This window comes from Peribacillus sp. NPDC097895, from assembly GCF_050277555.1.
Classification (GTDB): Bacteria; Bacillota; Bacilli; order Bacillales; family DSM-1321; genus Peribacillus.
The window spans coordinates 1,336,368-1,451,710 of record NZ_JBNNSH010000001.1; the positions used below are offsets into that span (position 1 = coordinate 1,336,368).

At 36.8% G+C, this 115,343-nt stretch carries 101 protein-coding genes and 6 pseudogenes (1 of these 107 only partly in view); 90 read left to right on the forward strand and 17 right to left on the reverse strand.

What is annotated here, in order from left to right:
• Positions 1–236: 236 nt before the first annotated feature.
• A complete protein-coding gene (locus ACQKMH_RS06420) occupies positions 237–416 on the reverse strand; it encodes a small acid-soluble spore protein H (protein WP_427586590.1) in 180 nt (59 codons plus the stop codon).
• Positions 417–571: 155 nt separating this feature from the next.
• Between ACQKMH_RS06420 and ACQKMH_RS06425 the strand changes: the two genes are divergently transcribed.
• The 4 genes from ACQKMH_RS06425 to ACQKMH_RS06440 all read left to right on the forward strand — a co-directional run bounded on the left by ACQKMH_RS06425 (position 572) and on the right by ACQKMH_RS06440 (position 4,617).
• Complete coding sequence (locus tag ACQKMH_RS06425; protein WP_427586591.1) at positions 572–745, forward strand: hypothetical protein; 174 nt, start codon at positions 572–574, stop codon at positions 743–745.
• A gap of 260 nt (positions 746–1,005) precedes the next feature.
• Complete coding sequence (locus ACQKMH_RS06430; protein ID WP_427586592.1) at positions 1,006–1,668, forward strand: class I SAM-dependent methyltransferase; 663 nt, start codon at positions 1,006–1,008, stop codon at positions 1,666–1,668.
• Positions 1,669–1,989: 321 nt separating this feature from the next.
• A complete protein-coding gene (locus tag ACQKMH_RS06435; RefSeq protein WP_427586593.1) occupies positions 1,990–3,636 on the forward strand; it encodes a spore germination protein in 1,647 nt (548 codons plus the stop codon).
• Positions 3,637–3,798: 162 nt separating this feature from the next.
• Positions 3,799–4,617, forward strand: a complete 819-nt coding sequence (locus tag ACQKMH_RS06440) for an alpha/beta fold hydrolase (protein ID WP_427586594.1) — start codon at positions 3,799–3,801, stop codon at positions 4,615–4,617.
• A 282-nt stretch (positions 4,618–4,899) separates the two neighbouring features.
• Here ACQKMH_RS06440 and fabF read toward each other — a convergent pair whose 3' ends face one another.
• The gene (gene fabF / locus ACQKMH_RS06445; RefSeq protein ID WP_427586595.1) at positions 4,900–6,135 is read right to left on the reverse strand and encodes a beta-ketoacyl-ACP synthase II; all 1,236 of its coding nucleotides are present in this window, start codon (positions 6,133–6,135) and stop codon (positions 4,900–4,902) included.
• Positions 6,136–6,255: 120 nt separating this feature from the next.
• On the opposite strand from fabF, the gene ACQKMH_RS06450 reads away from it, so the two are divergent.
• The 11 genes from ACQKMH_RS06450 (at position 6,256) to map (ending at position 19,995) form a co-directional block, all read left to right on the forward strand.
• Positions 6,256–7,110, forward strand: coding sequence for a helix-turn-helix transcriptional regulator (locus ACQKMH_RS06450; protein ID WP_427586596.1), 855 nt, complete (start codon positions 6,256–6,258; stop codon positions 7,108–7,110).
• A gap of 232 nt (positions 7,111–7,342) precedes the next feature.
• Positions 7,343–7,852: a hypothetical protein gene (locus ACQKMH_RS06455; protein ID WP_427586597.1), complete on the forward strand. Its 510-nt coding sequence runs from the start codon at positions 7,343–7,345 to the stop codon at positions 7,850–7,852.
• Between the two features lie 1,303 nt (positions 7,853–9,155).
• Positions 9,156–9,314, forward strand: a complete 159-nt coding sequence (locus ACQKMH_RS06460; RefSeq protein WP_427586598.1) for a hypothetical protein — start codon at positions 9,156–9,158, stop codon at positions 9,312–9,314.
• A gap of 365 nt (positions 9,315–9,679) precedes the next feature.
• Positions 9,680–10,879, forward strand: coding sequence for an FAD/NAD(P)-binding oxidoreductase (locus ACQKMH_RS06465; protein ID WP_427586599.1), 1,200 nt, complete (start codon positions 9,680–9,682; stop codon positions 10,877–10,879).
• Between the two features lie 61 nt (positions 10,880–10,940).
• Positions 10,941–12,371: an MBL fold metallo-hydrolase gene (locus tag ACQKMH_RS06470; RefSeq protein WP_427586600.1), complete on the forward strand. Its 1,431-nt coding sequence runs from the start codon at positions 10,941–10,943 to the stop codon at positions 12,369–12,371.
• 219 nt (positions 12,372–12,590) lie between these two features.
• Positions 12,591–13,772: a MalY/PatB family protein gene (locus ACQKMH_RS06475; RefSeq protein ID WP_427586601.1), complete on the forward strand. Its 1,182-nt coding sequence runs from the start codon at positions 12,591–12,593 to the stop codon at positions 13,770–13,772.
• Between the two features lie 71 nt (positions 13,773–13,843).
• Positions 13,844–15,289, forward strand: coding sequence for a sigma-54 interaction domain-containing protein (locus ACQKMH_RS06480; RefSeq protein WP_427586602.1), 1,446 nt, complete (start codon positions 13,844–13,846; stop codon positions 15,287–15,289).
• Between the two features lie 221 nt (positions 15,290–15,510).
• A complete protein-coding gene (locus ACQKMH_RS06485) occupies positions 15,511–16,989 on the forward strand; it encodes an amino acid permease (RefSeq protein ID WP_427586603.1) in 1,479 nt (492 codons plus the stop codon).
• A 78-nt stretch (positions 16,990–17,067) separates the two neighbouring features.
• Entirely contained in the window at positions 17,068–17,445 is a 378-nt protein-coding gene (locus ACQKMH_RS06490; RefSeq protein ID WP_427586604.1) for a RidA family protein, read from the forward strand.
• Positions 17,446–17,542: 97 nt separating this feature from the next.
• The gene (locus ACQKMH_RS06495; protein ID WP_427586605.1) at positions 17,543–18,538 is read left to right on the forward strand and encodes a D-cysteine desulfhydrase; all 996 of its coding nucleotides are present in this window, start codon (positions 17,543–17,545) and stop codon (positions 18,536–18,538) included.
• 716 nt (positions 18,539–19,254) lie between these two features.
• Positions 19,255–19,995, forward strand: a complete 741-nt coding sequence (map, locus tag ACQKMH_RS06500; protein ID WP_427586606.1) for a type I methionyl aminopeptidase — start codon at positions 19,255–19,257, stop codon at positions 19,993–19,995.
• A 784-nt stretch (positions 19,996–20,779) separates the two neighbouring features.
• Here the strand turns inward: map and ACQKMH_RS06505 are convergent.
• Together ACQKMH_RS06505 and ACQKMH_RS06510 are read right to left on the reverse strand one after the other, a co-directional pair.
• Positions 20,780–20,975, reverse strand: a pseudogene (locus ACQKMH_RS06505) (AraC family transcriptional regulator); the annotation flags it as partial.
• Between the two features lie 303 nt (positions 20,976–21,278).
• Positions 21,279–22,148 (reverse strand): DMT family transporter, encoded by an 870-nt coding sequence (locus tag ACQKMH_RS06510; protein ID WP_427586607.1) that lies wholly within the window; start codon positions 22,146–22,148, stop codon positions 21,279–21,281.
• Between the two features lie 148 nt (positions 22,149–22,296).
• Between ACQKMH_RS06510 and ACQKMH_RS06515 the strand changes: the two genes are divergently transcribed.
• From ACQKMH_RS06515 to ACQKMH_RS06605, 19 genes and pseudogenes are all read left to right on the forward strand, one after another.
• On the forward strand, positions 22,297–23,211 hold the full coding sequence (locus ACQKMH_RS06515) for a LysR family transcriptional regulator (protein ID WP_427586608.1): 915 nt from the start codon (positions 22,297–22,299) through the stop codon (positions 23,209–23,211).
• A gap of 366 nt (positions 23,212–23,577) precedes the next feature.
• A pseudogene (locus tag ACQKMH_RS06520) lies at positions 23,578–23,784 on the forward strand (hypothetical protein); the annotation flags it as partial.
• Between the two features lie 124 nt (positions 23,785–23,908).
• Positions 23,909–24,316, forward strand: a complete 408-nt coding sequence (locus ACQKMH_RS06525; protein WP_427586609.1) for a YbaN family protein — start codon at positions 23,909–23,911, stop codon at positions 24,314–24,316.
• Between the two features lie 142 nt (positions 24,317–24,458).
• Entirely contained in the window at positions 24,459–24,785 is a 327-nt protein-coding gene (locus tag ACQKMH_RS06530) for a PadR family transcriptional regulator (RefSeq protein ID WP_427586610.1), read from the forward strand.
• 51 nt (positions 24,786–24,836) lie between these two features.
• On the forward strand, positions 24,837–25,013 hold the full coding sequence (locus ACQKMH_RS06535; protein WP_427586611.1) for a hypothetical protein: 177 nt from the start codon (positions 24,837–24,839) through the stop codon (positions 25,011–25,013).
• Positions 24,994–25,869 (forward strand): alpha/beta hydrolase fold domain-containing protein, encoded by an 876-nt coding sequence (locus ACQKMH_RS06540; protein ID WP_427586612.1) that lies wholly within the window; start codon positions 24,994–24,996, stop codon positions 25,867–25,869. Before ACQKMH_RS06535 ends, ACQKMH_RS06540 begins: the two co-directional genes overlap by 20 nt.
• Before the next feature lie 304 nt (positions 25,870–26,173).
• The gene (locus ACQKMH_RS06545; protein ID WP_427586614.1) at positions 26,174–26,602 is read left to right on the forward strand and encodes a VOC family protein; all 429 of its coding nucleotides are present in this window, start codon (positions 26,174–26,176) and stop codon (positions 26,600–26,602) included.
• A gap of 86 nt (positions 26,603–26,688) precedes the next feature.
• Positions 26,689–27,270, forward strand: coding sequence for a YitT family protein (locus ACQKMH_RS06550; RefSeq protein WP_427586615.1), 582 nt, complete (start codon positions 26,689–26,691; stop codon positions 27,268–27,270).
• Between the two features lie 58 nt (positions 27,271–27,328).
• A pseudogene (locus ACQKMH_RS06555) lies at positions 27,329–27,514 on the forward strand (aldo/keto reductase); the annotation flags it as partial.
• 662 nt (positions 27,515–28,176) lie between these two features.
• Positions 28,177–28,518 (forward strand): hypothetical protein, encoded by a 342-nt coding sequence (locus ACQKMH_RS06560; protein ID WP_427586616.1) that lies wholly within the window; start codon positions 28,177–28,179, stop codon positions 28,516–28,518.
• A 627-nt stretch (positions 28,519–29,145) separates the two neighbouring features.
• The gene (locus ACQKMH_RS06565) at positions 29,146–29,442 is read left to right on the forward strand and encodes a DUF4181 domain-containing protein (RefSeq protein ID WP_427587525.1); all 297 of its coding nucleotides are present in this window, start codon (positions 29,146–29,148) and stop codon (positions 29,440–29,442) included.
• A 195-nt stretch (positions 29,443–29,637) separates the two neighbouring features.
• Positions 29,638–30,183 carry a GrpB family protein gene (locus ACQKMH_RS06570; protein WP_427586617.1) on the forward strand — a complete coding sequence of 182 codons (546 nt, stop codon included), beginning with the start codon at positions 29,638–29,640 and terminating at the stop codon, positions 30,181–30,183.
• 153 nt (positions 30,184–30,336) lie between these two features.
• Positions 30,337–30,783 carry a MarR family transcriptional regulator gene (locus ACQKMH_RS06575; protein ID WP_427586618.1) on the forward strand — a complete coding sequence of 149 codons (447 nt, stop codon included), beginning with the start codon at positions 30,337–30,339 and terminating at the stop codon, positions 30,781–30,783.
• Between the two features lie 92 nt (positions 30,784–30,875).
• Complete coding sequence (locus tag ACQKMH_RS06580) at positions 30,876–32,093, forward strand: MFS transporter (RefSeq protein ID WP_427586619.1); 1,218 nt, start codon at positions 30,876–30,878, stop codon at positions 32,091–32,093.
• A 569-nt stretch (positions 32,094–32,662) separates the two neighbouring features.
• A complete protein-coding gene (locus tag ACQKMH_RS06585; protein WP_427587526.1) occupies positions 32,663–32,890 on the forward strand; it encodes a DUF3953 domain-containing protein in 228 nt (75 codons plus the stop codon).
• A 187-nt stretch (positions 32,891–33,077) separates the two neighbouring features.
• Complete coding sequence (locus ACQKMH_RS06590) at positions 33,078–33,611, forward strand: DinB family protein (RefSeq protein ID WP_098370177.1); 534 nt, start codon at positions 33,078–33,080, stop codon at positions 33,609–33,611.
• 1,119 nt (positions 33,612–34,730) lie between these two features.
• Complete coding sequence (locus ACQKMH_RS06595; protein WP_427586620.1) at positions 34,731–35,060, forward strand: hypothetical protein; 330 nt, start codon at positions 34,731–34,733, stop codon at positions 35,058–35,060.
• 314 nt (positions 35,061–35,374) lie between these two features.
• Positions 35,375–35,821 carry a hypothetical protein gene (locus ACQKMH_RS06600; protein ID WP_427586621.1) on the forward strand — a complete coding sequence of 149 codons (447 nt, stop codon included), beginning with the start codon at positions 35,375–35,377 and terminating at the stop codon, positions 35,819–35,821.
• Positions 35,822–36,407: 586 nt separating this feature from the next.
• Positions 36,408–36,524 (forward strand): DUF3953 domain-containing protein, encoded by a 117-nt coding sequence (locus tag ACQKMH_RS06605; protein ID WP_427586622.1) that lies wholly within the window; start codon positions 36,408–36,410, stop codon positions 36,522–36,524.
• A 148-nt stretch (positions 36,525–36,672) separates the two neighbouring features.
• Here ACQKMH_RS06605 and ACQKMH_RS06610 read toward each other — a convergent pair whose 3' ends face one another.
• Positions 36,673–37,839: an MFS transporter gene (locus ACQKMH_RS06610; protein WP_427586623.1), complete on the reverse strand. Its 1,167-nt coding sequence runs from the start codon at positions 37,837–37,839 to the stop codon at positions 36,673–36,675.
• A gap of 426 nt (positions 37,840–38,265) precedes the next feature.
• Here ACQKMH_RS06610 and ACQKMH_RS06615 point away from each other — a divergent pair, with 426 nt between their 5' ends.
• Positions 38,266–38,730 carry a GNAT family N-acetyltransferase gene (locus tag ACQKMH_RS06615; RefSeq protein ID WP_427586625.1) on the forward strand — a complete coding sequence of 155 codons (465 nt, stop codon included), beginning with the start codon at positions 38,266–38,268 and terminating at the stop codon, positions 38,728–38,730.
• Between the two features lie 278 nt (positions 38,731–39,008).
• Positions 39,009–39,104: pseudogene (locus ACQKMH_RS06620) on the forward strand (ISNCY family transposase); the annotation flags it as partial.
• A gap of 105 nt (positions 39,105–39,209) precedes the next feature.
• Here the strand turns inward: ACQKMH_RS06620 and ACQKMH_RS06625 are convergent.
• A complete protein-coding gene (locus ACQKMH_RS06625) occupies positions 39,210–40,301 on the reverse strand; it encodes a GntR family transcriptional regulator (protein ID WP_427586626.1) in 1,092 nt (363 codons plus the stop codon).
• 374 nt (positions 40,302–40,675) lie between these two features.
• Here ACQKMH_RS06625 and ACQKMH_RS06630 point away from each other — a divergent pair, with 374 nt between their 5' ends.
• From ACQKMH_RS06630 to ACQKMH_RS06670, 9 genes are all read left to right on the forward strand, one after another.
• Positions 40,676–42,286, forward strand: coding sequence for a xylulokinase (locus tag ACQKMH_RS06630; RefSeq protein ID WP_427586627.1), 1,611 nt, complete (start codon positions 40,676–40,678; stop codon positions 42,284–42,286).
• Positions 42,287–42,308: 22 nt separating this feature from the next.
• The gene (locus ACQKMH_RS06635; protein ID WP_427586628.1) at positions 42,309–43,004 is read left to right on the forward strand and encodes an L-ribulose-5-phosphate 4-epimerase; all 696 of its coding nucleotides are present in this window, start codon (positions 42,309–42,311) and stop codon (positions 43,002–43,004) included.
• A 33-nt stretch (positions 43,005–43,037) separates the two neighbouring features.
• A complete protein-coding gene (araA, locus tag ACQKMH_RS06640) occupies positions 43,038–44,462 on the forward strand; it encodes an L-arabinose isomerase (protein ID WP_427586629.1) in 1,425 nt (474 codons plus the stop codon).
• A gap of 365 nt (positions 44,463–44,827) precedes the next feature.
• Complete coding sequence (locus tag ACQKMH_RS06645; RefSeq protein WP_427586631.1) at positions 44,828–46,222, forward strand: sugar porter family MFS transporter; 1,395 nt, start codon at positions 44,828–44,830, stop codon at positions 46,220–46,222.
• A gap of 242 nt (positions 46,223–46,464) precedes the next feature.
• Positions 46,465–46,614 carry an MFS transporter gene (locus ACQKMH_RS06650; protein WP_427587527.1) on the forward strand — a complete coding sequence of 50 codons (150 nt, stop codon included), beginning with the start codon at positions 46,465–46,467 and terminating at the stop codon, positions 46,612–46,614.
• A 319-nt stretch (positions 46,615–46,933) separates the two neighbouring features.
• Positions 46,934–47,587: a fructose-6-phosphate aldolase gene (fsa, locus tag ACQKMH_RS06655; RefSeq protein WP_427586633.1), complete on the forward strand. Its 654-nt coding sequence runs from the start codon at positions 46,934–46,936 to the stop codon at positions 47,585–47,587.
• A complete protein-coding gene (gene tkt / locus ACQKMH_RS06660; protein ID WP_427586634.1) occupies positions 47,588–49,606 on the forward strand; it encodes a transketolase in 2,019 nt (672 codons plus the stop codon).
• Between the two features lie 116 nt (positions 49,607–49,722).
• A complete protein-coding gene (locus ACQKMH_RS06665; RefSeq protein ID WP_427586635.1) occupies positions 49,723–50,751 on the forward strand; it encodes an aldose epimerase family protein in 1,029 nt (342 codons plus the stop codon).
• Between the two features lie 142 nt (positions 50,752–50,893).
• Complete coding sequence (locus ACQKMH_RS06670) at positions 50,894–51,526, forward strand: DUF4405 domain-containing protein (protein ID WP_427586636.1); 633 nt, start codon at positions 50,894–50,896, stop codon at positions 51,524–51,526.
• 281 nt (positions 51,527–51,807) lie between these two features.
• Here ACQKMH_RS06670 and ACQKMH_RS06675 read toward each other — a convergent pair whose 3' ends face one another.
• Entirely contained in the window at positions 51,808–52,725 is a 918-nt protein-coding gene (locus ACQKMH_RS06675; RefSeq protein ID WP_427586637.1) for an AraC family transcriptional regulator, read from the reverse strand.
• A gap of 403 nt (positions 52,726–53,128) precedes the next feature.
• Between ACQKMH_RS06675 and ACQKMH_RS06680 the strand changes: the two genes are divergently transcribed.
• The 4 genes from ACQKMH_RS06680 (at position 53,129) to ACQKMH_RS06695 (ending at position 56,884) form a co-directional block, all read left to right on the forward strand.
• Positions 53,129–54,301 carry an MFS transporter gene (locus ACQKMH_RS06680; RefSeq protein ID WP_427586638.1) on the forward strand — a complete coding sequence of 391 codons (1,173 nt, stop codon included), beginning with the start codon at positions 53,129–53,131 and terminating at the stop codon, positions 54,299–54,301.
• A 93-nt stretch (positions 54,302–54,394) separates the two neighbouring features.
• Entirely contained in the window at positions 54,395–55,135 is a 741-nt protein-coding gene (locus ACQKMH_RS06685; RefSeq protein ID WP_427587528.1) for an SDR family oxidoreductase, read from the forward strand.
• Positions 55,136–55,205: 70 nt separating this feature from the next.
• Positions 55,206–56,057 (forward strand): aldo/keto reductase, encoded by an 852-nt coding sequence (locus ACQKMH_RS06690; protein ID WP_427586639.1) that lies wholly within the window; start codon positions 55,206–55,208, stop codon positions 56,055–56,057.
• Between the two features lie 494 nt (positions 56,058–56,551).
• Entirely contained in the window at positions 56,552–56,884 is a 333-nt protein-coding gene (locus ACQKMH_RS06695) for a hypothetical protein (protein ID WP_427586640.1), read from the forward strand.
• Between the two features lie 238 nt (positions 56,885–57,122).
• Here ACQKMH_RS06695 and ACQKMH_RS06700 read toward each other — a convergent pair whose 3' ends face one another.
• Genes ACQKMH_RS06700 through ACQKMH_RS06710 form a run of 3 tightly spaced genes read right to left on the reverse strand, consistent with a single transcriptional unit; the run spans position 57,123 to position 59,883 of the window.
• The gene (locus tag ACQKMH_RS06700) at positions 57,123–58,202 is read right to left on the reverse strand and encodes an NAD(P)H-dependent flavin oxidoreductase (RefSeq protein WP_427586641.1); all 1,080 of its coding nucleotides are present in this window, start codon (positions 58,200–58,202) and stop codon (positions 57,123–57,125) included.
• A 34-nt stretch (positions 58,203–58,236) separates the two neighbouring features.
• Entirely contained in the window at positions 58,237–59,445 is a 1,209-nt protein-coding gene (locus ACQKMH_RS06705) for a YbfB/YjiJ family MFS transporter (RefSeq protein ID WP_427586642.1), read from the reverse strand.
• A 48-nt stretch (positions 59,446–59,493) separates the two neighbouring features.
• Complete coding sequence (locus ACQKMH_RS06710) at positions 59,494–59,883, reverse strand: tautomerase family protein (RefSeq protein WP_427586643.1); 390 nt, start codon at positions 59,881–59,883, stop codon at positions 59,494–59,496.
• 166 nt (positions 59,884–60,049) lie between these two features.
• On the opposite strand from ACQKMH_RS06710, the gene ACQKMH_RS06715 reads away from it, so the two are divergent.
• Complete coding sequence (locus tag ACQKMH_RS06715) at positions 60,050–60,937, forward strand: LysR family transcriptional regulator (RefSeq protein ID WP_427586644.1); 888 nt, start codon at positions 60,050–60,052, stop codon at positions 60,935–60,937.
• A gap of 278 nt (positions 60,938–61,215) precedes the next feature.
• Positions 61,216–61,962, forward strand: coding sequence for a polysaccharide deacetylase family protein (locus tag ACQKMH_RS06720; RefSeq protein WP_427586645.1), 747 nt, complete (start codon positions 61,216–61,218; stop codon positions 61,960–61,962).
• 573 nt (positions 61,963–62,535) lie between these two features.
• Here ACQKMH_RS06720 and ACQKMH_RS06725 read toward each other — a convergent pair.
• Positions 62,536–63,081, reverse strand: coding sequence for a MerR family transcriptional regulator (locus tag ACQKMH_RS06725; protein WP_427586646.1), 546 nt, complete (start codon positions 63,079–63,081; stop codon positions 62,536–62,538).
• Between the two features lie 253 nt (positions 63,082–63,334).
• Here ACQKMH_RS06725 and ACQKMH_RS06730 point away from each other — a divergent pair, with 253 nt between their 5' ends.
• From ACQKMH_RS06730 to ACQKMH_RS06800, 15 genes and pseudogenes are all read left to right on the forward strand, one after another.
• On the forward strand, positions 63,335–63,592 hold the full coding sequence (locus ACQKMH_RS06730) for a hypothetical protein (RefSeq protein WP_427586647.1): 258 nt from the start codon (positions 63,335–63,337) through the stop codon (positions 63,590–63,592).
• A 1,149-nt stretch (positions 63,593–64,741) separates the two neighbouring features.
• Complete coding sequence (locus tag ACQKMH_RS06735) at positions 64,742–66,211, forward strand: CoA-acylating methylmalonate-semialdehyde dehydrogenase (protein WP_427586648.1); 1,470 nt, start codon at positions 64,742–64,744, stop codon at positions 66,209–66,211.
• Between the two features lie 95 nt (positions 66,212–66,306).
• Positions 66,307–67,122 carry a 5-deoxy-glucuronate isomerase gene (iolB, locus tag ACQKMH_RS06740; protein ID WP_427586649.1) on the forward strand — a complete coding sequence of 272 codons (816 nt, stop codon included), beginning with the start codon at positions 66,307–66,309 and terminating at the stop codon, positions 67,120–67,122.
• A 25-nt stretch (positions 67,123–67,147) separates the two neighbouring features.
• Positions 67,148–68,158 (forward strand): 5-dehydro-2-deoxygluconokinase, encoded by a 1,011-nt coding sequence (gene iolC / locus ACQKMH_RS06745; protein WP_427586650.1) that lies wholly within the window; start codon positions 67,148–67,150, stop codon positions 68,156–68,158.
• A complete protein-coding gene (gene iolD, locus ACQKMH_RS06750) occupies positions 68,158–70,071 on the forward strand; it encodes a 3D-(3,5/4)-trihydroxycyclohexane-1,2-dione acylhydrolase (decyclizing) (protein ID WP_427586651.1) in 1,914 nt (637 codons plus the stop codon). Before iolC ends, iolD begins: the two co-directional genes overlap by 1 nt.
• 337 nt (positions 70,072–70,408) lie before the next feature.
• Positions 70,409–71,284 (forward strand): sugar phosphate isomerase/epimerase family protein, encoded by an 876-nt coding sequence (locus ACQKMH_RS06755; protein WP_133346985.1) that lies wholly within the window; start codon positions 70,409–70,411, stop codon positions 71,282–71,284.
• 337 nt (positions 71,285–71,621) lie between these two features.
• Positions 71,622–72,476 carry a class II fructose-1,6-bisphosphate aldolase gene (fba, locus tag ACQKMH_RS06760; protein ID WP_427586652.1) on the forward strand — a complete coding sequence of 285 codons (855 nt, stop codon included), beginning with the start codon at positions 71,622–71,624 and terminating at the stop codon, positions 72,474–72,476.
• Between the two features lie 175 nt (positions 72,477–72,651).
• The gene (locus ACQKMH_RS06765) at positions 72,652–73,845 is read left to right on the forward strand and encodes an MFS transporter (protein WP_427586653.1); all 1,194 of its coding nucleotides are present in this window, start codon (positions 72,652–72,654) and stop codon (positions 73,843–73,845) included.
• A gap of 467 nt (positions 73,846–74,312) precedes the next feature.
• Positions 74,313–75,236 carry a sugar phosphate isomerase/epimerase family protein gene (locus ACQKMH_RS06770; protein ID WP_427586654.1) on the forward strand — a complete coding sequence of 308 codons (924 nt, stop codon included), beginning with the start codon at positions 74,313–74,315 and terminating at the stop codon, positions 75,234–75,236.
• An 866-nt stretch (positions 75,237–76,102) separates the two neighbouring features.
• Positions 76,103–77,044 carry a sugar phosphate isomerase/epimerase family protein gene (locus ACQKMH_RS06775; protein ID WP_427586655.1) on the forward strand — a complete coding sequence of 314 codons (942 nt, stop codon included), beginning with the start codon at positions 76,103–76,105 and terminating at the stop codon, positions 77,042–77,044.
• Positions 77,045–77,177: 133 nt separating this feature from the next.
• A complete protein-coding gene (locus ACQKMH_RS06780) occupies positions 77,178–78,392 on the forward strand; it encodes a Gfo/Idh/MocA family protein (RefSeq protein WP_427586656.1) in 1,215 nt (404 codons plus the stop codon).
• A gap of 618 nt (positions 78,393–79,010) precedes the next feature.
• Positions 79,011–80,435 (forward strand): sugar porter family MFS transporter, encoded by a 1,425-nt coding sequence (locus ACQKMH_RS06785; protein WP_427586657.1) that lies wholly within the window; start codon positions 79,011–79,013, stop codon positions 80,433–80,435.
• A gap of 1,035 nt (positions 80,436–81,470) precedes the next feature.
• Complete coding sequence (locus ACQKMH_RS06790) at positions 81,471–82,412, forward strand: AraC family transcriptional regulator (protein WP_427586658.1); 942 nt, start codon at positions 81,471–81,473, stop codon at positions 82,410–82,412.
• Between the two features lie 98 nt (positions 82,413–82,510).
• Positions 82,511–82,629 (forward strand): annotated as a pseudogene (gene glpX, locus ACQKMH_RS06795) (fructose-bisphosphatase class II); the annotation flags it as partial.
• Between the two features lie 117 nt (positions 82,630–82,746).
• On the forward strand, positions 82,747–83,136 hold the full coding sequence (locus ACQKMH_RS06800) for a tautomerase family protein (RefSeq protein ID WP_427586659.1): 390 nt from the start codon (positions 82,747–82,749) through the stop codon (positions 83,134–83,136).
• Between the two features lie 200 nt (positions 83,137–83,336).
• Here the strand turns inward: ACQKMH_RS06800 and ACQKMH_RS06805 are convergent, their stop codons facing one another.
• Entirely contained in the window at positions 83,337–84,725 is a 1,389-nt protein-coding gene (locus ACQKMH_RS06805) for a PLP-dependent aminotransferase family protein (RefSeq protein ID WP_427586660.1), read from the reverse strand.
• Positions 84,726–84,920: 195 nt separating this feature from the next.
• Here ACQKMH_RS06805 and ACQKMH_RS06810 point away from each other — a divergent pair, with 195 nt between their 5' ends.
• Together ACQKMH_RS06810 and ACQKMH_RS06815 are read left to right on the forward strand one after the other, a co-directional pair.
• Positions 84,921–85,367, forward strand: coding sequence for a carboxymuconolactone decarboxylase family protein (locus ACQKMH_RS06810; RefSeq protein ID WP_427586661.1), 447 nt, complete (start codon positions 84,921–84,923; stop codon positions 85,365–85,367).
• A 318-nt stretch (positions 85,368–85,685) separates the two neighbouring features.
• Positions 85,686–86,060, forward strand: coding sequence for an STAS/SEC14 domain-containing protein (locus ACQKMH_RS06815; RefSeq protein WP_427586662.1), 375 nt, complete (start codon positions 85,686–85,688; stop codon positions 86,058–86,060).
• A 591-nt stretch (positions 86,061–86,651) separates the two neighbouring features.
• On the opposite strand, the gene ACQKMH_RS06820 is transcribed toward ACQKMH_RS06815, so the two are convergent.
• From ACQKMH_RS06820 to ACQKMH_RS06830, 3 genes are all read right to left on the reverse strand, one after another.
• Positions 86,652–86,906: a twin-arginine translocase TatA/TatE family subunit gene (locus ACQKMH_RS06820; protein WP_427586663.1), complete on the reverse strand. Its 255-nt coding sequence runs from the start codon at positions 86,904–86,906 to the stop codon at positions 86,652–86,654.
• Between the two features lie 326 nt (positions 86,907–87,232).
• Complete coding sequence (locus ACQKMH_RS06825; protein WP_427586664.1) at positions 87,233–88,402, reverse strand: ZIP family metal transporter; 1,170 nt, start codon at positions 88,400–88,402, stop codon at positions 87,233–87,235.
• Between the two features lie 15 nt (positions 88,403–88,417).
• Complete coding sequence (locus tag ACQKMH_RS06830; RefSeq protein WP_427586666.1) at positions 88,418–89,434, reverse strand: multicopper oxidase domain-containing protein; 1,017 nt, start codon at positions 89,432–89,434, stop codon at positions 88,418–88,420.
• Positions 89,435–89,901: 467 nt separating this feature from the next.
• Here ACQKMH_RS06830 and ACQKMH_RS06835 point away from each other — a divergent pair, with 467 nt between their 5' ends.
• The 14 genes and pseudogenes from ACQKMH_RS06835 (at position 89,902) to ACQKMH_RS06900 (ending at position 101,893) form a co-directional block, all read left to right on the forward strand.
• Positions 89,902–90,417, forward strand: coding sequence for an N-acetyltransferase family protein (locus tag ACQKMH_RS06835; RefSeq protein ID WP_427586667.1), 516 nt, complete (start codon positions 89,902–89,904; stop codon positions 90,415–90,417).
• A 246-nt stretch (positions 90,418–90,663) separates the two neighbouring features.
• Positions 90,664–91,209: a hypothetical protein gene (locus tag ACQKMH_RS06840; protein WP_427586668.1), complete on the forward strand. Its 546-nt coding sequence runs from the start codon at positions 90,664–90,666 to the stop codon at positions 91,207–91,209.
• 184 nt (positions 91,210–91,393) lie between these two features.
• Entirely contained in the window at positions 91,394–91,567 is a 174-nt protein-coding gene (locus ACQKMH_RS06845) for a hypothetical protein (protein WP_427586669.1), read from the forward strand.
• 314 nt (positions 91,568–91,881) lie between these two features.
• On the forward strand, positions 91,882–92,481 hold the full coding sequence (locus tag ACQKMH_RS06850; RefSeq protein WP_427587529.1) for a pirin family protein: 600 nt from the start codon (positions 91,882–91,884) through the stop codon (positions 92,479–92,481).
• Between the two features lie 473 nt (positions 92,482–92,954).
• Positions 92,955–93,452, forward strand: a complete 498-nt coding sequence (locus ACQKMH_RS06855) for an LURP-one-related/scramblase family protein (protein ID WP_427586670.1) — start codon at positions 92,955–92,957, stop codon at positions 93,450–93,452.
• 307 nt (positions 93,453–93,759) lie between these two features.
• Complete coding sequence (locus ACQKMH_RS06860) at positions 93,760–94,260, forward strand: hypothetical protein (protein ID WP_427586671.1); 501 nt, start codon at positions 93,760–93,762, stop codon at positions 94,258–94,260.
• A 535-nt stretch (positions 94,261–94,795) separates the two neighbouring features.
• Positions 94,796–95,683: a virginiamycin B lyase family protein gene (locus tag ACQKMH_RS06865; RefSeq protein ID WP_427586672.1), complete on the forward strand. Its 888-nt coding sequence runs from the start codon at positions 94,796–94,798 to the stop codon at positions 95,681–95,683.
• A gap of 29 nt (positions 95,684–95,712) precedes the next feature.
• Positions 95,713–96,366, forward strand: coding sequence for a Vat family streptogramin A O-acetyltransferase (locus tag ACQKMH_RS06870; RefSeq protein WP_427586673.1), 654 nt, complete (start codon positions 95,713–95,715; stop codon positions 96,364–96,366).
• 94 nt (positions 96,367–96,460) lie between these two features.
• Positions 96,461–97,005 (forward strand): annotated as a pseudogene (locus tag ACQKMH_RS06875) (DUF1697 domain-containing protein).
• A 644-nt stretch (positions 97,006–97,649) separates the two neighbouring features.
• On the forward strand, positions 97,650–98,132 hold the full coding sequence (locus tag ACQKMH_RS06880) for a DUF2975 domain-containing protein (RefSeq protein WP_427586674.1): 483 nt from the start codon (positions 97,650–97,652) through the stop codon (positions 98,130–98,132).
• A 10-nt stretch (positions 98,133–98,142) separates the two neighbouring features.
• On the forward strand, positions 98,143–98,349 hold the full coding sequence (locus ACQKMH_RS06885; protein ID WP_053346663.1) for a helix-turn-helix domain-containing protein: 207 nt from the start codon (positions 98,143–98,145) through the stop codon (positions 98,347–98,349).
• Between the two features lie 558 nt (positions 98,350–98,907).
• The gene (locus tag ACQKMH_RS06890) at positions 98,908–99,174 is read left to right on the forward strand and encodes a hypothetical protein (protein ID WP_427586675.1); all 267 of its coding nucleotides are present in this window, start codon (positions 98,908–98,910) and stop codon (positions 99,172–99,174) included.
• A 205-nt stretch (positions 99,175–99,379) separates the two neighbouring features.
• The gene (locus ACQKMH_RS06895; protein WP_427586676.1) at positions 99,380–99,802 is read left to right on the forward strand and encodes a hypothetical protein; all 423 of its coding nucleotides are present in this window, start codon (positions 99,380–99,382) and stop codon (positions 99,800–99,802) included.
• A gap of 732 nt (positions 99,803–100,534) precedes the next feature.
• Positions 100,535–101,893: an MFS transporter gene (locus tag ACQKMH_RS06900; RefSeq protein WP_427586677.1), complete on the forward strand. Its 1,359-nt coding sequence runs from the start codon at positions 100,535–100,537 to the stop codon at positions 101,891–101,893.
• 216 nt (positions 101,894–102,109) lie between these two features.
• Here ACQKMH_RS06900 and ACQKMH_RS06905 read toward each other — a convergent pair whose 3' ends face one another.
• Positions 102,110–104,053: a XylR N-terminal domain-containing protein gene (locus ACQKMH_RS06905; RefSeq protein ID WP_427586678.1), complete on the reverse strand. Its 1,944-nt coding sequence runs from the start codon at positions 104,051–104,053 to the stop codon at positions 102,110–102,112.
• A 377-nt stretch (positions 104,054–104,430) separates the two neighbouring features.
• Between ACQKMH_RS06905 and ACQKMH_RS06910 the strand changes: the two genes are divergently transcribed.
• From ACQKMH_RS06910 to ACQKMH_RS06945, 8 genes are all read left to right on the forward strand, one after another.
• Positions 104,431–105,609: a thiolase C-terminal domain-containing protein gene (locus ACQKMH_RS06910; protein WP_427586679.1), complete on the forward strand. Its 1,179-nt coding sequence runs from the start codon at positions 104,431–104,433 to the stop codon at positions 105,607–105,609.
• Positions 105,581–106,096 (forward strand): Zn-ribbon domain-containing OB-fold protein, encoded by a 516-nt coding sequence (locus ACQKMH_RS06915; RefSeq protein WP_427586680.1) that lies wholly within the window; start codon positions 105,581–105,583, stop codon positions 106,094–106,096. The genes ACQKMH_RS06910 and ACQKMH_RS06915 overlap by 29 nt, the downstream gene beginning before the upstream one ends.
• Before the next feature lie 7 nt (positions 106,097–106,103).
• The gene (locus ACQKMH_RS06920; protein ID WP_427586681.1) at positions 106,104–107,432 is read left to right on the forward strand and encodes a CaiB/BaiF CoA transferase family protein; all 1,329 of its coding nucleotides are present in this window, start codon (positions 106,104–106,106) and stop codon (positions 107,430–107,432) included.
• 16 nt (positions 107,433–107,448) lie between these two features.
• Positions 107,449–108,702 (forward strand): CaiB/BaiF CoA transferase family protein, encoded by a 1,254-nt coding sequence (locus tag ACQKMH_RS06925; RefSeq protein WP_427586682.1) that lies wholly within the window; start codon positions 107,449–107,451, stop codon positions 108,700–108,702.
• Between the two features lie 552 nt (positions 108,703–109,254).
• Positions 109,255–110,535 carry a Rieske 2Fe-2S domain-containing protein gene (locus ACQKMH_RS06930; protein WP_427586683.1) on the forward strand — a complete coding sequence of 427 codons (1,281 nt, stop codon included), beginning with the start codon at positions 109,255–109,257 and terminating at the stop codon, positions 110,533–110,535.
• A complete protein-coding gene (locus ACQKMH_RS06935) occupies positions 110,535–111,737 on the forward strand; it encodes a dipeptidase (RefSeq protein WP_427587530.1) in 1,203 nt (400 codons plus the stop codon). Before ACQKMH_RS06930 ends, ACQKMH_RS06935 begins: the two co-directional genes overlap by 1 nt.
• Positions 111,738–111,961: 224 nt before the next feature.
• Positions 111,962–113,383 carry an amidase gene (locus ACQKMH_RS06940; protein ID WP_427586684.1) on the forward strand — a complete coding sequence of 474 codons (1,422 nt, stop codon included), beginning with the start codon at positions 111,962–111,964 and terminating at the stop codon, positions 113,381–113,383.
• A gap of 97 nt (positions 113,384–113,480) precedes the next feature.
• Positions 113,481–113,864 (forward strand): VOC family protein, encoded by a 384-nt coding sequence (locus tag ACQKMH_RS06945; protein ID WP_427586685.1) that lies wholly within the window; start codon positions 113,481–113,483, stop codon positions 113,862–113,864.
• A 748-nt stretch (positions 113,865–114,612) separates the two neighbouring features.
• On the opposite strand, the gene ACQKMH_RS06950 is transcribed toward ACQKMH_RS06945, so the two are convergent.
• Positions 114,613–115,343: the final stretch of a helix-turn-helix domain-containing protein gene (locus ACQKMH_RS06950; protein ID WP_427586686.1), read on the reverse strand. Its footprint extends 1,348 nt past the window's final position; only the last 731 of its 2,079 coding nucleotides appear in the window; its start codon lies beyond the right edge, outside the window; the stop codon is at positions 114,613–114,615.

Consider the following 115,343-nt stretch of genomic DNA (forward strand, 5'->3'; position numbering starts at 1 on the left):
CACATTGCTGATTCAACAGCAAATCAAATTCAAAAGTCCAAAATAAGTTCGGTTGGTATACTTGGTACTAAATATACGAAGGAGCATGACTTTCAATAAAGTAATGTATGAGGGAATTATGTAAGGGGAAATTCAACAATCATCAAGGGGATAGATTGTTAAAGAAGATGGTAAATGAACTTAATCTAACATGAAACCACCACCCGAAGGCGGAGGTTTAGAGGAATTATGATAAATTACAGTTCTTTTAAGCTGGTTACAGAAACACTTTGTTTTTTATCAGGTTCATCAAGCGGATGGATTGTAGCTGTTCCATTTTGTTCATCCACGTGCTCAATATAAATACTTTCCTCATTATAGGTTACATTAGCCATAATTGGCGAAGAAGCAATTTCTTCTGCTCGTTGTGCGTTCATTTTAGCTACCTCCTTTTGATTTGCAACAGTTATAATATTTGTTCCAAATTACATAGATATACTTGTTGTAATTAAAATTTTTCCAAGAATCCCTTACACCCTAAAATGAACAAACGGGGAAGGTTAATGAAACAAAAAGTAAAGGGGGGGATACAATGAATAAAAAGAATATCTTACTAAATATTGTAGGTTCACTGTTATGTTTTACTATGTTCTACGAAGGTATGATGTATGCAGAACAAGCTCCTTTATTAATTTTAGTAGGAATTATAGGGTTAAGTGGCTTTTCTTACTTAGTTTCTCGAATTGTACTGGAAGTTGCCAAATAGAAGAGATATTCTTATTCAGGTAACAGGTGGTGTTTGCTGAAGGTCAGAGCTGTCTTTAAGGCAGCTTTTTCTTATGCAACAAATGGGGCAGGTTAGTTCCCTAGGCAATAATAATATTAAATCTAACGAGGAATTATTTGAAAGACGCTAACACCGTTAGATTGTACACTTCTGAGTAAAATAAGTAATGGTGTTAGGCATTTGTAATGATAGGTAATTATATTAATAAAATCAATATATTTTGAAGGGGAATTTTATTTATGATGAAAAATATGAGGAAAAAAAAAGATGTTGGTATTTATGGCTTAACAGCAAAATGGTATGATAAAAATTCTCGCAAAAGCAGAATGGCTGAAATGCAAAGATATGCTCATGAAGTTGCATCTCATGTTAGCAAAAATGCAAATATATTGGAAGTCGCACCCGGTCCGGGTTATTTGTCTATTGAACTTGCAAAGGAAGGTTTTAATTTAACAGGAGTAGAGATAAGCCCTGATTTTGTAGAAATTGAAAAAAATAATGCAAAAGAAGCAAATGTTTCTGTGGATTTTAAAGAAGGTAATGCTTCAAACCTCCCTTGTGAAGATAACTTTTTCGATTATATTGTATGCAGTGCTGCATTTAAGAATTTCAAAGATCCTGTAAAGGCACTATGTGAAATGCATAGAGTGCTAAAACAAGGAGGAACAACTCTAATAATTGACATGAATTACGAGGCAACATCTGATGATATTGACAATGAAGTAAGAAAATTAGGAATGAAGGGGTTTGACAAGTATTTTGTAAAATTTTCTTTTAAAACTTTCTTAAAAAAAGGTGCTTATACAAAAGAAGAATTTGAGGAATTTTTAAAAGAAACACCTTTTAAAAACTGCAAAATAAAAAAAGAAGGCATCAGTTTATATGTTTATCTTTATAAATAAAGTGTGTTCCTTTTCCGACAATAGTGAGAAATAGATTAAGCGAAAGGGGAGACATCTTTTAATATTATTGAACGATTTTCCTTAATCTGGCGTGATTCTTTAATAAGGATCGCTTTTCTTATTGTACTAACATGTGCATTAACTGAGGATCGGAGCTGTCTTTAAGGCAGCTTTTTCATTATGTAACTAACGGGGCTGGTTAGTTTCATAATAAATACTTAAATATTTGACCTAATAATATTATAGGGAATGATGTTATCCATAAAAGACAATTTTTTTGGACAGAATAAAATGAAATAGGAATGAAAGAGGACCGATGCTATGGTTTCTTTTTTAAAACAAAAAGGACAAATGAAGAAACGCAAGAAGCAAACGATAGATGAAAAAGAAAACAATCAATCTATAACTAAAACACCCCAAAATATTGACAGCTCTATAACAACCAATCTGGACATCGTGAAGCAAAAAACAGGTAGCAGCCCGGATATCATTATACGAACGTTGAAAGCTAGTCAAAACCCTGAGATTAAGGTGACTATTTTGTATGTACAGGGTCTGATAGACAGTCCAAGTGTTTCAGATTTTTTAATTGAATCCATCATGAAAAATCCTCATCTAAAAGAAAAGTTACTTCCACATGAAGCGCTGGAAGTAATCTCTAAAGACGTGGTTTCATTCGGCGGTGTAGAAACCGTCATGGACTGGGAAAAATTATTTTTGTCCTTATTATCAGGAGATAGCGTCATTTTTGTTGATGGCATAAACTTAGCCCTGGTTGCCAGTACAAAAGGGGGAGAAAGACGTTCTGTTCAGGAACCAAGCACAAATTCGGTGGTCCGTGGGTCAAGAGAGGGTTTTACTGAATCGAATGCAACAAACATAGCCCTGGTACGCCGCATCATTAACAGTCCGGATTTATGGATAGAGTCGATGAAAATAGGCACGGTGACAAAGACAGATGTTTCCATTATGTATATAAATGGGATTGCAAAAAAAGGAATCGTCGAAGAGGTCAAAGAGCGCTTAAAAGGAATAAATATCGATAGTATTCTTGAATCAGGATATATCGAACAATTGATAGAAGATCAGGTCATGACCCCATTCCCTACTCTTGATCATACAGAAAGACCTGATAAGGTCGCTGGCAATCTTCTCGAAGGAAGGGTAGCCATTTTTGTTAACGGAACGCCTTTTGTCTTGGTGGCGCCTGCAATATTTATTCAGTTTTTTCAATCTGTCGAGGACTACTATGCTCGCTTTGATATAGCCTCAGCTATACGTTTTTTACGTATTTCTATTTTCTTTATTTCGCTAATTGCCCCGTCTGTCTATGTAGCAGCTACGACGTATCATCAAGAAATGATTCCAACAAAGCTGCTCGTCATTCTTGCAGCACAACGGGATTCCGTTCCTTTTCCGGCAGTTATCGAAGCATTCATCATGGAAATAACATTTGAACTTTTACGAGAAGCAAGCCTAAGGATGCCCAAAGCCATTGGGGCGACTATGTCCATTGTTGGTGCTCTGGTGATTGGGCAGGCGGCAGTTCAGGCTGGAATTGTATCACCGGCAATGGTCATCATAGTATCGATCACAGCCATTGCAAGTTTTGCGACCCCTTCCTATACCATGGCAACTGCTGCTCGCTTGCTGCGGTTCGTATTTATCATTTGTGCAGGTACAATGGGTTTTTATGGTATGAATTTAATCTTTTTTGTCATCCTAGTTCATTTATGTAGCCTGCGTTCATTCGGAGTTCCTTATATGTCACCATTTGCTCCACTTAATCCGGAAGGACTCGGCGATACATTCTTCAGGAGACCAATGTGGGCGTTTAAAAAAAGACCCAAATTTTTAAGCTCCGATACTAATCTGAAAAGAGAAGGCGATAATCAAAGACCACTGCCTCCTACATCACGTGGAATGAAAACTTCTAACTTGAAGAAGGGTGACGGCACTGAGCCGTGACATGCATTTACAAAACGGGTGCGTTAAGATCAGAGCTGTCAATAAGGCAGCTTTTTCTTTATGCAACTATCGGGGTTAGTTAGTGGAAGAAGGAATTGAAGAAACAAAAAGAGAATAGGTACTGTTAGTTAAAATGATTTTTATAGAAAGAAGGATTAATATATGGCATATTGCAAAGTTCGCCAAGCTGAAATTTATTATGAAGATTTAGGGGAAGGTAAACCAATTTTAATGATACACGGTTATTCTCCGGACCATCGATTAATGAGTGGTTGTATGGAACCTATATTTACTAAGAGGGAGGGGTGGCGACGTATTTATATTGACCTACCTGGAATGGGATTAACAAAAGAATATAACGAAATAAGCAGTTCTGATGAAATGCTGCATGCTGTTTTAGATTTTATTCAAGTTGTAATTCCTAACCAAGAGTACGTAATTGCTGGGGAATCTTACGGTGGCTATATAGCTAGGGGCATTATTGAAAAGAATAAAGAACGAATACTCGGTGCAGCATTTATATGTCCTCTTATTATTCCTTTACCAGAAAATAGAACAGTTGAGAAACATAAAATATTGAGAACAGATGAAAAGTTTATTGAAAATTTAACAAAGGTAGAATTAGAAGATTTTGGAAATAACAACATTGTACTTGATGAGTACACATGGTTAAGGTACAACAAAGAAATTCTAAGTGGTTGTAAAATTGGAGATGAAAAGTTTCTAAATAAGGTTAAGAAAAAGTATGGGTTTTCTTTTAAGATTGACCAGTCTGATTTTATTAAACCCAGTGTATTCCTGTTAGGTAGACAAGACTCTTCGGTTGGATATAAAGATGCTCTTGACATAGTAAACAAGTATCCGCGAGGAACATTTGCTGTATTGGATATGGCAGGTCACAATTTACAAATTGATCAACCACAACTTTTTAGCACTCTTTTAAATGAATGGTTAGATAGAATTGAAGAGTTCCAAAACTAATAATTAACGCAGTAAGTGTACTTAAACTAGCGGGTGCGTTCGATCTATAAGTGGAAGTAAAAAAAGTCAACTCCTTTACGACGAGGAGATCGACTTTTCAGGTTGGATTCTCTTATCGTATAAAATTACCGAAATGGCTCGTATAGCATTGTTGCTGCTACACTTTTATGAACAAGAAAAAAGCCCTTATAGAAGAAACTAGGGCTTTTTCGTATTTTACTTTCCTATAAGACCCATTCTGGAAACTAACTAAAGGTTCTTTTGAGGGTTTATAAGTTTAATTCACTCGTATTTTTTTAAAACGATAGCTGCATTATGACCTCCAAAACCAAATGAATTGGATAGACCAGTATTTATTTCCACTTTACGCGCAACACCTGGTACATAATCTAAATCACATAATGAATCAGGCTTTTCTAAGTTGATGGTTGGAGGAATAATTCCTTCCTTTAAACTTTTTGCCAAAGCAATTGCTTCCACGCCTCCAGCTGCTCCTAACATGTGACCAAGCATAGATTTATTAGCTGTTATTGGGATTTGATAAGCTTTTGATTCAAATAGTTTTTTAATGGCCAGTGTCTCAGATCGATCTCCCACTTCTGTACTTGTTGCATGAGCGCTGATAACATCAATCTCTTCAGGAGAAATTTTTGCATTTTTCAAAGCCATTTTCATTGCAAGATAGGCTCCTTTACCTTCTGGGTGTGTAGCTACCATATGATAAGCATCAGAACTCGCACCATACCCAATGACTTCTGCATAAATTTTTGCATCTCTACGTAAAGCGTGAGACAAAGATTCCAAGATTAAAATTCCTGCTCCTTCTGACATGACAAATCCATCTCGATTTACATCAAAAGGACGGCTAGCTTTAGTTGGATTATCGTTTCTCGTTGATAATGCTGTAGCATTACCAAAACTAGCTAAAGATAAATCTGTAATAGCTGCCTCTGCTCCTCCTGCAAAAACGGCATCTGCTTCTCCAAAGCGAATAAGTCTGAATGCTTCACCAATAGCTGTATTTCCGATCGCACAAGCAGAAACAGGTGACATAGTAGGTCCCATTGCGTTCCACTTGATACTAATTTGGGCTGCGGCAGCATTTGAAATCATGGCTGGTACCAGGGTTGGACTGACTCGTCTTGGACCTTTCTCTCGAAGAATATCCACATTATCAATCAATGTTTCAATTCCTCCTATCCCCGAACCAACATATACACCAAGTCTTTCTAAATTGATATCATCAATATCTAAATTAGAATCAGTCCAAGCTTGTTCAGCAGCAGCCAAAGCAAATTGAGAAAAGCGATCTAGGCGTCGTGCTTCATTTTTTCCTAAAGTATCATCTGCATTAAAATCACGAATAATTCCTGCAATTTTCGCTTTATGATTGCTTACGTCAAATGTATCAATAGAGGAAATACCCGACTTCCCTGCAGTCAGATTTCTCCAAAATTTTTCTACGTTGTTTCCAATAGGAGAGACTACTCCCATTCCGGTAATAACGACTCTTTCCATTTTTCATCACTCCAATGAATAGTATACTTGTATTATACTTCGAGGTTATCCTATTACAAGTGAGTGTTTATCCTGGTATAATAACTACTAGGTTAAATTGTTATGATGGAGGTTTTAGAAATGAATGATAAAACCAGACTTGAAGCTTTGTCTTCATTTTTAAAAACGAAGCGATCCCAAATAAAACCTGAATCTATAGGTATACCTGCTGGTACACGGAGAAGAACACCTGGCTTACGAAGAGAAGAAGTTGCACATTTGGCGGGAGTTAGTACTACTTGGTATACGTGGCTAGAGCAAGGTCGGGATATAAAGGTCTCTACAAGCGTATTGGATTGCATATCTACAGCTCTACAATTAAATAATGATGAACGAGAGTATCTATATGATTTAGCTTTAGAAGTGAAATCATCCATTATTCATCCAAAGAAGGATCAGCCAAAACTTAGTCCTTCTTTGGAAAAAATTTTAGCTGAGTTAACGTATTGCCCTACAATCATTACAGATCGACATTGTCATATTGTAGGCTGGAACAATGCTGCTGCGCATGTATTTTTAGATTTTGAACAACTCCCAGATGACCAACGAAATTTGATCCATCTAGTATTTACAAGAAAAGAGTTAAAAGCATTAGCTGTGAATTGGGAGCATTTTGTTAAAGGATTTCTTGCCATTTTTCGTGCCTATTATGGTCAATACTTAGGTGATGAATGGTATAACCTATTTATTAAAGAAATGAGTAACTCTCACCCAGAATTTCAATCTTTATGGCAAGAAAGTCAAGTGAGTAAAGCACCAGAAATGATGATTGAATTTAGACATGCTAAAGCCGGAAAAATGCTGTTTAATTTAACTTCTCTCCAAGTCCAGGGGGACATGGACTTAAGGTGCAGTATCTATACACCAGTAGAGGGAACAGTTACAGAAGATAAATTAAAACGATTAATGAAGAAAATCTCCATTGAAAGTTCATAAACCAGCATATTTACTGTGCTAAAAAATTCTCATTAAGCTAAAGGGTGCATAACTTAAGATCGGAACTGTCTTTAAGGCAGTTTTTTTCTTTATGGAACTATCGGGGCAGGATAGATTTATAAGAAATTGTATTATTATGGTATAATATTGAAGTTTTGTCTTCAACACGTAATGTTAGGTTGGATAATGTAAAGGTTCGAAAGTTACGTGCATCTTTTAGGAGGATAGGCCTTTGTTTACTTTTAAAAAAATCTCCGTAGGGCTACTGGTTATTTGGAGTCTTGCTGCTTGTGACAACGAACAAGAACAGGTAATAAAAAATGAAAAGGTAGATGTAGAGCAAAAATATGATGTAAAAGATTCTACACAACAAGAGGAAGTACCCTCTTACGAAGCACCCAAGTATCATATATATGGTGGCTGGATGAACAGCGGATCTTATATACTAATCAAAAGTGATGGTGACGATGGCGAGGGTAGATCCAAGTTCACATTAGAAAAATTCACTAAAACGGGAAAAGATAAAATCATAAAGCATTTCCAGTTATCAGAATCTACAGGATCAAAACTAACCGGTATAATATCTAGCAAAGAATCAAACAGGACTTCTTTTTTAACGCTAGAATTAAATAAAGAAAAAACCGAAATAACTGTCACGTTGCCAAATGAAAAACCCGTTACATATAAAGAAGCAGAAATAGAGCCGCAAGAATTTAATCACGATTATGAGTGGGAAGAATGAAACCACAGTATAACGAAAAATAAAAAGACACCTCTGCAACCGTAGGAGGTGTCTTTTAGAGGCTGCAATCGCTTAAAGAACTAAAGGGGCAGGATAATTCAAGAAGTATTTATATTTCAAGGTATCGAATGTTAAAAAATGAAGTTGCTCTAATGGGCGGTGTTTTTTATTAATGAGGTTAGCTTTAATAGGTGGAGGATTAATAAAACATACAGATAATGTACCTATCAATAAAAGAATGGTTGAACTAAATTGGGAAGACCAATCCCAAAGGTTTGTTTTTACCTATTTAATAATTCGATAGTATTTTTTGTTTGTCAGAAGAAAATATTGTTCAATATACTAATCATTATATAGAGGAATTTAAGCTTCTTTCTTATGGCGACAGTATCTCTAATAAAAATGAAAGAAGAGAATTCTTTTGAATTGGCTAAGCTTGCTGTAAATGAAACATACCAAGGTTTAAAAAAAGGGCGCAAACTAATGGAAGTCTGCTTTAGAAGTGTCTATGACAGAGAAAGAGGTCAAGATTATCCTTTATACAAATCTTGTATTAACTTCTGCAATTGAACTGTATAAAAAGTTTGGGTTTCAGCATGAAAAATTTGAAAACAATAAGTATTTAGAGGCTGACTTAATAACGGAATTAGAAATGACAACACTTCATTTTATTAACTAACAATCAATCATTTCTAGGAAATAAGTTACTGGTTAAGTAATTAATCGCCACATTTTAAAGTACAATAATGTCTTGTGAAAACTGCTCTATTTGGGGCAGTTTTCTTTGTGCTGTAATCATCCATAATAATTTAAAGGATATGGAAGAATTGTACTTAAAATATCAGGTGCTTTGGTTCCAAAAGAAGGCCGCCAAGTTGGGGGTCTTTGACTGGCTTCCAAATTTGATAGTAGATCGTAATTCAGCGGAAACTAGGCTCCTTGTACCCTTTATTCCAAAACACAAAAACCCTGAATTTGACCATTTTTGGCTGAATGCAGGGTTTTGCTATTTTGGTAGCTAAAGTAAGGGAGATTAATTTTGTGGCCACTAAAAGGCGCTTTATTTGAATAAGGTCGTTTACGTTAAATCGTTCTAAAAAACATTGGAGCTCATTTCGATCAGAGGTAGTACATTAATAATGTTCTTGTACGCTTTTTCAGTTATACGAAATCTAAGAAAATTTCTTGTTAACTGATAGGTTGAGAACCACTTTATAGAAATAGCTTGAAGAGTTTATCAGAGATGCAAAAATAATTCCTAGTCTTAGGAAGGCTTTAGGCTTGATGATAAAGGTATTTTAATATGAATGATTGTAAAATTGGGAATTTCCAAAGAGAGCAGTGTGCAAAACAAGCGGTATTACAGGAAAAATTAGTTGGCATGGTTTTTGCTTATATAAATGATGAGTACATAGAGAAAGGAGGGAAAGATGAATCGCCAACTACTCAGATTTGTTGGTAAGAGTCTCAGGGCGTCGGATTTTTGATTGTTCCCTGTTTAATTTTTGTAACAAGGATGCCAATGATTGCAGCAATTGGGTTTTATCTGGTATCTGTGGGCACATTTGGGCTAATGAAGATATAAGCTATAGCTTATCTGGCCATGTAAACTGGTGGATCAGGTTCGAATTTGTTGGAGGGGGAGTTTGTCGGCGGAACAGTCGGAGTTTGGCTGGCAACCGCTTAAGCAAACAGCAGCGTGCGCTCCATTATGTATTTTCTGGTGTTGTTATGTTGGTCGCCTTTTACATGTTAATCATTAATGCTGAGGCGTTAGATTGGTGAGCTATTTTATAAAATTGAGATGAGGGGATTAGAATCGCAAATATGAAGGATGAGACACATTACAAAATTTTGATTGTTGGAGGGGGCAGTGCCGGAATTACGGTTGCAGCCCGTCTCCTGCGTGAATCTCGCGCACTGAGCGGAAACATTGCCATCATTGACCCTGCGACGAAACATTATTATCAGCCATTATGGACACTTGTGGGAGCTGGCGAAGCTGATAAAACGGTGACACAAAGGGAGGAAGCATCGGTTATTCCGAGCGGTGCCGTGTGGGTACAGGATGCGATAACCACATTTCAGCCAGATGAAAATGCTGTTGTAACAGCATCCGGAAAGAAAATGCACTATGAATATCTTGTTGTCGCTGCAGGGATTCAAATAAACTGGCATGAAATCAAGGGATTAAAAGAGAGTATTGGAAAGAATGGGGTATGTAGTAATTACTCTTATGATTATGTTGATAGCACTTGGGAGGCGGTCAGAAACTTCAAGGGAGGGACTTCCATTTTTACCAATCCGAACACGCCGGTAAAATGCGGTGGAGCTCCTCAAAAAATTATGTATTTGGCAGAAGATTATTTCAGAAAATCAGGGGTTCGGCCTCAATCTTCGGTTATTTTTGTTTCAGGCAGCCCATCCATATTCAATGTGAAAAAGTATGAACAGGCATTAAATAAAATAATTGAACGAAAAGAAATCGAGACATATTTTATGCATCATCTCATTGAAATTGACGGTGACAAGAAGCGAGCGACATTTGAAAATCTGAATACAAAAGAGCGTGTGGATATGCAATATGACATGATTCATGTGGTACCACCGATGAGCGCCCCTGATTTTATCAAGAATAGTTCCCTCGCAGCAAGCAATGGTTGGCTGAATGTAGATAAATATACGCTGCAGCATGACCACTTTGACAATATATTTGGCATAGGGGATTGCACAAACTTGCCTACTTCAAAAACAGGGGCTGCAATTCGCAAACAAGCGCCTGTGCTTGTGCAAAATTTACTTCAACGGATGCGTGCCAAACAAATGGTTCATAAATATGACGGATATACATCATGTCCACTTGTTACTGGATACGGGCGGCTTATACTGGCTGAATTCAATTATGATTTACAGCCGCAAGAAACCTTTCCAATCGATCAATCCCGTGAGAGGTACAGTATGTATGTATTGAAGAAAAACTTGCTTCCCGTTATGTATTGGAATGGGATGCTTAAAGGTATGATGTAATAATTTCTGATGGGTATAACAAAACCAAAAGTAAGCAAGGCCCTTAAAAGGAGGATGATTTATGCTACTCAAGTATTTTTATGATGAGAAACTGGCTCAAGCTTCATACCTTGTGGGATGTCAGGCTATTGGCGAAGCGATCATTGTCGATCCGTCACGTAATATAGAACCTTACTTAAAAACGGCAAGAGCACATGGTGTGCGGATTGTGGGTGTAACGGAAACACACATCCACGCGGATTTTTTGTCGGGTTCACAGGAGCTAGCTTCAAGGATTGGGGCCACATTGTATTTGTCTGATGAAGGAGGGAGGGACTGGAAATATGAGTACGCAACTGGGTATGCACACTGCTTTTTAAGAAATGGCGATGTATTTTCCATTGGAAATATCAACTTTGAGGTGGTACATACACCAGGACACACGCCTGAACACATATCGCTGCTCGTAACAGATGGGGGTGCATCGAACAAGGATCCGCTCGGCATATTTACCGGAGATTTTGTATTCGTGGGTGATGTGGGGCGTCCCGACTTACTAGAAAAAGCCGCAGGGGTGCACGGTTCTTCAGGAAAAATGGCAAGCATGATGTATCGATCTCTGCAGCAGTTTAAAAGACTTCCTGACTATCTGCAAGTATGGCCAGGGCATGGAGCGGGCAGTGCCTGTGGAAAAGCACTAGGTGCAATCCCGTCGTCAACCATCGGATATGAAAAACGGACAAATTGGGCATTGCAATATGATAATGAGGATCGCTTTATAGTAGCGCTTTTGGCCGGACAGCCGGAGGCACCCCCTTATTTTTCAATGATGAAGCGGTTGAATAAAGAAGGAGCGCAGCAAATTCGAAGGAAGGCAACACCACATCATATGGAGGTTTCAATAGATATTGTGCAGGAATGGACGGAACAGGGAATTGTCATTGATACGCGTCCGGCCAGTGAATTTGCCACCAAGCATATACGAGGGGTAATTAATATCCCCTATAACAAATCATTTGTAACTTGGGCGGGATGGTTGTTGGATTATGACCAGCCTATATATCTTCTAACATGCAATGCTGATGTGGCAGATATGATAAATGATCTCCAGTCCATTGGTTTGGATCGCGTCGTTGCAACAATGGAACCCTATATCATTGAGCAGGCAGGAGAATCTGATTCCCGTGTTATGAAGTATGAAGAAGTAACAATGGACCAGATAGATGGCGCTATTCAAACAGAACGCATATATGTGCTTGATGTCCGAAGCATGGGCGAATGGAAGGAAGGCCATATTCCGCAGGCAAGGCATGTGATGCTTGGGCATTTGCAGGAACAGGTACACAAAATTCCGCATGATAAACCAATATTGGTTTATTGCAAAACCGGCGGAAGGTCAGCAATCGCTGCAAGCCTTCTACAAGTTCATGGTTTTAAAGAAGTACAAAGTCTTGTAGGCGGTTATGAAGAATGGAGAAAACAGAAGACATTGCGACCCACCACAGATGCTTAATGAACCCTTTGAATTTTATCATCCATGCGAAAATACTTACCATAATTGCAAATGTGCTAATGCTTAGGATGAAATAATTTTTTTATAATGACCGCGGTATTAGGGGATTCAACAAAAAAATATAAGAGAAATGGGTTGGCATGACAATTGCACATATCAGAGGCAAGGTACACAAGCAGAGGCAAGGTACACAAGCAAACATGAGAAGGAGAGATATCGATGAAATATAATTTTGACCAAGAAACCCGTCGACTGAACACGGACTGCGAAAAGTGGGATAATCTTGAAAATCACTTTGGCGTAAAGGATGTTATACCGATGTGGGTGGCCGATATGGATTTTCAGTCTCCACAACCTATCATCGAAGCATTAAAACAACGTGTGGAACACGGTGTTTATGGCTACACGCTTAGACCGGACTCGTACATGGAGTCCATTGTTGGCTGGCTGAAAAGAAGACATCGATGGTCCATTGAAAAAGAATGGATTACCCACAGCCCAGGAGTGATTCCAGCCCTATCGTTGGCGATTCAGTCCTTCACGCAGACAGGGGACAAAATAATTATCCAACCTCCTGTATACCATCATTTTGCCCGTGTGATTCAAGCGAACGGCCGTGAAATTGTAAACAACCCGCTTAAGCTTGAAAATGGGCATTATTCAATAGATTTCGCCGACCTAGAGGCAAAGATAGATTCAACGGTGAAAATGTTGATTTTGTGTAGTCCTCATAACCCAATCGGAAGGGTATGGAGCAAAGAAGAATTGACGAGGTTGGGACAGATTTGTATGAAGCACAATATTCTCGTTGTAGCAGATGAAATTCATTTTGACTTTGTTTATAAGACACATACTCACATTCCTTTTGCCTCTATATCAGAAGAGTTTGCCAATCATTCTCTTACCTGCATTGCGCCAAGCAAGACTTTTAACCTGATGGGTGTACAGACGTCAAGTATTATTATTCCAAATCAACAACTGCGCGATAGGTATGTTCGAGAACTTAATACATTATCCATTGGTTCGCCGAACTTATTTGGTGTTGTGGCGTTAGAGGCTGCTTACCGACACGGAGAAGAATGGCTGGATCAGCTTCTTGAATATTTGCAGGGGAATTTGGAGTTCACTCTGAGTTACTTCAGCAAAAACATCCCGCAAATCAAAGTCATCCAGCCTGAAGGCACATACCTTGTCTGGATGGATTGCCGGGAATTAGGGTTTTCGGTTAAAGAAATGGATCAATTTATGTTGCAGAGAGCAAGGGTTGCAATGAATGAAGGGCACATTTTTGGTATGGAAGGTGAAGGGTTTATGCGACTTAATATCGCTTGCCCGCGTTCGATGTTGAAAAATGCTTTGGGTGGCATAGAAAGAGCTGTCTCCTCATTGTGCAAAGCGTAGAAATTTATTTTATAATGAATTTATTTTATTATTTCATTATTTCATAAAGCGCAATAGCAAAGGAGGATAATATGGCAGGCTTTATCGGCATGCAGCAGTTTATTCAAGATTACGCTGAGAACACAGCAGGAATCCTTGGTCTGGACATAACCGTGCTTGATGAAAAGGGCGTTCGTATTAGCGGAACTGGCTACTATAAAGATCTCATTGGCAAAACGGCTCCGGAAGGCTCCTTTTTCAGAATGATATTGGAAACAGGGGAGCCTGGGGTGGTTTACGATGTGAAAAAAGATGAGTCGCAGTGTAGGAGTTGTAAATTCGTCAATCAATGCAAAGAACTCGCTACCATCGGGTTTCCTATTGTAAAGCAAGACAAACCAGTTGGCGTCATCGGCATGATTGGCTTTTCCCATGAACAAAAGGAGAAAATGATTATAGAATCAGAGAATCTGATCCAGTTTTTACGGAATCTTAGTACATTGTTAGTCAATAAATTAGCAATGCTGGACCCTGATAAAGAACCGGGTTGCAAAATTCAAGAAGATATCCCGATACCCCCGAAATCTATTACTTTTGAAAACATTCTTGGTAAAGATTCAGGGCTACAGGATGTTATTAAAAAAGCAAGACGGATTATAAACAGCCCTTCCACTGTCCTGATTAGGGGAGATAGCGGTACGGGGAAGGAATTATTAGCTAAAGCGATTCATTTCGAAAGCAAACGCCGGATGGATTCATTTGTAGCAGTTAATTGCGCAGCCATACCTGAAAGCTTGTTGGAAAGTGAGTTGTTTGGTTATGAGGGCGGATCATTTACCGGCTCAAGTCGGAATGGGAAGATGGGAAAATTCGAATTAGCCCACAACGGAACCATATTTCTTGATGAAATTGGAGATATGCCGCTTTTCTTGCAGCCAAAGTTATTACGGGTTTTACAAGAAAGAGAGATTGAAAGAATCGGTGGAAAAAAAGCAATCGAGATTAATGTACGGGTGATTGCAGCTACTCACCAAAACCTGGAGGAAATGGTTCAAAACGGCACTTTTCGCGAGGATTTATATTACCGTCTCAATGTCATCCCTCTCCATACCAAACCCTTGCGAGAGCGGCGTGATGATATCGCTTTGTATCTTGAACATTTCATGCATAAACATTGTAAGATCATGCAAAGGCACCCATTGAGACTGGACCCAATGCTGGAGAGATGGCTTATACGCTATGATTGGCCGGGGAATATACGGCAGTTGGAAAACGCCGTAGAATATATGGCAAATATGGCTGAATCAGATATCGTCTCCTTCCATGACTTACCTGAGTATCTGCTTCAACAGGATCATCTCTCTGTCGAGTGTAGAGGATTAAGTTTAGAACAAATGATTTCAGAATTTGAAAAAGACGTAATCCAGAGCTATTTCCTAGCTGAAAAATACAGGCATGATAAAGAACAAATTGCCCGGGAACTACAGATTAGCCTGTCTACTCTTTATCGCAAGTTGGAAAAATATAAATTATGTTAACTTCTTAAAAAATATCTATTTTTCTCAATTAAAAGTTACTAAAAATGAAAGCGGGAGAGTGTATATATCATTTTCTCGCCTGAATTTGACAGGGGTGAGGACAAAAGAAGAAGGGAGAGGCATTTTATAAAATGACTGAAAGTTCTAAAAATTATCAATGAAGAGATTTTTCAAAAGAACAGCCAGCTGAGCCTTGTATACAAATTGAAGGGGGATACACTATGGGGAAATTAGAAGCAGAGATAAGTAACACCCTAGAAGAGCGAAATTCAAAAGCATCCTTGCAAAGGAAGCTGAAACCCAGACATTTAACGATGATGGCTATTGGTGGCGCTATTGGAACAGGACTGTTTGTATCCAGCGGATCGACGATTAGCACTGCGGGGCCGGGGGGAGCGCTAGCAGCATACATTTTGGTAGGAATTATGGTCTATTTTGTCATGAATAGTTTAGGAGAGCTATCGGCCTTCTTACCGGTCCCGGGGGCCTTTGACATCTATGCCTCAAAGTATATTGATCCTGCGTTAGGTTTTGCGTTAGGTTGGAACTATTGGTATACAACCGCGATAACGGTTCCTGCAGATTTAGTGGCCTCTACTCTTATTATGAAGTATTGGTTTCCGGACTCACCTACTATCTTGTGGAGCGCACTATTTCTGGGTTTGCTGCTAATCTTAAATGTTTTATCAGTCAAGGCATATGGGGAAAGTGAATACTGGTTTGCCGGTATTAAGGTCATCTCGATCATCGTATTTCTCGTTATTGGGGTTGCCATGATTTTTGGAATTATGGGAGGACATGCAGTCGGGTTCAGTAACTTTACTCAAGGAGATGCTCCTTTCCATGGCGGGCTTGTATCTATCTTTAGTGTAGTGCTCATCGCGGGCTTTGCGTTCCAGGGAACTGAGGTGATTGCGACGGCAGCCGGTGAAACCGAAAATCCATCGAAAAACGTACCGAAAGCAATTCGGTCAATCTTCTGGCGAATCCTTATATTCTACGTGTTGACAATTTTTGTTATCGGTTTGATTATCCCTTATACCGATCCAAACTTGCTTAAATCCGGCGTTCAAAATGTATCTATTAGCCCCTTCACGCTTGTTCTTCAAAGAGCTGGATTGGCATTTGCCGCTTCCGTCATGAATGCTGTGCTTCTCACATCTGTTTTATCGGCCGCAAATTCAGCAATGTATGCTTCTTCACGTATGCTTTGGGCACTGGCGAAAGAAGGAAAGGCACCACGAATCTTTGCACGGCTTAACAGGAAGGGAATTCCCATGTTGGCCCTCTGTACAACTGCTATTATAGGACTCGCCTCTTTTTTGGCATCCCTTTTTGGAAATGGTTCAGTTTTTATTTGGTTGGTAAATGCTTCAGCCCTTACCGGATTCATCAAATGGTTCGGGATTGCCGTTAGTCATTACCGCTTCCGTAAGGCCTATGTAGCTCAAGGCAGAGATCTAAATGAATTGCCGTTTAAAGCCAAATGGTATCCGCTGGGCCCGGTTATCACGTTGTTGTTTTTTGTGGTTTTCATTCTTGGACAGACTCTTTTTTCCGGACATCAAATTGGCTGGGCGGAACTTATTGCCACGTACATTGGTCTTCCTATTTTCTTGCTTCTCTGGCTTGGTTATAAAATCATTAAGAAAACAAAAATAGTTCCTCTGATGGAGTGTGATTTTGAGCACAAGGAATAAGAGGGAAGGCTTGTCTTGAATGTAAGCGTTTTATTCAATTCCGTATTGATAGGATTACAAAAAAAAGAGGTGGTTTATATGATAAAAGAAACAATCATGACCAAAGAAGCCCCTAAGGCTATCGGTCCTTATTCACAAGGCATTAAAGTAGGAAATGTAGTGTATACTTCAGGGCAGCTGCCAATTCATCCTAAAACTGGAGAAATGCCTAATAATATTGAGGAGCAAACAAGGGTGTCATTGGAGAATCTTAAGCAGGTGGTGGAAGCGGCGGGAGCAAGCTTACAGCAGGTAATAAAAACAACGGTTTTTTTGAGTGATATGAGTCACTTTGCCGCGATGAATCATGTATATGGAGAATTTTTTACAGATAATCATCCAGCTAGAAGTGCGATTGAAGTTGCTCGTTTACCTAAAGATGCTATGATTGAAATTGAAGCGGTTGCTATGATTTAATCATAATAATTGAAAAGAGAACGTAAGATTGATATTCTCTTTTCTTTAATTGACATATGGTTTAGTCTTAAACAGAGAATACAGGAGGAGATTTTATATGAATTTAGCACAATTCCCTAGAAGACGATACACACCAACTGATACACCTATTGAGAAATTACATCATTTTTCTGAAGTTCTTGGGGGCCCATCCATTTATCTTAAACGGGATGATTTACTTGGTCTGACGGCTGGGGGAAATAAAACGAGAAAACTAGAGTTCCTTGTTGCCGATGCAATGGAAAAAGGTGCGGATACGTTAATTACATGTGGAGGCATTCAATCAAATCATTGCCGCTTAACACTAGCCGCTGCAGTTAAAGAGAAAATGAATTGTATCCTTGTGCTGGAAGAGGGACTTTCAAAAAATTCTGAGCCGGATTTTAACGGTAACTATTTTTTATATCATTTATTGGGCGCTGAAAAAATCAAAGTTGTGCCTAATGGTGCGGACTTAATGCAAGAAATGCAGAAAGTAGCTAATGAGGTAACGGAGAAAGGAAATCGACCTTACATAATACCAGTCGGGGGATCCAATGTGATTGGCGCAACGGGATATGTTGCTTGCGCCCAGGAGATTTTGACACAGTCATTTAATCAAGGAATCGATATGAAGTCAGTCATTTGCGTAAGCGGCAGTGGGGGAATGCATGCTGGTTTGGTGACTGGATTTCATGGAAACCAAAGTGGAATATCTGTAATTGGAATAAACGTAAGCAGAGGAAAAGAGGAACAAGAAGAGAAAGTTTTTCAGCTTGTTAAAGAAACATCAACACACATCGGCATTCCAAATTCAATCCCTCGTGAGGCTGTTATGTGTTTTGATGAGTATGTCGGACCTGGTTATGCTTTACCTACGCCTGAAATGGTGGAAGCTGTTAAACTCATAGCAAGAACAGAAGGGATTTTATTGGATCCGGTATATACAGGTAAAGCGGTAGCGGGACTCATTGATTTAATACAAAAAGGCACATTTAAGCCGGATGATAATATCCTATTTGTACACTCTGGCGGCGCCTCATCGCTATACGCCAATACTTCTCTCTTTTATTGAAATTTAATATATTATGTCGATAATGTGTTCGTAAAAACATGATAAGATTGCATTTATTGAAAGTCGTCTATATTCCTTATTGAATTTTGTTTTTATAAAGCCATTTCAAATAGTTGATTCAGTTTAAAAGCAGTATTTTATGTTGAAAAATTGTTTAAGCGTTTTAATATTGCTAGGTCTTTAATGGACAAGCTATGAGTCATATAAATTAATAGATTTGTAGGTGCAGAGAAAAAAAGATCAAACTTTTTATAATTTTGTCAGAAATTAATAATAGAGTTGATTCTACCATACAGTAGAATCAACTCTATTTTTTGTATATTGTGGATTTTGATCATTTATAATTAAGTTTAATGTTTTAGATTGCAGTACAGCATTTGGGGGATAACAACAAGGTTCGTAATAGCCTTCTGTGGATAGTCGGAATCCTCTAGGGAATAAGTGAGAGTAGTGGATTTGCAACGATAGGAGATTAATAAAAGAAATATAAAACAATTTATTTCTTCAGCTAAAGAGGCAGTTTAGGTCAATAAGAAGTCAAATTTATTTTAGTTATTTCATCAAGAGCAAAAAAGAGCTCTATCAGCTACGTGGCCGTGCAGGGCGATCCAATCGGGTAGCATATGCTCATCTTACATTGCTTGAATCTTTCGGGAAAATTAAGGTATAATTATTTATAATTAATTGAAGATAAAAGATAATGAGGTAGGAAAAAAATGATTGCAAAAACAGAAGAAGATTTTAATGGTTTGAAGGAAATTGGCAAAATTATCGCCTCCATTAGAGATGAATTGGTACAAAGAACAATTCCTGGGATAACGACAAAAGAACTTGATGATATAGCCGGAGAACTTTTAGAAAAAGCAGGTGCAGTTTCAGCTCCAAAAGGTGAATATGATTTTCCTGGCTATACTTGCATTAGTCTAAATGAAGAAGTGGCACATGGTATTCCGGGTCATCGGGTTATTCATGAAGGGGATCTAGTAAATATAGATGTATCTGCTTCAAAGAACGGTTATTTCGCAGATACAGGAATCTCATTTGTAGTAGGAGAAGGAGAAGAAGTATTAACGAAAATATGCGACGTTGCTAAAAAGGCATTTGAAGCAGGTCTTAAGAAGGCAAAACCCGGTTCCAAAAAAAGTAGAATCGGAAAAGCGGTATTCGAAACAGCGAGCCAGCATGGATTCACTGTTATCAAAAACCTTACAGGACATGGTGTTGGACGTAGAATACACGAAGCACCTGACCATATTTGTAATTATTATGATCCTTGGGATAATGAAATATTAAAGGAAGGGATGGTTATCGCATTCGAACCATTTATCTCAACCTTTGAAGAAGAAGTATTCCAAAAGGAAGACGGTTGGACCTATGCTACAGAAAAAAGCTATGTAGCTCAATTGGAACATACGATTATCCTTACTAAAAATGGGCCGATTATTGTCACACTTTAATTCGATCATACACGAAAAAGACACATATGAATTAGTTTCAAGCAAAAGGATTGTCAAGATCAGCAATATGCCTTGGGCTTTTTGTCGCTAACGAATGCGTTAGTGAAAGGAGTGGGGGATGAGGTTTTTAGCGTCAGGTTGTTAGACCTCACATAGAAGTATAAAAAAAGGATCTCCATTTTGAAGATCCTTTTTTTATTTAATTGCGTGAAGGCAGTATGACATCGCTTAAGCCACTCAATATCAATGTACGAAAAAATTACACGTATCATCCCTTCATATTAAAGTGAAAAAGTACATTTCCACCACTAATTATGCAGTAAAAATTTCAATCCGTATTATATTAACGGTGGCGATTTCTGAAAAGGATAATCACCTTTTTTAATAGAACTAAAGGGTGCTTCAGATTAAAATCAGAACTGCCTAAATGACAGCTCCGAAATAGATTAAGTATCTTCATTACAGGTTGGACTGGGAATCCATGTTGATATTAGCATGGATCGCTTACTTTGACCTTCTTACATGACTTCTTGACCCCTCAAAGAAAATTTCACCTCATGTTTTAATAACGCTTGGTCTACGACCTCACCACGCTTCTTACACGTAACTAAACTCCAATTACTTTAAGTACATTTCTTCACAATCTCTATTTTTCATAAATAGCCGAATTTACCACCGAGTGATTCAATAACTTGGCCCTTTAAGTGTAATTATTCACATGCATCTCCCTAGAAAATTGTCCTTTTTCTTCACAAAAAAGAATCCCCATCATTAGGCAGGGGATTCACGCGTTTATCATTTCTTCATAGTTCGCCTTCAGGCGTTTTATATCTTCTTTAGGTGGTAAACCAAACAGGGGCGAATATTCACGCATAGTCAATACGGAATGCAACATCTGCTGCATCCGCTGATTCGGATAATAACAGGCTCCGGACTTCTTGTAGCCTCAGTTGTTTTTGGGATTGAATTGGGCTCATCGCGGCACTGAGAAAGATGAGCAATTTGATTGAAATCTTGTATCTTCCGATGCTCTTGTTCAAAATAAATAATGCTGCTAATACAAGCATTGATTAGTTTTGCTTTTCCAGTGCCTATCTTTCCATGCGACAAAGAGGATAGAATACCGGGCGGAACATGTTTATGAGGAGAGAAGGTTGCGAGAAATACACAAGGCTTCCCACTCTATTGTTTTATTCGGTTCGCTATTTTGGTTGACATGATATAAGGAAATTAAAAACACCGGTTAGGACCACAATAAGGTCGTTTCGTCTATACTTTATCCACTAAATTGATTTGACCCTATGGGAATCGCGAGTACTATTACTATTTACAAACCATATTCCTACCAGGACAAGTAAAATCCCTGCTAACGTAACTAATTTTATGTTTTCATGCAAAAATATACATCCGGAGATGACACCTACGACGGGTACAAGTAGTAAAGAAATTGATGCTTTGCTTGCTTCTGTACGACTTAAAATATGAGTCCATATTACAAACGCCAGGGCAGAGGCAACAATCCCTGCAAATAGAATATAAACGGCTGGCATGATTCCCCAATGCGATTCACCGTGTTCAAATGAAAGTGAATATATCAATAATCCCATCGCTCCAATCGTCATTTGCCATGTAGTGAATTGAATTGCATCACTATGCTTTAATTTCAATTTATAAAGTAAGTTGGCTATTGCCCAAGAAATAGCGGAGCTTAATGCCAGAAACACAGCCCAGGAAGATCCCCCTAAATGGATATTCATGGCGAGAAGTAAACCGGCTATTCCTAGCACAATTCCAAACGCTTTTCTTGCCGTCAACTTTTCTCCTGGAATCCATCTATGAGCCATGATCGATAAAAAAAGCGGCATACTGTAGGTCAACACAGAAGTAAGGCCCGCGCTGACATAGTTAAGCGATATTTGGATAGCAATATTAAAATAGCAAGTTTGGAGAAGTCCGCAAAGAACGTACCACTTGATATCCGATTTATTCGGTAGGGGAATCCTTTTCATAAAGCACACACCGAGGAGTACGATAGCACCAAGCAAAAATCGAAATGCTGCAAATTGGACAGGCGGAAAAGCACCATTTCCTAATTTCATGATAACAAAATTAAAGCCCCATATAAGACATAAAATAGCCATCGAAGCATTCATACGAACGAATCTCTCCCTTAGAAAATTATTTTTTCTCTATCTCTTTATTCCATTCTAACAACACTTTACAACGAGAATTAATTAGTGTCTAATATATAAATGTCATGTTTTTAAGTCGAATAACGACTTAATTGGGGAGGGGAAATACGTGGAACTGCGTCAAATTGAATATTTCACTGTAGTGGCCGAAGAGTTGCATTTTGGTCGGGCGGCAATACGCTTACAGATGACACAACCACCTTTAAGTCAACAGATTTTACAACTTGAAAGGGAACTTGGAGTGAAATTGTTTGAGAGAACAAAACGACATGTAGAGCTGACAAACGCGGGCAAGGTTTTCTTGCATGAGGTTCGCCATGTCCTTACCAGATTAGAGTTTGCTAAGGCTGCAGCCCTAAAGGCACAGATGGGAGTGCTTGGTCGGTTAGTGTTGGGATTTGTCGGATCTGCAACATTCGATATTCTTCCAATCATTGTTCGGGCGTTTAATGAACAGTTCCCATACGTAGATTTGGTTCTTCGTGAGATGCCAACACCAATGCAAATTGAGGCATTTCACAGTAAGGACATCGACATCGGCTTTGTAAGAAACCCTGTGGTTGATCCGATCATATCACTCTTGCCTGTTCATCAAGAGACTTGTATCGCCGTCGTACCGAAGTTGCATCCACTCGCCCAACGCGCTTCAATATCAATGGGTGATCTCAGCACAGAAAGATTTATATTAGTGGAGAGGGAGGTTTGGCCGAGCTGGTACGATGATATCCTCTCGAAATGTCACGATGCTGGCTTCAGCCCAATCATCCGTCAAAACGTGAAAGAAATACAGACAGTTGTTGGGTTGGTTGCTGCAGGACTTGGTATAAGTATCGTACCAAGATCAACAGGGAACTTACATGCGCGGGACGTCGCGTATGTGAACATCGAGGGAGAAGCCCCGCGCGTAGAAATGAGCATTGCCTGGCGAACCGATGACAATTCAACCATGGTTAAACAATTTCTCGATACAGCAAAACAACTCTCATCGGATGCGTCACGCAAAGAAATGGATAATTCCACCTGATGGTAAACCAACAACCACAGTCGAACATGAACTTTTGCGTAATTATAACCATGCAGTTTGTAACTGCTCAAAACATGCCTTATCGTCAAAGAAGAATTACACCGTAGTTGATCTGGCTATTCGCAGATATTAATATAACTCGACCTATTCAAAGCCGTGCTATGATGATTTAGAAGTAAGGCCAACAAAACGCGGATTTACAACGTTAAGCAACTAAAAAAACGAAAAGGCCCAATTTCTTAATAGTAATACTAAGAAATTGGGCTTTTTAATATTGGAATTTCTAACGTTGTAATTTTGTATTTTCCTGACGCTACACTAAATGATTGTATATTTGGATAAAAAGAACATGAGTCATTAGATTGATTGAAGCAATTACCAGATGGTAAATGAAAAGCCAAAAAGACAAAACGAATGATCAACCTGATCCGGAATTTCACCGGTTATCGGGAGTATCCAAAATACGGTATGATCAATCGCCGCTTCGTCTATAAACAGGCTTTGATGAAAGAAGCTGAACAGCTGGTACAAGCCAAAGTTATTCGAGAAAAAGAAGATATATACTATCTTAGTTAATCGTATATAAAAATTAAACATAACTTACACTGGTGCCACTTTTCACTTAACTAGAATTGATAGCCAATGATAAAGTTTACTTCCTCTTTACGTATAAAAGGCATAGAATATAAATAAAAAGGTGATTACCATAAAAAAATTAAAAAGTATCCTATTTTTTCTGCTTGGATTCATATCCCTTGTGATTGGTGTTGCAGGGACTGTGTTACCTGTTCTACCGGGGGGCCCGTTTTACTTATTCGCTGCTTTTTGCTTTGCGAAAAGTTCCAAGAAGATTGAAATCTGGTTCAAAAGAACTTCATTATATAAAAAATACGTTGAAGCATTCTTACAAAAAAAAGGTATGACTCGAAAAGAGAAAATCAGAATCAATTTAGTTGCCGATTTCTTCATCGTAATTTCTGTATTTTATGTGGACATCCTTTTAGTGAAAATCCTGTTGGTAGTGCTCGCCCTCTACAAGCATTATTATTTCATTAAAAAAATTAAGACAATTGAAGGAAGCAGTACGAAACAAAGATCTTCTTGAAAATTTTCTTCAAATAACGAGTGCTATACTTCCATAAGGGAGTTGCTTAGGCAGCTTTTTCTTATTGAACCAACGGTGCAGGTTAGTTCACAAATAATAGGGGTTTCTTTTAGCCTTTATCTTACGATATTGCACATTCATCATGTACGAGATCTTTATTTTATCAATCTTGATGAATTTTCCAGCTCACGCATATTTAATTTCCAAAATAATTGAACCTTGGTTCAAAATAAGTAGAGGTACTTTATCTACATTGTTAAAGAAGATGTTGAAAGATGGATATATTGAATATACAAATGAAGATATACCATTTAAATCAAATCATTCTTCACAAACTTATAAAATAACTAGTTCAGGAAAAGAACGTTTTTTCTCGCTTATGTTGGATACAACTGAAAGTGTGAATTTTATTAAATTATTCCATATTAAGGCTAATAACTTCGGACTTTTACAAGCTAGTGATAGATAGCATTTAACTCAGGATTTTATTAAACGTTGTCATAGACAACAAGAGTTCTTGTTGAAACAGTTAAATAAATTCCAAAATGAATTTGATGATTTTGATTCTAAACATTTAGATACCTCTAAAAAAAATGCAGGTTTTTCTATTAAATTACAAATTGAACAGTTGCAAACTGAAATAAATTGGGCAGAGGAAATCAAAAAGGATGTAAATTATGACAAGTCTTCAAAGTAAATTATTAAAATTATTGGCTAAAATTTTTAAGATTAATTCTGTCTGGACGAAGCAAGGATCAGAACTTGAAATACTTATAAAGAAAAAACAGTGTGATGTCGCAATACCAAGTAAGACGATGTACAAGAACTATGATATTGACATTCATTCTAGCTTCGGATATCCAATGTATACATTACGTTCTCGAACAAAAGAATCGTCAAAGACAGTCATGTATTTGCCTGGGGGAGGCTTTGTATTACCTATTTCATCGCTGCATTGGGCATTTATAGATAATCTAATGAAGAATACTAATGTTAATGTAATTGTTCCGTTATACCCTTTGGCACCTAAAAATAATATAGATGATGTGATGAATTATTTGCTAGATATCTATCAAAAGTTCATCAAAAACAAAGGGGAATTAACAATAATGGGTGACTCTGCTGGCGCCACTATTTCGCTAGCGTTTATTCAATTGTTAAAAGAACAAAAATTACATTTTCCTAAACAAGTAATCGCTATTTCACCTTTAGTTGATCTTGAATTGCAAAATCCACAAATCGAAGTAGTTCAAAAACGAGATCCTATCACTGCAATACCAGCATTAAAGGATATTAGAAAATCGTTTGCAGGAAGTCGTTCTTTAACGGATGTCCTTCTAAGTCCTATGAAAGGGGACTTTGATCAAACTACTAATATCATAGTATTTTCTGGAACTGATGATATAACTAATCCAGATACACGCGAAATGATAAATCAAAATCCTAGTCACTTTCAATATTATGAATATCAAGGTATGATGCATGTTTTTCCCTTGTTTCCGATTCCAGAAGGTAAAAGGGCTAAAAGACAGATTGAATTGTTATTAAATTAAGTTGAAGCTATAAGAATATACAAAAAGGATAGTTTTGCGCTTAATCGGCAAAAAGTTTATTGGGTTATCCTTTATATTAAAAATTCCTCTTTGTGTGTACAATTATTGATGCGGTATTAAGAGGAAATTATCCACACAATTGTAGTGTTAAAGCAGAATTCCATTGGAAATGAAATATGTTAAGAATCGAGACACCAATCTTAAAGCCATTTCCAAATTAGTCCTGAATGATAGAGGATTAAATATATATTTTAAATAGACTTAGCTTTTATTAAAGAGACTAATGCACAAAGGAGGGACTAAATTGCTAGGAAATCATTTAGAATATGTTTTAGATCACGTCGGAATTGCTGTTAGAAGTATTGATGACGCTCTTCCTTTTTACCTTAATGTATTAAATGGATTATTAGAGGACCGTTATACAAGTGATTCACCTGGTGTTGAAGTACATGTTGCTGTTGTCAGAACTAATGATAAAGTAATTGAATTATTGGCACCAACCAACAAGAACTCTCCAATGGCGCGGTTTATAAAGCAACGCGGAAAAGGGGTGCATCATATTGCATATCGAGTTGACGATTTGGACAAAGCGATACTCGAGGCAAGTAAAAATGGAGTTCGTTTTCTAGAGGACACACTACGTACAAACATACGTGGAAGAAGGCTCATTTATGTTAATCCCGTGTCAACTGATGGAACTTTGATTGAACTTTGTAGCTATTCTAATAATTAAAGGCCTTTTTCAATTTGAATACAATTTTTGGATAAAAATCTTATCTTGACCATATATTGTATAAGATTTGGACAAAGGATGATTTGATGAATCGAAAAGTTTCGATAACCATATTATCAAGCTTATTGATGGGGATTGGCATTAATGGTTTTATTATACCAATCCACCTTATAAATGGAGGGTTTTGGGGCGTTAGTTTAATTCTTAATTATTTACTGGGTTTTCATATTGCGATTACATTCATCTGCTTAAATGTCCCGATTTATCTTGTTGCCAGTGTGTATGATAAAACCTATTTTATTAACGGTTTGTTAGGAATAACACTTTCTAGTATCATAATTGCTTTGTTAACTCCACTTCAGCTCATGATACACTTGCCAACTTTATACAGCACAATTTTTGGTGGTACCATAATTGGTATTGGAGTTGGATTTATGCTAAGGGAGCATATTAGTCCTGGTGGCATCGATTTATTAGCATTAATTTTTTCAAAGTTGTTTTCTATAAATGTTGGAGTTACATTGTTATTATTGGATTCCCTTATTATTTTATTTGGAGTTTTCACATTAAAGGATTTAAGACTTTTTTATTCAATGCTGGTAATTATATTCGTAGGGATAACTTCCACAGTGATAACCGGTATAAAGCATATTAAACTTTATATGTAGATCCAATATGATATGAATCTTATTACTCGGAAGAAACCTGTAAAGAGCAACTATGTTGGTCGTATCGATTCCGAAGTCTGTTCGTAAGGAAAGAATGATTGAAAATTTCAATATCTTTGACTTTGAATTAGGTCAAGAGGATATGGAAAGAATCGCTACTCTAGTTACGAAAGAAAGCTTGTTCTTTTCACATCGTGATCCTGAAATTATGAAATGGATTGGTACCCGTAAACTTGATATTTAATGCTATCATACACCTTGCGTTAATTCTGTGGTAGTTATGTATATTTTCATTTCAAAACAACCCGTTTACCTAACTGGCTTTTTTTATTAAATTATTACGTTCTTATTGAACTCCCTCAGTTTAATAGATAATGCTCACGTACTCGGTTATTCGCAGGATTTCAAACCACAAGGTATAAGGTTGCTTTAGAGGAACGCAAGAGATAAGAACGTTTTTGATAAGATGGGGTGCAGATTGAAATAAAGGATCATTTGAAAATCCCCCGTGAGTACTCAGATCTCCAGCTTCTCCAAAGATGCCGGCAGTGGAATACTCTCATCATACCGAATGGTTTTGTTTTTCAAAGCCGATAATTAATGCTCATAGGAATGCTATAGGGGGCTTGAGTTGAACAAAGGAGGTAGCTGCCGCACCTCTTTTTCTTATTTCAAAGTTAGTTTGTGAAGGATTGTACTTAAACTAACAGGTGCGCTAGTTCAAAAAGGATAACAAGGAGCGAGTGGTAATGAGTTTGGCTTACTATATTGGATCGGAGCTCTCTTTAAGGCAGCTTTTTCTTATGCAACTAAAGGGGCAGGATAGTTGTATAAGAAAATGTTAAATTAGAGAGTAGAAGGTGATGAGGATAGTAAGTAATTACAGTGATTATAGGGGATGTTTTTATGAATTGGAACTGGAATGAAAACATTTTAGATTTTCCATTCTCGTTCGAAAACTTAAAGAACTTGTTAAATACCGTATGTAGAAAAGAAAACAGATTTTCACAATTTGAGTTTATTAAGTGGTGTGATAACCTCACAATGGCTTTTGAGGAAGATGAAGCTGAAGCATCTAATGAACTTGATGAAATAGCTTTTGGGATAGCAAGAGATATTGAATGTCAATGGGGTTTGTTTTTGGTAAATACTTACTCATTAAAAGAATTGCAGAATGTAGACCTCTCAAAAGTAAAGTTACCTCAAGAATGGTTTATAGAGTGGTTAAAGCAATTAAACGAGGAATAAAAGGTAACTCCTTATTCTACTAACGGATGTGTTAGCTGAAGATCGGAGCTGTCTTTAAGGCAGCTTTGTCTTTATGCAACTAAAGGGGCAGGTTAGTTCAACAAAAGGGAACTTTTACCTTTTTGGTCCGTATAAAAAGTAGCAGGAAATAAAGTGTCCTTAGAAAAAGGTAGCGTAAATAACCACACTGCCTGTGAAATAAAAATATCAAAATGGAGGTAGAAATATGGAAACCTTAACACAAATAACCCCTTTAATATTCTGGGCAGTGATAATAGTAGGTGGAATTTACTTAATGCTTAGGTATTTAAAGAATAAATAAGGAGTTATTGAGCCTATTGTAATTTCATATTTAATACTTCAACTACATCAGTCTTCCACTTACTTATTACATTTCTAATTGGTATCATGTAGACTTGAAAAATAGCATAAGAGATGTGGTAAATGAAGCATTCTTAAACGACACTACTACTATTGGTTTAGCGACAGATCTTTATTAGCTGCTGGGTTTTCGCTTGGAAAAAGGAACAAGTAAATAATTCACATCATTAAAATTGGTAGTCAGGGCAGGTGAGTTTTTTGTTAAATTACATCATTTTTATTATAGCTTTCTTTATTATTGCAATAGTGTTTGAACGTTGGTTGAAGAAGAAATTAATGATTGGTAAAAGTAAGGGTCATTTTTACAAAGGTGTTAATAAATATCAGAAGTGGATTGAAATATCTGTGCTAATAGCGTTTCTTATCTTAATATGGTTTGTTGTTAATACTATCCCCTTGCTTATTGGCTACTTCCTTATTTCATTAAGTTTTCGTGCTTTCATGGAATGGAAATATAAAAGAGAAAAAAAGGAATACATCTTAACCCTATACTCTATGTTTATTTACCTTTTTGTTTTGGTCACAGGCTTTTATTTAATTTAATATTATCTAAATAAAAACAGCCCCAATAAGGGACTTTTTTTTACTGTGTCCTTAATGAACTAACGGGTGCGTTAGATGAAGATCGGAGCTGTCTTTAAGGTAGCTTTTTCTTTTTATCGAGGCAGGTTTGTAAAAGAATGCAGGTACTAAGATTTTTCTGAAACTGAAAAAATTGAAATCTTGAGGGAGAGTAAAATGAAAGATATTCATGATGAAAGCACATGGCCCGTTTGGGCTAATGAGACAATAGACATTGTCGAACCAAATCCCAAGTGGGTAGAAAAAGGTAATCAGGAAAAAGCACTTCTTCTTAATCTTCTTTCAACTTTCGGCATAACGGAAATTCAACATTATGGAAGTACATCTATACCAAATTTACCAGCTAAACCAATCATTGATTTAATGGCTAAAATTGATTCATTTCAAAAAATAAAAGAAATATCTTCATTTTTAGCTAATCACGACTGGAATTATGTACCACCTAACATAGACAATCGATCTTGGCAAAGATTTTTTGTGAAAGTAATTAACGACAAACGAGTAGTACATTTACATATTTTACTTGAGGGAGAAGAACGGTGGGATAATCAGCTACTTTTTCGTGATTTATTACGGACTAATCAGCAGTTTATTGATGAATACGCTATTCTTAAAAGAAATTTAGCAAAAAAATATAGCAATGATCGTGAAGCGTACACTAAAGCAAAAACAGAATTTATCAATGATGTTCTTAAATCTTAGTTGCGAACTAATATAAGTTTGTTAAGAAATGTACTTAAACTAACGGGGCAGTTTAGTCCAATAAGATTTTTGGTTTTTGCTAAAGAAACAAAATTCAGGCATGTTGTATATAAATCATTGGGTATACAGTATATAAATCGGGAAGGAGCTATCATGGATAAACGGCAGCAGTTAATGAGTGAACTTATGGATTTATGCAATGAAATAATTTGGATTAATAAACCAGAATTAGAATCAACTTTAAACGGCTATACTTTGAATGAGATAGAATTAATTGAAAATATCGCCCTAATCGCAAGTGCAAACGTAACAAAACTTGCGGCTGCAAGCTATATGACGCGAGGTGCTATAAGCAAGCTCACCAAGAAGCTTATAGCTAAAAATATTATTGAGAGTTACCAAGATGCTAAAAATAAAAAAGAGATATATTTCCGTTTAACAACTAAAGGGCAAAAAGTAAATAATGTCCATCAAGAATTGCATCGGTCGTTTCTCGATCGTGACAAAGAAATATTTAAAAACATGACTGATGACGAATTTGACACTATTTTTCGTTTCATTGGTCGTTACAGGCATCATTTAAAAAAGATCACTGATTAAGTGATCTTTTTGTTTTATTGTTGACGAGGAAACAATATGGTGTTAAGGTAATTTTGTTGACGAGGAAACAATAATTACAAAGGAGAAATATAATGGATGCTTCTATCAATAAACATGCACTAACGTTTGGGTTTATCTCTGTCTTTTTAACTGGTCTGGGAATGACTATCGTCAGTCCTGTTTTACCTTTTCTAGTGAAACCTTATACTAGCGATCCAAGCAGTCAGACTATGGCAGTAACATTACTTACTTCTATATACGCACTTTCTGTATTCTTGGCTGCACCAGTCTTAGGGGCATTAAGTGACAGATATGGTCGCCGTCCAGTGATGATTATTAGTTTAATCGGTTCTAGTCTTGGCTATTTAATATTTGGTCTTGGAGGGGCACTTTGGATTCTCTTCCTTGGACGTATCATAGAAGGTTTGACAGGCGGCGAAATTTCAGCGATTTTTGCTTACTTTGCTGATATTACTCCTTCCAGTGATCGTACAAAATACTTTGGTTGGCTTAGTGCTGTTGTTGGGGCCGGCACGGCTCTCGGTCCAATAATTGGAGGAGTGCTTGCAACTTTCGGTAATAGTGTCCCTATGTATGCTGGTGCTGTATTAACCTTGCTCAATGCCCTATATGGATATTTCTTTATGCCTGAGAGCCTTGAAAAGTCCAGACGCTCTTCTAGCATTTCCGTTAAGGAGCTTAATCCATTTATGCAACTATCAAATGTATTTTCCTTTAAATCTGTTAAATGGCTACTGATTTCTGGATTCCTGATTTGGATTCCTAATGGATCATTACAAGCTATCTTCTCTCAGTTTTCAATAGATACATTTGCATGGAAGCCTATACTTATCGGACTGACGTTTTCATTAATGGGAGTGCTTGACATCTTCTCACAAGCGCTCATTATGCCACGATTACTTAAATTTTTGCCGGATAAAAAAATCGCTCTTTTAGGTATGATAAGTGAAATTATAGGATATATCTTTATTGCCATTTCAGCATTTACAGCGTTTTATCCAATCTTTATCATAGGGATGATTTTCTTTGGATTCGGTGATTCTTTCTTTGGTCCATCATTTAATGGTATGCTTTCAAAATCTGTTAGCAGCAGAGAACAAGGCCGTATCCTAGGTGGTTCTCAAAGTATTCAATCGCTAGCTCGAGTCATTGGACCAATTATTGGCGGACAGTTATATTCAATCGTTAGCCACACCACTCCAGCAATCATGGGCATAATATTAATTGGAATTTCTGCTTTTGTTTTATCAAAAAAACAGCGTTTGATTCAAAAAAATTTGTTCTTTTGAATTAGGATGAATGGTTTAATTTATTACAAACAACGAATCTTCTCGAGATTATTGAATCTCGATTGAAAACGAACTCTACAATTATGTACTCTCAATTCCTCTAGGAGGTTGACATTCATAGCTAGGTAAAGCTCACAAAGTCGATACGTTCCTAGATCTGATTGTCCATGATTCTTATTAAAATCATTATTGATGGCACTATAAATATTATGGGGAAAATGTCATAAATCCCAACAAGGCAGGTAAAACTCCCTTATCTCATCAACTCAAATTTCTTTAATTTTAGAATTTATATTTCCTTATTGAGCTAACTGGGCGTTAGCTCAATAAGAAGGCCGCCAATTGGCGGCTATTTGAATGTATGATTCTTACAATAATCATACATTCAAAATCAAGTAAAAAATTAGTTGAGATCAGGGGGCTGCTATTTGGTGGCCTTTTTTCTTAATGAACTAAAGGGGCAGTTTAGTTCATTATGAATTTCTATTCCTTCAGACAATGAAAAGTTTTAATGGATATAATTAAATATGAATTAATACAGAATTGCAGGGGGAAATATATTCTTGAAAATGGTTAGAATTATCTTAACAATAGTGGTTATTGTTCTATCAGGTTATAGTCTAATAACTCAAACCTTTGAATTATTGCCGTATTATATGTTTTTCCTTGGGGCACTTACGTTGATGACAGGATTAGCCGAACTTCAAAAAGACAGAAAAGGATTTTGGGGGTATATGAATATTGCTATCTCTTTATTTATTTTCTTTGTTTCCAAACAGGCTTTCTTAATGAACTAACGGGGCAGGATAGTTGAAGAGTGCTGTTTGACCTTTGTTCAGCAATTGACCATATTCTTGAATAAAAGAGAAGGGATTATTTGTGAGTAAGTCGAAGTTAATGTCAGAAGATGTTATTTAGTTTAGCATTGGGACGAACTACTCAACATTAAGGAGAAAGAAAATTATAAAGAAAGTGGGAGACCTATTGGATACAAAAGAGATATTGAAGCGATTCGAACAGGTGGCTACATACTATATTGAAGAGTTAAGTAAATATTCGCTAGATGAGTTTACAAGGAAGCCTTCTGAGGAAGAATGGTCATTAGGACAAATGTACAATCATTTAATAAAGGGCACCCTTCAGCTTCATTTGAAAGCCATTAAGCAATGTGTTAATAGCACTACTTCCGATGACGGTGAAAAAACAGAAATAGGCGAATCGATTTTCAAAGAAGGAACGTTTCCTCCAATCAGGTTAAAGGGTCCGGATACACCAGATTTCACACCGCCAAATCCTACAGGAAAAGAAGAAGTAAAGGAAGGACTGCTTCAAATCATTGAGAAAATGCAAGAGATAGAGAGAAAGCTCTCTGAAATTCCGGCCAGCCAGAAAGTTCAGCACCGGAGAATGGGATATTTAAATGCAGAGGAATATTTTCAGCTAATCGAAATGCATTTCCGGCACCACTTACGGCAAAAAGAACGTATCGATCAGTTTCTTTTAAAAGTAAGTAAGTAATCTTTATTGTTGAAGCAGTTATTGACCGTCGGAATAATCAGCAGGAGCCCAGTTGAGGGAGTTTAAAGAGCTGAGAGGGTGCCATTCAAGTTATACTAATAAGCCGTTTACAACGAAGGTTGATTATGAAACTGTTGAATGACGAATAGAATTGTTCCGTTAAAGGGCGCTTTAATGGAGTAACGAAAAAAGCCCAATTTCTCAATTTTAATGCTGAGAAATTGGGCTTTTTAATATCGAAATTTCTTTAACGTTATAAATACGCATTTTCCTGACGCAACCTCTTATAGAACTAACGGGTGCGTTAGCTGAAGATCAGAGCTGTCTTTAAGGCAGCTTTTTCTTATTGAACTAAAGGGGCAGGATAGTTGAAGAAGGTATTTATTGTTCAGATAAAGAATAGTATTCGGTATAGGTCGATTTTTAAGGATTAAACAAACTTAATATCAGGAGGGAAAATGGTTGATAATAGTTATGAGAAACAACATCTGAAAAAACTCAGGACTTTTATTTTTATCACGATTTCATTAATTTTTTCAATGATATTTATATTTATTAGCATTTTTCTTTTGTATTTTTCTATGTCAAGCATTTTAGACGTTGTGTATTTTCCAGCAAAACTAGCAATTTTTTCATTCTTGATTTCTATTGTATTTTCTGTTTTAGCTATAAAATATCTCTTTGGTAAGATATTGTTAATATTAAACATATTTCTAATGCTATTTATGATTTTTTATGGACCTTAAATAGATATAAGAAAACAAACTTAGGGTGTAATAGTCAGGCTGTTGTTTTGACAGCCTTTTCTTATAGAACTAAAGGTGCTAACGAATGGGCTCTAAGTATTAACAGTTTTTCGCCATTTTCATTCTCTGTGTAAAACGCTGATTTTTTCGCCTCATGGATGGCTAACGGGAGAGTTAGCTACATGGGTGTACCAATAATTTGTAAAATAAAAAGACGGATTATTACAAAACCTCTAGTAAGGAGTTTTTTGGAAGGAGGAAAAAAATTAGGCATATGTTTTCATTACGTGGAGATGCTCATAAAATTTATCTTCAATTAAAAAAAGTCTCATACAAAGACCGATCTTTCAAATGTATGAAGAAACTTAAAGAAGTGGAAGAAATTCAAAATTTTTATAGTTCGATTGATAGCGATACGTTAAAAAAAATTTATTATTGTATGATAAAAGAGAAAAACGGATCGGGAATCATTCCTATTATAATATCCTCTGGACCTTGGCTTTTTTTTCTGTTTTCAAAACAATTACAAGATTTCCTTTTCAAAGATGGGAGTTTGCTTTGGGTTGCCTTTGTTTTAACTTATATTTCCATTCTCGCCATAAGTGTGTTTCTTCATTTTCATGAAAAATCATGGGCTTTTGTTCATATTGAAATCATTCAAGAAATTTTACATGAACGAAAAGAGATAAGGGAAAAGCCCTGAGGTGAGAACCTATTACGGCTTCCCTCAATGGGAAGTTTGGCAAGAAAAACATATACTTTAGCACTATTTTCTGTGTAATTTTCAGCGCGAAATATTACAGTGAAAAAGAGGCATCGACCTTACTGGTGAGTTAACTGAAGATCAGAGCTGTCTTTAAGGTAGCTCTTTCTTTATGCATCTGTCGGGGCAGGATAGGCTTAAGACCGATATTAATTTAGACTGTAGATGTATAGTGATAATAATCAATAAATGTTAAAATTTTCTTTGTTAAGTAAGTAAGTGTATGAATTTGATTCTTGGAGGAGACAACAATCATGAAAAATTGCATGAAATTTATATTTGTTTTTAGCCTATCTATATTTTTGTTAGGGTGTAGTATAGATAAAGAAGATATGAAAGAAGATCCTGGGCTTGATAAATCCCAAAAGATAGAAGTATCGTCAGAAGAAAATCCAGAATTGGTTTTAAACGTTATAGATAATCAAGAGGATGTAAGTGAATTTGTTAATACACTAGAAGTTGATAAATGGAGTATTGTAGATATTCCTTCAAATTCAACTAAAGGGTATATGTATAAGATGTACCAAGAGGATACAGTAAAACTTGGAGAGCCTAATACAGATAAAAAGGAACTTAAACAAATCGCTACAATTATTACATATAAAGATAGTCCTTATATCGAATTTAAAACCAAGAAACTAAATTTAAATTTTAAAGTTCCAAAAGATGTAGCAGAATACCTATCTAATAACGATAATTAAAAACATTAACCATACAACAATTTCGTCAACAGGACGCTATTTCTTCTTATTGAATTAAACCAGCTGGTAGTTTGTGAAGAATAGTACTTAAACTAACGTGTGCATTAGTTCTAGAAATTGACTTTTAAGATTGGAATTTGTCTTAGCATATATTCCGGAATGGGCGGTAAAGCATTCTTTTTACCATTCGTAAAAGAACACTTTCTCGACGGTGGAGTTTCTTCTCATAACAACCATTATTCGCATTCGTTAAATCGTAACACCAGAAAAGGGGGGTTTTTATGTCTTCTGCACAACAATTTTTTTTAATAATCATGATAATATTAACCATATTTTTTTCTATTAAAAATGCTAAAAGTGTTCCAAAGAGGTCTAAGTCTAGTATTGCAATACTCTTGTTAGTAACTGTTATATTAGTATCTAGCATAACTTTTATCATACTTTGAGAGATTAATTTAAAATGAAAAATCAATACAACCCTAAATAGTTAGAATTATCTTAGCAATAATTGTTTTTGCTTTATCAGCCTATCAGCTAATAGCTGACCTTTGTAATGCCGTATTTAATGTTGAGCGTGGGGGCACTTATGTTGGTAACAGGATTAGTCGAACTTCAAAAAGATAGAAAAGGAGGATTTTGGAGGAGCGTAGTTGTCTCTTTATTTCTTTTCTTTGTTTCAATACAGGGTTTCTTCATGAACTAACAGGGCAGGTTAGTTCAACAAGCATAGTGTCTTCGTAATGTGTACTAAAGGTTTGTTTTTTTGAATAGCCTTATATCGTAAAAATCATATTATAATCGACTTTTTTTGCAAACAAATCCACCTCTATGTTAATAGAGGTGGATTTGTTTTAGATCGATTTATACCTTTTCTTTTCATTTAAAAAATCCTTATAGACTAAAACAGCAACAACAATAAAACTTAGACTAATAACCCGGAATATCATTTCTAAACTAATCCATTCAGCTAAAAAACCTAATACAAATGCGCTAACTCCAACACCAACGTCAAAACTGGAAAAAAAGGTTGCGTTGGCAGCGCCACTTTTTTCTTCACTTACCATTTGAACCGTCCATGTTTGTAAGCATGGCATAACAGTTCCATAACCTGCCCCAAATAAAATCGCCGCAATAATAAGATGAAGATCATTTGTCGTAAAAGACAGCGTAACAAGTGACAAAAATCCTAAAACAGCCGACATAATGATGATGGACCAAGGCCCTTTTTTGTCATACCATTTTCCGGTAAACGGACGCAGTAAAGTCGCAACAGTAGCATTGATAAGGAAGAATAGAAAAATATGATCTAATCCCTTTTGTTTTCCAAAAAGAACTAAAAATGTAATAATCGCTCCAAAACCGAGTGTTGTGATAACCGTCAGTAACGTTGGGAACCATACGTCTTTTTCAAAAATCATATTCATATATCGAAATGGTTGCTTCTCACGCTTTAGAGTTGTAGGCGAATTTACAAATTGAAGCGCAATAACTGCCAATAGGCTGAGTACTACTGATGACCAAATTAAAATATCGAAAGAAAAAGAGTCATAGATAAGGATACCTATACTCGGAGCAATGATAGCCCCGACCGTTGTTGAAATAGAAAAATATCCCATTCCTTCTCCCAACCGTGTCCTAGGAATTAAATCGACCACTATTGTACTATTAGCTGTGGTTGATACTCCCCACGCTGCGCCATGGAAAATTCGAAACAATAGAAAAAGCCATATAATATTAAGAAAAGGATACAGCATTGTAATAATCATTAAAGCTGCACTTGCACAAATGGCTAGACCTTTCCGTTGGTTATCTATTAAATAGTACCCTACAAATGGCCTGATTAGTACAGCACCTATCGTAAATAATGATGTCACTAAACCTACTTGAATGGAAGATGCTTTAATGCTTAACAAATAGGCTGGCAAAATAGGAAGCAACATTTCAAACCCTATAAAAACTAAAAAATTGCTTATAAATAAAAAAAGAAATGATTTATTAAAGATTCTTTGATTTTTCATATAATTATTCCTCGCTTCTAAATTATTTTTTCTAAATTAGAAGCGATTGGAACACTGAAACGTTTTTCAATTGTCTAAGGTTTTTAGTCAATTGACTCACCCTCTCTAAAACTCCTTGAAAATTTATCAAATAACTATATCAGACTTCCCCCTTATAAACAAGCTACTTTTTTAATCAACCATATTATAAATTAAATGACTTTATTGATAATGTAACAACTTTATTGAAACTCTGCAGGAATTAACATCACAGCTTGTGTCAACTATACAATAATCCTTAATGAACTAACGGGGCAGGTTAGTTCATTAAGGATTTATTAAAATACTGAAAACCATTCTAATGAAAAGAATGGTTTTTGTATTTATCCCTTATGGTATATGTTATTATTTGGAATATTAAATCATTTATCAATAAGGGTGTGTATAGTGGTGGAAGTCAGTATTAAAAAGACCAAATTGAATGAAGTCGAAGATTTGTTAGCTATACAAAAAGAAGTTTTTGCAGAAGATTATGCCTTATATGAAGACCACGATTCAACCCCTGTAAATGAAACGGTAGCAAAATTAATCGAAAACATTGAGCGTTTTTTTCATTACACTATATTGTCGGACAATGCTATTATTGGAGCAATAGATATTCGCCCTTTGGATGAAAACCGATTAAGATTAAGTAAATTATTCTTAAGTAATGAATTTCAAAATAAAGGACTTGGAAGTAAGATAATCAAGTTAATGGAGTCCGAATTTCCGTTGATAAAAGATTGGAGCTTATATACTCCTTATTTAAACAAAAGAAATCACCATTTTTATGAAAAGCTAGGTTATATAAAAATAGGTGAAGTCCAAGTTACTGAAAAACTCCAGTTATTTAAATATGAAAAAAAATTATAAGATTGTTTTTCTTTTCTTCTATAAGAGATGTCTTGGCGACTTATTCCGATTTCTCCAAAAAAGATTGTGAAGAATTGTACCTAAACTAACGGGTGCGTACGTATCATAAGGTCGACCAGTAAAATTACTGGTTGACCTTTTTTAAATAGAATCTATTATATCAGTAGCCAGGGGAGGATGTATGGTAGAAACATGTTTGAGGCTGGTTGGGACGTAGATCTCGTATAACAAGCGAAGCTATGACGCTACAGAAGATGGGGCGTCGCCAGCCACTTGTCGTCATGATAGACAGTACCGCCTTGCGAAACAGTCTGTATGATTCACAAGCAGCTAAAGGAAAATCTACGCGCTTCTCATCGTCAAATACATTCAAGTTCTCTCGACCTAATTGATAACATAGACTGGGTTTTCCTTCGCGACTCGTGGAATATTTCCGTGAAATAAGATTTTTCGGGCCGTGCCTGTCACCCAATACTAGATTATTGTACTTCTAACTCTTTTACAGTCTCGCCTTCAATTAACACCGGTTGATAATAGGTTTCGTTTGGTAAATCCTTCTTTCCTTGTAATTTCTTAATGACCCAATCAGCTGCATCACGTCCCATTTGTTCTTGTGGGTGTGTCAATGTCGTTAGTTTGATATTAGCATTTTTGGAAATGTAAGAATTGTCCTGGCCAATAATTGATAATTTTTCCGGAATAGAAATATCAAGTTGTCTGCATACATTTACCACTTCCAACCCTACCTCGTCGTTATAGCAAACAATTGAAGTCAACACGTCTCTATTTTCATTTAGGAACTCCTTCAAGTTAGTGTATAGGTCCAGCTTTGTCTCTGTATCGAACGAAAGAACATGCTCTGGCTGAAATCGTAATTTGGCTTCTCCAAGCGCTTTTATATACCCCTTCATTCGATACTTTCCTTGTAAATCATCCATTTTTGAAATCAGTCCAATTTGTGTGTGTCCTTTCGAAATCAATTCTTTTGTTGCGAGATAACTAGACTGCACGTCATCGAGACAAAAGAAAGGAACTTCTAATTCTTCATAATAAGCATTGATCATGGTGAATGGAACATCCTGTTCCTTGAACGATAAGTAGTAAGCAATATTGGGATTGTATAGATTGCTTTTTGTAGGCTCAACAATCAAACCATCCACGCCGAATGACAACATCATTTCCAAAGCTTTTTTTTCTTGTTCGACATCATTATTTGTACTAGCTAAAAGTAACGAATAGTTATCCTCATTCAATCTCCCTTCAATTCCACGAATAATTGAGGGGAAAATGTAATCAGAAATGTAGGTCGTGATTACACCGATTGTTTTATTATTGGAATTTCCGCCAGATTTTGATTGATATTGGTTACTAACATAAGTGCCAGATCCTTTTTCACTTCTTAAGAATCCCTCATTCGATAGTTCTAAAATGGCCTTTCGAACAGTGTGTCGGCTAACTTTGTACTTTTCTTGCATGGAGTATTCAGTAGGAATTTGTTCTCCTACACTGTAATCTCCTGAAAGAATTTTACTTTTTATATCATCAATGATGACCTGATACTTTGGTTTCATTTAATTCACTTCTTTCATAGTTGTTCGCATTCTAATTTTTTCACTCGGAATATTTGTATGGACATATTTTATCATGATTTTGAATGAATTGAAAGAATTTACCTTATTATCGTACAAATTAACAAACAACTATAATTTTATTCGATTTTTACTGTTTTTTTCTTTAGGTTTTATGTCATACGAATACGTTTATTACAAACTTTAAGGGCAAAGGACAGAATTATCTTTGTTATATTTGTTAGTATATATTTTATTATATATTGACAAATGTACGCACAAAAAAATATACTAAGGTTGTTAATAAAGTTAAACGAAAAGGAAAGCGCCTCCTTTCGATTATAGATATTGAAAACGCTATCAGAGAGGGGATTAACGTGAAAACGAATCGAGTAAACATTAAACAAGCGATTACTAAGGGAGAAACTTCACTTGGAATCGAATTCGGATCCACACGTATCAAAGCAGTGTTGATTGATAATAGTTTTGAAACAATCGCATCTGGAAGTTATGAGTGGGAAAACATCTTGGAAGATGGATTTTGGACGTACAACTTAGTGGATATTATCACTGGTCTGCAAGCAGCTTATAGTGAAATGAAGCAAGAAGTTGAACAAAATTATGGAATCACAATTCGAACAATTGGTTCTATTGGATTTTCTGCAATGATGCACGGGTATATGGCTTTTGACAAAACTGGTGAGCTACTTGTTCCGTTTCGGACTTGGCGCAATGCAACAACCAGTGTTGCAGCAAACGAATTAACTGATAAATTCCAATTTAATATCCCTGAACGGTGGAGTATTGCTCACCTTTATCAAGCAATATTAAATGAAGAGAAACATTTACCTCGTATTGATTTTATTACCACTTTAGCTGGATTCATTCACTGGTTACTGACTGGTAATAAGGCAATTGGCATTGGGGATGCTTCGGGCATGTTCCCAATTGATGAATCAACGCAAGATTACAATGAATCGATGGTCAAGCAGTTTGATGAATTAATTGCGACCAAGGGTTATCCTTGGAAGCTAAAAGATATTCTTCCTAAAGTCTGTATCTCAGGCGAGCAAGCAGGTGAATTAACCAAAAATGGAGCAAAAATTCTGGATAAATCACATAATTTACAACCAGGCATTCCACTTTGTCCACCAGAAGGTGATGCTGGAACAGGGATGGTTGCTACGAATAGTGTGAGGAAACGTACTGGAAACATCTCAGTAGGAACTTCCGTTTTTGCCATGATTGTATTAGAGAAAGAACTTTCAAAAGTATATCCAGAAATTGATTTGGTAACTACACCAAACGGTAGTCCAGTTGCAATGGTTCATGCGAATAACTGTTCAAGTGATATCAATGCTTGGCTGGGATTGTTCCGTGAATTTTCTGAGGCAATGGGACAAAAGGTTGAAACGAATAAATTATTTGATGTGATGTTGAATAAAGCTTTGGAAGCCGACCCAGATGGTGGTGGTTTGCTTAGCTACGGTTATTTCTCAGGTGAAAATATCACAGGATTAGAAAAAGGCCGACCACTATTTGTCCGCTCACCTGAGAGTAATTTCAATTTAGCAAACTTCATGCGGATTCATCTTTTTACTGCTTTTGGTGCTTTGAAAATCGGAATGGATATTTTGACAAAGAAAGAAAATGTCGCAATTGATAGCATTTTAGCTCACGGTGGTTTATTTAAAACCCCTGTTGTTGGACAAAAAATTGTTGCAGCTGCAATGAATGCTCCAGTTTCAGTTATGGCAACAGCCGGAGAAGGCGGTGCGTGGGGAATTGCTATTCTCGCTTCTTACATGAAGAACAAAGATCAAAAAGAAAGCTTAGAAAACTTCCTCGACAAAAAAGTCTTTGAAGAGGCTGATGGGCAAGAAATTTATCCTGATGGATATGACGTTAAAGGATTTGAAGCATTTATCGAACGATACAAAAAAGGTTTAGTGATTGAGCAGGCCGCTGTAAATAATTTGATTTTATGAGTGGGAAACTGGAGGGATTGACATGTTAGAACAACTGAAAAAAGAAGTTTTTCAAGCAAATTTAGACTTACCTAAACATGGACTCGTGAAATACACATGGGGAAATGCAAGTGCCATTGATCGTGAGAGTGGTTTATTCGTTATCAAACCTAGTGGTGTTGATTATGAAACGATGAAAGCTAGTGATATGGTGGTTGTTGATTTAGATGGCAATGTTGTTGAAGGAGAGTTTAATCCTTCATCAGATACACCGACTCACGCAGTACTTTATAAGCATTACCCAGAAATCGGTGGCATTGTGCACACTCATTCAACTTGGGCGACAATTTGGGCTCAAGCAGGCCTTGATGTTCCAGCGATGGGGACCACTCATGCAGACACATTCTATGGTTATGTTCCATGCGCCCGATTCTTGACACAAGAGGAGATTGATCGTGGTTACGAAGCGGAAACTGGTAATGTAATCATCGAAACGTTTGAAGAGCGTGGGTTAGATATTTTAGCTGTTCCCGGTGTCTTACTTCATGGCCATGCACCATTTACTTGGGGCAAAGATGTAAAAGCAGCGATAATGAATAGTGTGGTGTTGGAAGAAGTTTCGAAAATGAATTTATTTGCGCGAGAATTAAATCATTTTGCTGAAGAATTGCCACAACGTATTTTAGATAAACACTATTTAAGAAAACATGGGGAAAATGCCTATTATGGGCAAAAGTAATACAAACTATCAAATTAAGAAAAGAGGGTAATTATGTCAACAATAGTCAAAAAAGAATTTTGGTTTGTCGTAGGTTCACAACATCTTTATGGGGAAGAAACGTTAGCGGAAGTCAAAGCACACGCACAAACGATGACCGATGCATTAAATGAAAGCGGTGTTTTACCTTACCCTCTTGTATTGCAAGATTTAGCTGTTAGTGCAGATAAAATCACAAGCATCATGAAAGAAGTAAACTATCGTGACGAAGTTGCTGGTGTCATCACTTGGATGCATACTTTCTCGCCTGCGAAAATGTGGATTCGCGGAACGAAATTATTACAAAAACCATTACTTCATTTAGCAACACAATTCAATGAAAGTATTCCTTGGGCAACGATTGATATGGATTTCATGAACCTAAACCAATCAGCTCATGGTGACCGTGAATATGGATTTATCAATGCCCGTTTGAATAAACAAAATAAAGTTGTAGTAGGTTACTGGGAACGCGCTGAAGTGCAACAGCAAATTGCAGAATGGATGGACGTAGCGGTTGCTTATAACGAAAGCTTCAACATAAAAGTCGCTCGCTTTGGTGACAATATGCGTAATGTTGGAGTTACCGAAGGGGATAAGGTTGAAGCACAAATTAAATTTGGATGGACAGTTGACTACTTTGGCATTGGAGACCTTGTTCAATACGTGAATGCTGTTAAGGACGAAGAAATTAATGCTTTATTTGCAGAATTTGAAGACCTTTATGAATTTGATTATGATACTTACAGTAAGGAAGATTGGGAAGCTAGCGTAAAAGTACAAGCAAGCTATGAAATTGCCATTAAACGTTTCCTTGATGATGGTGGTTACACTGCCTTCACAACTAACTTCGAAGATTTATATGGTATGAAACAGCTTCCAGGTCTGGCAGTCCAACGTTTGATGGCACAAGGATATGGCTTTGCTGGTGAAGGAGATTGGAAGACTGCAGCGCTCGATCGCTTACTGAAAGTGATGAGCCATAACCAATCAACTGGCTTTATGGAAGATTACACATATGAATTAGCTGCTGGTCAAGAATCAATCCTTCAATCACATATGCTTGAAGTAGACCCATCTTTAGCAAGTAACAAACCAAAAATTATCGTATCTCCATTAGGTATTGGTGATCGTGAAGATCCAGCACGCTTAGTATTCGACGGAAAAGCAGGAGATGGTGTCGTTGTTTCAATGGCTGACTTTGGTACGCAATACAAACTGTTGATTAACGAAGTTTCTGCATTTGAGCCAACTGTTCCAGCACCAAACCTTCCAGTGGCACGTGTACTTTGGGAAGTGAAGCCAAACTTCCAAGATGGAGTGAAAGCATGGCTTGAGAATGGCGGCGGTCACCATACAGTTGTTTCATTGAATTTAACAACAGACCAAATCATCACCTATGCAAAGCTAGTTGACCTGGAATATGTAGTTATTAAGTAATACTTCTAACCTCCGAGGAGTTTTTCTGCTTCCTTGGAGGTAAAAAATAGGTATTTCAGAAGTTGAAGAATGAAACGGGAACTATTATCAAAATATTCATGGTCCTTTTATTTGTAAGCGTGATCAGGGTTTTCTAGAAAAATTGAAAGCGCTTAATATAGAGGAATAAAACTATGTGATTTATGGGGAAACTCGAAAACTTTTAAACGACACAGAAATCAACTTAATAAATAATTTTTTAGGATGAATATCCTAGCATGTATTTGCAGTTTGAAAACACTTTTATTATTTCTTAAAAAGCCATCAATATTTTTAGTAGCAGGATTTTTAAACAATATAATTTCAACCTTGGGGAGGGAACTTTAATGGTTAATGAAAAGAAAATTTCAAGTGGTTTCATTTATTTTTTTGGGGCTTTTGCAGGCATTCTTTTCGGTTATGATATCGGCGTTATGACGGGTGCCTTGCCTTTTCTGCAACATGATTGGAACCTTCAAAACAACGCTGGGACTATTGGCTGGATTACCTCTTCGGTGATGTTTGGAGCTATTTTTGGAGGTGCCCTGGCCGGACAACTTTCTGATCGTTTAGGACGGCGCAAAATGATTTTAATATCTGCTATAATTTTTGGTGTTGGATCCATTTTGTCAGGAATAGCCCCTCATAATGGGATACTTTTTTTGATTGTTGCTCGGATTTTATTGGGATTGGCCGTTGGTGCTGCTTCTGCGTTGGTCCCAGCCTATATGTCGGAAATGGCGCCTGCACGTTTACGAGGACGTCTGTCAGGAATTAATCAAACAATGATTGTTTCTGGAATGTTGCTTTCGTACATTGTCGATTATTTATTGAAAGATTTACCAGAAACGATGGCATGGCGGTTGATGCTTGGTTTGGCTGCCTTACCTGCTTTGATCTTATTTGTTGGAATGTTAAGGTTACCCGAATCACCACGTTTTTTAATAAAGAACAATAAACTTGATGAAGCACGTAAGGTGTTAGGCTATATTCGCTCTAACAAAGAAGAAATTGATTCTGAAATAACACAAATTCAAGAAACTGCTAGAGATGAAATAAAGGCAAATCAAAAAGCATCATGGGGTACACTCTTAAGTAATAAATACCGTTATTTATTAATTGCCGGTGTGGGTGTTGCTGCTTTTCAACAATTCCAGGGTGCAAACGCAATTTTTTATTACATTCCTTTGATTGTAGAGAAAGCAACAGGGCATGCAGCAAGTTCAGCGTTGATGTGGCCAATTATCCAAGGAGTTCTTCTCGTAATAGGTTCATTAATATTCCTAATGATTGCTGATAAATTTAATCGCCGTACTTTATTAACAGTAGGCGGAACAATTATGGGGCTATCATTTATTTTGCCGGCAATATTGAATTTATTAATTCCTAATGCAAATCCGATGATGATGGTTGCTTTTTTAAGTATCTATGTAGCACTTTATTCATTCACGTGGGCTCCTTTAACTTGGGTCATAGTTGGTGAAATTTTCCCGCTGGTAATTCGCGGACGTGCGTCTGGATTAGCTTCATCATTTAACTGGATTGGTTCTTTCTTAGTTGGATTGCTATTTCCAATTATGATCGCTTCGATGTCTCAAGAAGCTGTTTTTGCAATCTTCGGTGTTATTTGTTTACTTGGAGTTTTATTTATCCGGACACTCGTTCCTGAAACTCGGGGTCGCAGTTTGGAGGAAATTGAAAAAAATGGAGAAAATAGACAAGTTAACGGAAAAAGTGCGTAATTAGATCTATGAGGTTTGGAGCGGAATTCAAACAAGCTATACGCAATTTGCAGCAGATGTTCAAGGCAAGTATCATTACGTTAACAAAAATTAGCGCGATTGGTATTAGATCTATGATGCATGGATTTTTGGCTTTTTTCAAAGAATGGTACTTAGCTTACTCCCTTTAGAGTCGGTACAGCGTCTTCTTTAGTTCCTGCATACATGTCTGAAATGAAAGCGTTCTAAACTAGGTAACGTTAATCGAACTTTGCTCTTTCATCCTTTGCTATGCGTTTTCTTGGGCACCACTTACATGGATTATAGTAGGGGAAATCTTCCCACTAGTGCATTTTGAAATAGGGGCTTCAAAAGTTGAATACACTTTTGTATTCATCATATACAAATCGTGAGCATGTTGATTTGCTCACGTTTCATTACTTGAGGCCGGAGTTGCTTACTTCGGCCTTATTTCAATTCTTAATAAAGGTAAACTGATAGCCTCTTATTTATATCATTTCCGCTCAATTGTTTTGGCTGTAAAAGAATCTAAGAAGGAAGCCTTTTTTTAGTTAAATGTAAGAGGAAAATTAATACGTACAAATTTTATTGTTATTATTTACATGTACGTATAAAAATTGTATGATATCTATGTATTCGATTTCAGATTATTTACAATAAAATGTGAAAAGGTATTGCAAAAAATTTAAAAGAAAGTGAGTGAGAGAAAAAATGAAATTCTTTTTAGATACAGCAAATGTAGAGGAAATTAAACGTATTAATAAACTTGGTTTAGTTGATGGTGTAACTACTAACCCCACTATTATCAGTCGTGAAGGGCGTAACTTTGAAGAAGTCATCAAAGAAATATGCTCGATTGTGTCTGGTCCAGTTTCAGCGGAAGTGATCAGTTTGGATGCTGAAGGTATGGTGAAAGAAGCACGTGAAATTGCGAAATGGGCAGACAACATTGTCGTGAAAATTCCGTTGACAGATGAAGGGTTGGAAGCCACACACATCCTTAGTCAAGAAGGCATCAAGACAAACGTGACACTGATTTTTTCTGTTGCACAAGGGTTAATGGCAGCAAAAGCTGGCGCAACTTTTATTTCACCATTCTTAGGGCGTTTAGATGATATCGGCTCACCTGGGATCAAACTAATTGAGGACTTACGGACAGTTTTGGATAACTACGGACTAAAAGCTGAAATAATTGCCGCAAGCATTCGTGGTATTGAGCATGTCGAAGCAACTGCTAAAGTTGGTGCGAATATTGCGACAATTCCCGGTTCGTTATTTCCTAAATTATGGAGCCATCCTTTAACTGATAACGGGATTGCGCAATTCATGAAAGATTGGGAAAGCTTCAAGAAGGAGGAAGTTTAAGTGTTTGATAGAATTGATAATTTGGCAGTAAACGCGATTCGTACTTTAAGTATTGACGCGATTCAAAAAGCAAATTCGGGACACCCAGGTTTACCGATGGGGGCGGCACCAATGGCTTACGTTCTTTGGTCAAAATTTTTAAACGTGAACCCTAAGACAGGGCGTGATTGGACGAACCGTGACCGTTTCGTATTATCAGCTGGACACGGTTCAGCCATGCTATATAGCTTGCTTCACTTAGCAGGCTACAACTTGTCGATTGAGGAGTTGAAGAACTTCCGTCAATTGGATTCTCTTACACCAGGACATCCAGAAGTGGATCATACGGATGGAGTGGAAGCAACGACTGGTCCGCTTGGACAAGGATTCGCAAATGCGGTAGGGATGGCAATGGCAGAGGCTCATTTAGCCGCTACTTATAATAAAGGCAAGTTTAACATAGTGGACCACTTTACCTACACATTATGCGGTGATGGGGACTTGATGGAGGGGGTTTCTCAGGAAGCAGCTTCGCTTGCCGGGCATTTAAAACTAGGAAAATTAATTGCATTTTACGATTCAAATGATATTTCTCTAGACGGTCCCACTTCAAAAGCCTTCACAGAAAACGTAGGGCAACGTTTTGAAGCATACGGTTGGCAACATATATTGGTTAAAGATGGGAATGACATAGAAGAAATAGCAAAGGCCATCGAAATAGCCCAAGCAGAAACAACAAAACCAACTTTAATTGAAGTAAAAACGGTTATTGGCTATGGTGCGCCGAATGAAGGGACAAGTGGTGTTCACGGAGCACCATTAGGAGATGAAGGCATCAAACATGCGAAAAGTTTTTATGAGTGGCCGCATGCTGCTTTTGAAGTTCCAGTAGAAGTATACAACCGTTTCCGTGAAACGATTCAAGCGCGTGGATGTAGTGCAGAAAGTGAATGGAACGTTTTATTCACTGATTACGCTAAACAATTTCCAGAATTAGCTGAACAATATAAATCAGCATTTGCGGGTGTTCTTCCTGAAGATTTTGATAGTGAAATGCCAGTTTATGAAGAGGGAACAAGTGCCGCAAGTCGCGTCACTTCTCAAGAAATGATTCAAGCTTTGTCAAAAACGGTTCCTACATTTTGGGGTGGATCAGCTGATCTTTCAAAATCAAACAATACAATGGTTGCGGCAGAAACAGATTTCTCTCCTGAAAATTATCGTGGTCGAAACATTTGGTTCGGTGTACGGGAATTTGCAATGGCTGCAGCTATGAATGGAATCGCACTTCACGGGGGAACACGAGTTTATGGAGGAACATTCTTTGTCTTCTCTAACTACTTGCTTCCAGCGATTCGTATGGCAGCAATTCAAAGCTTACCAGTTACTTATGTGCTAACGCATGACTCTATCGCGGTAGGGGAAGATGGCCAAACGCATGAGCCAATCGAACAATTAGCTAGTGTTCGTTCTATCCCAAACGCAATAGTTCTCCGTCCAGCTGACGGAAATGAAGTACTCGCTGCTTGGAAGTTAGCTATTTCAGCTACTGACAAGCCAACGGTTTTGGTTCTTAGTCGCCAAAATTTACCTGTCCTTCCTAGGACAGCAACAGGTGCTGAAGAAAACGTAGCGCGGGGTGGATATGTCCTTTCTCCAGCTCAAGGTGAAACACCTGAAGGAATCTTAATTGCCACTGGTTCAGAGGTAAAGCTTGCAGTAGATGCGCAAGCAAAACTACGTGAAGAAGGAATCGATGTATCCGTTGTTTCTCTTCCAAGTTTTGAATTATTCGATCAACAATCTATTAATTATAAAGAAGCGGTATTACCATCAAGCGTAACAAAACGTGTGGCAATTGAAGCAGGCTCAAGCTTCGGTTGGGGCAAATATGTGGGGCTAAATGGCGCAACTGTCACCATCGATACATTCGGTGCTTCAGCTCCCGGAACTATTGTTTATGAAAAATTTGGTTTCACAGTTGAAAACGTCATTACAAAATATAAAAGTTTGATGGTTAGTCCTCAGCTCGTGCGTTAATCATATATGAAATCAATGAGGACTCAACGCGCTCATTTAAAATGGTCGGAACTTCTGTTTCGGCCTTTATTTATCAGAATGGCTGAAAAATTTAAGTATGGAAGGAGTCTGAAAAAATGAAATTAACAAAAATCCCATTTGGCGATGAAGCATTCCTGTTTACAATGGAAAATGATAATGGAGTGATAGTAGAAGTTACAAACTTTGGGGCAAGAATCGTCAATCTTTTCGTCCCAACGGAAACAGGTCGTAAGAATATAGTATTGGGCTTTGATTCTATTGAGGATTACAAGAAAGAAACATACTACGGAGCAACAATAGGAAGGGTCGCTGGAAGAATAAAAAATGGCGAATTTTCAATTGGTGAATCACTTTACCAAACATCTGTAAATCAATTAAGGAATACATTACACGGTGGCAAGCCTGGATTCGATGAAAAAATCTGGGATTATGAAGTGAATGAGACGGATGAAAGTGCATCAATCATCTTTTCAACCCAATCACCTGATGGCGAGAATGGTTTTCCGGGGAATTTGAAAGTAAGTGTGACTTATACATTAGACAACTTAAATATCTGGTCAGTGAGCTATCAAGCAAAAAGTGATAAAGATACAATTTTTAATCCGACCAATCACGTTTATTTTAACTTAACAGGACATCCAAGTAATCCAATCGATGATCATTCCTTACAAATATCTTCAGAAGAATTTGCACTAGTAAATGAGGATACCACAGTAACTGGTGAAAAACGAAGCGTAATTGGCACGCCTTATGATTTTCTAACCCCGAAGAAATTAAAATCAACCTTTGAATCCATTGATACAGAGGTGAAAAAGGTTCAAGGGATAGATCATCCATTCTTCCTTACGTGCTCAAGTCTTTATCAAATTGCAGCGAAATTAATTAGTCCTGACGAGAAAATAAAAGTTGAAGTATACACAGAAGAGCCTACGATCGTCGTTTATACTGCGAACTTTGTGGAAGGAGTTCCACTTATGCACGGAGAAAAATTAATCCAACATGGTGGATTAACATTTGAAACCCAAGCTGCCCCAGGAGCGATTGAGTTTGAAGATTTTGGAGATATTCTTCTTCGTGCTGGCGAAAATTACACTTCCCAAACAAAATACAAAATAAGTTTTTAGGGGTGTAGCTACATGCCTACTAAGTAATAAGAAAGTGGCTATTTGCAAGGTGTGGAAATATCTTTTATTAAATCTCGAATGTTGACCCCATTAGCTTTTGCACTAATGTCTCTTAGTATCTTAAAAAGTAAAAAAGACAATTGTGGTTACAATGCTTATTTCTATTGGGATTGAACTAATCCAATTGATTGAAAATTCTAGTTCAACAAACATTGATGATGTCATTCTTAATACCCTTGGTGTGATAGGGGTATATATTTATCTTTTGTTTAATCAATTTATAGGTAAGGGACTATCTGAAAAGTTGAAAGCTTACCAGATTACCGGAAATACAATCCATGAACTGATAGGAGTTATATTGTTTTTGTTGTTTATTGCCCACAATATTTTAAATCGACGATGGTATAAAACGATTTTTAAGGGAAAGCACAATGTACAACGTATACTGAGCATTACGGTCAATTTGCTTTTTCTTGTATCCATGGCTGTGGTGATGATAAGTTCTGTGCCAATTTCCCGTGACATATTTGCCTTTATTTCTATAAACAATGACATGACTCTATTACAGATACATGTTATGGCTTCATATTGGGGATTTATCTTCATGGCTGTGCATATAGGAATGTCCTGGGGAACAATAATCAATGCAGTACGAAAGATGACGGGAATTACCAGCACGAGCCGTATCTGCACAATTGCATTCCGTATAATAGCGGTGTTGATTGTTGTCTATGGTGTGCAGACTTCCTTCCTTCGAGAGAGAGATGCTTTCTAGGTTAACCATATATAATCCATTCGGTTGGAGCTTTGATGAGTCTTCCATGGGATTTTTAATAGATCATCTAGCTATCATGGGAATATATATCAGTGGGACTCATTATGTTCTGAAATTTGTTCGGAAGCAGGAGCAGGATAAAGCTATAGTTTACAAAGATAGGTAAATTGCAGAATGAAAAAGTGCATTAATCCGGGATTAGATTAATGCACTTTTTTTATATTATTTAAAGTTTAGCTTCCACTAAATTAATACATAGAATGAACCTACGTGAAGGAGAATCAAGCTTTTACCCTTTGTTCATATTCCTCCTTCAGGTGCTTTATATCTTCTTTAGGTGGTAAACCAAACATGCGCGAATATTCACGGCTGAATTGTGATGGACTTTCATAGCCTACCTGGAATGCAACATCTGCTGCATCTGCTGATTCGGATAATAACAGGCTTCGGGCTTCTTGAAGTCTCAGTTGTTTTTGGAATTGAATTGGGCTCATCGCGGTTATCTCTTTAAAGTGCCGATGAAGTGAAGAAACACTCATATTTGCTATTTCCGCAAGTTCCTCAATCTTAAAAGACTTTTCATAGTTATTCATGATATGTTCAATCACGTCACTGATTTGATGAGTAGAACTTCCTTCTATTGCTATTTGTATCAGCATATCCCCATGTTCTCCTTGCAGAACCCTATAGATGATTTCTTTCACGATTAAAGGAGCAAGTACCTTGATGTCTTTTGGAGTATCTAGCAAACGAACTAATCTTGTTAACGCGTCTAGCAAAGATGGCTCTGTTTTGCTGACATACATACCTCGTTTTGCATTTTCCTTTTTGTCGACTCCCATTTGGAATTCACGTAACACCTCTAATATTTCACTCGGTGTAAATTCAAGTTTGAGAGCAAGATAAGGCACTTCGAAAGAAGCTTCCGTGACTTGTCCGGTAATTGGCAACTTAACGGATGCAACAAGGTAATCGGCAGGACCGTACCTAAAGAGCTCCTGTGACAACAATACCTCCTTCATCCCTTGAACCACTATGCATAAGGAAGGCTTGTGAACTCCGTAATTTGGTCCAGTATCATTAGAATAACGGGAGAAAAATAAAGACGGAATAGCAGTCATTTGAGTACCGTCACGTCCTGTGTGATCCTCTATGATTTTGGCGAGCTCAACTCTTTGTCTATATAATTGTTCAAACATAAAATCCCCCTTTGTTTTCTTCATCCGTGTTGGTCCCATTATAATGCTAATTCACTTTCTGCGTAAATGGTCGTGAGAGGATTGGGCAATCATTTGAGAAGAATGGGATACCGGTTGCTTTCTCCCTTGTAGGATAATAAGGATGCGGTTAAATAATATAACCGTTTAAAGCGATAATAATGCAAAGATTGAAAAATAAATCATGCAAGGCGTAGTGTAGTACGAAATGATCCTGAAGTTTCTTCTAACGGGCTGATTGTATGGAAATAAGCTGTTGTTATGCTGTGACTTCCAAGTGTAGAAGTTCGAGGGGGATTTTTACTGGTAACTAAACAAGATACAAAAAGTCTAAAATGCAAAATTTGATATATCGCATCATAGATAAAGGAGTAGATAGAACAGAATGAAAAATACTTGGAAAATTTACATGCTGACCCTTATTAGCTTCGTGGTCGGTACTTCACAATTCGTCATCGTAGGTACGTTGGATCAAGTGGCTGCTTCCGTCGATGTATCGGTAGCAACAGCAGGTCAGCTTATTACCGTATTCGCTCTCGGAAACGCAATCGGTACGCCACTTGTTATGGTAGTAACCTCGAAGATGGATCAGCGTAAGCAATTGTTACTGGCTCTCGCCATCATACTACTCGGCGTCATTGGGGTAATCACTCTTCCAGGCTTTGGATTGTTGATGGTCTCTCGCGTTTTACTTGGGGTAGGAACAGGGGTATTCGTTGTCACCGCCTATGGTATAGCTGCAAAATTGGCGGCTCCTGGACGTCAGGGTGGAGCGATGGCTAACGTCGCAATGGGGTATAGTTCTTCACTTGTCTTCGGCGTTCCCCTTGGCCGTATGATTGCTTCGTCTTATGATTGGAAGGGCATCTTCTGGGGCATCGGACTTGTCAGCCTACTGGCTATTTTTACCGTTGCACGGACGATTCCTGTCATGGAAAGCGAGGCGGCTGTTTCTCTGGGCAAGCGTCTTGCCCTCTTGAAGAATCCGAGGATCGCACTCACTCTTGGTGTAACTTTCTTTGTATTTATTAGTTATTCAATGCTCAATACGTATATCACTCCTTTTCTGACCGCCGTTATACCAACTATGAAAGAAAAATTGAGTATGATTCTCTTAGCAATGGGTATCGCGAGCTTGATTGGCTCAAAGGTTGGTGGCTTATTGGCAGACCGGATCGGCATCGTCCGCACGCTAGTCGGATCCATGGCTGTCCACATCATCTCGCTAGTATTGCTGTCTACTGTCTCTGGATTTGGATGGGTAATGGTTACCCTCCCGTTGCTCATGATTTGGGAAATCGCTGCTTGGACATTCGGGCCAACCCAAAACTTTAACCTAGTCTCGCTGACTCCAGAAGTTTCTAGTATCGTGCTTAGTCTGAACAGTTCCTTTGTACAACTTGGATTTGCCGCGGGTGCTGGAATTGGAGGTATTGTTGCGGGAAGGTCATCAATACAAGAGATCAGTTGGGTTGGAGCTACATCAGTGGTGATTGCTCTACTAATTGGAGGGTTTTCATTTAGACGCAGCCGTGAGCTCTCAAGTACACTGCAGTGAAGTTTTAGAAAAATAGATTCAGCAGATGCTTTGGATGGCAAATCATCTGAATCAATAAATTTACTTTTTATTAAGAAAGGATAGATATAAATGATGTCTAATTCAAAAGATAAAGTTGTGATTATTACAGGTGCTTCTAGTGGAATTGGGGAGGCAACAGCTAATAAACTTGCTTCTACAGGTGCGAAGTTGGTCTTGGCAGCTCGTCGTGAAGAACGTTTACAACAGTTACAGAAAGACATCGAAAAAAATGGTGGAAAAGCTATTTATAAAGTAACCGATGTAACGTCACATGAACAAATGGAAGAGCTTGTTGAGTATGCGCTTCAAGAGTTCGGAAAAATTGATGTATTAGTGAATAATGCTGGCGTCATGCCGCATTCATTTCTTTATAAGAAAAGAATTGAAGACTGGAATAAGATGATTGATGTCAATATTAAAGGTGTACTTTATGGGATTGCGGCTGTGCTTCCATCCATGCGAGAACAAAAATCAGGACATGTCATTAATTTGTCTTCAGTAGCTGGACATGTTGTTGGAGCTGGAAGTACGGTCTATGCAGGAACAAAGTTTGCTGTACGTGCAATTACAGAAGGTCTTCGCAAAGAAGAGTTAGGTAACAATATTCGTACAACCATTATCTCACCAGGAGCTGTTGCGAGCGAATTAATAAATTCCATTACAGATATGGATCTTAAACCAGGAATCGATAAAGCTTATGAAGGTGCGATAGACGCTGAGAGTATTGCTGGTGCGATAGCTTTTGCCATTGAACAACCATCAGATGTAGCAATTAATGAAATGCTTATTCGTCCTACACATCAAGAGAGATAATTTAACACTAATAAATTTTGTTTATTGTAAGTAGTATGTTCCGATTATTTAAAAAACAGGAGGTCTTTATATGCAAAAAGTAATTTTGAACAATGGTGTTGAGATGCCTATACTAGGCTTTGGTGTTTTTCAGATTCAAGATGAAAATGAGTGTGAACAAGTCGTTTATGACGCTATAATGGCAGGCTATCGTCTGATCGATACTGCTGCCTCTTATCTAAATGAAGAAGCAGTCGGCAGAGCCATCAAACGGAGTGGTGTGCCAAGAGAGGAATTGTTTATTACCACAAAACTCTGGGTTCAGGATACTGGTTATGAGAGCACAAAGAAAGCATTCGGTCGTTCACTTGAAAGACTGCAATTGGATTATTTGGATTTGTATTTAATTCATCAGCCATTCGGAGATGTATATGGTTCTTGGCACGCTATGGAGGAATTGTACCGCGAAGGTAAAGTCCAGGCTATCGGAGTTAGTAACTTCCAGATGGACCGTCTGATTGATTTGATGACTCATAATGAAGTAATCCCTGCTGTAAACCAGGTTGAGACACATCCTTTCTGCCAGCAAATAGAAAGTGCTAAGTTTATGAAAGAGAACAATGTTCAAATAGAGTCTTGGGGACCATTTGCTGAAGGAAAAAATAACATGTTCCAGAACGAAATTTTAGAATCAATAGCCGAAAACCATAATAAATCCGTTGCCCAGATTATTCTACGATGGTTGACACAAAGAGGAGTCGTTGCGATTCCGAAGTCTGTTCGTAAGGAAAGAATGATTGAAAATTTCAATATCTTTGACTTTGAATTAGGTCAAGAGGATATGGAAAGAATCGCTACTTTAGATACGAAAGAAAGCTTGTTCTTTTCACATCGCGATCCTGAAATTGTGAAATGGATTGGTACCCGTAAACTTGATATTTAATGCTATCATACACTTTGCGTTATTTCTGGGGTAGTTCATGTATATTTTCATTTCAAAAACAGCCAGTTTACCTAACTGGCTGTTTTTATTAAATTATTACGTTCTTATTGAACTCCCTCAGTTTAATCATGCTCACTAATAATCTCCTATTCGCAGGATTTCAAACCACAAGGTATAAAGTTGCTTTAGAGAAACGAAAGAGGTAGGACCGTTTTTGATAAGATGGGGGCAGATTGAAAATAGGGAATCATTTGAAAATCCCCCGTGAGTACTCAAATCTCCAGCTTCTCCAAAGATGCTGCCAGTGAAATACTCTCATCATACCGAGGGGCTCTGTTTTTTTCAAAGCCGATAATTAATGCTCACAGGAATGCTATAGGGGGCTTAAGTGGAATAATCGCTTCTTATGGCACTAAAGGGGCAGGTTTGTTCAATAAGGGACTTGAGTACAATCTGCTAAAATAAGTAAAATTAGGCAGGGAAGGGTGAAGTAAATGTGTGGAATCAATTTCATTTTAACTAACACCTATAAAGAGGCGTATAAGGAAGAAATATATGTAGAAGAAGAGGGAATACACTCATATCTTTTAAGCAAGGAAAAGGTCTCAAAGAATAAGTTTGTTTTACTTTTAAATCTTAATATTTATGGTGAAACAATATTGTATAGAGACGAGATTAATAAATTAATAGGTATATGTGATAGCGTAATTAATACATACACGGGGGAGGACAAAGAACAAAAAGTTAGAAGTTTTGCTAAAGAATTAAATTTTTTTTGCATAGAAGCGTTACAGCGGAAAAAACATATATTTGCCATAGGTGATTAGTTTTAAATAGTCTTAAACTTGGTGCGTTAGCTCAAGATCGGAGCTATCTTTAAGGTAGCTCTTTCTTTATGTAACTAAAGGGGCAGGATAGTTTAAAAACACAAAATACGTTATTGTACTACACTGTCTACTGTTATAGTAAAACCATAAATAAAAGGTCAACCAGAAATATCTGATTGACCTTCCTAATATCTTTAGCAAAAGAAATCTAAATAAAAGTAATGAGTTATTACGACCCTTATATATCCAAGTTTATATTTTTAGCTTCTGCAATAATATTTTTCATTAATATTTCAACGGTTTGATTTTTGGCTAATCTTGGACTCTGTCCAGACCAGAGGGACATGAAATCTTGATTATTTTGTCCACTGCACGTTTTTCTAATTACTTGAGTTAATAGGTTTTGAACAGGAAAGTCGGGTACAGCCAATTCATGCTCCAGCATATCTACAATAAATTTGTTTTTAATCCCCCTTGCCCATTTACCAGAAAAGGTACGAGTAAAGGTTGTCTGGTCTTCATCAGCATTCAAAATGGCTTCTTTATGTACCTTATGTGCTCCACTTTCGATACAAGTCAAGAAAGCTGTGCCCATTTGTACACCTTGTGCTCCTAAGCAGAGTGAAGCCATCAATCCTCTTCCATCCATAATTCCTCCAGCAGCAATAACAGGTATGTTTACATTGTCAACAACCTGCGGAATAAGTGACATTAAACCTACTAGGCTCTCCTGATGACCATCAATAAAGTTCCCGCGGTGCCCGCCAGCTTCACTGCCCTGCATAACAACCATATCCATTCCTGCTTTTTCATTTTCAACGGCTTCCCTAACCGTTGTAGCTGTTCCTATAAGAGTGATGTTATGCTGTTTTAATTCATCCATCACTTCCTTAGGAGGAATACCAAATGTAAAGGAACAAATAGATACATTCTCTTCAATGACAACCTTAACTTGTTCAATAAAGCTTCCAAAATTTTTTTTATATTCAGGAATGTCAAAGCTGTCTGTTTGTTCTAAATTTAATTGCTTTCGAATAGTGTGCAAAAGCTGGTTAGCTGATTGGACTGCGTCTGGCGTTACGTTAAATTCGTTTGGCACGAATAGATTGATGCCAAAAGGGTTTGACGTTAACTGCTTGATTTCTCTAATCTGCTCTCTTGATTGTATTGGTGTCTGATAGCCTGCCCCAATCATTCCAAGTCCCCCAGCATTGGATACCTCGGCTACTAAATTCGAAGTGGTGATCCCGCCAGCCATAGGAGCTTGTAAAATAGGATTCTTAATCTTCAAATGCTTCATCATTTCATTATTTAACATCAATTACTCCCCTAATTTTGTATATGAATCCCAATTAATTCTCTTCTGTTTTTTTGTATTGGATGGTTGAATTTCTTATGTTAGGGTTGTTCTCGAAATGAAACCCACTTAAAAGTAAAATTGCCCCAAAGAAGACAACACATGCTGCGCCAATAAAAGCAGCATTAAAATCATGTGTGAATGATGATAAGACTCCAGCAAGGGTTGGTCCTATTAACTGTCCAATAGCAAAAATAGCGGTCAAAATGCCAATAGTCCGACTGCTTTCAGATGAATTCATTTCTCGTCCTAATGTTGTAGCAAGGGTGGTGATACCCATAAACGTGGCTCCAAATAATAAAGCACTTATGACAAAACTAGTTTTTGACATCCAAATGACTGGCATCGCAATACCCAAGGATTGCAGAGCCATTGCAAGCACTAAAGATTTAATATTTCCCCATTTTTTAGCTAGTAAAGAACAGATGAGACAGGATGGAATCGCAGCCAATCCCACCATCATCCAAACTAAGGTGGCACCTTTATGAAAGTATGAGGTCTTTTCAGCGATAGATACGATAAACGTTCCTGTAACAATGTAACCCAATCCTTCTAAACCATACGCAATAATCAACCATTTAAGCCATTTAGTGGGGGGCACATTTACAATGATATCTTGTTTATTTTCCTTCTCAACAACGTTGGGGGTTTCATCGAGCCAGAGCCATACAAAGATAGCAAGGATTCCACTCACAACGGCTAGTCCTATCCATGTTCCTTCCCACTGAAATAAATGGTTTAAACTCGGAATCATTAGACTGGATAAAAAGATTCCCAAACCTACCCCTCCATAAAACAACCCCGACCAACTGGTTTTTCTTAAAGTTGCAAGTTTATCTAACACGATACCAGAGGCTAAGACCAACACAAACGCACTGGCAAATCCTGATAGAAAGCGAAGTACACTCCAAAGTAAATGAGAGTATGTGAGACCCATTAGGGCAGTGGTTAAGATACTGATGATTAAACTTATTCTTAACAAAATGGTTCTATACTTCTTAAAAGGAATGGCACCTGCTAAAATTGCTCCAAGCAAATATCCTGCGTAATTACTAGATGCTATATAACCAGCAACTGTATTTGATAAAGAAAGTTCTTTTTGCATTAGGGGAAGAATGGGAGTATATGCAAATCTTCCAATCCCCATAGCAATGATTAAAGAAAATATTCCCCCTATTAAAAAAAGATAAGTTTGATTCTTCAAAGATTCTCCTCCAATAAAATTGTATATTATAAATCATATCTTTTTTAGCTACAATGAACCTGTTAGAAACTGTGCTTCCCCTAGTCCAAAACTCCAGTCAGCATCGCTGTTTTCTGTTATAGAAACCATCAAGTCTTGTGGAGAAATCCCACAATCTAATTCAAGTTTATGAGCAAGAAGTGAGTATAAGGTTTCTTTCTGTTTTACAGTTCTTTTTTTACTAACAATACTAATAATTACTAGGTCTCTGCTTCTTTTAAAACCCAGTCCAGTATCCTCGATTACTAGCTCATGCGGCGGGTGCTGATGAACTATTTGATAACGATCACTTTCAGGCACTTGAAAAGCTTCCACCATCGCATGGTGTGCCGAATCCAATAATTTTTTTAACGTTTCTTCGTTTCTTCCTTCTACTAAATCAAAACGTAATAATGGCATATTGTTTGTCTCCCTCAAAAAGAAATAATGTTTTTAGAGTGTCCTATTAAAATGTAGGATATGATAAGCTTATCTTCTCTTTGCTATATGGTATAATACATAAAATTGATATTAGGTATCACTCTTAATGATGGCTAAAGGATATATCAACTAAGGGGAGATTATTTTGGATTTGCACTCATTAAAAATTTTCCAGAGTGTTGCTAAGATGGGGAGTATTTCTCAAGCAGCAAGAGAACTTCAATATGCACAGTCAAATATCACGATGAAAATAAAGCAGCTGGAATCGGATCTTCAAACAACTCTTTTTTATAGACATAATCGTGGCTCTGCATTAACTGACAAAGGAATCATGTTGCTAACATATACAGAAAAAATATTCGATCTTATAGAAGAAACCAAAAATATGATGAATGATGATCAAACACCTAGAGGTCCGTTAATTATTGGTTCAATGGAAACAACCGCAGCAGTTCGCTTACCAGGCTTATTTTCTAAGTATCATAAAGACTTTCCAGAGGTTGATTTAACTTTAAGAACAGGCTCTACTGAACAAAATATTCAAGCAGTTCTTCAGAATGAACTTGATGGAGCATTTGTGGCTGGACCCATTAATCACCCTGATCTCATTCAAAAGGAAGTATTCGAAGAGGAACTAATTCTCATTACAGATACAGTTCATCCTCCTATATCTTCTATCAAAGATATTCAAACAAGGACGTTGCTTGTATTTCATACAGGATGTGCTTATAGGGGAAAGCTTGAACAATGGCTACAACAAGAGAAGATGCTACCCAATAAGATAATGGAATTTGGCACTATAGATGGGATTATCGGTTGTGTATCAGCTGGTCTAGGTATTAGTATGCTTCCACAAAGTGTTATTGCAAAGCATGTACAAGAGGGAATCCTTAGACAACATTCAATTCCGAATCAATATGGAAAAGTCAAAACAGTATTTATTTATCGAAAAGATAAGTATGTACCTGCGTCTTTAATTAAATTTATCAATATGTTAAGTGATGAGGAGGAAGTGTTAGATATTAAAATTTAATTTAAGTGGGTAGATATTTTCTTCAATGTACAGAGATGGTGAAGAAATGTACTTAAACTAACGGGTGCTTTACTTCATTAAGGGAGTTGCTTTGGCAGCTCTTTTTCTTATAGAGCTAATTTGGCAGGTAGTCCGATTCCCTAGTGTTTTAAGAAATTAGTTTTTCATTTGGGATTATCAAAGTCACCATTGATCAAAGGGAGAAATCATAATAGAACTAGGCTTTTGAGGCACAATAAAATGAAAAGATATAAATAGGATGCAAAGCGAGGAATTTTATGAAAAAGGTTGTAATGTTTTTCCTATGTCTTCTTATCTTAATTCTTCCATCACAAGTTTGTGCTCAACGAAAAGTACCTATTTTAATTTATCATTCGATTGACGAGTTTACTGGGCAGGGTTCTAAGGAGCTATATGTAACTCCTGAAAATTTCCAGAAACAAATGATTTATTTAAAAGACCATGGCTACACATTATTAACTTTTGATCGTTGGCAAGACATTTATAAAGAAAATAAACCCATTTTCATTACCTTTGATGACGGATACAAAAACAATCTGAATGCATTTGCTATCTTTCAAAAACTTGAAAACGAACGTTTTAAACCAAGTGGTACCATTTTTGTTATTTCTGACTTTATCAGTCGTTCAAACCGATTATCGAAATCGGATTTAAAAATGATGGCTGATTCGGGTATAATCTCAATCCAGTCCCATACTGCTACACATCCTGATTTGACGGAAATAAAAAATTATGAATATGAACTGAAAGGATCCAAAGATAAAATTCAAAAAATAACAGGCAAACCAGTTAATGCTCTTGCGTATCCATACGGAAATTTCAATGACAAAGTCGTAGAAGAAACGAAGAAATATTATTTGTTTGGACTTACGACAACTCCTGAACTATATTCTGAGAAGGGCATTAAAGACGAACTTTATCTTTTACCACGAATTTATATCAAGTATTCAACTACTCTTGATGACTTTGCAAAGATAGTTGAAGACGGTTCCTATACCAGATAATCGCTTTTTATTTTGGAACCAAGGGAAAAGTACTTAATATTGTTTATAAGCAAATGGGTACGGAAAATAAGGAGAACATCAAATATCATTCAAAAGTTTAAGGAGATAGATATTGAACTAATTGGGTGATTTATGATTGAAGTTCTTTAAATACAATGGAGTTGATGAATACCACCTTCGTGTGTCACCAAGTAACAAGCAATAGCTTTTTAAAAAAAAGCAATGCTAGAACTTAAATCTGAGTTAGGTGTGAAAGGAATTAGAATGAAAGGTACAATTTAACTTTCACTCTTTTCAACTAACGGGTGCGTTAGCTGAAGATCGGAGCTGTCTATAAGGCAGCTTTTTCTTTATGTAACTATAGGGGCAGGATAGTTGAAGAGTGCTGTTTGACCTTTGTTCAACAATTGGGCAAGATTGTTGAGGAAGAGCAGCAATTAACCATATATTAGATGCAGGTCAACCACTATATGTAGTGGTTTTGGGGTGAAAAATGAGCAAAAATCGGGCCGGAAAAGTGCATTTTCCGGCCCGGTTTTTTGAGGCATTTTATAGATGACATTCGCTATCATGCTATTTTAAGATCATTTTCTGCAAAGCCTGTTTTTGTGTCTCATCAACGAGCGGCAGCATCTTTTTCAGCTTTAATTTTTTTTCTTCCGTAAGGCTATTGAGATAAGCTCTCATCTTTTCGACTAGCTCTGGTGTTAAATAATTACTTTCATTCATTCGGATCAACTCCATTATTTTTAATAATTGGTCTGAACTTACATTTTGGTTTAATGATATTAGTGTTTGTAGTTGTTCAAGCTCATAGCGCAGCTTTTCCTTTAACTTTATCTGTTCATTTATGATTTCGAGTTGAGCTTGAACTACGAGTATCGGATTATAATTAGGATTTACAATAAAGTTATAGATTTCTTCTAATGAAAGTCCCAATTGTTTTAGAGATAATATCTGCTGAAGTTTTGATGCATCAGCCTTTGTGTAAATCCTATGACCAACTTCGGTAAATTCAGAGGGCACTAATAGACCTATTTGGTGGTAATGGTGCAGTGTTCTTACTGTTATTCCACACTGGCTTGCAAGCTCACCAATTTTCCAAGAGGTTTTTGGCATCTTTTCACCTCGTTTCGTACGATTTATTGGTCGACAAGTAAATTATATAACCTGACGTTACGTCAGTTGCAATAGGTTTTTCAATTATTTTATCTATTTGTTTATCCTTCTTAACAAAACCAGCTAATAGCTAATCAGTTATTCCATTAAAGGGCGCGATTCTTTAATGAGAATCGTTTTTCTTACTGAACTAACGGGGCAGGTTAGTTTAATAGGAGGTATAATTTTATAAAAGCTCACAGGTGGTGGGAAGATGACTTTAAAAGAGTTTATTGAGTTCCAAGAAGGTATAGCAATTGGGGAAGAATACTCATTTACATATCAAAATGAAGAATATTGGATAAGCCAAAATCCAGGTGCATATTATCTTACGCGAGTTAGAGGTTCCTATACTCAAGAGTTTGAAACTTCTGAGGCTCTTTTTAAAAATGGAATAATCGAAGGAAGACTTCTTTCAGAAATTTATATGGATTTTGAGTGGAAATATAAATCGTTAATATGTTCTTGTTGAACTAACGGGTGCGTGGGACATGATCCCGTGAAGTAAACAGTCCGCAGCCTTACTTGTAGGAACATCCGGCCCTTGTAAGGGCGGCTGTATGTTTATCTGTTAGAGATACATTAATCAATGCCAAGAAATTAATTAGAAATTAATTCAAAAAGCCGGTCCCATGATGTGAAGCTGGAAGGTGCCTATGAAGTCATAAAAGGGATTCGACCAGACAACGCCATTCCTTGTATCTTGCCAAATTATGCGGCATAAGGATTTCAAGAAATAATAAGCATAGAGCATTCGATGATAAGAAAAAATCAGAAGAAAAGCCGGACAAAGTGGCAATCGTAGCCTATTTTAATAAACTAACTCAGTGGATCTATGCTCTATTAAAAAGAAAAGAAACGTTCCGTGATTTAGCTTAATTAACTGTTTTGTGAAAAAGAGAAAAGACCCCTCCAAAAGGGCTTGGAGGGTTATTTGACATGGCCAAAAATAGTATCACATAAGGGAAATGAAAAGCTGTTTTTCCCCTAACGAGATTATGTACTTCCGATCCCACAGGCATGTGTTTTAAAGTTGACCCGATTATTAATAAGGGTGTAGTGGAACGCGCAGATGACGAATATATAATGATTTTTGCTCGTTGGCTTTTTACTTTTTTGTATGTTTCATCCACTCTCTATGAATCATTGGTTTGTTGGTAAGATGTCTTTAAAGTATAAAAAGGTGTCTTCATAATGGAAATACGATTACAATGTTTTATTCTATAATCATAATTGTAAATGAGAAATTCACGAGTGATTTTTGACCTGAATGATAACGATTTCATTACAGTTGTTTTAATAACTTAGGGGGGAATAATGAAAATCATGAATCAAGTGTTTACTTGGGATAATCTTTCTAAAATGTAAAAATGTATTTTATGATAATAAAAATACGATTGATATTTGTTGTCTTCTTTCTGTAATAAATAGTTTTCTGGATTTCTTTTTTTTATAAAAAAAGAAATCGTTTTCATTAATAAAAGAAAAATAGGTTAGTGAAAAGGTTTTAATTCGTAGTGCTTTTTGGAGTAGATACGATTGTAATGATGTTTCATTATAACTCCACTAATATTGGAAGATTGTTAGAAACGAAAATATATTTTTAAAGGAGAAAAAATACATGCAGAACACAGTACAGAAAGTAGTAAAATTAAAAAACTACATAAATGGTGAGTGGGTTGAATCCACCTCAAAGCAAACGGAAATTGTCGTTAATCCTGCAACTGGTGAGGCGATTGCAGAAGTGCCCCTTTCAACTAAAGAAGATGTGGATCGTGCAGTTCAAGTTGCGAATGAAGCGTTTAAAAAATGGTCGCAGGTAGCCGTTCCAAAACGAGCTCGCATATTGTTTAAATATCAGCAGCTCCTGGTAGATAATTGGGAGGAACTTGCGAAACTTGTTACCATCGAAAATGGAAAAAGTTTATCAGAATCAATCGGTGAAGTACAGCGAGGCATCGAGTGTGTGGAGTTTGCCGCTGGTGCACCGACACTTATGATGGGAAAACAGCTTCCAGATATTGCAACAAACATTGAATCGGGTATGTATCGTTATCCAATTGGTGTAATTGGTGGTATCACACCGTTTAACTTTCCAATGATGGTCCCTTGCTGGATGTTCCCACTTGCAATTGCATGTGGCAATACATTCGTGTTAAAGCCATCTGAGCGTACACCACTTCTTGCAGCACGTATTGTTGAACTGTTTGAGGAAGCAGGTCTTCCTAGAGGTGTATTGAACATTGTAAATGGGGCACATGATGTTGTAAACGGACTTCTTGAACATAAAGATGTGAAAGCAATCTCATTCGTTGGTTCACAACCAGTTGCAGAATATGTTTATAAAACTGGTACGGCTAACCTGAAGCGCGTTCAGGCACTTGCAGGAGCAAAGAACCACTCGATTGTCCTGAAAGATGCGAATCTGGATATGGCGGCAAAAGAAATTACAAGTGCGGCCTTCGGCTCAGCTGGTGAGCGTTGCATGGCAGCTGCTGTTGTTGTAGTAGAAGACAGTGTAGCGGATGAATTAGTTGAAAGATTAAAACAGTCTGCAGATGCCATTACAATCGGCAATGGCCTAGATGACGGCGTTTTTCTTGGACCAGTTATCCGTGAAGGGGCTAAGCAACGGACTATTAGCTATATTGAATCCGGTGTAGAACAAGGAGCGACCCTTGTACGTGATGGCCGTAAAGACGAGGCCGCAAGTGGCAATGGTTACTACCTTGGGGCTACCATTTTTGATCATGTAACGCAGGATATGAAAATTTGGCAAGATGAAATTTTTGCTCCGGTCCTCTCCATAGTCCGTGCGAAAGATTTAACAGAGGCGGTTGACATTGCGAATGCGTCCGCTCTTGCTAATGGAGCTTGCCTATATACAGACAGTGCAGCTGATGTACGTCAGTTCCGTGAAACAATTCATGCCGGTATGCTGGGCATTAACGTGGGGGTTCCCGCACCTATGGCATTCTTTCCATTCTCCGGATATAAAGATTCATTCTATGGTGATCTTCATGCAAACGGGTCAGACGGTGTGGAGTTCTACACTCGCAAAAAAATGGTGACTGCACGCTACGTGAAGTAAATGTATAAACCCCATAAAAAAATAAAATGCAAGTCGCCCGTTTTGATACAGGGCAGATTAATCCAATTTTTTGCTTGAGAAACAAGGAGGCACATATGAGTAAATTACTGAAAAAACCAGAAAAACGTGAAGTCTCTGAAGGTGTTACGGTTGTTCAGGAAGTAACGCAAGAAAATTCTCCATTAGATTTTGTTGAGTTTAAAATAGTTGAGTTATCCCTGAATTCTAAATATTCGGAATCATTAAATAAAAAGGAGTGTTGTATCGTCGCTCTGACTGGAAAGATCAACGTGACAGTAGGCGAAGAAACATTCCACGATTTAGGTACACGTGAAAGTGTGTTTGATAAGGTGCCGACGGACAGCATCTACGTATCGAATAACAACCATTTTCAAGTTGAAGGTATAACTGAAGCCCGCGTGGCACTATGTTATTCCCCTTCTGAAAAACAACTTCCGACCAAATTGATTAAAGCAGAGGATGTTGGTGTTGAACAACGGGGTATTTTGAGTAATAAACGGATGGTACATAATATTTTGCCGGATTCGGATCCGTCAGCTAACAGTCTTCTTGTGGTCGAAGTCTACACAGAAAGCGGCAACTGGTCGAGCTATCCTCCCCATAAACATGACCAGGACAACTTGCCAGATGAGTCGTTTTTGGAAGAATCTTACTATCATGAAATGAATCCAAAGCAAGGTTTTGTATTCCAACGTGTTTATACAGATGATCGTTCTCTTGATGAAACGATGACGGTTGAAAACGGGGATGTGGTACTCGTACCGGCAGGGTATCATCCGGTTGGCGTACCTGATGGTTACACATCTTATTATTTAAATGTTATGGCAGGACCAACACGTATTTGGGAATTTTACAATGAACCGGATCATGAATGGATTTTAAAACGCTAATAAAACATGTGAGGAGCTGAAGAAAATGAAATATGAATTCAATGCAGAAAGACAATATGACATTATTGCGGTTGGCCGTGCATGCATCGATTTAAATGCAACGGAGTATAACCGTCCGATGGAAGAAACGATGACGTTTACGAAATATGTAGGTGGCTCGCCTGCAAATATTGCAATTGGCAGCTCCAAGCTAGGCTTAAAAGCCGGAGTTATCAGCAAAATCTCAGATGATCAGCATGGGAAGTTTATCGAGCAGTATATGCGAGGTGCGGGAATCGATACATCAAATATGGTCGTAGATCAAGAAGGGCATAAAACAGGATTGGCATTTACAGAGATTAAGAGTCCGGAAGAGTGCAGCATCCTTATGTACCGTCAGGACGTGGCAGATCTTTATCTGAACCCTTCTGAAGTCAATGAGGATTACATCAAGCAATCGAAAATCCTGCTTGTTTCAGGTACGGCTTTATCAAAAAGCCCATCTCGTGAAGCGGTGTTAAAAGCGGTCAGCCTCGCTAAAGGAAATGACGTAAAAGTTGTGTTTGAATTGGACTACCGCCCGTACTCATGGAATTCCCTTGAAGAAACAGCTGTGTACTGCTCTTTGGTGGCAGAGCAGGCAGACGTGGTCATCGGCACACGTGACGAATACGATGTAATGGAAAACAAACAAGGCGGCAAAAACGAAGATACGATCTGCTACCTGTTCCGTCATTCTCCTGAACTTGTCGTCATTAAACATGGTGTGGAAGGTTCCTATGCTTATACAAAATCAGGAGAAACATTCAAAGGCCAAGCATATCGTACAAAGGTATTGAAAACGTTTGGTGCGGGCGATTCGTATGCATCAGCTTTCTTATATGCATTAATTAGCGGAAAAGATATTGAAACCGCTTTAAAATATGGCAGTTCATCAGCCTCTATTGTAGTAAGTAAGCATAGCTCTTCTGAAGCAATGCCAACGGTAGAAGAAATAGAACAATTAATTGCGGAAAGACCTCAACATGAAGCAGTCGAGGTAGGAGGCAGCAACTAATGGGAACAATCAGATTAACAACAGCACAAGCGTTAATTAAATTTCTCAATCAACAATATGTTCATATTGATGGACAGGAATCTCAGTTTGTAGAAGGAATCTTCAATATCTTTGGACATGGTAATGTGTTGGGGATTGGGCAAGCACTTGAACAAGATTCTGGCCATTTAAAAGTTATCCAAGGAAAAAATGAACAAGGAATGGCTCATGTAGCCATTGCGTACAGCAAACAAATGCTTCGTAAAAAAATCTATGCGGTGACTACCTCAAGTGGACCGGGTTCAGCCAACCTTGTCACAGCAGCGGGAACGGCGCTTGCAAACAATATTCCGGTTTTATTATTGCCGGCTGATACATATGCGACACGCCAGCCTGATCCGGTTTTACAGCAATTCGAACAAGAACATAGTATTGCGATTACAACGAATGATGCGCTGAAGCCTGTATCAAGATATTGGGACCGTATTACTCGTCCTGAACAGTTGATGTCCAGTTTAATCAGGGCATTTGAAGTGATGACAGATCCAGCCAAAGCAGGCCCTGCAACCATTTGTATTTCACAGGATGTGGAAGCGGAAGCCTTTGACTATGATGAGAATTTCTTCAAAAAGCGGGTTCATTATATTGATCGCAAATTGCCGAATGAACGTGAGTTGAACGGTGCAGCTGAATTAATTAAAGCAAGCAAAAAGCCGGTCGTCGTTGTGGGAGGCGGGGCTAAATATTCCGAAGCACGTGAAGAGTTAATCAAATTTTCTCAAAGATACGACATTCCGTTAGTGGAAACTCAAGCAGGTAAATCAACGGTTGAGTTTTCATTTAAAAACAACTTGGGCGGACTTGGAATCACTGGTACACTGGCGGCCAATAAAGTGGCTCAGCAAGCAGACTTAATTATTGGTGTCGGTACGAGATTTACCGATTTCGCGACTTCCTCGAAGACGATTTTTAACTTTGAAACAACTAAGTTCTTGAATATAAACGTGAGTCGTATGCAGGCTTATAAGTTAGATGCATTCCCGGTTGTAGCGGATGCGAAATCAACGTTTGAGGCATTGCTTCCGATGCTGGAAGGCTACAAAAGCGAATTTGGCGGCACAATTACCGAGTTAAAAGAAGAGTGGTTAGCCGAGCGTGATCGTTTAAGTAAAGTTGTATTCAATAGAGAGAATTTTAAACCTGAAATTAAAAACCATTTCTCGCAAGAAGTATTAAACGAATATGCGGATGCGCTAAACACAGAATTGCCGCAAACGACTGCACTCCTTGCGATTAATGACACGATTGATCCTGACAGCATCATCATTTGTGCAGCCGGCTCACTTCCTGGAGACTTGCAGCGCTTATGGCATTCAGAAGTGCCTAACACGTATCATCTTGAATACGGCTATTCATGTATGGGATATGAAGTGTCAGGTACATTAGGATTGAAATTGGCCAATCCGTCAAAAGAAGTATATACCATTGTAGGGGACGGCAGTTTCCTGATGCTGCACTCTGAATTCATCACAGCCATTCAGTACAACAAAAAGATTAACGTCCTGCTGTTCGATAACTCTGGATACGGCTGTATCAACAACCTGCAAATGGATTTCGGAAACGGCAGCTATTATTGCGAGTTCCGAACAGATGATAACCAAATATTAAATATCGATTATGCAAAAGTAGCGGAAGGCTATGGCGCGAAAGCATATCGTGCTAATACGGTAGAAGAATTAAAGGCTGCTTTGGAAGATGCGAAAAAACAAGATAAATCTACTTTAATTGAAATGAAAGTACTTCCAAAGACAATGACAGACGGCTACGAAGGCAGCTGGTGGAATCTTGGGGTACCTCAAGTATCAAACCAGGAAGGTGTTCAAAAGGCATACGAATTAAAGCAAGAAAAACTTAAAAAGGCGAAGCAATATTAATAGGCGATGGAGTTTATGAACAATCAAGGTATTTCATAGACTTAAACAAGAAAACAGGCGAGCGACTTCATGGGGATTGCTGCATTGCGGATGTCACTGCGGAAGCTTGTGTGAAATCGGAGCAAACAGGAGAAAAAGCGCCTATCGAATTAGCGGCAAAGCAAAACTTATATAAAAAATGAAAAAGAAATGGCTAAAGAAGTCTGAAGATTATAAAATAACAAATTTGATTCTGTTGCAAAATTAAAATTAAGATTCAAAATTGTGCATGAATCTTAGCAAACATGCAGTAAATAACGGTTAAATCAAAACAGTCACAAAAAAGGGGAGTTTTATATTGCGTTTAGCATATGATCCGTCACATTATCGTGATAATACAGATTTAAAAGGTACTATCGATGCAGCTGCTAGATTAGGATATGAATATGTGGAGTTATCTCCGCGTAAAGATTTTATTTGGTTTTATGAATATCCAAAGGTTAATAAGCAGTTGATAAAAGACTTAAAAAGATATTGTTTAGATGCCGGCGTTAAAATCTCTTCAGTACTTCCTGTTCAACAATGGTCTTCACCAGTTGAAGAGGAGCGTCAAACTGCAGTTAAAAATTGGAAGCGTTGTATCGAAATCACTTCTGAATTAGGAGTAGATTTAATGAACAGCGAATTTAGCGGCGACAAAAGCCGTCCAGTTGAAAGTGAAGCTGCTTTTGTTAAATCAATGGAAGAGCTAATGCCACTTTTTGAAAAAGAAGGTATTAAACTTAATTTACAATCTCATCCTAACGACTTTATTGAGTTGAATACAGAAGCAATTCGAATGATTCGTGCACTAGATAAAGATTGGATTAAGTTGGTATATTCTGTTGCACACGCTTTCTATTATGATGATGGGATTGGCGATGTAAAGAAACACTTAGAAGAAGCTGGAGATTTACTTGCACATGTTCTAATTGCCGATACTCTAAATCATAAAGCAGCATTTGGATTACGATATATTATTAATCCTCCTAATGCAAACGTAACAATTCATCAGCATTTGAACCCTGGTGAAGGGGAAATAAACTTTGATGCATTATATCGGAAATTAAGAGAAATGAACTTTGATGGAATTGTAACAAATTCAGTATTCGCTTATCCTGATAAACCAGAATGGTCCAACGAAGTAACGCTGAAATCTATTAAAGAGGGATTAAATACTAATATCAGGATCTAACTTCTTGGATGGTTGATTATATTGAGAAATTAAAACAAATATTCAAATGTATTTACCTTAATCTGAACATGTAGCAGATTAAGGTTGAATTCAAACAGTTTTGGCGGAATCGCTACTGTTGCAATGTTTGGAGAAAAAGATTGATCGGAAGAATAAAGCAGATTTATGTTGCAAAAATGAAAAAAGGATTTGGCTTAGAATAAGATCCTTCGTTATAGCATAATGTTCTGATTCAGCCTTCAGGTTTTAAATCGGAAGGCCTAATCAATATTAATGGCAGCTTTACAGCGATTATAAGTAGAATGATGGATATTATTTTCGAAAGGGACCGATCTTAATGACTTTAGTATCTATGAAAGAAGTATTGATTAAAGCAAAGGAAGGCGGTTATGCTGTCGGCCAGTACAACATCAATAACCTCGAATCGGCGCAAGCATTTTTGCAGGCTGCGCAAGAGGAACAAGCACCTATCATACTGGCGGCTTCCGACAGGCTTGTTGATTATTTGGGCGGCTTTAAAACGATTGCTACAATGGTCATAGCCCTTGTTGAAGAAATGTCGATCACCGTTCCGGTCGTATTGCATTTGGACCACGGGATGAGTTTTGAACGTTGTAAAAAGGCGATTGATGCCGGCTTTACATCAGTAATGATTGACGGCTCCCATCATCCAATCGATGAGAATATCGCCATGACAAAAAAAGTGATTGACTACGCCCGTCCGAGAGGAGTATCTGTGGAAGCGGAAGTGGGAACAGTCGGCGGTATGGAAGACGGACTGGTCGGCGGAATTAAATATGCCGATCCAAATGAATGCTTGCGAATTGTAAAAGAAGCAGGGATAGATGCACTAGCTGCCGCTCTTGGTTCGGTTCATGGACCATACCAAGGGGAACCAAAACTTGGTTTTGACGAAATGCAAGAAATCTCTGAATTAACCAATGTACCGCTCGTTCTCCATGGAGGTTCGGGAATACCTGAATATCAGATCCAGAAGGCAATTAAACTTGGGCATGCGAAAATCAATGTGAATACAGAAAGCATCCAAGCATGGACACAAGCGATTCGTGAGGTTTTAGCCTCTGACGAGAAAGTATATGAGCCTCGGACTATTATCACGCCGGCTAAAGAGGCGATTAAAGCAACGGTCAAAAACAAGATGCAAGAATTTAGAACAAGCCATAAAGCATAAGGAAATAGGGTGTCCTAGAATCTACTTCTGGGTAACCCTTTTTGTATTAAAACAAGAAAACTTTTCTTTCTTATATGTTTGATTGGGGAAACTCTAATTTCTCGAATTTGTATAGATAAAACTAGCAAGGCCTTGAAATAAATTACTTGGACTACAACTAAATGGAAGTGATACTTTGAATACCTTACATGCTGCACGAGACAAATACATTTTTTTAGTCGTTTCCTTTATTTTGTGGTTCTCGCATTTTATCTACGTTCCCATTTTATCTCCTTATATTGAATCAATGGGAGGTAAGTATACCTTTATTGGTTTTGTGTTAAGCAGCTATGGGCTCATGCAGCTTCTATGTCGGCTTCCTATTGGAATCTTTTCAGACCTTACGAAATTAAGAAAACCGGTTATTGTATTTGGAATGTTAATAAGCGCGTCTAGTTGTTTGGCGTTTGCACTAACTGATAGTTTAGGGTGGGTGCTTTTATCCCGCTCTCTAGCTGGAGTGGCTGCAGCAACTTGGGTTGTTTTTACCGTGTTATATTCTAGTTATTTTACGGACCGGGAAATCCATGGTGCCATGGGCAGTATTTCGTTTGTTGTTGTTTTAGCACAACTGTTAGGCATGAGTATAAGCGGTTATATTGTAGAGGAATGGGGCTGGCATGCTCTGTTCTGGATTGGTGGAATTATGAGTATAGCAGGTGTGGTGCTTTCCCTTTTTATTTTTGAACCGAAAGAAGGAATTCAAAGGGAGCCAGTTAAGTTGAACCACTTATTATCTATTATTCGGGAACCTCTGCTTTTAAAGATTTCGATACTTTCTATTTTGGCTCACAGCATTATCTTCACCACCATGTTCGGATTTATCCCTACCTACTCACTGAAAATTGGGCTGCAAACGAGTGATATCAGCCTGGTTGTATTTTCATTTATGATTCCTCATGCCATCGCAACTCTATTTGCCGGAAAATTACTTGTTCCGGTATTGGGGCAATGGAGATCTCTAAAACTAGCATTTGGGTTAACCTCATTTTTTACACTCGTTATCCCTCTTGCTGACACAAAAGACTGGCTCTATGTTATACAAGGATTTAATGGATTTTCACTGGGACTTCTTTTTCCGTTGATGCTGGGAATGGCGATTGAGTCCATTCCTCACGAAAAAAGAGCCACAGCAATGGGAGTCTATCAAGCACTGTACGCAATTGGTATGTTCGTTGGTCCGTTTCTTGCAGGTGTCTTGAATTCATATATGGGGATTGCAGCAGGATTTTACTTTGTAGGTGTATTAGGAGTAGTTGCTACGCTTTTAGTTACCATTTGGAATAAGAACGAAAATGAAGTAAAGCAAGTTATAAATTATTTAGAATGAGCAGATAGAGTAAACATCGGAAATTGCTGTTTTACAATAGATTTTATTTTTGCCACCAAAAATAAATCTTTAGCATATGGATACCGACAAAGGTCATATTAACCGGGATGTGCTTTTTTCCAAATTGCGTGAGATCAACTTCAATGGAATCGCTACGGTAGTCGTGTTCGGGGGAGGAAGACAGAGAGGATGAGTTCAGCAGATTTATGCTGGAAAGAGTGACTCGGGAGTTATGGCAACTGGTTCGGCGATTTAATTTCTGATGGTTCTGGTCATGTCGAATAAACCCTTCTGATATGTGTTCAACATCAGTTTTAATTATCATCGAATATATAAGTGAAGGATCCTAGTGTGATTACTTTGATTTCATATGTAAGAGCTCGTATGAAATTAAAGGTAGGTGAATAAATAATGATGAAAATGAGAGATCAATTTATGTAAGAGAATAGTAGTTAGAGGTGATCAAAATGAGTATTAAAATTGCAAGTGCGCCTTGTTGCTGGGGAGTGGATGATCCTAAAAACCCATATCTTCCACCATGGGAGCAGGTGTTTCAAGAAGCATCACAAGCAGGTTATGAAGGTATTGAGCTAGGACCTTATGGATATGTTCCGATGGACATTGAACGAGTACAAGCAGAGCTTTCAAAAAACGATCTGACGATTATTGCAGGAACAATTTTTGATGATTTGGTAACAGAATCTAATTTGGAAAACTTATCGTATCAGGTGGACGACATTTGTTCTTTGATTACTAAACTTCCGCCCACACCGCAGGAAAAAGGGCAGAACTTTCCGACCAATTATCTCGTACTCATTGATTGGGGACATGAGGAAAGAGATTATGCAGCCGGTCACCCAGAGAAGGCAAAACGTTTATCTGCGCAAGAATGGGACAATATGATGGTACACATTCGTTCACTTGCGGAGCGGGCTTGGACAAAGTATGGAGTTCGTCCTGTCATTCATCCTCACGCAGGAGGCCATATAGAATTTGAAGACGAAATCCAAAAACTTTTGCAGGACATTCCATATGAAACTGCGGGGCTTTGTCTAGATACAGGGCACCTGTATTACTCAAAAATGGATCCGGTGCAATGGCTTCGAGATTGTGCAGAACGATTGGATTATATCCATTTTAAGGATATTAATCTAGATGTATATCAGCAAGTAATGGGGGAGCATATCCGGTTTTTCGATGCTTGTGGTAAGGGTGTTATGTGTCCGATTGGTCAAGGAATTATCGACTATGATTCTATTCGCAAATTACTGAAAGAAATCAATTATCATGGGTATATCACGATTGAGCAAGAACGTGACCCAAGAGATTCTGATACTAGTTTTCGAGATGTTAGTCGGAGTATCGCCTATTTAAAGAGTGTTGGTTTTTAGTTAAAAAAGGTTCTGCTGCAAGATAAAAGAAAAGGGAATAAAGAGCGTATATTTCTAGGAAAACATATTGCACTTTGCACCCCCATACAATTGATGAATAAGTTTTTACTGATTTTGGACAGACTGATCCTGTAAATCAATCCGTGCTTTTTGATTATAAGCTTGGCTTCTATACTAGGGAAAATGGATGTAGCTTTGTCAAAAGAATAAAAAAGGAAATAACGGTGGTTATACTTAATCTAACTGTTTCAGTTAAGAATAATCAATTTTAGGAACTTGAACAAGTGCAAGAGTAAAGACGCTTTTCCAAATTCCCCCCCATAATCTCATCTGTAAAGATGAGGTCATTTTTTATGATACTTTTTTGAGAGTTTAAGTGTTCAGTCATAAAAAATGTCTTTAAAGTATAAAAAAAGGTCTTCATAAAACAAATACGATTACTACATATTGTCTTATAATTACAAATGTAGGCAAGTAACAATTAGTTAAATTTCCTATCTAATATAAAGCGTTTACATTTGGGGTTCTATCAATAAGTGACAACTTTCATAGTAACGAATGGTGAAGATGCCGGGTAAATTGTTTATTTGATAACATAATTTTAAAGTATTAAAAGGAGTCTTCATAAAATAACAGTGGGTAAAATGTATTGTCCTGTAATTACAAATGTAAACCAGTATTTTCAGAGGGCTTTTAACTAGAAACACAAATTTAGTATAATCTATGTTTTTGCTAAATCTCAGCCTGGAAGGGGGTTGGTTTCTACCACTTTTTGTAAGGGGTAATTAGTATATTAAAAATAAAAAATGACTTGAATTGTATAAAAGTACATTCAATATCAAATAAATTCTTAGGAGATTACAAGAATGAGATTATCTTATGTAACAGATAGTTTGGGACACTTACCCTTTGAGAAAATGCTTGATGTTATTAGTGAAATGGGAGTTGATACGGTTGAAATGACGACTGGTGGATGGTCACCAGCGCCCCATTTGAGATTAGATGAACTATTAGAAAGTCAAAATAAAAGAAATGAATTTTTAACCGCATTAGAAAAACGCGATATTAAACTGTGTGCTTTAAATTGTTCTGGAAATCCCTTAGATCCGGGTGAACTGGGCAAAGAACATCGAGAAGTTACAAATAAAACATTTCAATTAGCGAAGTTATTAGGCGTAAAGAAGATTATTATGATGAGTGGACTGCCGGCAGGAAGCCCAGAAGATAAAATTCCTAACTGGGTTACATACACTGTAAGTTGGCCTCCGGTTCTAAAAGATATTTTAGATTATCAATGGAATGAGGTAGGGATTCCATATTGGAAAGAACTAGTTGTTAAAGCTGAAGAATGTGGTATTGAAAAGATTGCACTTGAAAACTTTAGTTCCCAATTGGTGTATAACCCAGAAACATTATTTAGATTACGTGATGCAGTTGGACCTATTGTAGGCCTAAATTTAGATCCAAGTCATCTAATATGGATGGGAGCGGATCCCATTTTAGCAGCTAGAGAATTAGGAGAAGCTATTCATCATGTTCATGGTAAAGATGTTCGCCTCGAGAGACATTTATCAGGTATTAACGGTGTGCTGGAAACAAAAGAAGTTACGGATGTAGCGAATAGAGCCTGGAATTATGTAGCGGTAGGTTGTGGACAAGATTTGCAATGGTGGAAAGAGTTTTTCTCCGTGGTTAAGATGATGGGATATGATGGGGAAGTTTCTTTGGAAATGGAAGATCTAACTATGTCAGTAGAAGCAGGGGTAAGAACGTCAATTGATGCTTTAAAACAAACACTTAGCTTTTAGTTTAAACAAATGAATTTCTTCAGATACTTAAGTGGTTATAATTTTCCGAATATTGCGAAATGGTTATTTTCTTCCAGTTATTCAAAGCAGGAACATTCAAAATAAAAATTATTTGAAAGAGAGGAATTTTACTATGTTAAATGGAGAGAAGAAAATTGCAAGACCGTTACGCTGGGGTATGGTTGGCGGAGGACGACTTGGACAGGTTGGTTATAAACATCGAATCGGGGCACTTAGAGATAATACAGCTTTCCAATTGGTAGCTGGGGCATTTGATATAGATCCTGCTAGAGGAAAAGGCTTTGGTGTGAACATTGGTGTTGCTGAAGAACGCTGCTATCCAGATTATAAAACGATGTTTGCAGAGGAAGGAATGCGTGAAGATGGTGTTGAGGTTGTTTCAATCGCAACTCCTAATGGTACTCATTATGAAATTTGTAAGGCCGCATTACTAGCTGGTTTACATGTCATTTGTGAAAAACCATTGTTTTTTACGACTGAAGAGGTTCTAGAAATTAAGGCACTAGCTGAGAAAAAAGGCAAAATCATAGGTGTAACATATGGATTCTCTGGTAACCAGCTGCTACTTCAAATCCGGGCAATGGTTGAAAAGGGAGAAATCGGTGAAGTGCGATTAGTCGAATTACAGTATACGCATGGGTTTAATGCCACTGATGATGGAGACAAAATGAATGCTGCACAAAAGTGGCGCGTGGATCCTAAAGTTGCAGGACCAAGTTATGTGTTAGGTGATCTATCTACACACACGTACTATATGTCACAGTTAATTCTGCCGAATATGAAAATTAAAAAGTTATTATGTGATCGTCAGAGCTTTATCAGCAGTCGTGCGCCGTTAGAGGACAATGCTTACGTTTTAATGCACTATGAAAATGGCGCTGTAGGAAGACTTTGGACATCTTCTGTCGATGCAGGTTGCATGGATGGACATCGCATTCGCATCGTTGGTTCAAAAGCAAGCTTAGAGTGGTGGGACAGCAAGCCAAATGAATTACGATTTGAAGTGCAAGGGCAACCGATCCAAACGTTGATTCGAGCGATGCCTTACTTAGATGAGAGTTGTAACGCGGATGAGCGTTTAGGTGCTTTACACCAGGAAGGGCTTTCAGAGTCATGGGCCAACATTTATCTGAAATTTGCGATTGCTATTGATGCGAAAATGCGTGGGGATCAAGAAACTCTAGATACACTTGTTTATCCAGATATTAATGCGGGACTAGAAGGCGTTCGCTGGATCGAAAATTGTGTACGCTCTGCAGATCAAGGAGCAGTTTGGGTGGATTTTGAGAGTAACAAAGAAACTTTGTTAGTGGGAAAAACTTATTAAATTTAGTAAGCATCAATATCGATTGGAAAGTATCAGAATACTTCATCAAAATCGTGGGATTGGTGTAGAAACCAATTCCATGGCTTTTAAATAAAAAGTTGTGTTTTCTCTGACCCAGATGTAATAAAAATCAGCCAAAAAATAGACTAAAAAGTCCAGAATATTATAAAAAATTAGATAAAATTCGCTCGTTGTAAGTATTAACGCTTGATTATCAGAAATGACAAACATGGTTAAGCTTTATAAGTAACGCTTATGATAGTTTGACCGGAGGTATTAGGGTCCGATTTTAATAAAGCCAAATTAAAATATATAGTCTCTTAGGTAGAATTTCAAGAAAAAATATTGTGTTTTTTGTCTCTAATCAAAAATTTCATGGATCTTTGAATGAATTATTAGAGAGTGATATTCAAAGAGAAAATTATGTAAGCGTTTCAAAAACTAAGAACTTGAAATAGTGGCTTTATATTTACAATGATATCCGTTGCATGATTTTTAAGGGGGATGTGATGGTTTATTCTATTTGTCTTTGTTAATAGGTGATGTTTTCTTTACCAAGGAGCTTAACGGTTAAGCACTTTTTTTACATACATACAATTAGCAAAGGGGGAATATAACATGGAAAACATCAAGTTGTCTGATGATTATTCAGTTAAAACGGAATCTGACCAGAAGAAGGACCCGAAAAAATTTCTAAAATTAGTCACCATAGTATCAACTTTTGGGGGTCTATTATTCGGATATGATACAGGGGTTATTAATGGTGCACTTCCTTTTATGGCTCGACCTGACCAATTAAACTTAAATCCTTTCACTGAAGGTTTAGTAGCAAGTTCTTTAATATTAGGCGCGGCTTTTGGTTCAATATTTAGTGGACGCCTATCAGATAATACAGGGCGTAGGAAGGTTATTTTGTATCTTGCAATGTTATTTTTCTTTTCTACAGCTGGTTGTGTTATAGCACCAAATACAACTATAATGGTTGTTTGCCGTTTTCTATTGGGACTTGCTGTCGGAGGTGCTTCTGTAGTAATCCCATCATATCTTGCTGAAATAGCTCCTTCAGACAGGCGTGGTATTTTGGTTACTCAAAATGAATTGATGATTGTTACTGGACAATTTTTGGCTTATATATGTAATGCAGTTATTGGAAATGTTTTTGGAGATGGAGGACATGCATGGCGTTATATGTTGGTGATTGCGACGTTACCAGCTATAGCGCTTTGGATTGGAGTACTTATTTTACCTGAAAGTCCTCGGTGGTTAGCGTCAAAAGGAAAAATGGCTGAAGCATTGAAAATACTTCAACAGATTCGTAGTGAAAGTATCGCTCAACAAGAGTTGAAGGAAATTAAAGCCTATATTTCAAAAGAGAAAAAAATAGAATTAATGAGCTTCAAAGATTTAAGGACTCCTTGGATTAGACGTATTGTGATTCTTGGTATTTTTATAGGATCTATATCACAATTAGTAGGTATAAACTCTATTATGTACTATGGAACACAAATACTTGAAAACTCTGGTTTTGAAACAAAAACAGCATTAATTGCAAACGTAGCAAATGGATTAATTGCAGTTGTTGCAGTTATTGTTGGTATGTCTCTGCTGAATAAAGTGAACAGAAGGCCAATGATACTTTCAGGCTTAACGGGTGTGACGGTTGCGCTTATTACGATTGGTATTTCTACTCTAATGCTTAATGGATCTCCAATGTTGCCATATGTAGTATTATCCATGACGGTAGTATATTTAGCCTTTTTCCAAGGAGCTATCGGCCCGATGGTGTGGTTAATACTTGCTGAAATATTCCCTGTTCGATTACGTGGTATTGGTATGGGAATGGCAGTGTTTTTTTTATGGATTTCTAATTTTGTAGTAGGTATATTCTTTCCTGTTCTTATGAACGGAATCGGAATTTCAGGAACATTTTTCTTATTCGCTATGTTTGGTGTTGTGGGAATAATATTTGTAGCGAAATTCTTGCCAGAAACTAGAGGATTATCATTAGAACAAATAGAGGCTAACTTTAAAAGAGGAAGCTGATGGAAATCAGAATTATTGTAATGATTAATCTGAAATCCAATCAAGATAATTGATTTTTAAGAATTGATATAAAATTAAGAATAAATAAGCATATTTAACATAATTCATAGTCTTATCTGTAATGATAAGACTATGAATTATGTTCCTTTATTGGGAATTTAAGGGTCTTAACAGAAAAATGGCTTAAAAGTATAAAAAGAAGTCTTCTTAAAACAAATACGATTACTATATCTTGTCTTACATTTATAAGTGTAAGTATAAATAACTATTAGTTTAATCTCTGACTAATATTAAGCTTTAATATGTAGATTCCATAAATAAGCGACGCCTTAAATAGTAACTAATGGGGTAGATATATTTTAAACGGTCTTTAAAAAATAACATTGATTATAATCCTATTGCCCTGTATTTGTAAATGAGTAATTTCAATAATAACTTTTCTATAGAAGGAATAAAAAATAAAATTGTACTAGATCCATATATGTATCGACACCTGAAAATTCTCAAAAGGTAGATTTAGTTGCAGAATTTGACTACAAATATATCGAATTATCACCGCGAGAAGACATCCTGCCGTTCTATAAACATCTTAGAGGAATATTACATTTGAGTAAAGGGCTGTTAAAAGTTCTTTGTCTGAATTATTATAAGGTAATTGCTATTTTTAAAAGCCCAGATTTTCTCATATGGGAATAGTTCAGTATAGCCTATCCGTATAAGGTGAACTAATGTATCCAAATGTACACCTTTAAATCTCTGAATTTTAAATAAATTAAAAATAATTCACTTGGCCATTACGAAAATAAAGAAAAATTGAAGTAAACGGATCAAACGAACATACGCCATTTTAGATAGTCATCAACCCAGTATAAATCTTTGAATTGTTGCCTGTTATATGGTAATCGGAGGAATCCCTACATGTATTACGTTATGTACAGGTAGGCAGGAGTAAGATCCTATTAAGGTATTAATCAGGTAGCAAATAAGCTTATTCATTAAACAATCCTTTTTCATCCTAAGACAGGGGGACTTTTTTTGAATCTAAATGAATATACAGCGGGAAAAATCTCTTTGAATCAATATGTTCATCGTTTGGCGCACAATGGAGCTTCTTTTTATGTTCACTATTGGGGGGTCATGCCAACTCATTATAATAATCTTCTTCATAAACATTCCTTTTTTGAAGTGTGTTTTGTAGTGGATGGGGAAGGGGTGTATATAGACAATGATTGTACCTATCCGTTACAAAAAAACACCATGTTTTTTTCAAAACCGGATGTGTTGCACCAAATAAAAAGTGAAAGCGGACTATCTCTCCTCTATGTTGCGTTTGAATTGATAGAATCGGAATCAAGTGACGAATGGATAAATATCATGGAGGAAACTAAGCAATGTCCCGAAGTGATTATGGATTTGAATGAAGATAAGGATTCAATGGCTGCGCTACTTTGGAAATCCCTACTTATCCAAGCGACAAAGACCGAACAAGCTTTTTTCGAAGAAATGCTAGGAAATTTGGCTTATTCCCTCATTCTTTCGTTAGTGCAAACTTTTGTTTCTCATTCACATAATGATAATCACCATACCTTTCCTAAAACGTCTTCTTCACTCTTTAATATAGCGAAATTGTATATCAAGGATAATCTATCGCAGCCTTTAAAACTTACTGATGCAGCGAGTCATTTGCATATATCTGGTCGGCACCTGTCTCGAATATTTGTCTTGGAATCAGGTGTAAGTTACTCTGAGTTTGTTCAAAATGAGAGAATACAGAGAGCTGCGACCTTACTCAAAACAACAGATTTATCCATTAAATATATTTCGGAAGAAACCGGATTTAAAAATATTCACTATTTTACTCGCGTTTTTACTTCTGCTATGGGTTCTTCACCAGGGCGTTTTCGCTCTCTCTATATAGACTTAAAAGCAACTGCCTATACAGAGGGGCAGGTGCAAAAACAATTACTAAAAAAATAGAACTGTGAATCTAATAAAGGAAAATTAACAGGAATGTTTCATCTTGTTAATGGCTAAGAGACAGTAGGTGCTGGAAATGTCAATGCGATGGGCCAAAAGATGTAATTAGAGGGGTTCAATTTAAGGTAGCTCGGGGACAACACATTGGATTGAAATGCGTGCGAAATCAAGTACTGTTCGATTTATCGACGGGAAAAATAGTTTGAAAAATGCCTGACTTGTTTTAAAAAGTAACGTATAGAGTAGATACTAAAAAGTTCTAACTCTAAAATAATTCTATTTATGCTAACACCAGCGTAACGTAATCAAATATTAACTTTGGAGGGAATTAATAATGCCATTAATTAGATTTGATTTAATAGAAGGGCGAGATAAAAAATCTTTGAGAAATCTTTTAGATGCTTCTCACCGGGCAGTTGTTAAAGCTTTCGATGTACCCGAAAAAGATCGATATCAAATTGTTCACCAGCATCCAGCTCATGAATTAATAATAGAAGATACCGGGTTAGGTTTTGAGAGAAGTAAGAACTTAGTAGTAATAAGTGTAACTAGTAAGCAAAGAAGGAAAGATCAGAAGCAACATTTTTATAAAGTTTTGGTTCAAGAGTTGGGAGAAAATTGTGGAATAGAACCAAATGATATTATGGTTTCAATTGTTACCAATGGCGATGCTGATTGGAGTTTTGGACTAGGAGAAGCCCAATTTTTAAATGGTAAATTATAAATAAAATTCTCTTAAATCCATTGCCTCAGACGAAGTGCATTTATGTAATAATCCTTAATGATCGTACAAATAACTGAAGAGAAAGGCACCTCTCAATATGAGAGGTGCCTTCACCATTTTGTACAAGCTGATATTACAACATGGGTGGACGTTCGTGTGTCCGTGGTGCCTGACACCAAGAATCTTATTTTTTCAACTTCTTACCAAGCGTCTGCTAACTTTTCAATTCCTTTACGTATTTCCAATTCTTCTAAGCCGGAAAAACCGAGTTGAATAGTGGGGTGACTTGGGTAATTCTCTATGTAAAAAGGGGAGCATGGATATACTTTAACGCCGTTTTTGAGCGCTTCTTTGACGAGCCACTCTTCACTTTGATTTGTTGCAACTTCAATGACAATATAGAGGCCAGAGGAGCCACCTATTATTTTTACAGTATCTTTAAAATGCATTTGAATGGTGTCACATAACACCTTCATCTTCCGTTTATATATTGTTTTCATTTTACGTAAATGTGCATACCAATGTCCTTCTTCTATAAAATGATAGATTGTACGTTGGTGAATTGTTGAAGCTGTTTGTTGTAGTAATGATGCAATTTGATGATACCTAATAAGTAATTCTTTTGGTAGCACCATATAGCTCAGCCGAATGGAAGGCAATAATGCCTTAGAAAAAGTACTCAGGTATATGACATGGTCGCTGTTTGTTAAACTTTGTAATGAAGGTATAGGCTGTTGTTTATAGCGAAATTCACTATCGTAATCATCTTCAATAATATATCCATTCACTTTTTCAGCCCATTCAATTAAATTATATCTTTCGTTGATAGGCATCGTTATCCCTAGTGGAAACTGATGTGATGGTGTTACGTAAACCAACCGAGCATTACACTTATCTAAGAGTGTGATGTCAATACCATCCTCTTTAACAGGTATGGGGACAACTGAATAGGATAGGAATGAAAAAAGTTCTCTGGCCCCATTATATCCGGGATCTTCTACAGCAATTTGAGTATGTTCTTCTTTTAATAGGATGGATAAGATCATCAAAAGTTGCTGTGTGGTACTACCAATAACAATTTGGTCACTGGTTGCTCTTACCCCTCTTGAGTGAAATAAATACTTTGCTAAAGATTCTCGTAATAATAAATCCCCTTGATTCTCTCCATATTGATAAAGCAGATTATCCTTTAGGACTTTATTCGAAAGTGAGCGCCATTTCGCTAGAGGGAAGTTGTTTCCATCTACAGCTCCAGCTTGAAAATCAATTGTAGGATTTACAATACTCTTAGAGGAAGCTTTGGTATGAGGTATTATCTCGGAAATAGGTAATAGTTCCGAAATAGAAGCTTGTACATAATAACCTTTTTTATATTCACTGCGAATGTAACCCTCTGCTTGTAATTGTTCATACGCCAGCTGTGTCGTATTGCGGCTCACTTGTAGCAGCTCTGCAAGCTGCCGAACAGATGGTAATTTCGAATTCTCTCCAATTTTACCTGAGACAATTTGGGCTTTAATATAGCGATAAACTTGTTGATACATAGGTAGAGTGCTATTTCGATCAACAATAAATACAAGTTCTTTCATTCTACGCACCTCATCTGTCATTTTTAAATAGTATAAACTGCACCTTTTCGAAATGACAAGAAAAGTGAATAATGGCATTATAAATAATTCGTTGAAAAGGAGAATGTAGCATGGAATTTCAAAAAGCTCTTTATTAATATACGTTCCTATTTTTGGGTAATATAAACTTTCAATTTTATTTTAGGAGGAATGGAAATGGAACAACGCATTAATTATCTTGAAGTAGCACCTGAAGCAATTAACATTATGATGGAAATGGAGAAGTATACTAAATCTACTGGAATAGACCGTAAACTGCGTGAACTAATTAAAATCCGTACTTCTCAAATGAATGGCTGTGCTTTTTGTCTTAATATGCATACCTCTGACGCTCGAAAAATGGGTGAAACGGAACAGCGTTTATACTGCGTCAGTGCATGGAAAGATTGTGATTTCTACACAGATGCTGAAAAAGTGGCATTAGAATTAACTGAACATGTGACGTTAGTTCCAACAAAGCGTGTACCTGATGATCTTTATAATCGAGTGCGTATACATTTTAGCGAAAAAGACTATGTAGATCTTATTATTTTGATCAATCAAATTAATAGTTGGAATCGACTCTCCATTTCAATGGGGAATTTCGCAACTGCAGTAAAATAAGAAATTTTTATCTCTATATAAGTGTGGATTTTTAGAAAATATATCGCTTTAATGGAGTACGGATCACAGACATGATCAAACTTTTTTATAAAAGAATGATTCAATTGCAGATAGAATAATCGTGTTTTGATCAATCTTTTTTCAAAACACGCTTTTTCAATCTGCTCTTTATCAAGGTAATTTAATCAAACTTTATTCCAAGTCTATAAACGGGCAGGTTAGTTCATTAAGCGTTGTATAGTCGAACTATGTAACATTAAAATTTTATACTTCCTTCCATTATTTAGTTTATAATAATAGTAAGGAGTTGTTTTTTAATTGAATGTTAATAATATAAGTACATCCATTTCTGAAGATATTATTATTACTAATTTGACAGGTTACATAACCCTTGCTGATGTGAACACATGGTTCAATTCATTTGAGAAAACGTGCTATTCATTTATTAGACAAGGAAAAAAGTATAAGTTGTTAGTTAATCGTAAAGGTTATACTCCAGAACATTTTTCTGTGCAAAAATTGTGGAAAGACAAATTTTTCTCTAATAATATTTTAGAGAACTCAATTGCAGTCGCATTTTTATTAGAAGAAGGGGATATTCTAATTCACCTTGAAAAGTCTAATACCAAAGACAACGCAATGTTCTCAAGTAACTATGACCAATTAATTCACTGGCTTACTAAATATAAATAATGAATTTATACTCCTAAGTTGCTGAAAGGTAACTTTTTTTATTAACCCTTTATGAACTAACGGGTGCGTTATCTGAAGATCAGAGCCGTCTTGTTTTTGGTAATGGTATGTATTAACATGACGGTCATGTTATTCAGCAAACGGTCAGATAATGGAATTAGACTTGGATATTTATTTTAATAAATAAGAATTTAATAATGCCTCCATCTATTGGTTAACATTTTTTTGCCTATTAATCCTTCTATATTAAGACAAGTTTTATCATGAGTCTGAAATTCCCGCTCTTCACCGTAGTAAAGCAATCATTTTATGCTTTCTCAGAACAGTTCAGTAAAAACAAAGTCATATCTAGCCGATTGTGTTAATAAAGGTATATTGATAGGGAAAGATATTTTGTAACGGATTTGATGAAGTTAATCATTTTATTTGGATAATAACGTTCTTAAAAAAACCTGTTGGGTATGCAACAGGTTTTTCCATCTTCAACTAAAGGTGTTTGTATTTCCACATGGGTGTTCTTATGTTGTTATTCTAAAAATCAAAAGCAGGAACAATTTTTAATTCTTAGTATTACCTCATCTTTTTTATCAATTAAAGTTGATCTTTGTTTGAACCCAAAAGTGGATCAACTGATTTATCCTGCTCCTTTTCATCAGTCGTTAACTCAGGATTATTCTCTTCCTCTTTAACATTTTCATCAGATACTAATCCCTTGGTTGCACTCTTGAATTCAGTTAAAGTACGTCCAAAAGCCCGGCCGATTTCCGGCAACTTTTTTGGTCCAAAAACAATCAAGGCAATGACAAGTACTAATATTAAACCTGGAATTCCGATATTTGAAAACATTTAATCAGCTCCTGAAATTTGAATTCTTTACAGTGTAATCCAAAGACGATACACTGTTTCGCCACGGGGACGTGCTATCCTCCACTCGGGTGCTGAACTGCAATGAATTGTGTCTTTTCATTTGGTGAAAACATAGTACTGTAGGCAAATTCAGCTGTTTTCAAAAAGCAAATAAAAGTCTACTGAAATGTCTTCCTCGATATCAACTAATCCGACATAATCGGACCTAAATGAGTTGCTAATTTGGGGAATAAGTTGGTTCTTAAAGTCAATTTAAATAAACCTTTAGGGGCTATACTTTAAGGTTCATTTTTCTTAGTTCTCCCTTAAAACTTAACAAAAAATGCAGTAAAGTACATGATTAATAGTCCAATCGCGAATCCAGAAAGGTTTAACCATGAAACAGATGCTTCATTATGTTTTCTATGATCCTCGATGAGCATTTTTGTAATTACATAAATTACTTGAAGAATTGCTCCTGCACCAATACCAAGGAACAAAGCTCCCCAAATAGGTGAGAAGATGAATCCGCCCACCCATGTACCTACAATGGCGGGTGCCCCTGCGATAATTCCCAGTAATAGAAAGTCTCTAAATCGAGGTGTGGTCTTTAATAAAGGAGCAGCGATTCCAATCCCTTCCGTAATGTTGTGTAGGGTAAACCCTATGATTAAAAAGGTTCCTAAAGCAGCTTCACCTAGTGCAAAGGAAGAACCAATTGCCAAACCTTCTCCAAAATTATGAAGTCCTATCCCGGTAGCCATCAACAAAGCCAGACCAAAAGGAGAATATCCTTTCTTTTCGTGTTTTCTTTGTTGATACTGATCAAAACCGATCAATAATAAGAAGGTTAAGGAAGCCCCAATTATGACAACCATATTCCCCTGAAAGACAGAAGGTACTTCTGCTCCAATTTCAAATCCATCAGCCAGAGTCCCAACAAATAAGAATAAAAGAAGCCCAACGGTAAGGGCAAGAATCCCATTTATAGATTTTCGTGAGAATCGTTTCATAAATGGATACCACAATAACCCCAATGTGATCGGGACAATTCCAACGTAAAATCCGATTAAGCCGTAATTAAGAAAGTTGCTCCAGGAGGTTTCTGGAGTGAGTGTGGCAGCTGCAATTTCACCTTCCGTGATAATCCCATTCTCTGTGATTACTTTAATGGTATGTGGATCACCTTCCACCCATGGGTAAGAGATGGTCACCTTTCCCTCATCAAATCGTTCAAGTTTTGCTTGAGGAGAGACATTGTAATTCCACACCGAATCATTAACCATCACTTGAGAAATCGTTAAGGGTTTGGGTCCGGTATTACTAACAGATAATTCGAAACCGGTTTTAGTTACATTGATGCGTTCAATGTTCAAGACTTCTATCGGTGCTGCAGGATCTTTTTCTACACCTGCTCCATTCTTCAGCACCCACCCCAGCACCCCTATAAGTAATACTAACGGTATTAAAACTGTAATTAACCATTTGCCCTTCATATTATCCCTCCTTTTTTACTCGACCTCAAAGAATCCCATCCAGCCTAACTCAGCAAATTCACTTACATGGGCATGAAACATATATATTCCCTTGTATGGAAACCGAACTTCAATAATTCCACGTTCTCCCTGACATTGCATGATAGTATCTGTGAACTGAGAGGGGTTATCGTTTCTTCCGGTTGGATAATACGTAAAGTAATTCGCATGCAAGTGAAACGAATTTAATAAGTCGAATTCTGTTAAATTACTTAGATAGATCCTTACGAGTTGATCTTTTTTGATTTTAATAGGGTGATTCATAAATGCGAAGGCATAGCCATTCACCGTATAAAACTCGTTTTCTCCGTCTAAATCCAAATCAAATCCATTCATAACCATGTTTAACTCTAATGCCGGCTCTCTTGGCTTCTTTGGATCAATAATAAAATTACCGTATAAGCCTTTATGGATATGGCGGGCTAGGGGGAGCACATGGCAATGGTAAATTTGTAATCCGTATGGCTTCGCTTCAAATTCGTACGTGAATTTTTGTCCAGGATAAATGGAAGTTAAACCGTCCATCTCTGGAGGATGGATTCCGTGAAAATGAATAGAGTGAGGATGGCTGCCCCCATTAATAAAGTGAAAACGCAAAAGGTCTCCTTCAGTACAACGAAAAGTTGGTCCTGGAATTGTTCCGTTATACGTCCAACCTGGAAATTTAATTCCTTTGGCAATTTCGATTTCTTTATCCAGTGCCACGACTTCATATTCCCGGAGTATTTGTCCGTTTGGCAGCTTGGTAACTTTTCCATAATCAAACTCAGTAAGGAGCCGTTCAGCCATTTTATAACCTGTAGTTTTTGTTTTATCACTCATAATTGCATGATTGGAATGATGGCCATTCTTATGAGACGAATCATTGGATGCCTGAGCCACAGTTGGGAATTGTGCCATTTTATTTAAGTAATAAGATCCAGCTATTCCAAACGCCCCTGCAGTCCCCATCTTTAAAATATCTCTGCGGGAAACCTTTTTCTCATCCGACATTACTTGACCCCCTTCTAAAAAGTTTCCTTAAGGAAACTTTTTGTTGTATAAGCTATACTTTAAGTTAGGTACAAGTTTAATGTCAACTCTTTTTTTCAGAATACTTGGTATACGATGACACGCACGTATGGATCTGCGAGAGGTGGATGAACAAAGATCTATACGGACGGTTACAGAGTATATATTGCTGCAAAAAGGTGGGAATGGATCTAGTTCCTATTGTTTATGAGAAATAAACTTTTGCATAATCACAAATAGAAAAGAGAAGACTTGTACTTCAATAGTTGGTTGCTATGGCAACTTTTTTCTTACGGAATAAAAGGGGCAGTAAAGTTCAAGAGTGCATAGTGATTTATTCGATAATTTATCCATTTTATGGATAACGCTTATTGAGCTAACTGAGGGTTGAAGAAAGAATGTTATAATAAACTCTATTATTTTACTGTTTTGCATTGGAGGTACTAAACTTGGAAATTAGAAAAGCAAGGAAAGAAGATATAAAGGGCATATCACGAGTTTATGTTGATAGCTGGAGGACTACTTATCGTGATTTAGTACCTGACGATTATCTGGATGAATTATCGTATGAAGATGCAGAAAAAAAATGGAATGATTTTTTAAATAACGAAAATGAACCTTTTATATATGTTGCTATTAATGAAACAGGGAAAATTATAGGTTTTGCATCCGGTAAAAGTATAGATGAGAAGAATTACGATGGAGAACTATATTCGCTTTACCTCTTACAGGAATGTAGAGGATTTGGTGTTGGTAGGCAGCTTATTTCAGCTATTGCTAAACATTTTAAAGAAAAAGGTATTTATTCTATGATGGTTTGGGTAATGAAACAGAATAATTCTGGACTTGGATTTTATGAACGTATGGGAGGAAAAGAATACATTCATAGGACCAGTACGTTTGGAGGAACCATAGTAGAGGATATTGCTTATGGCTGGAAGGATATCTCAGAATTATGTATTTAGTAAGAGTATTAAAGTTTTACATGCGTGTAACTTGTTTAATTAATGGGCGCGATTTTTGAATAAGATTCGCTTTTCTTAATGATACAACTGGTGCTTTAGCTGAAGATCGGAGCTGTCTTTAAGGCAGCTTTTTCTTATGGAACTATCGGGGCAGATAGTTGAACAACTTCATAGGTAACAATGTATCTTATATAATGGAATCACAAAAGAAGGACTATTTTTCATTAACATGAGGAGAGAAGTAATGTGCGATTAGCTACTACATTAGATAATGAGGAATCTAAAGAAATAAGAAAGTGGTTAGAACAATACATATTTCCAAACGATTTCCTTGAAGATAATTTTTTTAATACAAGTACAGTTTTATATTCGGTTGATTTAAATAATCACCTTACTCTTTTCCATTCAGTTGTTCATAATCTAAAACCTGCAAAATTTTCTCCAGAAGATTTAAATGAATCTTTATTAGAAGGATGTAGAATGTTTGGGATAAATGAGGGGTGTAATTATTTTAATGTTAATGTTCACGATAATATTTCAAGGGTAATAGAAAGCATTGGAACTTATAGTTTAAAGAGACGGGATAAAACATCTGTATTATTTCCATTGTATTACCTATTGACTGAAAACACAGCTGGTGAAGGCGGTACTTCTTATACTGGACTTATAGGTAAGGATAAAGAATGGATGTTATCAATTGAGTTCGAGAATGAGATAATTTTTAAAGTTCATGGTAATGAAAAATTTTGTAATTTTGTTAAAAAACTATTACTACAGAATAAAGAAACATGAATGCAACCATTATTATTCAACTTTCAGGTGCTTTAGCTTTAGAGAGCTGTTTTTAAGGCAGCTTTTTCTTATGGAACTAAAGGGGCAGGTTAGCTGAATAAGGGGCGAATTACCAATACATAAGTTTTGATATTTTGAGATAATCAACAAGCACCAAGACTTTGAAGGTAATAGGGTGGATTATGTGAAGAAAATATTATACAAGTTAATTGGCTTGGTTTTAGGTGTATTAGCAGTAATTGAATGCATAAAATTAAGTAAACATTTCATGGGGAATGTATTACTAGGACTACCAATCGGAATATTTATTGCAGCCTTAATAAGACAATACACAGATAAAATTGCAAATAAATTGTAGGATCCATAAAATACATAGTTAAATAACTTAATCTTAGTGAACTAACGGGTGCGTTAGTTCATTATAAAATTGCTATACCAATTAAAAAGTAAAGAAACCATTTTGATCTATCTTTTTGTCAAAATGGTTTCTTTTTATTTGCCTTAAAATAAAGGCTCACATAATATTTCAGATAAAATTCATTTTCAATCAAACAATATAAAAAAACGCCTATCGGATAGATAGACGTCTACGATATATATTCTACAAAGACGGAATACGCAATTTAACCGTCCTATGCATTTGGTCCACTTAGCCGAATTGACCACGCAAAAATCGAGCAAGGTGCAACGATAAGTATGCATGAACACATAAATGATGAAATTTTAAGTTATATGTGGCAAGGCGAAATGCTCCATGAAGATTCAACAGGCTTGAAAGAATCTTGCTCACCAACAAAGCAAATGCTAATGGGTGCTGGGAAAAGCTTCTTCCATGAGGAATCAACACCAACAGGTCCAGTTGAAATGCTCCAAGTATTTATGCGTCCGTCGGAAAAGGATTTAGAGCCACGCGTTCAATTTGCGGAAATGCAACTACCAGAAGTCAGTGAATGGCGTTTAATTGCAGGACCAACAGAATCAGATGCCCCACTTGAACTTCGTCAGCAAATCATTGTTTATGATGTACATGGAAAAACAGACGAAGCCTTTATATTACCGTTTGTGGATGGCTATACACCTTGGCTGTATGTAATGGACGGAGAAATTACTGCGCATGGGAAAATCCTACGTAAAGGCGATGCAATTTCAGATACTGCGGAAGAGTTAACAACAATCCAAATGACAAAGGATACAACCGTTGTGCTATTCCTAGTCGACCTAGAGGCACCAATGACACTTGCTGGTAATTTTAGTGGCGTCAAACGCTTTTAAGATATTGAAATAATAATAGGGCTTTCTCTTTATCGAGGCCGCCCTGTTACCTTCTTGAAAAATAGGAACGAGTAGTAAAACATGAAATTAAATTAGGCTTTGATTTACAAAACACGCAATTAGATGAAATTCTTCAATATATTAGAGGATAAAAATGTAATTACTTTTAAGCCTATTGCTAATGGATTTTATTTGGAAAATCGGAGCTGTCTTTAAGGCAGCTCTTTCTTTATGCAACTAACGGGGCAGGATAGTTCAAGAGTACATAAGGAGTTGTTCAACAATTGGGCCAGATTGCGAAGGAAGAATTGCTGACTTTACAAAAGGTAAATTAGTTAAGGATAAATAGTGGTGAACCAAAAAGAAGGAGCTTTTGAGTGGAGCTATTATTTGGAATTTAATGCATAAGTTTGGAACCAATGCCCATTTCAAACGTAAGTAATGTAAAAGACTTAAGGTTGGGAGGCATAAGTATGAGGCAGCTTTATATAAAGCAGAAGGTATTCAGTCTTAGCGGGAAATTTACAGTAAAGGATCAGCAGGAGAAGGATATATATTACGTGGAGGGAAGTTTTATGCAAGTTCCAAAGACTTTCTCCATTATGAATACAGCAAGAGATGAAGTAGCACTCATTACGAAAAAGGTGTTCAGCTTTTTACCAAAGTTTTTGGTTGAGGTGAATGGTCGAGAGGTATTAACAATAAAGAAGGAATTTTCCTTCTTAAAAGCACGATATACAATTGATGCGGCAGGCATTGAAGTACATGGTAATTGGTGGGATATGGATTTTCAAGTTTTACAGCATGGTAATATCGTAGGTAAAGTGGGCAAGGAGTGGTTCACTTGGGGCGATAGCTACAAGGTTCAAATAATAGATGAAGAGATGGAAACCATTATTATTGCACTCGTTGTTGCAATTGATTGTGTGAAGGCTGATCAAGCAGCTGCTTCCTCAGCAACGTCAATTTAAAGTAGAAGTGTAAAATTAAAAGGCTGTGACAGTTTTTTTTAAAATCACTGATTGAATAGGTGCGGTGAACCGTATCATATATAAATGACAAGGCCATTTGGTACCAAGGTTTTATATTCGTTCCTCAGTAATCGGGCGTGATTCTTGAATAAGGTTCGCTTTTCTTATAGAACTAACAGGCTGAAGATCGGAGCTGTCTTTAAGGCAGCTTTTTTCTTATGGAACAAAAGGGGCAGGTTAGTTGAACAAGGGTAATTCATAATATGTATAGAATAAGTAGAGTGTAGGTTCATTTGAAGGAAATGAGGTGGCTATCATAAAGAAAATTCTTAGTTTATTGTTTTTGTTTGTATTGTTTATGGGTGTAGTTGCTTGTAACAAGGATGTGGCCAAAGAGGCTGATATAGAAAAATTCATTAAAGATTACAGTACGGAACGATATAACGTTAAAGACCCCTCTAATTCTCCGTCTTCAGATGAAATTGCAAACAAGGTTAAAGAATATTTATCAAAAGATGAATATGATGCTCAAATAGCTAACCGTTATTATTCAATACCATCAATGGTAGCCAAGGAAGTTAAAAAAAGTATTGAGGTACAAAACCTTATCCTTGAAGAACAAAGTAAAAATGATGATAGTACAATTGATTATAAATACACTATAAAATTTAAGCTTTATGACGAGGAGTTATCTAAAGTTTATGATAAAGAAGGAGAGCTAACTATCTCTACAAAAGATAATGAATTAAAAATCACTCGTGATTGGAGTAGAGGGGTGAAAATTGACGGTTTAGATGGTGGACTTTAATAAGAGCTTATAGAACTAAAGGGGCAGGTTAGTTCAACAAGGAATACTGCATTTGAAATAGAATTGATAATGTACGTTAAATAAAGAACGAAGGTTGAATGATTTTGATTAACACAGTTTTTTATATGTTCTTCTTGGTGTGATAGTTTCATACTTCTTGGAGTGGGCAGTTGTTGGGAGGGAATTTATAATAAAGTTTGATCAAAAGTCCTGTATTGATATGAAGGATTTTTTTTGTTCCGCAATCGGGACATTTTCTTGAATAAGAAGTTGCATAAAATCCCACTTTTTTATACGGCTACCAGGTGCGCGGGTGTGCACAAACGTTGATTTAACAATGATAAAATCCTGGAAAAATAATAAATTGTGACAGGTTCTTGGCGCCCAAGGGGGGGGGGGGTGTGAGGGGAAACTTCTGTTAGATTAATTATGTTAACTTAATATGAATAGAGTATGCAAGACCTTTTTCGCAGGAATTCAATCATTTTATAACGAATTACTAGAAGAACTTTATACAAGAGAAAGGATGATTATAGTGGGGATAAAAATTGACGAATACGAACTTCTTGACAATGATTCAGGTCCTTATGGAATAACTGCTGGAAAAGATGGTGCGCTATGGTTTACACAACATAAAGCAAATCAAATTGGTCGAATGACTGTTAAAGGTGAAGTCACTCATTTCGTTGTTCCTACACCCAATGCAGGTGTGCTATCTATAATCTCCACAACTCAGGGTGATGTATGGTTTACGGAAAATAGGGCGAATAAAATTGGAAAACTGAAAGTAACAGGTGAAATCATCGAATATACTCTCCCGAGTCCAAATTCAGCACCTTTTGGAATAACTGAAGGACACAATGGAGACATTTGGTTTACCGAAATGAATGGAAATAGAATAGGGCGGATTTTACCAACAGGTGAAATTATTCAGTATGATATACCGAATCCTGGCTCCTATCCCTCTTTTATTGTTGCTGGACCTGACGGTGCCATCTGGTTTACTGAGAATCAGAGTAATCAAATTGGTCGGATTACGATGCTCGGAGAAGTGACTAATTACATTTTGCCAACAAAACATGCTGGTCCTGTAGGTATTACAAGTGGACCGGACGATGCACTTTGGTTTGTGGAAATTAACGAAAATAAAATCGGTAGAATTACTACCTCTGGAACAATAAGTGAATATACCATCCCTACTGCAAATGCTCGTCCACACGCAATAGTAACAGGGCCTGACCGTGCTTTATGGTTCACTGAATGGGGAAGTAATCAAATTGGCCGAATTACAATGCAAGGTAAAATTACGGAGTATCTAATTCCTACACAAAATGCGGAGCCTCATGGAATTGTATTAGGACCTGATGGTGCCATTTGGTTCGCTGAGGAATGTAATAAAATAGGTCGGCTTAGTTTATTATAAAAATCCGGAAAGAAAGGCAGTGGATATCCATGGAATCAAATAAGCAACATGGGCCAAATCCTAAAGATAAATATCCGATTAAAGGAAATCGCGTTGTGCAATTTATAAAAAATACAATTACTAGACCAAATATTATTGTGGGTGAATACTCATATTACGATGCAAAAAATGGTGAATCTTTTGAAGATCAAGTGTTATATCACTACGAATTTTTCGGTGATCGACTTGTCATAGGGAAATTTTGCGCCATAGCACCTGGTGTAACGTTTATTATGAATGGAGCTAATCATAGAATGGATGGTTTTTCAACCTACCCATTCAATATTTTCGGACACGGTTGGGAGAAATATGTGCCAACGTTAGATCAGTTGCCGTTTAAAGGTGATACCATAATTGGAAATGATGTTTGGATTGGAATGGATACTGTCATTATGCCTGGAATAAAAATAGGGGATGGTGCAATTGTAGCAGCCAAATCGGTTATTACAAAAGATGTGGAACCTTACACTATCGTTGGAGGAAATCCTGCAAAGAAACTTAATACCCGTTTCTCAGAAGAAATCATTAACGAATTGCTGGAAATTAAATGGTGGGATTTAGATATTGATATCATTTCTGCTCATATTGATGTGATAGTGAATGGAGAAATGGAGAATCTAAGAAATTTAAAAAATAAAATATGACAAAATAAAAACTGTCTATAAGGCCCAGTGACAGAGTTCTTGCTCTAATCCGTCAAATGTTTTATATAAAATTCAAACTAATAGGAGGTTTATCATGGTCTATGTCGCACTGCTTAGGGGAATCAATGTTGGTGGGAAAAATAAAATTAACATGAAGTTGCTTAAACAAGCTTTTGAACGAGTGGGTATGAACTCTGTAGTTACATATATCAATTCAGGTAATATTATTTTCACAGTGAATGGCCAATCAAAAACAACAATATCCCATATTTTAGAAGAGGCTATACTTACAAACTTCGGATTACAAATCAAAGTTTTAGTCCGTAGTTTTGATGATGTTAAAAAAGTCATACACTCCCTTCCAGAGTCTTGGACGAACGACCAACAGATGAGAAGCGATGTGCTGTTTTTATGGGACGAAATTGATGATGAGTCAGTGCTTAATAAGCTGGTCATCAAACCAGAAATTGATACGGTGAAATACGTTCCTGGAGCCATTCTATGGTCGGTTGAAAAAAAAAAATTACCAAATCCGGTATGACTAAACTCGTTGGTTCAAAACCATATCAACAAATAACAATCAGGAATGTAAATACAACTCGCAAAATATACGAACTTATGCAAGCTGTAGAGGTGTGAATTACATGATACTAGCAAGAACTATTTTCTATTAATTGGAAACTATCTGACGAATTAGAGCAAGAACCCTGTCACTGGGCCTATAACACTCGTTATGGAACAAAAAAGGTTAGGTGCTTTTTTAGATATCCAACCTTTTTTTGCTGATATGACACTTTATGAAAGTTCTGCCATAAACACTAGTTGAATTAAATTAATCAATCTTCAACAATAGGGCGCGATTCTTTAATAAGAAACGCTTTTTTTAATGAACTAACAGGTGCGTTAGCTGAAGATTAGAGCTGTCTTTAAGGCAGCTTTTTCTTTATGCAACTAAAGGGGCAGGATAGTTGAAGAGTGCTGTTTGACCTTTTTTCAACAATTTGGCCATTTAATGGAGTAAGGGGGTTCTTAACAAAATTAGCTATTTATATTGAAGTGAGATTGTTACATGTGCTAATGGATCAGGATAGTGGAAAAGACTAGTTAAAGTTAGGTAGCATTTTTAGTTATAGGAAGTGCTTTTTTTATGTGTAAAGATATAAAGGGATATATATAAATGATAATAATATTATGTGATAAAATAATTATTTATTGTAAAACGATAAACATTGCATTAAACTTAAGTTAAAGAAAGTTAAAGATACATAAGTGAGGTGCTTTTTATGAAACAAGTTACGACACTCTTTTTAAAGCTAGCTGTTATTTTTATAGGAATCCCAGTTCTTGCATTGTGCATATTTTTGGTGCCTAAGATCGGGAATTTTGCTGGAGAATTGTATCCAGATATTGCTTATATGAAATCTCTCGTTTTAATCGATATGTATGCGGCAGCGATACCTTTTTACTTTGCTCTGTATCAAGCTTTTAAACTTTTAAGCTATATTGATAAGAACCAAGCGTTCTCGGAATTATCGGTAAAGGCTTTAAAGAATATAAAATACTGTGCCATCACGATCAGCACCTTGTACCTACTAGGTATGCCACTCTACTATCTCATGGCAGAAAGAATTGACCCTCCAAGTTTCATACCAATTGGATTGGTCATTATTTTCGCCTCTATGGTGATCGCCGTTTTTGCTGCTGTTCTCCAAAGACTTTTACAAGAAGCTATTAATATAAAATCAGAAAATGATTTAACGGTCTGAGGTGGAGGATATGGCAATTATTATTAATATTGATGTGATGTTAGCAAAACGAAAAATGAGCGTAACGGAGCTTTCGGAGAGGGTTGGGATTACGATGGCAAATGTATCAATATTAAAAAATGGAAAAGCAAAAGCTATTAAATTTTCAACATTAGAAAAGATCTGCGAAGTTTTAGAGTGTCAACCAGGTGATATTCTAGAGTATCAAAAAAATTAATTCATATGATCTGAATAAAGGAGAGAATATGATGAAAAAGAAATATCTATTGGCTTCTACACCAATATTTTTAGGAGTCATTCCGTGTTCAAAAAAACAAACTAATTAATGTATAAAATAAAAGAGCCAATTTCCTTAACGTACCTTTTTTGATGGAGGGGATTCTCACCTAAAAAACTAATCATGGAAATAATAACCAGTAGTGACCTGTTTTTACACGTATCTTGGCTGAACCCCTATATTAGGGTCTAGGTATCTTTTTAATAGTATTGATGGCATTTCGTCCGTTACAAGGTAATATTTATAGATACAAACACATATTCGTGTGTTCAATTCCTTTTAGGGTACCAAATCCAGCAAAATGGGCATTAGTAGTAAGTCTCTATTCAATTAAAGGGCGCGATTCTTTAATAAGAATCGTGTTTCTTAATGAACTAACGGGTGTGTTAGCTGAAGGTTGGAGCTGTCTTTAAGGCAGCTTTTTCTTATGGAACTAACGGGGCAGGATAGTGAAAGACGGGATAATCAGTTAATAAAACAACCAAGAGGTGGAAAGTAATGTATCAATTTCAACACGAGGTCCAAAGAAAAGAAAAGATTGATATGGTATATGGCATTTTATTTATCGTTTCTGGATTGGTAAATATAGCTTTACAGTTCGCGGGTGGTAATATTCTTAATGGAATAGTCAGTCTCTTATTTTCTGTCATTGTCCTTCACTATGGTTTGCGAAAGAAATTCTGGGCGGAAATATTCATAAAATGTACGGTATGGATTCATATAGTTTTATTGTTAATGATGTTTCTTGTGATAATAATTAAATGATAAAGTAAGTAGATTCTCAACTAACAGGTGCGTTAGCTGAAGATCGGAACTGTCTTTAAGGCTTTTTCTTTATGCAACTAAAGGGGCAGTTTAGTTCAATAAGGTTTCATTCCTTTATGTGGGTTAATTTGGCAACAAATGAATTGAAACATCATTTATTCGGAAAACGTAATAGAAGAAACTCTAAAAAAGGGAATGAAGAATATTGGCACAGTATTTCTCTTCACTAATCTTGTCATTTGTAATGCTAGTGGGAATGTCGGCTTATTTTTGGCATTTTTATAAAATGATAAAGAAAAACGGAGATTCGTATAAGATACCGATAAAGGACATTCTTGGAGTCGCCTCTTTATTTCCCCTATCAGGATCCCTATTTATTTATACTTTGTTAGACCTGCCTAACGTTTTAGCTGATATGACGAAACAATATAGAGGGGATTGTGAGATCGTCATATTCGATATTACACGTGGGGGACATACGGAGGCTAACTTTGGAAAGCATAGCAATATCTTTCCTAAGAATTATCAGGGTGTAGGAGAAGGTAACTATTACTGTGAAGTGGATTTTTATCCGCGAACTGATCAAGGAAAGTCATTGAGAGTTTATCAGTCAAAAGGCGGAAATTAAATGAACTAATAGGTGCGTAAGTTCATTAAGAAAAAGTAAAAAAAGTCGATTCCTAAACGTAGAGGAGATCGACTTTTTAAGTTGAAATTCTCTTAGCGTATAAAATTCCGAAATGGGTGGTTTAGCATTGTCGCTAACGTTCGTAAAGTACACTTTAACGAATAGTGGAATCCTTGACCAAAACAAGCCCTTATTTACGTTTGCCAAAGTATGAAAACATTTTACGAACGTCCTGAACGAAATTCCTCAAACATCTCCTTCGCAACTAATATTTTTCTATAAAATAATAATGGTTACCAATGGCAACATTTAAACGAAAAAGTAGGTAGGGGGGGATTAAATGACTACTATTGTTTGTAATTAATTTGCAAAAAGTGTTCAAAACTACTTAAGGGTTAAACAATGATTAACCTTTTAGAATTAGCAACTTAAATCAAGTGCATATCCATGACTAACTTTAAAGTCAGTCCCTATTTCAAGTTCAACAGAAAAGTATAGAATGACAAAAGAATTCCTACAGAATATGTAGCATACAAGTAGAATTAATTTTCTGTATAATCTGAATAATAAAGTGAATCATTGAAATGAGGTGGGTCTTTGAAATAATTAATGAACCTTTAGGTAAGTGCCTTATTTAAAGTATTTTAAGTAGGAGGAAAAAAAGGATTTCTAACACCTTAGATGCAATTTATCAGTTAACTTGACTGTGATTAAAAATGGAGGTGTGATGATTTGTCTAAAAAAACTAAAGATATGGGGAATGAACTTTCTAATAAAAAAATGAAAAGAAGGGCGCTTGTAGGCGCTACCTTTGGAGCAGTAATCGAATGGTATGACTTCTTTCTATATGCAACTGCCTCTGCATTAATCTTTCCTAAATTGTTTTTCCCAGATTCGGACCCGTTTATCGCTACATTGTTATCCTTTGCTACTTTCGCGACCGGATTCTTGGCACGTCCAATAGGTGCGGTTATCTTTGGGCATTACGGTGATCGTATTGGAAGGAAAAATGCACTAGTAATAACATTATGGATGATGGGCTTGAGCAGTTTTCTTATGGGGTTATTGCCTACCTTTGCGAACATTGGAATCTGGGCTCCTATTTTACTTGTTATTCTTCGTCTAATTCAAGGAATTGGAGTCGGAGGAGAATGGGCAGGATCGATTCTGTTGTCAATGGAATGGGGTAGCGAAAAGAAAAAAGGGTTCATGGCAAGCGTGCCAAATGCAGGGGTAGGAGCAGGTATGTTATTATCCTCTGCTGTAGTAGGATTGTGTCTATATATTTCAAATGACAGTTTTTATACTTGGGGGTGGAGAATTCCATTTCTTGCAAGCTTACTACTTTTGGCCGCAGGTGTAATTATTCGGAATAAAATCTTAGAAACTCCTTCGTTCCGTCAAGTTAAAGAGGTAAATCATGTCTCTAAAATGCCGGTTTTGGAAGTACTTAAGTTATACCCTAAGCAAGTTTTATATACTGGGTTAGCAAAATTCTCTGAACATGCACCTTTTGCTATATTTACAACCTTTATGATAAATTATAGTATAAATAATTTTGATGTAAGTTCGGAATATATGGTGAATGTCAATATACTTGCAAGTGTATTAATGTGTATCAACATTCCTTTATTTGGTTACCTTTCTGATAAGGTTGGGATTAAACGTCTGTATATTGTGGGAGTCATTGCGACACTTCTCTTTGCATTTCCATATATCGGATTAATGAATACTGGTGTTCCAGGCATAATTTTACTTGCAACCCTCTTATCGATGTTCCCACATAATATACAAGCTGGTGCTCAACCAGCTCTAGTAGCTCAGGCCTTTCCCGCCAGACTACGTTATAGTGGCGCTTCATTGGGAACACAAATACCTGCAGTATTTGCTGGAGGCATAGCTCCAATGGTCTGTACTTATCTAATACAAACTACTGGATCCATCTATTCTATCGGTTTTTATATAGCTTTTACTTCGGTGGTAAGCTTAGTGGGGACCATTTTACTTAAGAATCTTTCAAATGATAGTGTGGATTCTGAAATTTGTAAACAGAAGATGGTATTAAATAGTACGGAAAAGGCAAATGCATAGAGAAATTCTTTCAGGAATGGAATATTAATAATTACCAATTATTATATATACCATATTAGGATTCTGCCAGAATAAGAGAGGACATTTTCAAAAAATGTCCTCTCTTATTAATTTTTTATATTAGGGAACATCAAAACAAAAACATTAGAACCTTTACTAACTAACATTGGGTAAAGGTAAAATAGAAGATTGAAACAATCTATACAATAATATATCTCAAATTTTATCTTGTATTTGCATAAAGGGTAGTTTACCAAATGCGAGGTATATATCTAAGGCTAATTGTACTTCGCGCCGAGTACTAGAATTCATCATATCAATGTTAAATCGTTCTGATATATTTAACAGGCGGTAACGCATTCCACCAATCGATAAGTTCATGTAACGAGCAGTTTTATGTAAATTACATTCGTTATCTAAATAGAAATATAAAGTTTTTAATAGTTCTGTAGATTTCCGAACATCATAATCATACATAGGCCCTAAAACCTTATCGGCATAACTCTCTAATTCCTCTGGATTTCGTGCATCTAATAAAATAGAAATAGGACCTAGTTCCGAAAATAAGATAACCCGTTGTTGCTGATTTGTGATTTGTGCAATTTCTAATGCTTTTTTCGCTTGTTTAAATCCATGGTGGAAATTATTGATATCTAAGCAAAGGTTACTTATACCAATTAATAGTTGAGAGGTGGGAATAATTCGCTTTACTTCTTCCATTATTGCTTCGCCGTATTGTTGTGCACTAATCTTACGAGATACTAATATATCCTCGGGTATTAGTGCTTGTATTTGTCCAAAGTAATTTGAAACCAAAATTTTTTGCTCCTCATATTCTGAATGTTTCCTTAGAATATTAGCGATTAGATCTTTTTCTTTAGTTAATAATTTATCATTCTTAAAGAGAAGATTTTGATTTTGTAATCGAAATATAAACACAAAATGAGGTTTATTAAGAGAGTAGCCTAAATAAGATAGTCGTTTTGCAATACTTGAATCTAGATTTGGCTGGAGTAATATTTCGTTAAGCATTTCACCTTTCATACGGTGTTCAGTTTCTATGACCGTTTTTTCATTTAGTAAATGAAGAGCGCAAATATTTGCGGCTCTTTCAATAAAAGAAGGCTCGAGTTCTTCTATTTCCTTTGAATTTTTTATTATGGAAATATATCCGTATATATTATTCTGGACGACAATTGGAGTGATTAATGGGAATTTGAAGAATTCTTGTTCTTCTAGGGTATTTAGTTGAATTGTTGCTTGTTTATTAATCATTTCTTCCATTTTTTTTTGGTCGGATGCACGAAGTTTTTCTTTGTTGTCAATGATATTTTTTAAAGAATAGTTGAATACTTGTCCATACTCCGTAATCGTCTCAAAATACTGATTGGAAATTACTATTCCGCATTGAAGGCTTTTTCCGAGGGTTTGGGCTATTTCGCCAAGACCTTTTCCTTGTAGAACTATTTGTGTCAATTGGTTACTTAAGATATTCCCTCGCTTTAAAATTTCACTTTGACTTTCAATCCGCTTGTAGGCCCAATCAAGTTCATCACCAATATCCTCTCGGGCATAATCAACAGAATCGATAGAAATTTCGTCACCCCATAATTCCAAAGTTTTTCCTACGAAATGGCAATGTTTATCACCTTTTCCTATACACTCTATTTCTTTAAAGACTACTTTTCTTCCAAATGATGTACTGCAGTAGCCACTTGCATAACCTTCCAAAAAGTAGCAGACAGGTTCGGAGTGAAAAGGGAAATGTTGTAAGTATTGTTTTGCTTCATAGGAATTATTCCAAAAACCTTCAACGTCGAATTCTCCAGTTTCGGTATCTATTTTCGCCTTTGTTGGAACAGATGATGTACGTCCAGAAAGGTTATGCATGGTGACTCCTGCTAGAACCCATTCCTTTTTATTTTCCCACTCAAACATATCTTTTAATACTTCAGCTTCATGTCTACCGCACTGATACCCGTACCGTAATAAAAAGCGCTTTGCCCGTTCGATTCCAAGAGTCAAAGTCAAATCCTTAATTAAGGTCCCCCAAGCATCTGCACTAGAAATAAACATTCGTTGAGACTGAAGAAAGTTATCCATTTCGGCATCGATCCTAAATAAATCGCCCAAGGTTATATTATTTGCTTTAACTGCCATAATCAGCCTCCTATTAATAGCATTTTTACTTATGCACTACCATAATTCTTTATTGAATTTTATTTTTACTACAGAATAATACAATATTATACCTAATTTCCTACTCATTATGTCGTTTAATATATTTAATATTCAGATTATACTTAATATTAAGATATCAGATTTAGTTAGTACAATGTAGCATTTTGTTTTTAATAATTAATAACAAGCTGGTGAACTGTTAAAAACATAGAGGATCTAGTTTCTACCTGAAATATGCAGCTAGATACTAAGTTTTCTAGTTTTAAATAATTAATAAAGCATGTTTCAAGTTAATTGTCTTTTATTAGCCATAGCGACAAAATGACAGCTATGGAGAAAAAATGGAGGTAAGAGAAATGGAACGGTCTTTAAGTGATAGAGCATGTATCGTGGGTGTTGGGGAAACAGATTATGTAAGAGGCACATCCAAGGCATTAGCACATCTTTGTATTGAAGCTTCTCTTAATGCTTGTAGAGACGCTGGGATTGATCCTTCTGAGATAGACGGTGTAATTTCTCCCTGGAAATATAATGTTCGTCATGAGGAGTTTGTTCATGGATTAGGAATGAAAGAACTTAAATTCACCGGACGTCATGAAATGGGAGGGGCCAGTTCCATCGCAGCCATTCAGACTGCAGCATTAGCAGTGGATGCAGGAATCGCAGATTATGTGCTTGTTGCTACAGGACAAAAAGGCTATTCAGGTCCACGACTGGGTGCGGGGGATCCCAGTATTCTAGATTTAAATAATGAATTTATGCCTAACTCCGAGTATCGTGATAACTTAGAATATCCATACGGCTTAATGGTTCCATTGCAATATTTTTCACTTCATGCAAATAGATGGTTTCATGAATATAATCCTGATCCAGTTGGTATGCAGATTGTAGCTATGACTTGTAGGGAACATGCTCAGTTGAATAAAAAAGCATATATGAGAGGACGCCCAATGACATCAGAGGATTACCAAAACTCTCCTATGCTTGTTTCTCCTTTTCGGCTATTAGACTGCTCACTAGAAGTGGATGGTGCAGGCGCTGTAATTGTCACCTCTAAGAAAAATGCATATCGTTTTAAAAAACCTGTTTATATAGGCGGAATCGCTGAAGGTCATCCGACTTATCCAGATGATATGCCTACGCGTCCTGACATTTTAGATATGGGGATTACCCATGCTGCACCACGTGCATTTGATATGGCTGGAGTGCGACATGAAGAAATTGATTTTGCAGAAATTTATGATTGCTTCACTTTTATTGTCCTTAGGCAACTTGAAGAAATGGGCTTTTGTGCTCGGGGTGAAGCGCCGGAATTTATTAAAAATGGCCGGATTAGTCTTGGGGGAAAATTGCCTATCAATACACATGGTGGGCTGCTTTCCCAGGCACACATTGTTGGAATAAATCATGTTGTTGAAGCTGTTTATCAATTAAGAGGAGAAGCAGGAGAAGCTCAGGTTGATGATGCAAAGATTGGTATTGTCACAGGTTATGGAGATCTTAGCGATGGTTCAATTGCTATTCTGCACAAATAATTATTTAAATAAACCCTTAAGAAAGAGAGTTGTTAAAATGGAAAATTTAGATATTCTTTTTCGTCCGTTACCTAATCGTAATATAGACCATTGGGACAGGGAATGGGATTTGTTTTCACCATTTTGGGAAGCGGCGCGATCTGGAAAACTAATTGTTCAAGAATGCACAGAAACAAAAAAGAAAGTTTGGCCTCCAAGATTTGTTTCACCTTATGCCCCTGGTGCCGAACTAGAATGGGTACCGATTAAAGGTATAGGAGAAATTTATACTTACAATATCGTTTATAGAGGCTTTTTCCCTTACTACAAGGATAAAGTACCATACGCACTAGTAGTGGTTGATTTAGGAGAAGGAATTAGAATGCTAGGCAATACGGTAGGTATGGATCCTACAAAGGTGCACTGCGGGATGAGAATGGAAGTTGCTTTTGAAATAGTAAATGATGAAATTACTTTGGTGAATTGGAAACCGTCTGAAAGGGGTTAAGAAATTTATGACGAACCAGGCAGAAGTTCTAAAAGGAATTCGCGTTTTAGATTTCACATGGAGTGTCTCCGGTGCGACCACGACCAGAATTTTAGCTTCCTTTGGAGCGGAGGTTATTAAAGTTGAATGGCCGAAGACCCCCGATGCTATGCGTTTTTCCATGTACGCTAAGGAGGATGAACCGGGACTGGATAATGGTGCTTTTTTTAACAATTTAAGCGCTGGAAAAAGAGGGATAACGTTAAATGTAAAATCAGAACGTGGCATGGAACTAATTCATGAATTGTTGAAAAAATCAGATGTAGTAACAGAGAACTTCAGCGCAGGTGTTTTTGAAAAATGGGGACTTGATTACGAGACTTTAGAAAAGATTTCTCCAGGAATCATTTATAAGAGTATATCTGGTTTAGGTCATAGCGGTCGAAATAAAAAGTACGGAACATGGGGTCCGACCGCCGCAGCCTTATCTGGGATGACCTATACCTCTGGACTTCCGGATACTCATCCTTCGGGTTGGGGATATTCCATTTTAGATGTCGTAGCAGGCTATACCGGTGCTTATGCTGTAATGACCGCGCTCTATCACAAAAAACGTACGGGGAAAGGGCAATATATCGATATTTCACAGGTTGAAACTGCGATGCACTTAACCGGAGCAAATCTCCTGGATTATACAGTGAATAAACGATCATCCAAGAGACCGGGATTTCCACCAGGGAATCGTTCAATCGTCTCCAAAGCAACACCGGAAAACAGCTACAGAGGACAAATAGGATGTCCACATAACAGCTATCGCTGTGCGGGTGGTGGTCAGAATGACTGGTGTACGATTGCTATTTTCTCTGATGACGAATGGAATACTTTCAAACAAGCAATTGGAAATCCTGTATGGACAAATTATGACAAATTTAACACGTTTGAGGGGAGGTTGGCCCATCAAGATGAATTAGATAAAAATATTGAGTCATACACGATTGAGCGTGACAAATATGAAGTGATGGAACTGCTACAGAGCCATAGAATCGCATGTGGAGCCGTGCAGATGAATGAGGATCTTATGGTAAATGATCCTCAGCTGAAATCACGAGGATTGTTTGAAAACCTTCAGCATTCATTACTTGGCTTACGATCCTTTGAAGGCATTCCTATTAAAATGTCTAAAACGCAACCCTATCTCCAAAAATCAGGACCTCTAATGGGAGAAGATAATACTTATGTGTTTGGAACGATTTTAGGCTACAGTCAAGACGAAATCGACCGATTGACAAATGAAGGAGTTTTATGGCCTGAAGATATGCCGAAGGATGAGATTAAGGCTATTCGCCCATTATGGTGAAAAGGAGTGATAACAAATGATACAGGGAGCTTTAGATGGAATTAAAGTATTGGAAATCGGTGACCAATTGACTCAGTATGCCGGAAAATTACTGGCGGATATGGGAGCGGAAGTTATTAAGGTAGAACCTTCGAAAGGCGTTCAATCACGTAATATTGGCCCATTTTATCAAGATGAGCCCGACGTGAATAAAAGTTTATATTTCTGGCATTATAACACTTCTAAAAAATCAGTAACACTTGATCTGCAAACTGAAGTTGATAAGCAGCGTTTTTCCCATATGGTGTCCGAATTTGATGTTGTTCTGGAGGATTACAAGCCCGGACAGATGAAAGAATGGGGCCTTGATTTTGAGAATCTCTCTAAGATACACCCAGGTTTGATTTATTGTTCGATAACCCCTTTTGGACAATCCGGGCCTTGGAGTCAGTATGAATCTAGTGATTTGATCCAGCTTGCTCTAGGTGGAATTATGGCTGTAACTGGCTATGACGATGTGAAAGATGCGCCGCCAATTGCCCCGACAGGAGGTCAATCCGCTCACTTATCGGGATATTTTGCTGCTATGGGAGTTATTAGTGCCTTATTTTATCGAGATATATCAGACGGGGGCGGGCAGTATATAGATATTTCGGTTCATGACTGTGTTACGGTTTCAACAGAAATGTCCATTCCGTACTGGGAGTATCAAAAAGCACATGTTAACCGTCAAACAGGACGACATGCTCTGCCAAACAGGTCAAGCCGCTGGAATTTCAGATGTAAAGACGGTCGTTACATTCTTTGTTTGAATACGTATTTAAGTTCCGGGCGTTGGCGAGACTTGGTGGCCTGGCTTAAATCAAAGGGGATGGAAGGGGAATTGGGAGACGAGAGATATGTGGATGATCATTTTCGCGCTACACATATGGAATATGTATGTGAAGTGTTAGAACGTTTTTGCTTAGAGCATGATTCAGAATATATATTCCATTATGCGCAAAGCATCAGCCTTCCATGGGCACCCGTTCGTGCACCTGAAGAAATGTTGGAAGACCAACACTTGGTTGAAGATCGGAATACTTTTGTTAATGTTCGACACCCGGAATTAAATGAGTCCTTTACTTACCCAGGAGCTCCTTATATTTTTAATAAAACTCCTTGGGAAATATCTCAAAGGCCTCCATTGCTAGGTGAGCATAACAATGAATTTGAGAAGTATATAGCCAATGAAGCTTCATCTGCTGCAATTGGTAAGATAAGAATCAATGAACGTGGAATTCTAAAGTGATATAAATTAATATTTAGAAGTAGTCCAACCATCGATGATACTTACATCATTTAATAATATTTTTTCAAGCGTTTTGTTCTAAACCATTGCTGATAGATGTTCATACTTATGATTGGATTGATTATTTTTCTTTTATCGTCCTCTTCCATGTGGTTGTAAGAATTCCTGTGTAGAAGACTTGTTTGTTTAGGGAACAAAACAAGTCTATCTACAACAGGTTTTTTTTATTGTGGAAAGATTTTATCAACTTATAAGAATACTTTTAATTCATTTTAGTAACTATGTGAAAGGTAAGGGCGATAGTTAACTACTTTGTATCATGAGAAATATAGAAAATCTATTGCTGATTTGAATTTCTGTAAAATTCGCTTTCTTATTTTCAGTAACAGGGAATTTTAACTGTACGATTAGGCCGAAAAATTAATATTTTCCGACCTAAATCTAAATTGTTTGATTTTAATAGTTAACCTATGATGTATTTATGAATTATTTTTTTGAATATTGTTTCAATTACTATTTTGTAAAGCATTTAATTATATAGGGGGAATTAACATGTTAACAAAAGAGGATAATCAATTACTTACTCAAACAAACCCTGAAACACCGATGGGACAATTATTTCGCAGATACTGGATTCCTGCTCTAAAGTCTAACGAATTAAAAAGTGATGGTAAACCTCAACGGGTAAAGTTGCTTGGTGAAGATTTGATTGCCTTTCGTGATACAGAAGGAAAAGTAGGTTTGATCGATGAACGGTGTCCACACCGTGGTACTTCTCTTTATTTTGGAATTAATGAAGGATGCGGGATCCGGTGTATGTATCACGGATGGAAATTTGATACGGATGGAGAATGTATGGAAATTCCTTCCGAAGAAAAAGACGGAAAATTCAGACAATCAATCAAGTTGAACAACTACCCTACTAAGGAAGTAAGTGGAATTGTATGGACATATATGGGTCCGCCGGAAAAGCAACCACCATTTCCTGAATTTTATTGGATGGGGCTACCAGAAGAAAACAAATTGGTAGAACGAGTTTGGCAAGAATGTAACTATGCACAGGTAATGGAAAATGACTTGGATTATGTACATGCTGCATTCTTACATAAAGCACATGGTACACAAGAAGTAGAAGAAGGTATTTTAAGTAGTGATTTAGGAATAGATCCAGATCATCCGCTTGTAAAAAACCCACCAGTAAAACAAGCAGTAGAGGATACGAATTATGGGAAGCGGTGTATAGCCGTAGGAATCGGGACTGAAAAAGAAAATGCTTTCATGGAGATCCATTATATATTCCCGTTTTATACATTTCCACCGAGGTTTGGGGGTGAAGACGGAATGTGGCATGCTTTTATTCCACGGGATGACTACAGTACATGGTCATGGGATGTGCAGTTTGCGCATGACCGGGTGATTGATGTACAAGCTCAACATGATCGTCGGGGATTAAAACTGGATGAAGATTTCAAAAAACAAATCAATCTTGAAAACGAGTATGGACAAGATCGTGATTTGCAAAGAACAGGAAATTTCACAGGTATTCGTGGGATAGCGAATCAAGACCATGCAGCGACTGAAACGATGGGTCCTATTGTTGACCGATCAATTGAGCATCTTGGGACAAGTGACTTACCGGTCATTCATATGCGACGCATCTTGCTGCAACAAGTAAAAGCATTCCAGGAGGGGCAGGAGCCATTAAAGCTAGAGAACGATTCATTAAAAACATTGTATAGCGATGGACTCTATGACAATAATCAAAAATCATGGCAAGAAGCATTTCCAATAAAAGAACAATTTCATAAGAAAGTATTGGAAAAAAAGCAGTGATGAATGAGAAACCATATGATGGTTATACATCCTTTAATTATTTAAAGGCAAGCAAGGATTACAAACAATATGAGCTATCCACTGAAATTCATAGAGTTCCAGAGTATTCACTACACTTAACAGATGAAGAAAATAATTTGCTGAGTGAAGTATTAACAGAATATCCTATTGTTTCTCTTAGAGATCATGGTTTTGTTGTTCCAAGAAAATCTAAGGATATACTTCCTTATTGCAGTAGTCTTCATACAGCTTTTCATTATGAGGGAATTTCTAAATCTGGAATTGATGTTATGTTTGAAAATTTCATGGATGGTATTTCAACAATTACATCGAAAAATGGTTTGAAATGGGACGATATCATTTATTTATTGGGAATGCGCTATGCAGATATTTATCATCAAAAAACTGTTTATATTGCAAGTACGTATAGTGATTTAACAAAAGCTAAGGGACAGAAACAAACAGCAATTCTTCCATCCTTAGAAGCAGCTAGTATTTTGGAAAACGAACTGGATCGTGTTGATATTTTATATGGTTTAGGGATTCGTTGTATGGGGATAACCTACAATGAATCAAATACACTTGGTACTGGCCTTACAGAAAAGAGAGACGGTGGTTTAACTAACTTTGGACACCATGTTATTGAAAGAATGAACACAATAGGTATGATCATTGATATTTCTCATTGTGGAGATCAAACTAGTTTAGATGTAATCGAGGCAAGTCAACATCCTGTTTTCATGACACATGCAGGTGCAAGAGCAAAATGGAACACACCGAGAATGAAACCAGACCATGTATTAAAAGCTTGTGCAGAAAAAGGAGGAATTATTGGTATTTGTGCTGCTCCCAATACCACGTTAACAAAGAATTCACCTTCTCATTCGATCAATACGGTAATGGAGCATTTTGAGTATATTAAGAATTTAGTAGGTATCAATCATGTTGGCTTTGGTCCAGATACATTCTTTGGTGACCATGTAGCCTTACAGCATGCTTTTGACGACATGTTAGGAATCTCAGTTTCGCACAGTGGAGAAATATTTGAGGAATCTTCTTATGTGAAGGGTCTCGAAAATCCTGCAGAAGCAATGAAAAATATGATTGGCTGGATGATTAAAAATCATTATTCAATAGAGGAAATTGTTAAAGTTTCTGGTGGGAATGCCATGAGGGTAATAAAGGAGATTCTAATACGTTAGAGAAGATCGAAACATTTAGTATAAACAATTCGCAAAAGATTTTGTAATAGTGTCTAAAATAAGAAATAAGGCATGAAGCTTTTATTGAAATTTTCTATAGAAAGTAGTGATTTAATGACTTTAGTGGAATTTTTGGGTAAAATCCTTAACCAAAAAGAACTGGAACTTATAAACTCGGAACCAGCCTTTATATTTAACCTTGAAGATTTTGAGGAGACTAAACAGTGAATGATATTCTTTTTGAAACAATTGAAGCAGCTAGTTCAGCCATTAAAAATAAAAAGCTATCGCCAGTCGAGTTGACAAAGTTAACACTCCACCGTATTCAACAACATGATCCCGTCCTTAATGCATTTATAACCGTTATGGAAGAAGAAGCAATGGAGCAGGCTAAGCAATTAGAAATAGAAAGTCAGAAAAATCATATTAGAGGTCCTTTGCATGGAATTCCGATTGCTGTAAAAGATATCTTACAAACAAAGGGAGTCCTAACAACTGGAGGATCTAAAATTTTCCAAGACTGGGTACCTAATGAAGATGCAACCTCAATAAAAAAGCTAAAACAGGCTGGCGCTATTATTATTGGGAAGACGAACTTGCATGAATTTGCTATGGGAGCAACAACAGAAAATCCTCACTATGGAAGTACTAAGAATCCTTGGGATATCACCAGAATACCTGGTGGTTCAAGCGGAGGTTCAGCAGTAGCGACATCAACGGGTTTGGCTTTTGGTGCTGTTGGTTCAGACACTGCCGGTTCCATTCGTCTACCTGCAGCTTTTTGTGGCACAGTCGGTTTTAAACCAACATATGGTCTTGTAAGCCGGGAGGGCTGCCTTCCATTCAGTTGGTCATTAGATCACGTCGGTCCTATGACAAGGTCAGTAAAAGATGCTGCATTTTTGCTTGAAGTGATGAGAGGATACGATCCTAATGATCGTTCAACCGTAAAAAGAGATGAATTTAAAATATCAGACTACTCATTATTGAATGATTTAAAAGGTATCAAATTTGGTATCTATGAACCATATATGTTTTCTGGGATCGATCAAGATATAAAAGAGGTCATTGAAAAAGCCTTTGACCAATTAGAAACACTTGGAGCAGAAATAGTGCCAATTCATCTACCCGGTATTGAGGAAGCACTAAATGCCCTGAAGTGTATTGCTCAATCAGAGGTTGTCTCCTTTCATCAGCCTTTATTGAGAAGACACGGAGATTTGTACGGAAATGATTTAAAATATAGATTTCAATTCGGGAGAGAAGTTTCTGCTACATCATATATTAATGCCCATAGGATTAGAGATCAGTTTGTCAAAGAAACCATTAAGCAAATGAAAGACATTGATGCTCTTATTGGGCCAACTAACATTCAACGGCCTTTTAAAATAGGTACAATGGTACCTGAACAGGCAATCAGCAATATGTTTACACTAGGGAAAACCCCTCTTGCAAATATTTTAGGTTTCCCTTCGCTATCAGTTGCTTGTGGTTTTACAATGGATACCCTTCCCATAGGTCTTCAGCTCATTGGAAAACCTTTCTCAGATAAAAAAATATTGCAAATAGGAGATTGCTATGAAAATTCACAACGATGGTTACAGGCATTAAGAGAAAATAGAAATTACTCGCCAATAAAATCATAATAGAAGAAAATGGCCTACTGTGGGACTGAGTCACTCCTAACCTTGCAATTAATAAAACGGAAATAATTCAAATAAAAAAAGAAAAGAGATTAAATTTATGATTCGAAAAATAGAACATACCGCAATAATTGTTAAAGATATTGAAAAATCAATCCGATTTTATACGGAAATATTGGGGCTAAAATTGCGCTTAAGAGGAAGTGGACCTGATCGTGAAATGGCTTTTTTGTATTTAGACTTGCAGCATGATGTAGAGATTGAATTAATTCAGGATTTTGAACCGATTGTAAAATACCAACCGTATGGAATAATGAATCACCTGGCTTTTAGTGTTAATCATCTTAATGAAACTATTGGATATTATATGGAAAAAGGAATTGAATTTCTAAGCGATGAGCCGAAACCTACTCTTGATGGAGGGCGTATGATATTATTTCACGGTCCCGATGACGAACTTTTACAATTTGTAGAAAGGCCGTAAAAACCAATAAAATACCTTTATTATCATTAAAAGTATATTTTAGACATCCCCCCTTTAACTACTTTCTGCACTAAAGTAGTCTCCTTGATTAGAGAAGAATATTATATTATCAGCTTTGGTGAATTACTAAACATCGGACAAGGACCTTGCTGTTTTATGTGTAACTTTAATAACATTGAACACAACCTTGTCAATATCTCTACTTACCAAGTGACAGACGATATATTAGCATAAAGGATGAGGTGTTTGACTATGAAGCAAATTGTGCTATTCATAAATTAATAGATAGAGTAACGCTTGTCCAAACATATGCATAATATATAAGACGTGAGGAAGCACCTGACGTCACCTTTAGACTGACTAATTATAGTCAGTCTTTTTTGTTTTAAATTGATGCAGCCATTGACTTCACTTTCATTTATGATTTGGTGAAAGATATGTATTCAGAGGTAGGTCGCCAAAGTATGATCCAGTTATTCATGTCCCTCACAGGTCATCGTCTAAACAAGGATCAAATCCTTTAATATCAAAGGGTTGGGATCAACCTAATTGTGGTGACCAGTTAAGAGTCTGCCCATATTCCGTTTCAAAACTTTTTTTGTCGAATAATTAATAATTGATATTATCTAGATTTATGTTTTGCTCATTAGTCTTATGTGAGACATGAGTTTGAAATTAAGAATTTTTTCTATAATGAATAATATGATCAACGTCCGGTCTCTGAAAGTGCTCGTTTACAAAATATTTATTATTCAAAGGTCTCTCTTAAATGACAGGTTAACTGGATTTTCAACATGTCTTCAGCATTATTAAAACTTATGTTTAATAATTCTTCTATTTTTCTTAAACGCTGGTAAAGTGTGTTGATATGAATATGAAGTGTCTTTGCTGTTTCAGTAGCAGATTTATTTGATGAGATATAGATCATTAGAGTTTTTTCTAAATCTTTATTTTGTAATTTTTCAGATCGTAACTGGGAAAAGATTTCTTCAGTAAACTCTTCTATCTCTTGAATAGGTTGATTTAAGAAAAATCTATTTACTCCTATCTCTTCATAACGAATCAACCCGAATTTATTTCTATTTATTAAAAAAGCTAAGCTTTTGTTCGCCTCATTATAACTCTTTACAATATTTTTAATTTCTTTATATGGAGTACCAAGGCCTATGCGTATGTCGTTTTTATCGTATCTTTCCTCATCTTCAATAATCATTTTAATATGATGTATGATTCTGTTTAGATCCTTCGTATTGGGTACTGAAAACAGTAAAGTTACTTTGTTATGAAATCCGAAAATTAACTTATTAATTTTTGGAAATCCTTTTTTAATTTTTGATAATAATCGTTGAATTCTTGCCTCGATTTCAAAAGGTTCAAAAAGATCCGGAATTTCACATAAAACAACAAATGTGTAGGTAGAAAATTCTAAGTTGAATTTATGGCCTTTTGCAATCAAAGTTTTGTGATCGTGATTTTCAA

What these genes read in the sequence shown, in the direction of transcription:
- ACQKMH_RS06420 (WP_427586590.1), bottom strand. Translation starts at nt 416, where the DNA reads ATGAACGCACAACGAGCAGAAGAAATTGCTTCTTCGCCAATTATGGCT.
- ACQKMH_RS06425 (WP_427586591.1), top strand. Translation starts at nt 572, where the DNA reads ATGAATAAAAAGAATATCTTACTAAATATTGTAGGTTCACTGTTATGT.
- ACQKMH_RS06430 (WP_427586592.1), top strand. Translation starts at nt 1,006, where the DNA reads ATGATGAAAAATATGAGGAAAAAAAAAGATGTTGGTATTTATGGCTTA.
- ACQKMH_RS06435 (WP_427586593.1), top strand. Translation starts at nt 1,990, where the DNA reads ATGGTTTCTTTTTTAAAACAAAAAGGACAAATGAAGAAACGCAAGAAG.
- ACQKMH_RS06440 (WP_427586594.1), top strand. Translation starts at nt 3,799, where the DNA reads ATGGCATATTGCAAAGTTCGCCAAGCTGAAATTTATTATGAAGATTTA.
- fabF (WP_427586595.1), bottom strand. Translation starts at nt 6,135, where the DNA reads ATGGAAAGAGTCGTTATTACCGGAATGGGAGTAGTCTCTCCTATTGGA.
- ACQKMH_RS06450 (WP_427586596.1), top strand. Translation starts at nt 6,256, where the DNA reads ATGAATGATAAAACCAGACTTGAAGCTTTGTCTTCATTTTTAAAAACG.
- ACQKMH_RS06460 (WP_427586598.1), top strand. Translation starts at nt 9,156, where the DNA reads ATGAATGATTGTAAAATTGGGAATTTCCAAAGAGAGCAGTGTGCAAAA.
- ACQKMH_RS06465 (WP_427586599.1), top strand. Translation starts at nt 9,680, where the DNA reads ATGAAGGATGAGACACATTACAAAATTTTGATTGTTGGAGGGGGCAGT.
- ACQKMH_RS06470 (WP_427586600.1), top strand. Translation starts at nt 10,941, where the DNA reads ATGCTACTCAAGTATTTTTATGATGAGAAACTGGCTCAAGCTTCATAC.
- ACQKMH_RS06475 (WP_427586601.1), top strand. Translation starts at nt 12,591, where the DNA reads ATGAAATATAATTTTGACCAAGAAACCCGTCGACTGAACACGGACTGC.
- ACQKMH_RS06480 (WP_427586602.1), top strand. Translation starts at nt 13,844, where the DNA reads ATGGCAGGCTTTATCGGCATGCAGCAGTTTATTCAAGATTACGCTGAG.
- ACQKMH_RS06485 (WP_427586603.1), top strand. Translation starts at nt 15,511, where the DNA reads ATGGGGAAATTAGAAGCAGAGATAAGTAACACCCTAGAAGAGCGAAAT.
- ACQKMH_RS06490 (WP_427586604.1), top strand. Translation starts at nt 17,068, where the DNA reads ATGATAAAAGAAACAATCATGACCAAAGAAGCCCCTAAGGCTATCGGT.
- ACQKMH_RS06495 (WP_427586605.1), top strand. Translation starts at nt 17,543, where the DNA reads ATGAATTTAGCACAATTCCCTAGAAGACGATACACACCAACTGATACA.
- map (WP_427586606.1), top strand. Translation starts at nt 19,255, where the DNA reads ATGATTGCAAAAACAGAAGAAGATTTTAATGGTTTGAAGGAAATTGGC.
- ACQKMH_RS06510 (WP_427586607.1), bottom strand. Translation starts at nt 22,148, where the DNA reads ATGAATGCTTCGATGGCTATTTTATGTCTTATATGGGGCTTTAATTTT.
- ACQKMH_RS06530 (WP_427586610.1), top strand. Translation starts at nt 24,459, where the DNA reads ATGTACGAGATCTTTATTTTATCAATCTTGATGAATTTTCCAGCTCAC.
- ACQKMH_RS06540 (WP_427586612.1), top strand. Translation starts at nt 24,994, where the DNA reads ATGACAAGTCTTCAAAGTAAATTATTAAAATTATTGGCTAAAATTTTT.
- ACQKMH_RS06550 (WP_427586615.1), top strand. Translation starts at nt 26,689, where the DNA reads ATGAATCGAAAAGTTTCGATAACCATATTATCAAGCTTATTGATGGGG.
- ACQKMH_RS06560 (WP_427586616.1), top strand. Translation starts at nt 28,177, where the DNA reads ATGAATTGGAACTGGAATGAAAACATTTTAGATTTTCCATTCTCGTTC.
- ACQKMH_RS06570 (WP_427586617.1), top strand. Translation starts at nt 29,638, where the DNA reads ATGAAAGATATTCATGATGAAAGCACATGGCCCGTTTGGGCTAATGAG.
- ACQKMH_RS06575 (WP_427586618.1), top strand. Translation starts at nt 30,337, where the DNA reads ATGGATAAACGGCAGCAGTTAATGAGTGAACTTATGGATTTATGCAAT.
- ACQKMH_RS06580 (WP_427586619.1), top strand. Translation starts at nt 30,876, where the DNA reads ATGGATGCTTCTATCAATAAACATGCACTAACGTTTGGGTTTATCTCT.
- ACQKMH_RS06585 (WP_427587526.1), top strand. Translation starts at nt 32,663, where the DNA reads ATGGTTAGAATTATCTTAACAATAGTGGTTATTGTTCTATCAGGTTAT.
- ACQKMH_RS06600 (WP_427586621.1), top strand. Translation starts at nt 35,375, where the DNA reads ATGAAAAATTGCATGAAATTTATATTTGTTTTTAGCCTATCTATATTT.
- ACQKMH_RS06605 (WP_427586622.1), top strand. Translation starts at nt 36,408, where the DNA reads ATGTTGGTAACAGGATTAGTCGAACTTCAAAAAGATAGAAAAGGAGGA.
- ACQKMH_RS06610 (WP_427586623.1), bottom strand. Translation starts at nt 37,839, where the DNA reads ATGAAAAATCAAAGAATCTTTAATAAATCATTTCTTTTTTTATTTATA.
- ACQKMH_RS06625 (WP_427586626.1), bottom strand. Translation starts at nt 40,301, where the DNA reads ATGAAACCAAAGTATCAGGTCATCATTGATGATATAAAAAGTAAAATT.
- ACQKMH_RS06635 (WP_427586628.1), top strand. Translation starts at nt 42,309, where the DNA reads ATGTTAGAACAACTGAAAAAAGAAGTTTTTCAAGCAAATTTAGACTTA.
- araA (WP_427586629.1), top strand. Translation starts at nt 43,038, where the DNA reads ATGTCAACAATAGTCAAAAAAGAATTTTGGTTTGTCGTAGGTTCACAA.
- ACQKMH_RS06645 (WP_427586631.1), top strand. Translation starts at nt 44,828, where the DNA reads ATGGTTAATGAAAAGAAAATTTCAAGTGGTTTCATTTATTTTTTTGGG.
- fsa (WP_427586633.1), top strand. Translation starts at nt 46,934, where the DNA reads ATGAAATTCTTTTTAGATACAGCAAATGTAGAGGAAATTAAACGTATT.
- ACQKMH_RS06665 (WP_427586635.1), top strand. Translation starts at nt 49,723, where the DNA reads ATGAAATTAACAAAAATCCCATTTGGCGATGAAGCATTCCTGTTTACA.
- ACQKMH_RS06675 (WP_427586637.1), bottom strand. Translation starts at nt 52,725, where the DNA reads ATGTTTGAACAATTATATAGACAAAGAGTTGAGCTCGCCAAAATCATA.
- ACQKMH_RS06680 (WP_427586638.1), top strand. Translation starts at nt 53,129, where the DNA reads ATGAAAAATACTTGGAAAATTTACATGCTGACCCTTATTAGCTTCGTG.
- ACQKMH_RS06685 (WP_427587528.1), top strand. Translation starts at nt 54,395, where the DNA reads ATGTCTAATTCAAAAGATAAAGTTGTGATTATTACAGGTGCTTCTAGT.
- ACQKMH_RS06690 (WP_427586639.1), top strand. Translation starts at nt 55,206, where the DNA reads ATGCAAAAAGTAATTTTGAACAATGGTGTTGAGATGCCTATACTAGGC.
- ACQKMH_RS06695 (WP_427586640.1), top strand. Translation starts at nt 56,552, where the DNA reads ATGTGTGGAATCAATTTCATTTTAACTAACACCTATAAAGAGGCGTAT.
- ACQKMH_RS06700 (WP_427586641.1), bottom strand. Translation starts at nt 58,202, where the DNA reads ATGTTAAATAATGAAATGATGAAGCATTTGAAGATTAAGAATCCTATT.
- ACQKMH_RS06710 (WP_427586643.1), bottom strand. Translation starts at nt 59,883, where the DNA reads ATGCCATTATTACGTTTTGATTTAGTAGAAGGAAGAAACGAAGAAACG.
- ACQKMH_RS06720 (WP_427586645.1), top strand. Translation starts at nt 61,216, where the DNA reads ATGAAAAAGGTTGTAATGTTTTTCCTATGTCTTCTTATCTTAATTCTT.
- ACQKMH_RS06725 (WP_427586646.1), bottom strand. Translation starts at nt 63,081, where the DNA reads ATGCCAAAAACCTCTTGGAAAATTGGTGAGCTTGCAAGCCAGTGTGGA.
- ACQKMH_RS06730 (WP_427586647.1), top strand. Translation starts at nt 63,335, where the DNA reads ATGACTTTAAAAGAGTTTATTGAGTTCCAAGAAGGTATAGCAATTGGG.
- ACQKMH_RS06735 (WP_427586648.1), top strand. Translation starts at nt 64,742, where the DNA reads ATGCAGAACACAGTACAGAAAGTAGTAAAATTAAAAAACTACATAAAT.
- iolB (WP_427586649.1), top strand. Translation starts at nt 66,307, where the DNA reads ATGAGTAAATTACTGAAAAAACCAGAAAAACGTGAAGTCTCTGAAGGT.
- iolC (WP_427586650.1), top strand. Translation starts at nt 67,148, where the DNA reads ATGAAATATGAATTCAATGCAGAAAGACAATATGACATTATTGCGGTT.
- iolD (WP_427586651.1), top strand. Translation starts at nt 68,158, where the DNA reads ATGGGAACAATCAGATTAACAACAGCACAAGCGTTAATTAAATTTCTC.
- fba (WP_427586652.1), top strand. Translation starts at nt 71,622, where the DNA reads ATGACTTTAGTATCTATGAAAGAAGTATTGATTAAAGCAAAGGAAGGC.
- ACQKMH_RS06770 (WP_427586654.1), top strand. Translation starts at nt 74,313, where the DNA reads ATGAGTATTAAAATTGCAAGTGCGCCTTGTTGCTGGGGAGTGGATGAT.
- ACQKMH_RS06775 (WP_427586655.1), top strand. Translation starts at nt 76,103, where the DNA reads ATGAGATTATCTTATGTAACAGATAGTTTGGGACACTTACCCTTTGAG.
- ACQKMH_RS06780 (WP_427586656.1), top strand. Translation starts at nt 77,178, where the DNA reads ATGTTAAATGGAGAGAAGAAAATTGCAAGACCGTTACGCTGGGGTATG.
- ACQKMH_RS06785 (WP_427586657.1), top strand. Translation starts at nt 79,011, where the DNA reads ATGGAAAACATCAAGTTGTCTGATGATTATTCAGTTAAAACGGAATCT.
- ACQKMH_RS06800 (WP_427586659.1), top strand. Translation starts at nt 82,747, where the DNA reads ATGCCATTAATTAGATTTGATTTAATAGAAGGGCGAGATAAAAAATCT.
- ACQKMH_RS06805 (WP_427586660.1), bottom strand. Translation starts at nt 84,725, where the DNA reads ATGAAAGAACTTGTATTTATTGTTGATCGAAATAGCACTCTACCTATG.
- ACQKMH_RS06810 (WP_427586661.1), top strand. Translation starts at nt 84,921, where the DNA reads ATGGAACAACGCATTAATTATCTTGAAGTAGCACCTGAAGCAATTAAC.
- ACQKMH_RS06820 (WP_427586663.1), bottom strand. Translation starts at nt 86,906, where the DNA reads ATGTTTTCAAATATCGGAATTCCAGGTTTAATATTAGTACTTGTCATT.
- ACQKMH_RS06825 (WP_427586664.1), bottom strand. Translation starts at nt 88,402, where the DNA reads ATGAAGGGCAAATGGTTAATTACAGTTTTAATACCGTTAGTATTACTT.
- ACQKMH_RS06830 (WP_427586666.1), bottom strand. Translation starts at nt 89,434, where the DNA reads ATGTCGGATGAGAAAAAGGTTTCCCGCAGAGATATTTTAAAGATGGGG.
- ACQKMH_RS06855 (WP_427586670.1), top strand. Translation starts at nt 92,955, where the DNA reads ATGAGGCAGCTTTATATAAAGCAGAAGGTATTCAGTCTTAGCGGGAAA.
- ACQKMH_RS06870 (WP_427586673.1), top strand. Translation starts at nt 95,713, where the DNA reads ATGGAATCAAATAAGCAACATGGGCCAAATCCTAAAGATAAATATCCG.
- ACQKMH_RS06880 (WP_427586674.1), top strand. Translation starts at nt 97,650, where the DNA reads ATGAAACAAGTTACGACACTCTTTTTAAAGCTAGCTGTTATTTTTATA.
- ACQKMH_RS06885 (WP_053346663.1), top strand. Translation starts at nt 98,143, where the DNA reads ATGGCAATTATTATTAATATTGATGTGATGTTAGCAAAACGAAAAATG.
- ACQKMH_RS06890 (WP_427586675.1), top strand. Translation starts at nt 98,908, where the DNA reads ATGTATCAATTTCAACACGAGGTCCAAAGAAAAGAAAAGATTGATATG.
- ACQKMH_RS06905 (WP_427586678.1), bottom strand. Translation starts at nt 104,053, where the DNA reads ATGGCAGTTAAAGCAAATAATATAACCTTGGGCGATTTATTTAGGATC.
- ACQKMH_RS06910 (WP_427586679.1), top strand. Translation starts at nt 104,431, where the DNA reads ATGGAACGGTCTTTAAGTGATAGAGCATGTATCGTGGGTGTTGGGGAA.
- ACQKMH_RS06915 (WP_427586680.1), top strand. Translation starts at nt 105,581, where the DNA reads ATGGTTCAATTGCTATTCTGCACAAATAATTATTTAAATAAACCCTTA.
- ACQKMH_RS06920 (WP_427586681.1), top strand. Translation starts at nt 106,104, where the DNA reads ATGACGAACCAGGCAGAAGTTCTAAAAGGAATTCGCGTTTTAGATTTC.
- ACQKMH_RS06925 (WP_427586682.1), top strand. Translation starts at nt 107,449, where the DNA reads ATGATACAGGGAGCTTTAGATGGAATTAAAGTATTGGAAATCGGTGAC.
- ACQKMH_RS06930 (WP_427586683.1), top strand. Translation starts at nt 109,255, where the DNA reads ATGTTAACAAAAGAGGATAATCAATTACTTACTCAAACAAACCCTGAA.
- ACQKMH_RS06935 (WP_427587530.1), top strand. Translation starts at nt 110,535, where the DNA reads ATGAATGAGAAACCATATGATGGTTATACATCCTTTAATTATTTAAAG.
- ACQKMH_RS06945 (WP_427586685.1), top strand. Translation starts at nt 113,481, where the DNA reads ATGATTCGAAAAATAGAACATACCGCAATAATTGTTAAAGATATTGAA.